This is a genomic window from Ferrimonas sp. SCSIO 43195, assembly GCF_023716685.1.
Taxonomy (GTDB): Bacteria; Pseudomonadota; Gammaproteobacteria; order Enterobacterales; family Shewanellaceae; genus Ferrimonas; species Ferrimonas kyonanensis.
The window spans coordinates 57672-173014 of record NZ_CP072679.1; the positions used below are offsets into that span (position 1 = coordinate 57672).

Here is a 115343-nt window from a genome sequence, read left to right on the forward strand (position 1 = left end):
GTTGCTGTCGCCCTCGTTGTACCCGGCTTTTGGCACCGGACAGGGTCAATCCCAAGTGATCGGCAATCTGTTGCTGACTCAGCCCCTGTAACTCGGCCAGTTGCAGCGGCACCCGGTAGCGCAGGGGCAATTCATCGATGAGCGGCACCAGGCACTGGGCCAGTTCCCGGTGTGCTTGCTCGGCGTCATCGGTCTGGGGAGCCGCCAGATCGTCCGGCAGCTCGTTGTGGCTGCGGTGCTGGCGGTGGTGATCCATGATGGCATTGTGGGCGATGCGGTACAGCCAGCCATTGAGGCTACCGTTGTTGCGAAGCTGGTGCAGGTGGGTGTGGGCCTTGAGGTAGACCTCCTGCAATATGTCATCAATGGCGGCAGGGGTATCAACACGTTTGCCGATGTAGCTTCGCAGTCGGTCTTTGTGGCTTTGCCAGTGATTCAGCATCAAGCGGTTCTCTCGGGTTGTCCGGTGTGTGAATAGATCCTTGACGGGCCGGGGCAGAAAAAGACGCAAAATTTGATGAAACCAGTATAGCGTTGCCCGATGGCGGCGCCAAAAAAGGCGCCCGTAGGCGCCTGTGGCTTCTGCGAAGATCAGCCTTTGATGACGTAATTGCCCTTGAGGGTCAGGGAAACCTGTACCGGCTTGCCAGAGCGGTTTTTCCAGTACCAGCCATGGGAGCCGGTGAACGGGGTCGTCAGCGATCCCTTCATATTGCTGGAGGTGGTAATGGCAAAGCTCTCGAAGTAACCGCTGGTGTCGCCTTCAGGCTCGCCATGAAAATCGAAATACAGTGGCGTGCCGTCGGTGTGCCATTCGTATTCCAGCTGAGCGTATTGGTCCATCAGCAGTTTGTACTCCAGCCCCTTACCGGCGGGAATGGTAATGGTGATCGTATCCTTACGCTGTTGGCGGGTCGGCGGGGCCTGGTCAAGGGGGATCGTGGCCGGGGCTTGGGCGGCTTCGGCCAGCGCCGTCAGCCCTAGAGCCTTGCCGGCACCGGTGGGATCAATGTTGTACTCCGCCGGCAGGATGCAGGTCAGCAGCAGTACGGCCGCCAGCAAAGCCGCGGCGACGCTGGCCTTGAGCAGGGTAGCGGTGGAGTGCACCGGTGGTGTGAATTGGGTCATGTGGAATCCTTATTGTTATTGGTTTTAGTTGCTGAAATAGCCGGTCAGTTGAAAGCCCATCAGCATCAGACCGCCGCTCATCAGCAGGGTGTTGGTGATGGTGGCGAAGTTCAGGTAGCTGGAGTGGCGGCGCCAGGCGCTCATCATGATCAGCACCACCGTCAGGGCCAGGAACTGGCCGATCTCGACGCCGACGTTAAAGGCCAGAATGTTGGCCACCAGGCCGTCGTCCGGCAGGTTGAACTCCTGAATCTTGGTGGCCAGGCCGAAGCCATGGAACAGACCGAAAATCATCACCGCCGCCTTGGTGTTGGGCTGGTAGCCCAGCAGACGTTGAAAGCCGCCAAGGTTGTCGAAACCCTTGTAGACGATGGACAGGGCGATGATGGCATCCACCAGATAGGCGTTAACGTGAATGTCTGCCAACACGCCGTACAGCAGGGTGATGCTGTGTCCCAGAGTGAATAAGCTGACGTACAGCAACACGTCCTTGGCGCGGAACAGAAAGAAAATCACCCCGACCAGAAACAACAGGTGATCGTAGCCGGTCAGCATGTGTTTGGCGCCGATGTACAGGTAGGGGACAATCGAAACCCCTTGATTAACAGTGAGAAACTGGCGGGTGTTGTCGTCGACACCGTGGGCCAGCAGTGAGAATGACGCCAAGGCGCCCAGGGTCAGTACCAGGGCGTTCAGCCATGGAGTTAGCCTCATAAGTGCATTCCTTTTAGAAGCTGTAGATGGTTATCGGTGCGAACCGATACAAAAAAGAGGGATCAGGGCGCTTAGGCGTTGGGAGGCGGAATCGGCGGCGCGTAGCGACGGCTGAGGTAGCTGAGCCGAGTCGCCGTCACGGCATCGGTAGATAGGGCCAGGTTGTGCATGGCCAGGTCAACCGGAGGGTGACAGGGGGTGTGGGAGTGGCTGTCGTGATGATGTTCCGAGGCTTCGGCACCACCGGCAAGCTGAGGCAGGTCGACGTCATCGTGATGGGTGTGGTTGCTGTGGCTGTGATGAACCTGAGCCCCAAGCGGGTGCTGCTCAGCCGGGAATTGCACCGACATCGACCAGCAACTGGCGAACAATTGACACACAAATACCACCAGCATCAGGGCCGGTGTCAACTTCGAGTGCGCCTGGCGCGATGAAGTCGGAGTGGGTATCACTTTGGGAATCCCTTTGCGTTTGGTCATTATTCACACCACAAGTGGCGGCATTAAAGCAGATGCGTGAGTGGGCGTCCAGCCGTGGTTGACTGTAAGTAAGGCGTGTTTATAGTTTTGGGGAACTGGAGTTCAGACAGCGGTGGTGCAACCAGAAGATCGCTTTTTTAGAGACTGGTGCGGTCGAAGTCGTGGTGCATTAGCCGGGAGGCGCCACGCGTAGCAAACAGAAAAAAGGGAGCCGTTGGCTCCCTCGTTGCAAGGCGCTGAAATCAGAACGCGGCGGTGAAGTGAATACCACCCCAGGTGTGGCCGTCGTCGTTACCGACATCCAGTTCCACATCCTTATCGGCTTTCTGGTGTTCAACAACGGCGCTGATGGCCCAGGTGTCGTTCAGCTGGTAAGCCAGGGTGGCGCCAACAGCGGTGTGGTTGGCACCGTCGTGCTCCGGGCTGGCATAGCCATAGTCCAGACCCATAATCACATAAGGGCTAAAGGTCAGGGTTTCGGTAACAGCGAAATCACGCTGAATGCCCACTTCCACGAAGCTGCCTTCGGCCTCGGTGCTGTAGACATAGGTGACAAAGGGTTCAAACCACTCCAGTCCGCCGTAGGCGATGCCGGCGCCCCATTCGTTGTCGCTTTCGTCGTCTTCAAAGAACTCCAGACGGGTGTAGCTGGCGGACAAGCTGAAGTCGCCCAGCTCGAAACCGTACTCGATGCCGACGTTGAGTTCGTCGTAATCGACACTGGAGTCGGCGGCGTAGCCGTATGCCGCAGAGAGGGTGATGCCGTTGTCAAAGGCGGCGGCGCCGTTGGCCCAGTAGATGCCGCCTTTATCCAGGTTGTCACGACCCTCGGAGATGTACTTCGAGTCGTAGCCGAGGTCAACTTCGTACTCTGCGGCCAACACCGATGTGCTCGCCAGCGCTAGCAGAATGCCGGTGGTTAGAATTGATTTCATTGTACTTTGCCTGTTTGTTTGCCTGTAAACTTGTAAGTTGCACTACAAGTGAGAATTAATTGTATTCGTAATAAACCCGAGCATCTGTGAATGAAATCCCGAATTATTTTGAGAATCACTCCAATATCAGGATCAAGGTCACGAACAGCAGTTTTGCCCTGGTTGTATTCCGGGAATTGATCCCCATCTCTTAGGGAGCGCACTACCCTTTGTACAGGGTGATTTTTGACAAGGAGCTTGCATGACCAATCCGCTACTCAACACCGTCGACCTGCCACAATTCTCCGCCATCAAGCCGGAGCACGTTCAGGGTGCGGTGGAACAGGCACTGGCTGCGTGCCGGGATAAAGTTGAACAGGTGGTGGCAGCAGGCGCCCCCTATACCTGGGCCTCGCTGGTTGAGGCACTGGATGAAAGCGACGATCACCTGGGTAAGATCTGGTCTCCGGTGAGCCACATGAACTCGGTGGTTAGCAATGATGAACTGCGGGCGGCCCACGACGCCTGCCTGCCGGCGCTGTCCGAGTACGGCACCTGGGTAGGTCAGCATAAGGGCTTGTATCAGGCCTATAAGTCACTGAAAGCCGGTGATGAGTACGCCACCTTGACGCTGGCGCAGAAGAAGGTGATCGATAATGCCCTGCGTGACTTCGAGCTGTCCGGCATCGGTCTGGATGACGACAAGCAGAAACGCTTCGGTGACATTCGCATGCGCCTGTCCGAACTGTCCAGCCAGTACGCCAACCACGTGCTGGACGCGACCAATGCCTGGTCAAAGCAGGTGGATCAGGTTGAGGCGCTGGCCGGGTTGCCAGACAGTGCCATTGCCGCTGCCCGGCAGACGGCAGAGCAGCGCGGTCAATCCGGGTACCTGCTGACGCTGGAGTACCCCTCTTACCTGGCGGTAATGACCTACGCCGACGATGCTCAGCTGCGCCAGGAGGTGTACACCGCCTTCTGTACCCGGGCATCGGACACCGGCCCCAATGCTGGCGAGTTCGACAACAGTCCGCTGATGGCCGAGATGCTGCAACTGAAGCACGAACTGGCTCAGCTGCTGGGTTTTGACAGTTATGCGGAGATGTCATTGGCCACCAAGATGGCGGAAGCGCCGACTCAGGTGGTGTCTTTCCTCAATGAACTGGCGCTGCGTTCGCGCCCGCAGGCGCAACAAGAGCTGAAGCAGCTGACCGCCTATGCCCGTGAGCATCATGGCGTCGAAGCGCTGAACTCCTGGGATATCGGTTACTTTGCCGAGAAACAGAAGCAGCACCTGTACAGCATCTCCGATGAGCAGCTGCGCCCCTACTTCCCGCAGGATCAAGTGTTGAGTGGCCTGTTTACCACGGTAGAAAAGCTATTTGGCGTTCGGGTTTCTGAGGTCGAGGGGGTCGACAGCTGGCACCCGGACGTGCGCTTCTTCGATATTCACGACGCCCAGGGCGAGTTGCGCGGCAGTTTCTATCTGGATCTGTTTGCCCGCCAGCACAAGCGTGGTGGTGCCTGGATGGACGATTGCCGCGGTCGTCGGCAACTGCCTGGCGGCGGCCTGCAGAGCCCGGTGGCCTACCTGACTTGCAACTTCAATGGCCCGGTGGGCGACAAACCGGCGCTGTTTACTCACGATGAGGTGGTGACCCTGTTCCATGAATTTGGTCATGGCATTCATCATATGCTGACCAAGGTCGATGCCAGCAGCGTCGCCGGCATCAATGGGGTGCCCTGGGATGCGGTGGAGTTGCCGAGCCAGTTCCTGGAAAACTGGTGCTGGCAGGAGCAGGCGCTGGCGTTTATCTCTGGTCATTACCAATCCGGTGAGTCGCTGCCCAAGGCGATGCTGGATAAGATGTTGGCGGCCAAGAACTACCAGAGTGCCATGATGATGGTGCGTCAACTGGAGTTCTCTCTGTTCGATTTCCGTATGCACCTGGAGTACGACCCGCAACAAGGTGAGCGGATTCAGCAAACCCTGGATGAGGTGCGTCAGCAGGTGTCGGTGATCAAGGCGCCGGAGTTTAATCGCTTCCAGCATGGCTTCAGTCACATCTTTGCCGGTGGCTATGCCGCCGGTTACTACAGTTACAAGTGGGCAGAGGTGCTGTCGGCGGATGCTTTTGGTCGTTTCGAGGAGGAGGGCATCTTCAGTGCCGAAGTGGGAGCCGACTTCCTGAACTGCATCCTGGAGCGGGGAGGCAGTGAAGAACCGATGGCGTTGTTTACCCGTTTCCGCGGCCGGGAGCCGCAGATTGATGCGTTGTTACGCCACAGCGGCATCGCCGCCTGATACCAATCGATTCACGCTAAGGGGCCCATTCGGGCCCCTGTTTGTTGGTAGGCTCAAAACAGAAACCGGGTTTCCAGAATCAGGTTGTCGGAGGCATCGGTACGCTCACCGCGCAGATTGAACGCCACCTGAGACACCGGGTAGAACACCATGCCAATGCTGGCGACGTTCCAGCTGTGATCAAACTGGTCGCCCAGTTGATAGCGCAGCTCCAGGTCCAGCCGCTCTGCCAGATTGCCCCGGGCCTGAACGGCAACCACCGGATCGATGGAAAAGGACTCCTGCTCCTGATGGCGCCATTGGGCGATGCTGGTGCCGATGCCCGCCAGAAAATCCCAGTTGTCGGTGTGGTGCAGGCGGTAATCCAGCCGCCCCTGAAATCGATTGATCCTGGCCTCGGTCATTGGCTGGCCTCCCTGCTGCTGCCAGTTCATGTCGGCATTGAGATCCAGCAGCCAGGTTTCGCTGAGTTGGGTCAGTGCGCCGGCGGCCAGTTGCAAGCCGGATTGGTCGGTGGCGTGAATTCTGGCCAGTGAGGCGTGGGCGTAGTTGTAGTTCACCGGGGTCAGGTAGTCGTCAAACCAACCGTCCAGCCACTGGCACAGATCCCCACACACGCTCCAGGCGCTGAAGGAGAGCAGGGACAGGTGCAATAGGGTGATTCGGATCACGCGCAATACTCCAATGAATGTGACCCATTGATTAACCGATATCGGCCGGGGATAACAGAACATTTACATGGCGATTGAAGGATGTTCGATCCTGGTCAAATTTTTACCACCCCGATTCAAGAAAGTCGCTGCCGGCGCCGCTGTAGCCCGGATGGTGCCAATTTGATCACTTGTTTTTCTGAGTCACTGGTGGCAGGGCTGAAGGTGCACCTTGAATGATATTTTGACCTACATCATTTTTCACCGATAAAGTTTCGCAACCCTTTGTTTACTAATGGAATTGCTTCTGTAAGTGTGATCTATAACTCGGAAGGGGTAACTAAATTCTGGTTATATATCCGCATCGTGCCGGGAGAGCGCCGTGCTCTGGCAAACAGGAGTAAAAGGACGATGAGTAAATCTGATTTATACAAGGTTAGGGAAACCCGCATTCTGTTGGCTGCCCTGAACACTGCGAGCAGCAAAGGGGCTCTGGACTTTCGTATGGCCGATGTTGCTCGTGCCGCCGAATGCTCTGTCGGTACCCTCTACGGTCACTTCATCAGCAAAGAAGACATGATGGCGGCCTTGGTGCAGGTAGGTCTGGGTCGTCGCAGCGAGTTTGCCAAGAAGGTGAACGCCATTGAGCTGTCTGGTCTGGAGCGTTTCGTTAGCCTGTTGGTGCTGGAGCAGCAGCGTCTGGCCCATGACGACATCCTGGCTCAGCTGGAGTTGCTGGTGTGCTACAGCGACTTGTGGCGCCGCGCCGCCGATAAGCGTGTGGCCGCACTCAGAGATGCCTCTGAAGAGTTCGATCAGCAACTGGACGCCGCCCTGGTTGAGGCCGATGGCGAAGGCTTCCGGATCAGCGATGAACAGCGTGCCCGCCTGATTGCCCGTGGCCGCGCCGCGGTGCTGGGCGCACAGCTGCAGACTTCCCGCCAGACTCTGGTTCCTTGCGGGGTAATGACCAATGACGGTGAATTCTATAACGTCCTGGCCGACATCGTGCGCTGTGCCAACGGTCCAGCTCTGGAAGGCAGCGAATGGTTGCAGAAGTGTCAGGGTGCGCTTGAGTTGGGTCGCGAACTGATCGAGCAGCCGGTGTTCGGACTCGACGCCGCCTAATACGGTTGTGACCACATAGGGTTGCCGCCTGGGCCCCGGGGAGACGCTCCCCGGGGCCCAATTGTATCACCGCCATTGGCCTTGGCTTCCCCGGCCTTGGTATACTCCGCCCCTAGCTTAGTCGCCGGGTGGCCCATGTTTCCGATTTTCCTTGATTTTGACTCCGCTCCTGATTCCTTGCTGCAGGAGGTGGCAAACCGCTGGCAATTGCAGTCGGATCCTGATTCCCCTTTCTCCCTTGGCTATGAGTCGGGTGCGCTGTGTCTGCGACTGAGGGCGCAGCCCAAGATGGGCGCCATTTGTGTGGATTTGGTACAGGGCGCCAGTGCTCACCGGCGCAAGTTCGGCGGCGGCCGAGGTCAGGCCATTGCCAAGGCCGTGGGTCTGAAAAGTGGCGTGACCCCCGTCGTGGTGGACGGTACCGCTGGCCTGGGGCGGGACAGTTTTGTGCTGGCCAGCCTCGGCTGCCGGGTGATCATGGTCGAACGTCACCCTGTGGTGGCGGCGCTGTTGGAAGATGGCCTGCGCCGGGCTCGGGCCGATGCGGAAATTGGGGTCTGGGTCAGCGAACGCTTGTCTCTGGCTCCGGGCAACAGCATCGACGCCTTGGCGGACATCGAGGAGGATGTGGATGTGGTGTACCTGGACCCGATGTACCCGCACCGGGCCAAGTCAGCGCTGGTGAAAAAGGAGATGCGGGTGTTCCAGCAGTTGGTGGGCAGCGATGAGGATGCCGACGACCTGTTGACGCCGGCGTTGTCGCTGGCCGCAAAGCGGGTGGTGGTCAAGCGGCCGGATTACGCCGAGCCACTGAATGGTGTGGCTGCCACCATGGCCATAGAGACCAAGAAAAACCGCTTCGATGTGTACGTCAAGGCGGCCATGACCCAGGGCTAGCGAGGACTGGTGGGTAGCTTATCGTACTGGCGTCGCCCCAGTGCGCGGCGTCGATCGGTACTGGCGTCCGCATCCCGGGGTTCCGCCCGGCGATCGCCGTTCTGGCGTCGATCCTGCTGGCGCCGCTCCTGCATAGGGGATGACATACTGACCTCCACGGTGAAGCCTGCCTGTCTAGCATTTATAGTCGTTTTTGTGCCTTTGTGAAGTTTGCAGCGGAGATTTACATGTCCTGTCCTGATTTGATTTGCCAACCGCTTGAGGTGGAAGCACTGCCGTTGGCGGATCGGTTTTATCGCAGTCAGGGAGGCAAAGACCGCTGCCGGCGCCATGAGCGAGTGTGGGTGGCCCGTCGGCAGGGGCGGATAGTGGCCGTGGCGCGCCGGGTACCGCTGGAGTCGCACTGGGTGCTGCGGGGCGTGCTGGTGGATGAGGCCGAACGTCGTCAGGGGGTGGCCACCGAACTGCTGCGTCGTCTGCTTATGGAGAGTGAAACGCCGGTGTGGTGCTTCGCCCTGCAGCATCTCAAGTCTTTCTATCTCAATCTGGGTTTTCAATGCCCGGAGACGGCAACAGAACCGATGCCGACGGCCATTGCCGGGGCTCTGGCCGCTTACCGCCGCAGTCAGCCAGGGTTGCTGGGCTTCCTTCGGCCCTGAGCAGCGCTGCGTCGATGGCATAGTGTCTTTGATGCTGTTTTTGTTGGCTTTTTTATTTCTCTTGGGCAGCTTGGTTTTAAAACACCGGAATGAGTCGGTTGTTAGCACGCGAAATATCTAAGAGTTTCTATACTTACCAATAACTTGACCAGGAAGGTCGCTCGCTGACTCAGGGATGATGGATGTTCAACTCGCGCGTATTCCTTTATTTTCCTATGGCCGCCATGATCGCCATGATGTCGGTCGCCCTGCTGATGGTCTCGCTGTTGTATGAGCATCGGTTGCATCGCCATTCCGAAGCGCGCCTGCACCATCTGGCGCAGCTGGGGGTCAGCATGGTTCGGCATCATCAGCAGCGACCGGAAGAGTCGCTGGACGGTTTGCTGGCTCAGGTGATAGACCGCTCCGGCAGCCAAATGCTGGTGCTGGATTCCCAAGGAAACATCCTGGCCGACTCCCAAGGGCAGGCGGAGGACCTCAGTGGCCGTTTCAGCCTTGAAGAGCGTCAACGCCTCGTTCAGGGAGCCGAACTGGAGGGAGGGGGGCGCTATCGGTTTGACCCGCAGCGTCAGCAACGGCTGCATTATGTGACCGCCCGCGTCGACTCCGGAGATTCGGCGGGGTCGGTAGTACTGGTGTCTGAGCCTTCTGCCCGTCTGGATAACCTGGTGCTGATGTTGCGCTTCTGGGTGCTGTTGGTATGGGCCGGCTGCCTGGTGGCCATTGCGCTGACCAGCATCGTCTTTGGTCGCTGGATGCGGCGTCAGACCGCCGCCGAAACCGAGACTCTGGAGGTGACCGTGGTGGCGAGAACCCGGGAACTTACCATGCTGCAGCGCCTGGGGAGCCTGATGTCCGCCTGTACCTCCGTCAGCGGCGCCTGCCATGTGCTGGAGCCCATCGCCAGCCAGTTGTTGCCGGGCACGTCCGGGGCCATCGCCCTGCTGAAGGTGCCCAAAGGCAAACTGGAGCTGGTGGCCAGTTGGGGAGGGCCCTGGGGAGGGCGGGATCGATTCAGTGCCGATGAATGCTGGGCGTTGCTCAAGGGGCACGCCCATCTCAGTCGGGAGGAGGGGCTGGAGATTCACTGTGAACATTACCGTGACGACCGCAGCTGCCAACTGTGCATTCCTTTGTTGGCCCAAGGGGAAGCCCTGGGGGTGTTACAACTGTCGTTTCTGGACGAGGCATTGATGCTGGACAGTCGACCCATGGCCGAGTCGTTGGCGGAGCAGGTGGGATTGGCGCTGGCCAATATCCGTCTGCGAGACAATCTGCGTCAGCAGGCGATTCGGGATCCGCTTACCGGCCTGTTCAATCGTCGCCATATGATCGAGTTTCTGGAAAATCAGTTGGCGTTGAGTGCCCGCCAGCATGCGCCATTGTCGATATTGATGCTGGATATCGATCACTTTAAGCGTTTTAACGATACCTTTGGCCATGATGCCGGCGATTTTGTCATCAAATTGGTGGCAGAAGAGATTGGCAATCAGGTGCGAAAGTCGGATCTGGTGTGCCGCTATGGCGGTGAAGAGTTGGTGGTGATATGCCCGGATACCGAAGTGATGGGGGCCCAGGAGTTGGCGAGGAAGATCATCGCGGCGGTAGCGGCCATGGAGTACAACCACGCCGGCCAGTCGTTGGGGCAGGTTACGCTCTCGGCCGGCGTCAGCTGCACTCAGGGAGCCAAGATGACCATAGAGGCACTGATGAAAGACGCCGACGATGCGCTGTATAAAGCCAAACAGGGCGGTCGCAACCGGGTCGAATTGGCCACGGGGCTCGAGGCATCGCTGCCAGCGGCGGCGCTGAAGCGTGAAACCACTGAACCAGGTTGATATTTGGGTCGTAACCCTCAACAATGAGGGCCAGTAACCTATGACCAACCGGAGTGTGGCTACCATGCTGTCTAGTGCGATGATCGACAAGCTTAATGAGCAGATTAACCTGGAGTTTTTCTCCTCCAACCTGTATCTGCAGATGAGCGCCTGGTGTGAAGACAAGGGATTTGAGGGGGCGGCGGAGTTTATGCGTGCCCATGCCGACGAAGAGATGCAGCACATGCGTCGCCTGTTTACCTACGTCAGCGAGGCGGGTGGCATGCCGATGATCGGCCAGATCGAGGCCCCGGACCATGCGTTTGAGACCCTGAGTCAGCTGTTCGCCAAAACTTACGAGCATGAGCAACTGGTGACGCGCAAGATCAACGAGTTGGCCCACACCGCCTTCAGTAATCAGGACTACTCCACTTTCAACTTCCTGCAGTGGTATGTGGCCGAACAGCATGAAGAGGAGAAGCTGTTCAAGTCGGTTCTGGATAAGCTGCAGCTGGTGGGTGACAGCGGCCAGGGCCTGTATATGGTCGACAAGGAGTTGGCTTTGCTGGCTCAGTCGGAAGGCGACAGCGTCATGACCGCCACTGCCGAAGGCGCCTGATACGCGGCGATCACAGACATTTCTCCCAGACTGTGGTGCAATGGCGGCACTTGCATTTAACGTCGCCGCCTCTATGCCCCAGTCTGTCCCTACTCGGGTGCTGATCCTCTTCGGGTTAGTGAACCTGCCTTTATCGATGATCATGTCGCCGACGGCGGCCATTTTGCCGAATTTCTATATCGAGTTCAGTGCCGTCACCCTGGGTGCCATGGCCACGGTGACCTTGGTGACCCGGTTTTTTGATGGCATCACCGATCCGCTGATTGGCTTGGTGGCGGACCGATTTGGCAGTCGCAAGCCGCTGATGATGGTCGGGGCGCTGGTGTCGGCGTTGGCGGTGTGGCAGCTGTTTACCCCTGCTGCCGACAGTGGCATCGGCTACCTGATGAGCTGGTATCTGTTGCTGGCCCTTGGCTGGACGCTGGTGGAGATCCCCCACAGCGCCATCTCGGCAGAACTCAGCCACGATTATCAACAGCGCAATCGTATCTCGTTGTGGCGCCAAATATTGGGCTTTGCCGGCGGGGTGCTGTTTATGGCTTTCCCGCTGTTGCTGGGACGTGGTCGGAGTTTTGATCCGGAAGTGATGCGGATGCTGGCCGGGTTTGTGGCGGTGTCGCTGCCGCTGCTGGTGTTGCTGATGAACTGGCGACTGACGATACCACCGCAGCCTCATTGCCGCCGCGTCCGGTTGTGGGATCTGCCGGCCATGCTGGTGACCTTGCCTTACCTGAAACACCTGCTGCTGACCCAGATTCTGTTTGGACTGGCTACCGGTGCGGTGTCCGGGCTGTTTGTCCTTTACGCCAGTCAGTATCTGGAATTGGGGGATGCCATTCCCAAAATTGCGTTGCCCATGACTCTGGCCATGGCCCTGAGCATGCCGCTGTGGCTGCTGGTGTTACGTCGAATGGACAAACACAAGCTGTGGGCGGTGTCGGCACTGGGGATGATCGGGGTGCTGTTGCTGATCATTCGCATTGAGCCCGGACCGCAGGCGCTGACGGCCATGATAATGGCCATGACCGCCTTCGGGTCTTTGGTGGGATTGTCGGCGCTGGTGCTGCCGTCGATGCTTGGCGATCTGGTGGACGTGGACATTGTTTATAACGGCAAGGCAAGAGCCGGAATTCTGTTTGCTTTTCAGGCATTAATTCTCAAAATCAACCAAGGCGTCGGTGGTGCCATCGGTATGTTTATTCCCGCCTGGTTTGGTTTTAACGCCGAGCAGGCACTCAGTGCCGAAGCGATTAAAGGGCTAAAGCTGGGATTTGCCGGTTGGCCTTGTCTGTTGTTGTTGCCGATGGTCTTGTTGGCGTGGCGTTATCCCTTGGATCGCCGCGCCCATGCTAAACTGGCTTCCCGAATTGCCGAGGGTGGCATATCGGTGTCTGACGAGCAGAGGTAAGGGTGGCAATAAACGATTTGGAACTGGCAAGGCGGCTGGATGCCGGTTTGGTCGATGATTACCGTCTGGCACGCAGTTACTGCCTGGATGTGCCCACCTTTGCCTTGATCCACTTGCGCAGCGTGGCCCATAAATTGGTCGACTTGCTGGCCGGTGCCGTCGACATCAAGTTTAAAAGTAAAAATCTCTACGATCGCATCGAGGTGTTGAATCGGGCCAAGGCCATCGATGTGCGCCTGGCCCGGCAGATTCACAAGCTGCGCTCTGAGGGTAACAAGGGCGCCCACCCCGAAAAGTACCGCCTGTCTCAGGAGCAGTTGGTGACCCTGGCACAGAAGGCGGTGGAGATCGCCGCCAACCTGATGGACGGCTGCTTTGCCACCATTAAGGGCCAACAGCCGCCGGAGTGGCAGTTTGAAGCGCTGGATCAGGTGGCGGGGCGGGAGCTGTGTTATCGCGCCGTCATGGAGGGGGATCATCAGGCCCAATACCTGGTGGGGATCTCTCTGAAGGCCAAGGGGCTGATGCAGCGGGAGCGGGAGTTGTCCTTTGCCATCGCCAACGACAGTGCCGATATCAATCTGGATGCCTCGGCGTCGCTGCTGAAGCAGGCCAGTTACTGGTTTGCCCAGGCCTGTGATCACCATGATGGCGCTCGGTTTGAACATGGGGTAGCGCTGATCCACGGCCATGGCGATCGTCAGGATCAGGAAGCCGGTGAGGAACTGGTGAAGCAAGCGGCCGATGCCGGTTTGGCACAGGCCCAGGCGTTGCTGGGGTATTTCTATCTCTCCAGTAGCACCGCCTTTGAGCAAAACCTGGTGTTGGCAGAGCGCTACCTGTTGCTGGCGGCGGAGCAGGATCAGGCCGAAGCCATGGCCAACCTTGGGGTGTTGTACCATCAGGGCGTCGACGGTGTGGCCGATACCGAAAAGGCCGAACTCTATACCGCCCAGGCGGCCCGTACCGGCTACCCGGTGGCACAGTATCATCTGGCCTTGATGTTGATGGATAAGGAAGAAGCGGAGACCGAGCAGGCGATGCAGTGGTTGCAGCAAGCCGCCGAGCAGCGCTATCCCGATGCCATGGCCGACCTGGCTCGAGTGCTGTTGGACGGCGACCAGCTGCCTCAGGACCCGGCCCGTGCCAGCCACCTGTACCGTGAGGCGATTCGTTATGCCGGCCTGCCCAGGGCGATGTTTGAGTTGAGTCTGGCCATCTTCGACAACGAGGTGCCCGATGCCGATCTGGTGGAGGGGGCGACCCTGTTACAGGCGGCCTACCATTACGCCGAATCCGGCAGCGATCTGCACCAGGCCATCGAGGCGTTGTCGCCGCAACTGGTGGCCGCCATCGAGGCGGAGTGCCGCCAGGCGACCAGCGAACAAACGCCGTTATTGAGCCTGATTTTGCAGCGTTTTGATCCTCAGAGGCTGCCGAAACCGTTTCGGCGCTGACCTGGATCACCCTCGTCATCGTTGGCCTCGTCGGAACTTGAACGGCGTTTAAGGCTCTACTTCAGCAACCACTCGTCACTCACGACGCATTCTTAAGGGCCGCCGCGGTTGGCGTCGATCCAAGTGACGCTATTGTCGCGGTAGGCTTTGAAACAATTTGATGAGATTGCGAGGCGTTTATTCTTTGCTCTGCCAGCCGGTGGCTGGCATGATGTTTTGTTAATTTTTCAGTAACAAGGAGCGGTCTGGTGAAACAGTTACTCACCCCGGCTTTGGCTCTGACCCTGACCTTGATGCCGGCATTGGCGCAGGCATCGGAACCGTCAGACGTGCAGAGCTTTACCCTGGATAACGGCATGAAGATTCTGGTGTTGGAGGATCACGCCATTCCCAATGCCAACATGTACCTGTTCTGGAAGGTGGGGTCGCGCAACGAAGTGCCCGGCATCACCGGCCTGTCACACTTCTTTGAACACATGATGTTCAACGGCTCCAAAAACTACGGTCCTAAGATGTTCGACCGCACCATGGAGGCCGCCGGGGGCGCCAACAACGCCTACACCACCGAAAACGTCACCGTGTACACCGACTGGTTCCCGGCCGATGCCATCGAGACCATCTTCAAGTTGGAATCGGATCGCATCGCTCATCTGAACATCGATGCCAAGATGGTCGAAAGTGAGCGTAATGTGGTGGCGTCGGAGCGCACCACCGGGCTGGAAAACTCCAATTGGCGTGCACTGCAGGAAGAGGTCAAGGCGACGGCGTTTCGGGCTCACCCTTACAGCTGGAGCGTGATTGGTCATGAGTCCGACATCTACGCCTGGACTCTGGATGACCTGAAGCAGTACCACAAGACTTACTACGCTCCCAACAATGCCGTGGTGGTGATCGCCGGTGCGGTGGAGTTCGAGCAGGTTAAGGCGCTGTCCGAGCACTACTTCGGTACCATTCCTGCCCAGACCCCTCCGGCCAAGGTGCGGACCGTCGAGCCGGAGCAGAAAGGGGAACGACGGGTGTACGTCCGTAAGGAGTCGGTGACCAGCCCCAACCTGATGTTTGCCTATCACGTTCCCGAAACTCAGCACCAGGACAGCTATGCCCTGGACGTGCTGATGTCGCTGCTGATCGACGGCAACAGCGCTCGTCTCAACAAGGCGCTGGTGGATGAACAGCAGTTGGCCCTGGGCATCGACGGTTACGTCCCTGAGAGTTTCGACCCGAACCTGCTGTACCTGTTTGCGGTGGCCAAACCTGGTGTTACCGCGGCCACTCTGGAACAGGCGATGATCACCGAGATCAACAAGGTGGCCGCCGACGGCGTGACTCAGGATGAACTGGATAAGATTAAAAACGCCAAGCTGATGGGATTCTACGACACCCTGGAAACCATCAATGGCCGTGCTAACACCTTGGGCACTTACGAGCTGTTCCAGGGGGACTGGCGCAAGATGTACAGCGCTCCGGAGGCCTACGCCAAGGTCACCCGTGAAGATGTGCAGCGGGTTGCCCGCACCTACCTGAAGAAATCCAATCGCACCGTGGGTGTGCTGGCCGCCGAAGAGGACAACGATCAATGAGAGCCCTGACCCTGTCATTGGCCGCCATGATGCTGGCGGCCTGCAGCCAGACGACCCCGAAAACCGACGTCGTGGCTGCCCCTGAAACTAACGCGCCGGTGTTCAAAGCGGTGGAGACCAAAGCCTTTACCCTGCCGGCGTATGAGACCGTGACCCTGAAGAACGGCCTGACCCTGCAGTTGATGGAGAAGCGCAATGTGCCGCTGATCACCGCCTCGGCCACCGTCCGTGCCGGTGCGGTGAATGACAGCGTGCCTGGCCTGGCCACCATGACCGTGGATGGCTTACTGCTGGGCACCGAACGGCGCAGCAAGCAACAGTTGGAGGCCCTGGTTGACAGCCTGGGGGCCAGCCTGAGCACCGCCGCCGGTAAAGAGGGCAGCAGCGTGTCGATGCGTTTCATGAGCAAAGACGCTGATGTGATGCTGCCGCTGTTGGCGGAGCTGTTGCGCAAGCCCAGTTTCCCCGAAGACGAGGTCGACAAGGCCAAGGTTCGCTACGCGGCGCAGTTGGCGCAGCAAAAGGAGAGCCCTCGCCAGGTGATTGGCTTCTATTTTGATAGCCTGCTGTATGGGGAGCACCCCTACGCCAATGCCACCGTCGGTGAGTCGGATGCGGTGTCTGGCATGGATAACTATGACCTGAAGATCTTCCACGGCAGCTGGTACCAGCCGCAGAACATGGCCATTACCCTGGTGGGGGATTTCGATGCCACTCAGATGAAGCAGCGACTGGAGGGGCTGTTTGATGACTGGCGCGGTGCTAACACGCCGGCCAAGCCACAGCTGGCCAAACAACTGCCGAACCCGAAGGCGGCCTCGGTATTGCTGGTGGATAAGCCGGATGCCATCGAGACCACCTTTATCATTGGTGGCCCGGGCGTCTCCCGCGATGATCCGGACTACGTGGCCCTGCAGGTGCTCAACACCATCCTGGGTGGCCGCTTTACCTCCTGGTTGAATGACGAGTTGCGAGTCAACGCCGGTCTGACCTACGGTGCCCGCTCCCGCTTTAACACCTATTCTGCCGGGGGCAGCTTCCAGATCAGCACCTTTACCGCCACCAAGAACACCCAGGCGGCGGTGGATCTGGCGCTGAAGACCTACGCCCGCCTGTGGCAGCAAGGCGTGGATCAAGCCACCCTGGATTCCGCCAAAGCGTACGTAAAGGGGCAGTTTCCGCCTAAGTACGAGACCTCGTCCCAGCTGGCGGGACTGCTGGGACAGATGTACCTGTATGGCTTCGGTCCGGAGTTCATCAATGAGTTCCAGAATCAGGTCGACAGCCTGACGCTGGAACGCACCCAGGCGTTGATCGCCAGGGCCTTCCCTCACGACAATCTGCAGTTGGTGATGATCGGTAAGGCCGACGACATCCGCTCTGTGGCGGCAGAATACGGGCCGGTGCGTGAAGTGGCCATGGCCGCTGACGGCTTCCGCTTCTAGGCGGTTTCCCTAACACAAAGCGGAGCGTGAGCGCTCCGCTTTTTTTTCGTCTGAACTCGAAGAAAGCCAAGTTCGGTCAAAGTTTCCTTGTTTTATTTTTGTACAATCAAGAAAACTCTAATAAAAGGGAAGCTAATGATGAAAAAGCGGATAGTGGTACTGCTGCCCTTGCTGTTTGGGTGTGGCAGTGACGGTGGGGAGCCGACATTGCCAACGGAACAGCCGGTGTTGCAGGGAGTGTCGATTGGCGTTTCTGATGCGCCGATAGACGACGTTACCGCGGTGGTACTGAAATTTGATCGCATTATTTTGACGCCGACGGGGTCAATGGGCGGTGGCCACCATGGTGAAGGGCCACTGGTGCTGGAATTGGCCAATCATCATGTGGACATGATGCAGTTTCAGGAGGACGCCTCTCACTGGTTGCTGAACGATGAGTTGTTGCCGGTGGGGCGTTATGATGTGCGTATTGAGGTGCAGGCGGGCAGCGGCGATCAGGGGTCGTACGTCGATGATGCCCAAGGGCGCCACCCCCTGCAGATGGTTCAGAACCACATCAACGTCGGTGAAATTGCCATTCAGGAGGGGGGGGAGCACAGCTATACCCTGGAACTGGACCTCAGGCAGAGCCTGCATCACGATCCTGAAACCGGTTACTCTTTACTGCATAACGGAGCGCGTTGGGTCGACAACCGGACCATGGGCCATCTGATAGGCAGCATTGATTCTACCTGGGTTGAGGGCTGTGAGGCTGATAATGCGGCCCTGGCTGATGAGGCAGGGCAATTCAGCCATGTGGCGTATCTGTACCCTGCTGGCACTACCCTGGAGGCGATGGGTGACATGGCTGCGGAGCCGGAAAGTGGCAAAGTGGCGCCAATGGCGACCTCATACGTGCATCAGGCCATTGATGGCAGTTGGCGTTTCGGTATGGGCTTTCTTCCTCAGGGGGAGTATCAGGTAGGCTACAGTTGCCTGGGACACCTGGATCTACCAGACAGCAATGAGAGCGGACCGGCCAGTTTTGCCATATACGGAGACGGTGGCTCTGTGGTCATTGATGCCGGGAGCGGCGGCGGCCATCGCAATGGTCATCATTGTGGTGGTCGGGGGCCCGGCGGAGGTCCTGGTGGACACCGCGGCTGAGACAATACAGAAACGGAGCCCTTGGGCTCCGTTTTTATTTGCTCAGGGAGTCAGGTCGGACGCGGCGGGCAGGCCGCCGGCGGCGGTGGCGGCCTCAACCGCCCGGTGAATCGCTTGCTCCACCACTTCGGCGGCAATGACGCCCACGGCGTTGATGTTGCTGACCTCTATCTCGCCGGTGCCGGCGGCAAACAGGGTGTCACCGTCGTACATGGAGTGGACCGGGCGAATCGCCCGGGCATAGCCGTCGTGGCCCATCTGGGCCAGCTTCAGTGCCTGGGATTTGGTCAGCTTGGCGTTGGTGACAATGGCACCGATGGTGGTGTTGCGGCCGGCGAAGCCTTCGCCGTTGGCACCGGCCAGGATCAGGTCGGTTCCGGACACAAACCGCTGACCGTCTTCGCTGCGGGTGCCGGCGACCACGGTATTGCCGTTGACCACGTCCCCCCAGGCATTTACCGCCACCACTGCGCCGACGACCAGGCCGTTGTCCAGAGTCAGGCTGTAGCTGCCGATGCCGCTTTTGGTGGCCCGGCCCATGCCGGCAATCTTGCCGACGCTGGCGCCGGTGCCAGCGCCGACGTTGCCCTCTTCAAGGCCCTGGCGTTTAGCGCTGGCGGCAGCCCGGTAGCCCATGTCGGCATCCGGGCGTCGCTTAGGATCCCCCAGTGCCAGATCGAACAGCACTGCGCCAGTAACGATAGGAACGTAGGCGACACCGGTATCGAAGCCGATCTTTTGCTCCTCCAGGTAGCGGGCGACGCCGCTCATGCTGTCCAGGCCGAAGGCGCTGCCCCCGGACAGGACAATGGCATGCACTTTATCCACCAGGTTCTCCGGCTTGAGCAGATCGGTTTCCCGAGTGCCCGGGGCGGCCCCGCGCACATCGACCCCGGCGGTGGCGCCGCCATCGAAGCGCAGCACGGTCACGCCGGTGAGCCCCTGTGGGTCTGCGGCCTGGCCGATGGCCAGCCCCTTGATGTTAAACAGTGAGTCGGTGTGGTAGTCGGCCATGGCCGGTCCTCCGAGCAAGGCGCACAGCGCCGCAATGATCCATCGGGACATGCTGGAATCCAAGTGAGAATGATCGGGTGTGCATTGAGCTTATCAGATTCCACCCGGGTTGACCGTGAACCGCCACCAAAACAAAAAAAGGCGCTCAAAGAGCGCCTTAGTTGTTGATTGCCCCTTAGTGCATCAGGGATTCCTGCACATTGGGTGGGGCCACTTCGTAGCGACTGAAGGTCATGGAGTACTGGCCTTCGCCTCCGGTCATCGCCTTGAGCCGGGTGGCGTAGTCGTCCAGTGCCGCCAGCGGCGCTTCGACGTTGATGTCGACGCTGCTGTTGTCCAGCGCCTCGGTGCCACAGACCATGGCTCGATGGGCGCTGAGATCACCGGTGATGTCTCCCATCTTGTCCTGGGGCACCTGAACGTGCATGTCCACCAGAGGTTCGAGGATCACCGGACTGGCCTTGGAGACCGCTTCCAGAAACGCTTTCTTACCGGCGGCCACAAAGGCGATCTCCTTGGAGTCGACCGCATGATGTTTGCCGTCTAGCACCACCACCTTGATGTCCTGCATCGGGAAGCTGGCTAGGAACCCCTGAGCCATGGCCTCCTTGACGCCCTTCTCGATGGCCGGAATGAACTGGCCCGGAATGGCGCCGCCGACCACCTGGCTTTCAAACTGGAAGCCTTCGCCGCGGCCCAGAGGTTCGATGCGCAGGTGCACCTCACCGAACTGGCCAGCGCCGCCGGTCTGCTTCTTGTGCCGGTGCATCGCTTCCGCCGCAGTGGTAATGGTCTCTTTGTAGGCCACCGAAGGTTTGGCGGTTTCCATGTCGACGTTGAACACCTCGTTGGCTTTCTCCAGGGCGATCTGTACGTGCAGGTCGCCTAGGCCCTGGAGTACGGTTTCGTTCTGGTTTTCCTGGTGTTCAATGTGCAGGCTGGGATCTTCCGCCACCAGTTTGTGCAGTACCTCGGCGATTTTTTGTTCATCACCGCGGCGCTTGGGCTTCACCGCCAGGCCGAAGATGGGTTGAGGCAGGTCCAGCTTCGGCAGGTGGTAGTGGTCCTCGTCATGGCTGTCATGAAGAATGGCGTCTACCTCCAGGCCGTCGATCTTGGCCAGGGCGAAGATGTCGCCGGGGATGGCGTGCTTCAACTCCAGTTGCTTACTCCCCTGCAGCTTAAACAGGTGGCTGACCTTGAATGGCTTGCGGCCATCGCCAATCAGCAGGCGCATACCGGTGTTTATGCTGCCCTGATGCAGACGGACGACCCCCATCTTGCCGACGAAGGGGTCTATGCCCACCCGGAATACATGGGCCAGCACATGATCCTCTGGGTTTTGGCTAATGGTGACCGGCTGTTCCTGTTCGCCCCAGCCTTTGAGGAACTGGGGTGGGGTCGCCTCCAATGGGTTGGGCATCACTTCGACCAGGACTTTTAGCAGTGCCGACAGGCCGATGTCTTGCTCGGCACTGGTAAAGCAGATGGGCACCAGGTGGCCCTGGCGCAGGGCGGTTTCCAGCGGGGCGTGCAGTTGCTCCGGACTCAGGGATTCTCCCTGTTCCAGATACAGCTCCATCAGGGCTTCGTCCTCTTCCAGTACGGTATCGATGAGCTCGTCATGGACGCTGGTGACGTCACTGAATAGGGTCTGGGCGCTACTGTCGGGTGCAAAGTAGCAATCGGCGACGGCGCTGCCGTCGGCCAGCGGCAGGTTGACTGGCAGGCAGCCATGGCCAAACCGGGTTTGAATCTGTTCCACCAGGGCTTCCAGCCCGGACAGGTGATCGTCGATGTGGTTGATCACCACCACGATGGCTTTGCCCTGCTCTCGAGCGTGTTCGAAGGCGCGCTGGGTGACGGCTTCGATGCCACGATCTGCATGCACCACCAGCAGCACCGATTCGACCGCCGGCAACGGCAGCAGCGCCCGGCCAAAGAAGTCGGCCAGTCCGGGGGTGTCGATGAGGTTGATGTGGTGATCGTGGTAATCGAAGGAGAGGAATGAGGGTTCCAGGCTGTGGTGATGGGCTTGTTCTTGGGCAGTAAAATCGGCGTGATTGGTGCCCTTGTCGACCCTGCCGCGGTTATTGATGGCATGGGCCCGGTACAACAGGGCTTCGATGAGGGTGGATTTCCCGCTTCCGGTGTGGCCCATCAGGGCCAGGTTCCTTATCTGCGCGGTACGATACTCAGGCATAGTCGCCTCCTTTATCTTTGTTGAATCCGGCAGTCCATTCCGAGTATAGGTAGCAAACTGGAGGTAATTATTGACCAAGGTCACGCTTTTTGCGGTCAAGAATTGTTCGGAATAACCCGCCCTGAAGGCAGCCAAACGAAGGAGGAAACGCTGAATTCATTTTCACACTCAGAGCTTGGTTCTGAGTCGAGCGTTGGAGTCAACGCTCCCAAGGCGGCGGGTTCTGCCCGATAGTCTGTTGTAAAAATTCAATAAATACCCGGGTCTTGGCGGGCTGGCCGTGACGCCCCGGACTCAGGGCGTAGACGTTATGGCGCGGCAGTGGGTGATCGGGCATCAGGGCGACAAGTCGACCGGCCTTGAGCGAGTCGGCGACGATAAAGGTGGGCATCTGGGCGATGCCGACACCGGCCAACAGGGCGTCCAGCAGGGCGTCGGAGCTGTTGGCGCGGAAGTTGCCGCTCGGCTGAACTCGATGGCTGCCCAGTTGCCAGTGGCTGCCGCCGAGGAAGTAGCTGTAGTGCAGGCAGTTGTGGTGTTGGAGCTGGGCGGGATGAGTCGGGATCCCGGCGAGGTCCAGGTAGGCCGGGCTGGCGCACAGCACCGATTGGCAGGGGGCCAGACGCGTCGCGACCTGGGGGGAGTCCGGCAGATGGCCAATGCGAATGGCCACATCGATGCCCTCCTGCACCAGATCGATCATGCGGTCGTCCAGCATCAGGTCGATGCCGACGTCTGGATAGCGCTGAAGGAACTGCGGCAATAATGGGCTGATGTAGCGACGGCCAAACACCATGGGCAGGCTTAGACTCAGGGTGCCCTGTGGGTGGCTGAGGCGCTGTTGCAGCCTGGCCTGGCTATGCTGCATCAGTTGCCAGGCGCGATGGGCGTCCCGGTAATACTCGTCACCGGCTTCGGTGAGGCTGAAGCTGCGAGTGGTGCGTTGCAGCAGTTGCACCCCTAACTGCTGCTCCAGTGCGTTGATGCGTTTACTGACCGCCGACGGTGTCAGGCCCAGGCGGGTGGCCGCGGCCGAAAAGCTGCCGCTTTCCACCACGGCCACCAGCACCGGCAGGCTGGCAAAGGGATCTCGATTTGGCATTTATTCCCTATGGGACATGCAGAATTTCCTAAAGTGTGATTATAACGCCGCGAACGCTTGTGTAGAGTAGGGCCAGCACATTTTAAGGAGCACGATTTTGAACTACGACTGGATTCTGTTTGATGCCGACGACACCCTGTTTCATTTCGATGACTTTGCCGGCCTGCAGTTGCTGTTTGCTCGCCGCGGCTGTGACTTCGACCGGCAGCATTATCTGGAGTATCAGCAGCGCAACCGCCCGTTGTGGGTGGCGTATCAGAATGGCGAGATCGGAGCCCGGGAGTTGCAGCAGAGCCGGTTTGAACCCTGGACCAGCAAGCTGGCCTTGTCGGCGGCGGAGATCAATGCGGCGTTCCTGAAGGCGATGGCCGAGGTGTGTCAGCCGTTGCCCGGGGCTAGAACCTTGCTGACGGCGCTGCACCGTCAGGCACAGTTGGGCATCATCACCAATGGCTTTACCGATCTGCAGCAGGCGCGATTGAAGAATACCGAGCTGGAGGGGCTGTTTTCGCTATTGGTGATCTCGGAGCAGGTGGGGGTGGCCAAACCGGATCCTCGCATCTTCGATCATGCCAAGTCGCTGATGGCAAACCCGGCGGCACAACGGGTGCTGATGGTGGGGGACAACCCTCATTCCGACATTATCGGTGGTCAGCGAGCCGGATTTGATACCTGCTGGCTGAATCAACACGGCCGCCCCTGCCCGGATGGCATTGTGCCGGACTTTCAAGTGCGCAGCCTGCCTGAGCTGCAGGCGCTGTTGCTGGCCTGAGCCTTACACTGCCCCGGCAAACCCTTGCTGGCGCCAGGCTTCATAGCTGACGATGGCGACGGTGTTGGACAGGTTGAGGCTGCGGCTGCTGCCGAGCATGGGGACCCGAATTCGCTGGGATTCGGGAATGGCATCGCGAACCGGTTGAGGCAGGCCACGGGTTTCGGGGCCAAACAGCAGCACGTCGCCGGGTTGGTAGCTTGGCTCGGTGTGAGGGCGGCTGCCCTTGGTGGTTAACGCGAACAGGCGTCGCCCGGCCATGGCCTGCAAAAACGCGTCATAATCGGGGTAGCGGCTCACTCGGGTCAGATCGCCGTAATCCAGCCCGGCTCGACGCAGTTTCTTCTCTTCCAGATTAAATCCCAGTGGCTCAATCAGGTGCAGTCGGCAGCCGTTGTTGGCACACAGGCGGATGATGTTGCCGGTGTTGGGGGCGATTTCGGGTTCGTACAAGGCGATTTCAAACATGGGGTGTGCCGGTTGCGTTAGGAAGGCGGAATGGTGACACAGCCAACCCGGCCGCCGCAAGCGCGGTGGCCGGCTGGTTGTTCAGGCGGCGGGCAGGTTCAGGGTGACCTTCAGTCCTCCCTGTTGGCCCAGAGAGGCGGCCACGCTGCCGTGATGGGCGGTGGCGGCGGCCTGAACGATGGCCAGTCCCAGTCCCCAGCCACCGGATTGACGATCCCGGGCCTCAGAGACGCGATGGAAAGGTTTGAAGATCGCTTCCAGCTGTGCCGGCGGCACGCCGGGCCCATCGTCTTCGACGCTGATCAGCACGCGCTGTTGCCGCTGTTCGGTGGTCAGGGTGATGCGGTGCTCACCGTAGCGGATGGCATTGCGCAGCAGGTTTTCCACTGCTCGGCACAGCAGGGTGTCGTTGCCCACCAGGGTCAAGCCATCGGCCAACTGGGTGTGCACCTGTTTGCCTTGCTGTTCCGCTTCGAAGCGGGCGCCGTCTATCACTGCATCCAGCAGACTGTCCAGGGCAAACCGCTGCCGATGTTCGCTGCCTTGATTGGTCAACCGCGACAGCTGCAGCAGCTCCTGAATCATCATCTCCATCTGGTCCGCCTGCTGGCCCAGACGCATCAGTTCATTGCTGTCTTGGCCTTTCTTGCGGGCCAGGGCCAGGGCCAGCTGGATGCGGGTCAAAGGGGTGCGAAGCTCGTGGGAGATGTCGGAGATCAGCCGCTGCTGCTCTCGCACCTGAGTGCTGAGGGAGCTGGCCATGGCATCGAAGCTCTTGGCCAGTTGGCCGACCTCGTCGCGACGGCCGAGAATGTGGCGATCGACCCGAGCATCGAGATCGCCTTCGGCCAGTTGCTGCGCGGTGCGTTTGAGGGCGTTCAGCGGTTTGCCGAAGTGCCAGGCCACAAAGCCGAAGATGATGCCCGAGGCCAGCGCCATGGCCAGGATCAACACCAACGGGTTGTCCTGCAGATAGAACAGCCAGGAGCGTGGGTGGGATTTGCGCATCTCCACCAACAGCAGGTAGGGCTCGCCTTTGAGGGTCAGGGGCTGAGGGCCAAACACCACCGCACTGCGGGAACGCACCGACAACTGCTGCTGCAGGTTCTCGCTTTCCAGCAGGAATTTTCGGACCGGCTTGGGCAGCCGCTGTTGGTGCCGGCCCAGGACGCCGCCCTGGGGAGTGACGATGTGAAACCGGAACCGATCGTCTTTCAGCGGCCCGTCTCTGAATTCGGGGCGCTGCATCATTCCTGGCGGTGGTCGGCGATCCGGGTGCCGTAACCGGTCAACGAAGCGATCCACGTCCTGAATCGGTAACCGCTCAATGCGCCGGGCGGACTTGGTCAGCATCTCCTGTTGCCAGGTTTGCAGTGGCTGACGGTCGTCCAGTTGCTGGAATTTGGGCAGCAGAATGACGGCGCCGACGATCACCAGAGAGGTGAGCCAGAACGCCAACAGCAGCTTGATGAACAGCCGGTTTGGCAAACCCGCCCCTACTCGAGCCATATGTAGCCTTTGCCGCGGACGGTTTTCACCCGTGGGCGACCGTCGCTACGCTCTGGCAGTTTGCGGCGCAGGTTGGAGAGGTGCATGTCCAGGCTGCGATCAAAAGGCATCAGCTTTTTGTTCAGAACCGTCACACTGAGCTCCTCTTTGGAGACGATCTGCCCGGTCTGGCTAAGCAACGCATGCAGCAGGGAAAATTCGGTGGAGGTCAGGGTTATGGACTCTTGTTGGTGCCATACCTCCTGACGTCCGGGGAACAGGGTCAGATCCCCGGCATTGAGTTGATCGGTCTGAGGGTCGGTTTTGTCGTGGGTGCGGCGCAAAATGGCCTTGATGCGAGCCACCAATTCGCGGTCGTTAAACGGCTTGGGCAGGTAGTCGTCGGCACCGATTTCCAGTCCGACCACTCGGTCGATGTCATCGCCTCGGGCAGTGAGCATTAATACCGGCAGTTGACTGTGCTGACGCAGGGATTTGAGTACCTCGAAGCCATTCATTTCTGGCAGCATGACGTCCAGCAACAGCAGGTCAAACTCCTGTTTCAGAGCCAGCTCCAGCCCTTCGCGGCCATTCTGGCTGCTGGTCAGCTCAAAGCCTTCCATCTGCAGCAATTCTGTCAGTAACTCACACAGATCCAGGTCATCTTCGACCAGCAGAATCTTACCCATTGTTGCCCTCCTATACCTTCTATAGGCTAAGCCTAACTCGTGTCGCGGGGCTTACTTGCCTTACTTTACACAGTTTTACGCAGTGATGCAGTTGCCTAACATTGCAGCGGATATTCTGGATACGTCGATTACATCTACCTCAGTCCAGAAAGGAACCGATTATGAAAACTGCAAAACGCGTTGTCCTCGCCTCCGTTGCCGCCGTTGCTCTGGCTGCTACCGCAGTGGCGGGTGTCGCCGCTCAGGACAAAAACTACGGTGGGGGTTACTACGATGGCCACCACAAACAAGGCAAGCACGACCGCGGCGGTCGTGGCCACGACATTCGCAAGATGCTGCGCTCCCTGGATCTCAGTGACGAGCAGAAACAACAGGTGCGCGACATCATGACTCAGGCTCGTGATAACCGGGTCAAGCCGGACATCGAAGCCGTGAAGCTGCAGATGGAGAAGCGCCAGCAATTGCTGGAGAGCCCGGAGTTTAATTCTGAGCTGGCCAATGAGCTGATTCAGTACCGTCAGACTCGCATGGCCGAGCGTCAGTTGCAGCAGATGCAGACGCATCACAAGATCTATCAGATTCTGACGGCGGAGCAGAAGCAAAAGCTGGCGGATCGCAAGGCACAGAAGATGGAACGGATGTTGGATAAGTTCTGATTTTTGCACTCTCTCTGTATGACGGGGCCCTTGGCCCCGTTTTTTGATCCGCCATGGCGCGGGTAGCTGATACAATTGCGACAGTTTTGAATTCAGCAAGGGCAAAGCAATGCCAACTCCTGTTCGTTCCGAGTATCAGTTCTGGGTGACCTGGGCCAGTCGTGCGTCGGTGGCCACCGCCAGCGTTCTGATCATCGCCAAGTTGGTGGCCTGGTTTTACTCGGGTTCCGCCAGCATGCTGGCTTCGTTGACCGACTCCCTGATGGATGCGGCGGCGTCGCTGATCAACCTGATGGCGCTGCGGCTGGCGATTCAACCGGCGGATGACAATCATCGCTTCGGCCACGGTAAGGCCGAGCCGTTGGCGACGCTGGCCCAGGCTGGCTTTATCCTTGGCTCCAGCTTTCTGCTGGTGTTCCATGGGGTGGACCGCATTCTCAAGCCGGCCGCGCTGTCACATTCCGGTATCGGTATCGGCGTGTCGGTGTTTGCAATCGCGTTGACTCTGGCACTGCTGTATGTGCAGCGCCATGCGGTCAAGGTTACCGGCTCCACCGCCATTGCCGCCGATGCCCTGCACTACCGCTCAGACCTGCTGCTGAACCTGGCGGTGTTGATCGCCCTGGTGCTGGCGTCGAAAGGATTCTGGTGGGCGGACGGGGTGTTCTCGGTGCTGATCGCTCTCTATATCGGCTACGGGGCCATCACTCTGGGGTACGAGGCGGTACAACTGCTGCTGGATCGTGAAGCTGAGCCGGAGGTGCGCCAGCAGGTTGAACGGCTGACACTGGAGGACCCGCGGGTGTTGGGACTGCACGATCTGCGCACCCGCCGCTCTGGCCATGTGCTGTTCGTGCAGCTGCACATCGAACTGGAGAGCGACATCTCATTGCGGGATGCCCACGACATTGCCGACGCGGTGGAGCGGCGCATTCGCACCGCCCTACCGGACAGCGACGTGATCGTGCACCAGGACCCGCAAAGCGTGGTGGTCGCCGAGCCTGGCTAGAGACCCAGCTCTTTGATCTTGCGGGTCAGGGTGTTGCGGCCCCAGCCGAGCAGCTTGGCCGCCTCCTGTTTGTGACCGCGGCTGTGGTGCAGGGCGGTTTCCAGCATGATCTTCTCAAATTGAGGCAGTGCCGTTGCCAGCAGCTCTTGCTGGCCCTGCCTCAGGGCATCCTCAGCCCAGGATGCCAACCCAGATTGCCAGTCTCCTGGCTGACGAGGGGGCTCCTGCCCGCTGCCTGTTTGCAGTTCTGTCGGCAGGTCCGCGGGTAGGATCTCCTGACCCGAAGCCATAACGGTCATCCAGCGACAGCAGTTTTCCAACTGGCGTACATTGCCCGGCCATTCCAGAGTCACCAGTTTCTTCACCGTATCGGGGTGCAGCCGTTTGGCGTCCACGCCCAGCTCCTTGGCGGCGCGGTTGAGGAAGTGGCGGGTCAGAGCCGGAATGTCTTCGCTGCGGTCCTTGAGGGCCGGCAGGTGCACGCGGATGACGTTAAGGCGGTGGAACAGATCCTCACGAAATTCACCGTCGGCGACGCGGCTCTCCAGGTTTTGGTGGGTGGCGGCGATGATGCGCACGTCCACCTTGACCGGCTGATGGCCGCCGACCCGATAGAACTGACCGTCGGCCAGCACCCGCAGCAACCGGGTCTGCACGTCCAATGGCATGTCGCCGATCTCATCCAGAAACAGGGTGCCGCCGTCCGCTTGTTCGAAGCGGCCCTGGCGGACACCGGCGGCGCCGGTAAAGGCGCCTTTTTCATGGCCAAACAGCTCCGATTCAATCAGGTCCTTGGGAATGGCGGCCATGTTGAGGGCGATAAAGGTCTCGCTGGCGCGGGGGCTGTGTTTGTGCAGCGCATGCGCCACCAGCTCTTTACCGGTACCGGACTGGCCGTTGATCAGCACGCTGATGGTGGAGCGGGACAGCCGCCCGATGGCGCGGAACACTTCCTGCATCGCGGGCGCTTCGCCGATGATCTCTGGCACCGGAATGGCCGCTTCACGACGGGGCTTGGTCTGAGTTGCCGACTGCTCCAACGCCCGTTGAACCAAGGCCACGGCCTCGTCGATATCGAACGGCTTCGGCAGGTATTCAAAGGCGCCGGCCTGGTAGGCGCCGACGGCACTGTCCAGATCCGAGTGGGCGGTCATGATGATCACCGGCAGCTGCGGGTAGTGCTGTTGCACCCGCTCCAACAGCGTCAGGCCGTCGGTGCCCGGCATGCGGATGTCGCTGATGATGGCGTCCGGTTGCTGATCCGCCAGTGCCTGCCACAGTGACTCGGCGCTGGCAAAGCTGGCGCTGCTGATCCCTTCGGCCTGCATGGCGCGCTCCAGAACCCATCGAATGGAGCTGTCGTCGTCCAGTATCCATACTCGCTCGTTCATTGGCTCTCCTTAGTGGTCATCAGTGGCAGCATCAGGGTAAAGGCGGTGTGGCCGGGCCAGCTGTCGACATCGATGCGGCCCTGGTGCTGGGCGACGGCGTTCTGGGCGATGGACAGTCCCAACCCGGATCCATCGGCCTTGCCGGTTACCATCGGGTAGAACAGGGTATCTTTGAGCTTGTCGTCGATCCCGGGACCGTTGTCGATGATGCTGACCATGACCGCCATGCGATGGCGCTTTCCGGCAATGGTCACCTGACTGCAGGTGCGGGTCTTGAGGGTGATAGTGCCCCGTCCCTCCATGGCTTGGGCGGCATTGCGGACGATGTTCAGCACCGCCTGCTGCAGCAGATCCCGCTCCATGTCGAAGTCGGGAATCGACGGGTCGTAATCCCGGACAAACACCAGAGTGTCGGGAAACTCCAGGGCACAGAGTTGGCTGACTTGCTCGAGCACCCGGTGAATGTTGGCCACCACCCTGGGGCCGGGTTTCTGCGGCCCCAGCAGTCTGTCCACCAGCATTCTTAAACGATCCGCTTGCTCAATAATGATGCCGGTAAACTCCTTCTGACCCGGTTCGGTCAGTTGTCGCTCCAGCAGTTGGGCCGCACCCCGCAGGCCGCCGAGGGGGTTTTTAATCTCATGGGCCAGTCCCCGCACCAGCAATTGTGCCGCATGGTGCTGGGCGTATTGGTGCAGTTCCTGGCTGATGCGTTGCTGCTGATCGATGACTCTGAGCTCCAGCAATCCCTGGCCGTCCTGCATCGGAGTCAGGAACAGGTCCACCGTGTGGTGTTGGCCGTCGAGGGTGATCAGGCTCATGGCGTAGAAAGCGGACCCCTGATGGCTGGCCAGGCTGTGTTGCAGTTGCGCCGGTTCCAGACCGATGCGTGAGACGCAATCGGTCAGACGGATCTCGGTCAGGCGTCGACGGCTGAGGCCAAACAGTTGCTCGCAGGCCTGATTGGCCAACTGCACCATCAGTTGGTTGTCCACCACCATGACGGCGGCAGTCAGGTGATTTAACAAGCGGGTTTCCTCAATCGGTGCCATTGGGGTGGGTACTCCTGTGGTGACGGCTATCCCTAAGATACCACTGCACCAATTTGGTGCAACACCGGTGTGGTGGTGTGCACTTCATTGGTGATGCGCAACAAAAATGGGCTGTCGTGGCCGAATTCCGACCCGGTGGGGAAACACTGCAAGTTGTTTGCCACAATGCGTGGAGTCAGGTGCCTTTGCGCTGTGACTGCAGCACCGACTGGCGGTGCAGGTGAACGGTAATGGCGTCGCTGCTGCCCAATAACTGCCCCTGGTCGTCGATGGCTTGCAACTGCAGTTGATGGCTGCCGCGATCGACGTTGTCCAGGGTCATCGCCTTGCCGTTCATCGCTTGAGCCTGACCGTCCAACAGCAGCAGCAGGCGATGATTCCGGGCCAGGGCCGGGGTTACGGCGGCTTTGACGGTGATGCGGCCGCGGTTGTCTCGCAAGGTGGCATCTGCCGTCGGGGTCAGCAGGGTTAATTGGTAATGGGGTGCCGTATCCTCGGCCTGAGGATCGGAACCCGCTGGCAAGGTCATGGGGCGAATGCGCACCTGGCTATCGGCTGTCGGTTGCAAGCGGTCGGCTCGGGCTTTGGCTGGGGCCGTGTCGCTGTAATGAACCACGCCGTTGGCGTCCACCCAGCGGTAGACGGTGCCCTGGGCCAAGCCGCTGATCAGCAGCAGTAGTAACAGAATCCGCATCCCTGGGCTCCTGATGGCGTACGTAGTCAGAGTGTAGCAGCCACAAAAAAGCCCACCAGAACGGTGGGCTTAAAATGCTGGTTTGTTTTTATTTTTAGCAGCTGTAGTACATGTCGAACTCAACAGGGTGAGTGGTCATGTTCAGGCGTTCAACCTCAGCACGTTTCAGCTCGATGTAGGAATCGATGTAATCGTCAGAGAACACGCCGCCGGCGGTGAGGAACTCACGATCCGCATCCAGGCAATCCAGGGCTTGTTCAAAGGAGGCAGCAACAGTTGGGATCTCTGCGGCTTCCTCGGCTGGCAGGTCGTACAGGTCTTTGTCCATCGCTTCACCAGGATGGATCTTGTTTTTAATTCCGTCCAGACCGGCCATCAGCATGCTGGCAAAGGCCAGGTACGGGTTGGCGGTTGGATCCGGGAAACGCACTTCGATGCGGCGCGCTTTCGGGCTGGGTACCACCGGAATCCGGATGGAGGCCGAGCGGTTACGGGCGGAGTAGGCCAGCATAACCGGGGCTTCGAAACCGGGAACCAGTCGCTTGTAAGAGTTGGTAGACGCGTTGGCAAAGGCGTTAATGGCACGGGCGTGCTTGATGATACCACCGATGTAGTACAGGGCAGTTTCGGACAGGCCGCCGTACTTATCGCCGGCAAACAGGTTCTCGCCGTTCTTCATCAGCGACTGGTGGCAGTGCATGCCGGAACCGTTGTCGCCGACAACCGGCTTAGGCATGAAGGTTGCGGTCTTGCCGTAGGCGTGGGCCACGTTGTGAACCACGTACTTGTAGATCTGAATTTCATCTGCCTTTTCAACGATGCTGTTGAACAGGGTGGCGATTTCGTTCTGGCCGGCGGTAGCCACTTCGTGGTGGTGTGCTTCGACGGTCAGGCCCATCTCTTCCATCACCAGACACATGGCGGAACGCAGATCCTGCGAGGAATCCACCGGAGCCACTGGGAAGTAGCCACCCTTGACGCCAGGACGGTGGCCCATGTTACCGCCTTCGAAGTGCTTGTCGGAGTTCCAGCTGGCTTCTTCGGCATCGATTTGGTACATGGAACCGGCCATGTCGGTCTTGAATTTGACGTCGTCAAACAGGAAGAACTCCGGCTCTGGACCAAAGAACACTTCGTCGGCAAAGCCGGCGCTGCGCATGTAGCCTTCGGCGCGCTTGGCGATGGAACGCGGGTCGCGGTCGTAGCCCTGCATGGTGGTCGGCTCGATGATGTCGCAACGCAGGTTCAGGGTGGACTCTTCGGTAAATGGGTCGAGTACGGCGGTGGCCGCATCCGGCATCAGCACCATGTCGGACTCGTTGATGCCTTTCCAACCGGCGATGGAGGAGCCGTCGAACATCTTGCCTTCTTCAAAGAAGTCGCCGTCAATCTGGTGGCTGGGCAGGGAGACGTGTTGCTCTTTACCTTTGGTATCGGTGAAGCGCAGGTCGACAAACTTCACATCGTTTTCTTTAATTAGTTCTAATACGTGTTCGACAGACATCCTGTTTACCTCCAAATGGCGTGTACGGCCCTAAATGCTCTGCCACAGCCTATGCTAAAGCTGTGCCAAAGTATTAAGTTATTGATGTGTAGGGTTTTTGGTGAAGGAGTGTAGCGAGCGGGATACCAAATTGCACCATAATGGTGCGTGGGTTGCTTAATTTTGGTGCAATGCACCGAGAGTAACGCAGCGACTTCCATGGCTTCTGCTCGTTGGTGAAAAAAAGCACTATCCTGTTGCTGTCCGAAAGAGTAGAATAGCCGCCCTTTTGATGCAACCATGGAGCCAGGCAGAATCGTGCTGGACAAACTAAGAAATATTGCGATTATCGCGCACGTTGACCACGGCAAGACCACCTTGGTGGACAAACTGCTGCAGCAGTCCGGAACTTTAGAGAGCCGTACTGATTTCGACGAACGCGTGATGGACTCCAACGATCTGGAGAAAGAGCGCGGTATTACCATTCTGGCTAAGAACACTGCCATCAAATGGAACGATTACCGCATCAACATTGTGGACACCCCAGGACACGCCGACTTCGGTGGTGAAGTGGAGCGTGTAATGTCTATGGTCGACAGCGTACTGCTGTTGGTGGACGCCCAAGAGGGTCCGATGCCACAGACCCGCTTCGTAACCCAGAAAGCCTTTGCTCAGGGTTTGAAGCCAATTGTTGTGATTAACAAAATTGACAAGCCGGGTGCTCGTCCTGACTGGGTAATGGACCAGGTATTTGACCTGTTCGACAACCTGGGCGCGACCGATGAGCAACTGGATTTCCAGGTGGTGTACGCCTCTGCACTGAACGGTTGGGCTTCTCACGATGCCGAGACTCAGGGCGAAGACATGACCGCCATCTTCGAGACCATCGTTGACCAGGTGTCGGCCCCTGCCGGCGACCCGGATGGTTCTTTCCAGATGCAGATCTCTCAGCTGGACTACAACTCCTACGTTGGCGTGATCGGCGTTGGCCGAGTGAGCCGCGGTAAAGTGAAGCTGAACCAGCAGGTCACCATTCAGTGCGCCAACGGCAATGTCCGTAATGGAAAAGTGGGCCAGGTACTGGGGTACCTGGGTCTGGAGCGTCACGATGTGGAAGAGGCGCAAGCCGGTGACATCATTGCGGTTTCCGGTCTGGGTGAGCTGAAGATCTCCGACACCATCTGCTGCCCGAACGAAGTGGAAGGCCTGCCGGCGCTGTCTGTGGATGAGCCAACCGTTACCATGACCTTCCAGGTAAACACCTCACCATTCTGTGGTCAGGAAGGTAAGTACGTGACCTCACGGAACATCCTTGAGCGCCTGGAACAGGAACTGGTTCACAACGTGGCCCTGCGTGTTGAGCAGACCGATGATCCGGACAAGTTCCGCGTTTCTGGCCGTGGTGAACTGCACCTGGGTGTTCTGATCGAGAACATGCGTCGTGAAGGCTACGAGATGGCCGTGTCCCGTCCGGAAGTGATTCTGCGTACCGTCGACGGTGTGTTGGAAGAACCCTACGAGACCGTTACCGTTGACGTCGAAGAGGAACACCAGGGCGGTGTGATGGAGAAGCTGGGCGTACGTAAAGCCGAGCTGACCGATATGGCACCGGACGGCAAAGGCCGCATCCGTATGGACTTCATCATGCCATCCCGTGGCCTGATTGGTTTCCAGACCGAGTTCATGACCCTGACCTCGGGTACTGGTCTGATCTATCACACCTTCTTCAAGTACGGCCCTCACAAGGGTGGCGAAATCGGCCAGCGCAACAACGGCGTATTGATCGCCAACGCGACCGGTAAAGCCCTGACCAACGCCCTGTTTAACCTGCAGGAACGTGGCCGCCTGATGATTGGACACGGTGTGGAAGTGTACGAAGGCATGATCATCGGTATTCACAGCCGTGATAACGACCTGACGGTAAACGCCCTGAAAGGCAAGCAGCTGACCAACGTTCGTGCTTCCGGTACTGACGACGCTCAGGTGCTGACTCCGCCAATCGTGATGACCCTGGAGCAGGCGCTGGAATTCATCGACAACGATGAGCTGGTGGAAGTGACTCCTGAGAGCATCCGCATTCGTAAGAAGCTGCTGACCGAATCCGATCGTAAGCGCGCGTCCCGCGAAGCGAAAAAATAAGTCGCCATTGCCGACAAAAAAAGAGCCGCTCTGCGGCTCTTTTTTTTGTCTTCATGCCAAGGGTGGTGGTCGACCCGAAGTGAGTGGCGATGTCAGCGAGGGCGGCCGCCTGGGGCTAATCGGCGACCGGCAGTACCGACAGTTGATCCAGCTTCGGCAGTATCGCCTGTCGAAGCTGTTCTGAGGATTCGCTCTGCCAGTAGCCGCCCAGGTAGCTGAACAGCGGAATCACAGTAACGAAAAACAGCAGGATAAGCAGGATCATCGACGGCTTCAGCGGCCAACGATGCCCTGGCAGAGACAGGGTCAGGGCGTCTTTCTTCGGGCAAGCCTGGGCACAGCGATGGCAGGCGTGGCAATCATCGACGCTGACGGTTTCCAACTGATGTACCGGAATGTTGGAGGGGCAAGCCTGCTGGCACTTGCGGCAGTCCTTGTCGTCACATTCTCGCAGGCACAGGGCCGGGTTGCGGCGAATCTTGAATGGACTCAGCATCGACAACAGCCCCATCAGGGCGCCGTAGGGGCAGAAATAGCGGCAGAAGGCGTTGCGCTTAATGGTGGACAGCGTCAGTACCGCCGCCAGCAGTGCCAGGCCGATCAGAGAGGGATTGGTGAATCGCTGCCACATCGACAGATCCGCCATCAGGTGGCGTTCGCTGTTGAGGTAGTCTTCCAGGCCTGAGGAGGGGATCTCCATCACCAGGCACAGCAGCCAGATCAGCAGGCCGTATTTGGTCATCTTCAGGCTGCTGTCGAGCCAGGAGGGAAGCTGGTGATCTTTCTTCCAGTAGGGGTTGAGGCGTTCATACAGCACCTCGGAAAAGAACCCCACCGAACAGACCCAGCTGCAAAATGCCCGCTTGGTGATCAAGGCGGAGCCCAGCAGCGCCAGAAACAGCACCAGGGCGGCCGGGTGCTGGTGGTCGATGATGCCCTGCTCTATCCAGGCGCGCAGGGAGACCCCGGCGGTGACGGGCAGGTAGACATCCACCACGCTGGGGCGGGTCATCCACAGGCTGCCGGCGTGCATCTGCATGGCGTACAGGGCGTATTGTACCGCCACTATCACCATGGCGATGGCGAAGCCATTTTGGGTTAACTGCCGCAACTGGTCGAAGCGATCCATGGTGCGGGACGGCAGCCGACTGGGCAACAGCCAGCGCCCGGCGGTGACGGTCAGCAGGAAACAGAAGGAGGCCAGTACCAGCAGGATATCGTGGGCCATCAGCAATCCCAGCCCTGCGGTGACCGCAGCACTTATCACCCCGAGGCTACGGCTCAGGGAGACCACAATGCCCAAGGCGACCGTGAAGCCGGTGAGCAAGATTAAGGATTCGAAGATGGACATGGACCAGCCAAACAGTTTCAGATGGTCGCCAGTATCTCAGCCTACGGCCCCCTTGGCAGTGGCAGCGTTGTGGTTTTTAGACCCACTTAACAATTTGGATTGGAAACCAAATCTTTATTGCCCGAGGGTCTTAATAAATTGATCGGATTCGGCAATGGCTTTATTCATCTCGGTTATAAGAGACTGGACTTCGCCCTTGAGATCGCTGAACTCGCTGCCGATGGCGTTGACCGCATTGGCATTGAGGTTGTGCTTCAGGTACAGCTCGTTGTCTTTGAGGCGGGCCAGAACCGGTTCCATTTTCTGCTCGGCGCGGCGCATGCTCTTGAGCATGCTGGCGTATTGCCGTTTGGTGGCCGACAGGCGCTTTTCACTGTCGCGCCGCAGTTTGGCGGACTGGTACTGCTCCAGCTCCTGCTGCCACTCATCAAACATCGCCTCGGCGACGTCATCGATGCTGTCGATGCGGTCACGGACATCGTTGGCGGCCTTTTCCGAGGCCTGATATTCATCGCGGACAGTGTCGTAGACGTCTTCGAGGTCGCCGCCGTCAAAATCCACCAGTGTCTGCAGTTGCTCCAGGGCCGAACTGAACTGTTGCTGTGCCTCCTGTTGGCTCTCCTGGGCCGATTCCACCCGATCGGTAAGAATCTCCCGTTTGTGATAGCCCACTTGTTCGGCGGCGGCGTAGTATGCCGACTGGCAACCGCCGAGCATCAGGGCGGCGATCAGAATCCAATACTTCATAGTGGTCCCTTATCGGTATTTGGCGGCATCAATGATGCACCACAGGTGGAGAATGGCGCCGAGTATGGCCGGCACGATCAGGAAATAGAAAAAGTACCCTGTACTGACAAACACAAAGAACAGCAACGCGGCGAGCACTCGCCCCTGTACCAGCTGTCCCAGTCCGGGAATAAAAAAGCTGCAAATGGCGGCGATGACGTTACCGGCGGACCCCTGTCCGGACATGCGAACCTCCTTGGTTACCCTGCATACACTGAGCTCCGGGACCGAGTTTGCCCGGAAGTTGAGACAGTTATGTTAACACCGACTCGAGGTTCGGCAACACCATGGCGATGGCACTCGACTCAGCCCCGGTGTCGGCTCATCAGGTTGAACAGCGCCCCCAACAGAATCAAGCCACCGCCGACCAGGGTCCACAGCGCCGGAATTTCGGCAAACACCAGCCAGCCAAGCAGGATGGAAAACAGGATCTGTACGTAGGAGTATGCCACGACCTTGTTGGCGGCCTCACCCTTCAACGCCTTGGTCAGCCCGACCTGCCCAACCTGGGTGAACACCCCAACCAGCAGCAGCAATCCCAGGGTCGGCAGGTCCGGAATCACCAGTTGATCCCCCAGTAGCAGCAGCGACACCGGCAGGGCCACCAGTGGGAAGTAGAGGATGATCACCGAGCTGTCCTCTTTGCCGCTGAGTTTTTTTACCAGAATGTAGGCCACGGCGCTGCCGCAGGCGCCAAGCAGGGCGGCAACGACGCTGAACCAAGGCAGGGCCTGATCCGCAGAAGACAGGCCCGGCACCAGCATGGCGCTCAGTCCGCTCAGAGACAGCAGGATGCAGATCAAGGTGAACCGGTGCACCCGTTCGCCCAGAAAGTACCAGGCCAGCATCGCGGTAAAGACCGGATGCAGGTACTGCAGCAGGGTGGCCTCTGCCAGCGGCAGGGTGGTGACCGCGTAATAGACGCACATCAGTGCCAGGGTACCGACCAGACCCCGGGCCAGTAACAGCCCTCGGTGGCGGCCCAGCGGTGCCAATCCCTTGCTGCGAATATCCAGGTAGCTGAGGATCAGTGACACCAAGGCTCGGGCGGCGACAATCTCCAACACCGGAATGTCGCGGGCGCTGGTCAGCTTGACGCAGACGGTCATCAGGGCAAATCCCAGGGCCGACAACAGGGCATAGTAGAGGCTGGGGAGTGGTGGGGTGCGGGTCGGCATGGTGATGTCGAAACTCGGGGGGCTGGCTATCCGTGGCCGCCATAGTGGCGGTCGACCCGGTAGGGAGTCAAGGGCGGGGGGGACAGTAAACCGGGGGCCGGTGGAATCAAATAGGGTAAATTGTTCTTTTCTATGCCATGTTATGATCAGAGTGACGTAAGGTTGCACAGGTTTACTATGAACATCATGACTCGGGCTCGACTGCAGTGGCAACGGTTTCCCTGGCGTCGCATTCCCGCCTATTTTCGATTTTTGCTTCGGCGTAGCGTCGATAACCGCCTGCAGGTGACCTCGGGGTACCTGGCCTACATGACCTTGTTGTCGCTGGTGCCGCTGATGGCGGTGGTGCTGTCGATCTTCTCTGCGTTTCCGGCCTTCAAAGGGGTGAAGCAGCAGGTGGAGCAGTTTGTGTACAGCAACTTCGTGCCCACTGCCGGCGGTGTGGTGCAGCAGTATCTGGCGGAGTTTGTCGACAACGCGTCGCGAATGACCGCCGTGGGGGTGGTGTTCCTGGCGGTGGTGGCGCTGGCGCTGATCTCGGCCATCGATAAGGCCTTGAATCAGATCTGGCGAATTCGGCAGCGCCGGCGCTGGGTGTACTCCTTCTCCATGTACTGGATGATTCTGACCCTGGGCCCTATCCTGATAGGCGCCAGTATCGTCATGACCTCTTACCTGGTGTCATTGAAGCTGTTTTCCGACGTTGGCCTGTCCGGTGTGGTGCCGTTCTTCGTGGCGAAGTTGCCATTTTTGTTGTCGGTGCTGGCGTTTGTGATGATGTATGCACTGGTTCCCAATACCCAGGTCCGGTTTCACCATGCCCTCAGCGGTGCGGTGGTGGCGGCGCTGTTGTTTGAGGCGGGTAAGCGGGGCTTTGCCTGGTACATCACCACCTTTCCGTCTTATGAGGCGATTTATGGGGCGCTGGCCGTGATCCCGATACTCTTTGTCTGGGTGTACCTGTCCTGGATGATCCTTCTGGTGGGGGCGGAAGTGACTGCGTCTCTGCCGGAGTTCTTTGCCGTAACTGAAAAACATAAGGAATTGACATGATGAAACATTGGATGATCGCCGCCGTGCTGGTTGTGATGACCGGCTGTGCCAGTACCGGAAACGACCCGGTGACCGTCGACATGAGCGGCATGACCAACGAACAGGCCACGGACCACCTGATTGAGGCCCTGAAGTCGGAGTCTTACCAGGTGAAGCGCGCCAGTGCCGGTCGGGCACTGGTGGATTACGACGGCAGCCATTTCCTGCTGCAGCCGAAGCTGATTCCCAACGGCTTGGACCGAGTGGTGATCACCAAGTACTACGCCCTGCACCCGGATTTGGCCCAGACCCCGGAGTTACTGCTGATCATCGGCAAGTTGAATCAGCAACTGGACTTTGCCAAGTTTGTGGTGCGCGATGAAGGCAAGGCCATCGAAGTGCGCGGCGCCGCAACCTTTGTGGATAGGATCAGTGTGCTGGAGTTGACTCGCTTCATGGATTGGACCAATCAGGGCCTGGCACTGTTGAAGCAGCAGTTCCCCCAGGCGCAGCCCATGGCCAAAGAGGTTCGGCTCAATACCCTCTGAGCGGCATCGCAAAGGTGCGGGTTCCCGCTTGAGTTGCCACGGTGCTGAGGTCACACTGGGGCGACTTTGAATGAGGGGACACAATGATCGCACTGGTGCAGCGGGTTTCGACCGCAAAAGTGGAAGTGGCAGGCCGAATCACCGGCGAAATTGACCGGGGCCTGCTGGTGTTGTTGGGTGTCGAGCAAGCGGATGACACCGACAAACTGCGAAAGCTGGCGGATAAGGTGATGAAGTACAGAATCTTTTCCGATGACGAGGGCAAGATGAACCTTAACGTCCGCCAGGCCGGCGGCAAATTGCTGGTGGTCAGCCAGTTTACCCTGGCTGCCGACACCGGCCGCGGCCTGCGGCCCAGCTTTTCCCGCGCCGGTAAGCCGGAACAGGCTGAGGCGCAGTACCTTGAATTTGTCGACTATTGCCGCAGCACAGGGATGGCGGTGGAGACCGGTGAGTTTGCCGCCGACATGCAGGTGTCGTTGACCAACGACGGTCCGGTGACCTTCCACCTGCAGGTGTAGTTGCCACAACACCAACAAGCCGCTCAACGGAGCGGCTTTTTTGTGGGCTATTTTGATCCTTTGCGTTTCAGGCTCAGGGTGCGGTCGCCGGATTTACGCGGCTTGGGTTTGTCGACCTTGGGTTTGTTGGGGTTGTCGACAAAGATTTTTCGACCGCTGGGCTTGTCCAGGGCGCCGCGCCCCTCTCCCTGGCCACTCGGCCGACGCGGCGCGCCAGAGCGGGGTTTGATCGGCCTGGCGGGCCGAAAGTCGCCGTCGCGGCTGCCCTTGGGTGGGGTGGTGTTCACGGCGGTTTTGCTGGAGCCCGCCACGGCCTGGTTGATGGCCGCCATCTCGTCGGCACTCAGGTCCCGCCACTGGCCGGGGCGCAGTCCCGACAGGGTCACGTTCATGATGCGGGTACGCTTCAGCTTGGTGACCTTGTAACCCAGATACTCACACATGCGTCGAATTTGACGGTTCAGTCCCTGAGTCAGCACGATCTTAAACACATAGCGGCTGACCATGGTGACCTGACAGGGTTTGGTGACGGTATCGAGAATCGGTACCCCTTTGGACATTCGCTCGATGAAGCGTTCGCTGACCGGTTGATCGACGGTGACCACGTACTCTTTGTCGTGGGCGTTTTCGGCCCGCAGGATCTTGTTGACGATGTCGCCGTCACTGGTGAGAAAAATCAGCCCTTCGGACGGCTTGTCCAGGCGGCCGATGGGGAAGATGCGCCGCTTGTGACCAATGGCATCGATGATGTTGCCGTGCACGTCCCGCTCGGTGGTGCAGGTGATGCCGATGGGCTTGTTGTAGGCGATGTAGATGCGATCGGACTTGTTGCTGGCGCTGGCCTTGATGGGCTTACCGTCCACGGCGACCTGGTCGCCCGGCTGCACCTTGGTGCCAAGTTCCGGGGTGCGACCATTGATGGTGACGCGGTTCTGCTCGATGAGCTTGTCGGCTTCGCGGCGGGAGCAGAAGCCGGATTCGCTGATGAATTTATTCAGGCGTTTTTCGGTAGTCACTGTGGTATCCAACTGGTGGCCGGGTTTTGGCGCGCCACAGTATACCAAATGCAGGCCCGGCTGGGGTCGGTGGCAGAAAAAAGGCGCCCGCCGGACGCCTTAATGCTGGTCGACTCAGTGGTGTGAGCCGCGGGCGATGGCCGCCAACAGGGCTTCGGGATCAAATTTGCACAGGCCTTCGTCGGCGCCACTGTTGTGGGTGTAGCGACGGCATACCTCGCTGTTGAGTGAGGTGTGCAGAATGATGTAGGTCTCTTTGAGGCAGGCTTCGCTGCGAACCGTGGTGGCCAGTTGGTAACCGTCCAGCTCCGGCATCTCGATGTCGGACACCAGAATCTGAATCGGTTCGCCGGCGGCGGCTTGTTCCTGCAGTCGCTCCAGGGCGGCCCGTCCGTTGGGGGCGCTGTGGTAATCGATGCCGTGTTGCTCCAGCACGTTGGCCAGTTGTCGACGGGCAAAGCGGGAGTCGTCGCAGATCAGAATTCGCTGGCCGCGAATCTCCGCCAGGGTGGCGTCGTCGAGGACAAAATCGTCGTTGTCCTGACGGGCATTGAGACCCACGGTTTCGTTGAGGATGCGCTCCAGATCCAGCACCTGCACCAGGTCGTTGTCGCGACGAATGACGCCGGAGCTGTAGCTGGTGTCGCCCAACTTCGTTGGCATAGCGGCAACGTCATCACTGTTGCAGTAGTGAATGGTATCGATGCCGGTCACCAGCAGACCGTACAGGCGTTCCTGCACTTCGCATACCACCACCTGTTTGCAGTCATCGGATGCCATGCCGATGGCGTTGGCCAGATCAATCACCGTCAGAGTGTGGCCCCGCAGTGGCATGGTGCCCACCACCGACGGGTGACTGCCGGGAATCTGGTTGAACTGACGGGTGGTGACGATCTCCCGCACTTTCAGCGTGGTGATGGCGAAAGCCCGACGAGGCCCCAGGGTAAAGACCAGAAACTCTTGACGATTATTTTCTTGTGACATCCCAAATACCAAAGGTGACTGCGGTTGTAATAGTGATAGCGACGGCAGATTAGCGGTGATTAAATCACGGCGGTCAGCCTGGGTTAACCTTGCCTTGGTAGGGCCAGGCTGTCCACTTAATCTGTGCTATTCTCGGCGCTTATTTGCGCTAAAACAGATTACGCAGGTGGCCATGATATTTGTAAAGCCCGATCCAGCACAATTGACGGCGGGATTTGATCTTCGATTTCGGGTACTGCGTCAACCCTGGCAGCAGCCCAGAGGCAGTGAGCAGGATGATCTGGAGGCTCAGGGACTGCACCGGGTCGGGCTGGATGGCGACGGAACCGTGGTGGCCACCGGTCGGGTGCATTCGCTGTCGTGTCGCCGCGGGCAGATTCGCTATATGGCGGTGGCGCCTGACCGTCAGCGGCAGGGCCTGGGCACGCAACTGCTGGCTGCCCTGGAGCTGGCGGCACAACAGGCCGGCCTGGAGGTGGTGGAGCTGCAGGCGAGAGAGTCTCAGCTGGGATTCTATCTGGCCCGGGGGTATCGGGACATCGGTGTCGGTCACACCCTGTTTGGCACCGTGTCGCACCGGCGCATGGCCAAGGTGCTGGACAGTGGCGTTGCCCGTTTGACCCAGGTGTGGCATCAGACCATTCCCCTGGCCGGTTTCATGCAGGTCGAGGGGCTGTCGTTTGACGGCCGCCGTTTCTGCACTCGGGCCAGTTTCGACAGTGGCCGCAATCTGCACGGAACCCTGTTTGCCGGTGCCGGATACAGCCAGGCGGTGCTCACCGGTTGGGGGCGTGTGTGGCTGGAATTGCAACTGTGTGGGCTGGAAGGCGATATCGTGCTGGCCCGGGCGGAAGTCAGTTACAGCAAGCCGGTGGCTGAGACGCCGGTGGCCGAGGTGGAGAGTGAGGCGTTGGATTTAGCCCCCCTGCTCAATGGTCGCAATGCCAAAGTGCCGCTGACCGTGGTGTTGGCCGATGGGCTGAGGTTACAGGCGTTGTTTGCGGTGCTGGCAGAGCGACACTGAGTGGCAAACAAAAAGGCTCCCTCGGGAGCCTTTTCGGTCGGTGAGCCTGTTCAGTCGTTCATGGCGGCGCGGAAACGGCGCAAGGTCGACTTCAACTTGCGGGCATTGTCCGGCCCCATGCGCAGCATCAGCTTCTCGACGTCGGTCAGCGACTCCAGATCGGTGTCTTTAAACTCGTAGTTGACGCTGTGGCTTTCCAGTGGAATGGCGGTGTCCATCTCCGGGGCCGACAGCAGCAGGTCCATGGCGTCATCCAGGCGGTCGCGGAAGCTGTCTTCGTACCCCAGTTCGGCGTAGGCCTGTTCGAACAACGGCTCCATCAGCAGGAAGGTGTCACGCAGGGCTTGCTCATCGAGGCGGTACAGGAAACTGGTGTAGGCGTCGTAACGGTGGTAGCCGTCGGGATCCAGGTACAGCTGACCATTGACGTCCACCGCTTTAAACTCTTCATTCAGGCGTTTAAACGGTCCCTGCTTACGCAGGACATTGCCTTGTGCCAGATTGTCCACCAGGCCAACGAAGCGGCGGATCAGGCTATCAGGCACCAGGAATTGACCTAATTGCATGCCATCGGACAGGCCATTGAGCTGGGCTTTGGCAAAGTCATCGGACTGGGCCAGTGTCGGCAGGGTCACTTTTGGGGCTTCGGGCTCCGGTTGTGGCTCCGGTTCGATCACTTCGGGTTCCGGTTGCGGCTCTGGCTCTGGCTCGATCACCGGTTCGGTGGGCAAGGGCTCGGCAGGCACTTCCACGATGGGCTCGATCACCGGCTCAATGGGGTCGACGGTCGCCACCGGGGCCTCCTTATCGCCGGCGAAGTAGAACCAGGCGCCGATGCTCAGAAGGATAACCAGTACCACCATCACCATGGCAATGGTGCTGGAATTGGAACTGTTGGTGTCGCGTTCATTTGAATTCATGGTGGTCTCTTTGCTCCTGTGCCGACCTACACTCCATTGTGCAAAATTAGCCCTGTCTGTCTAGGCTTGACTGTAAATCTCTCGCCCTTTTAACCACCTATCTATAAGCGGCTGCACATTTTGGGGGTAATTCCGCATCAGATGCAGGGCCAGTCGTTTCACCTGAGGGATCAGTGCTCCGTCCCGAATCAGATCGGCGATTTTCAGATCCGCCAAGCCGGTTTGCTTGGTGCCCAGTACTTCTCCCGGGCCGCGAATTTCCAAATCCCGCTGGGCGATGATAAAGCCATCGTTGCTCTCTCTGAGTACGCCGATGCGGGCCTGGGCGGTTTTTGACAGCGGTGGATGATACAACAGCACACAGTGACTGGCGGTGCAGCCGCGGCCGACCCGGCCCCGCAACTGGTGCAACTGCGCCAGGCCAAGTCGCTCCGGATTTTCGATGATCATCAGGCTGGCGTTGGGCACGTCCACGCCGACTTCGATCACCGTGGTGGCCACCAACAGGTCCAGCTCTCCGGACTTGAATTGATCCATGACCTGTTGTTTTTCAGAGGATTTCATCCGCCCATGTACCAATCCGACCCGCAAATCCGGCAGTTGTTCCCCAAGTTCCTGAGCGGTGTCTTCGGCGGCCTGGCACTGAAGCACTTCGGATTCGTCGATCAGGGTGCAGACCCAATAAGCCTGTCGTCCCTGCTCCTTGCAGGCCTGGCGTACCCGCTCGACCACTTCCGGGCGTCGGCTGTCGCCCACGGCTACCGTGGTGACCGGTGTGCGCCCCGGAGGTAACTCGTCGATCACCGAAGTATCCAGATCGGCGTAGGCGGTCATGGCCAGGGTGCGGGGGATTGGGGTGGCGGTCATGATCAACTGGTGGGGGTAATTGCCGTCTTTGAAGCCTTTTTCTCTCAGCTCCAGCCGTTGATGGACGCCAAAACGGTGTTGCTCGTCGATGATGATCAGCGACAGGTGATCGAAGCGAACCTGGTCCTGAAAGATGGCATGGGTGCCGACGATCATTTTGGCGCTGCCGTCGGCGACTCGGGCCAGGGTCTGCTCCCTGGCTTTGCCTTTCAGTTTTCCTGCCAGCCAGGCGACCGGAAACCCCAGTGGCTCCAGCCAGGCGGCAAAGGCCAGGGCGTGTTGTTCCGCCAGTAATTCCGTGGGGGCCATCAACGCCACTTGTTGTCCCTGGCTCAGCACCGTCAGGGCCGCCAACGCCGCCACCAGGGTTTTGCCGGAGCCGACGTCACCTTGTACCAGCCGCATCATCGGTTGGGTCTGCGCCAGATCGGAACGGATTTCGCCGACCACCCGTTGCTGGGCGCCGGTGGGGGTAAAGGGCAGCTGGTTGAGAAAATCCCGCTCGACGGCGCGGTCCACCTGCTGCGGCAATGCCGTGTGCTGATCGGCACTTTGGCGCAATTGCAGCATCGACAGGTTTTGAGCCAGTAACTCCTCCATCGCCAGGCGTTGCTGAGCCGGGTGCTGGCCTTCGGTGAGCAGGTCGACATTGGCGTCGGCAGGGGGCCGGTGAACGTAATGCAGGGCCTGAGCCATGCTCATCTGTTGGTCGTACAACCCCTCAGGCAGCAGTTCTGGCACCGGATGGCGGCGCAGGTGGTCCACCGCTTGTTCGCACAGTTTGCGCAGGCTGAGCTGTTTCAGCCCTTCGGTGGTGGGGTAGATGGGCGTCAGGCTTTCTTCCAGCAAGGGGGCGCTGTCGTCCTCCAGCAGGCTGTACTCCGGATGGATGATCTCCAGCCCGTGCAGGCCGCGTCTGGCTTCGCCAAAGGCGCGCAGTCGTTTGCCCGGTTGCAGGCTGTTTTTCTGAGCCATGGCGAAGTTAAAGAAGCGCAGGGTCAGGCTGCCACTGGCGTCGAGGATCTTCACCGTCATCATCCGCTTGCGGCCATAGGTGACATTGGCGGACAGAATCTCACCCTCTACGGTGCCGTGGATGCCGGGCATCAGGCTGGCGATGGTCCAGATTCGAGTGCGGTCTTCGTAGCGCAGGGGCAGGTGGAACAGCAGGTCCTGCACCGAGTCGACGCCAATCTTGGCGAGTTTTTCCGCTACTTTGCTGCCGACGCCCTTAAGGGAGGTGACCGGCAGGGCCGCTAGATCCGTCACACCGTTATCCAAAACCACTGTAAATATGATCAGATAATAGCAGCCCTAGGCTGAGGAATCAGCCCCTTAGTGGGGCTGACTGCGGCGCTTAGCTGGCTTTGGCGTTATTGCCGAGCTGGTCTTCCCATACCACGGCGTCATTGCGGATGTTGCCGATCAAGGCGTTGTAGCGCTTTTCCAGTACGTGGCGCTTGATCTTCAGGGTTGGGGTCAGCACGTCATTTTCCACCGTCCACGGTTCCTGCACCACCAGCACTCCGCCCAGGGTGGCGTGGCTTTCCATGGTGGCACTGACGGCCTGTGACGCGGCCTGCAGAGACGCTTGAACCTGTTCTCGCGGCAGCCCGTAGGCGGATTCTGCCAGCTGCACCAGCGCCACCGGATAGGGCTGACCGGAGCCGATGACACAAAGCAGTTCGATGTTGGTGTCCTGGGCCAACTTGCGCTCGATGGGCACCGGTGCCACGAATTTGCCTTTGGCGGTTTTGAAGTTGTCTTTGACCCGGCCGATGATGCTGACGTAGCCGTCGGCGTCAATTTCCGCTTGGTCGCCGGTGCGGAAGAAGCCGTCTTCGGTCATCGATTCGGCGGTGGCCTCCGGCTGTTTGTAGTACTCCCGGAACAGCCCCGGGCTCTTAAACAGCAGCTCGTGGTTGTCGCCGATCTTCAGCTCCACGTCCATACCGGCGGCGCCAACGGTGCCGATTTTATCCTTCCTGAACGGAAAGTTGAGGGTGGCGTAGGCGGCGTTTTCGGTCATGCCCCAGGCTTCGGTAATGTCCATGCCGATGCGGCCGTACCAGTGCAATAACGCCGGCGAGACCGGCGCGGAGCCGCAGCCGAGGATGCGGGCATTGTTGAGGCCCAACTGTTTGCGAATCTTGCGGGCCACGAACGCGCCGATGATAGGGAGGCCGAGCAGGGTATTGAGTTTGTTGTTGCCCACCTTGGCGATGATGTTTTTTTGGAACAGGGTCCACAACCGTGGCACCGACAGGAAGAAGTTCGGATTGGCTACCTGGACATCTTCGACGAAGGTGTCCAGGCTCTCTACGAAGTACACCGTGCCGCCGCCAAAGATGGAGCTGCCGAAGATGTAAGCCCGTTCGGTGATGTGAGCCAGTGGCAGGTAGGAGATGACCCGATCTTTGGGAGTGCCCCCCAGGTGTTCATTGATGCGGCAGGCGGCCCAGCTGAAGGCGCCAAAGGTCATCACGGCACCTTTGGGATTGCCGGTGGAACCGGAGGTGTAGATGATGGTCATCACGTCGTCGGCATCGGGATACTGGGTTTGAATCGGTTCAGCCAACTCCAGCAGTTGCTGCCAGTGGTACTGGGTCTTAATGCCGTCATAGCCCATTCCCAGTCGCAGCGTTTCGCCGCCGATGCCCGGTTCCTGGCTGGGACCGTCATCCAGTTTCCCCACAAATACCGCCTTGGCTTCGGAGTGTTGCAGCACGTAGCGAATGGTGTCGGCATTGGCGGTGGGGTAGATGGGCACACTGATGAAACCGCCGACCATCAGGGCGTAATCGGTAATGAACCATTCAGAACAGTTTTTCGACAAAATGGCAATCTTGTCGCCTTTCTCAAACCCCAGCTTATGCAGGGCGCCGGCCAGGCGATGGGCCATCTGGTGTACCTGACTCCAGCTGATGTCATGCAGTCTGCGTTGCTTGGGCTGGCGAAGGTAGGTTTTGTCGCCCTGAACCCGGGCCCATTGTTCCAACATCTCTACGGGGGTTTTGAACGCCTGTGTCATCTCACTCTCCCTAGGTGATATCGCGTCAACGATCCGTCTGGTTGTAGTTTTTTGATGGCATCAGCGGCAGACGGAGACATCGATTGCCTTGATGCTGTCATTGTCAGTATCGGTTCGATTGTAAAAAGCCGGCATCCTGCCGGGGATCATTTGGAGCTTGGCGGATCAGCGCCTAGCCCCTCGAAAATAGCAGGAAATTGGCGATTGTGTAGCCAAAGCATAGTGTTAAATTGCCATTTAGTGGCTTTGGGCGACGTAATTTGCGCTGTTTCAATGGCGGCGGTTGCGATCAAATGAAGCTGAAGTGGAGCCGAATGGTGAATTGTGTTGTTGCTATCGCCAACGCAGGGAGGTAACGCTGTTTTTTTGCTGACACCGAAAAAATTCCGGCGTTGTGGAGGGGACCGTCCTGGCGCCGGTTATTTTAAAAACACCTTTAATTTTAACTGCATAAGAAAAAACGGCGCGGGGGAATCTACGACGTGATGACGGGGAGCTAGGAGGGGGGGGCAGTGGGGCCGAAGCGGCTCCACTGACCGGCGCGGTATCAATCGTCCAGGTGAGCCCAGGACTCTTTGTTCATCTGCACTTTCTGCCACCAGTCGTCACTGGCATCGATCTGGCCTTCCTCGTCGACCCGAGGGTAGGGCAGGCCTTTCTGGCGGCAGATCTTGGCAAAGATTGGGTGGCCGCCTTCAAACAGCAACCGTTGGCATTCGGCGTCGTCGATGCTGCGCTGTTGGTACATGCCGGCTTGTTGACGCTGTCGTTGGGCCTCGTACAGCATCAGGGCGGTGGCGACGGAAACGTTCAGCGACTGCACCATCCCCACCATGGGAATGATGACGTCCTGATCCGCCAGAGCCAGGGCTTCGGCAGTGATGCCGGTCTTTTCCTGACCCATCAGGATGGCGGTGGGCTTGGTGTAGTCGATGTCGCGGAAATCCACGGCGGTGTCGGACAGGTTGGTGGCGATGATCTGCATGCCTTGCGCCCGCAACTCTTTAATGGCATCGACAATGGTGTCGTGTGACTTCAGATCCACCCATTGCTGACTGCCGGTGGCGGTTCCGCCGGACAGCTTGGTTTTCTGATCCGGCCAGACGGCGTGAACCCGGTGTACCCCGACGGCGTCGGCGGTCCGCACCATGGCGGCCAGGTTGTGCGGCTTGTGGACCTCTTCCATGCAGATGGTCAGGTCTGTCTGGCGGCGGTCCAGCATGGCATTGATGCGGGCGAGACGTTCGGGGCTCATGAAACTTCCTTAAACAATGAATGCGGGGGCGCCAAAAGCGCCCCCGAAGAGTATAGCTGTGGTCGCTGCGGCGGGATTACAGGATCATCACCGCGTCCATCTCAACCAGGCTGCCCTTGGGCAGTTCCTTCACACCGATGGCGGCGCGCGCCGGGTAGGGCTGCTGGATGTATTGACCCATGACTTCGTTGACCTTGGCAAAGTTGGCCAGGTCAACCATAAAAATGTTCAGTTTGGCGATGTGTTGCAGGCTGCCGCCGGCGGCTTCACAGACGGCTTTCAGGTTATCGAACACCTGTACCACCTGGGAATCAAAGTCGTCACCAACCATCTCCATGGTGTTCGGGTCCAGCGGGATCTGGCCGGAGATGTACACGGTGTCGCCGGCTTTAATGGCCTGAGAATAGGTGCCAATGGCGGCCGGTGCGTTTTCGGTGGCGATAACGATCTTATCGGTCATGGGTTCCCCACAAATATTCTTAATTACGATTTCGCGCGACTTTCAGAACCTCGGGCTGCACCCTCAGTTTGCGCATGACGTTCGCTAAATGAACCCGATTCTTGACGGTCAGAGTCAATGCGATGGAGTAGACTCTGCCCTCTTTCTCTTCGGTGTTCAGATTATGAATATTGGCATCACATGCCGCAATAATGGAAGTGAGTTTTGCCAGAATCCCCTGATGATTCACGATTTCCATGCGTAAACCGGTGACAAACTCCTCGCGGCTGTCCTGGTCCCACTCCACATTGAGAAACTTCTCCGACTCCACCTCGCGGGCGCGTCGAATGTTGCGGCAGGTATCGATGTGCACCACCAGTCCCTTGCCGGGGCTGACGTGGGCGACGATGTCGTCACCGGGGATGGGGCGGCAGCATTTGGCAAACGACAGCAGCACCCCTTCGGCACCGCGAATCGGCAGCTTGTCACTGCCGTTGGCTGACTCCAGCTCTCCGCGCAGTTTCTGAGCCACCACCAGGCTCATGGCGTTACCCAGACCAATGTCGGCCAGCAGGGTATCGAAATCGTCGTGACGGTACTCTTCCACGATCTGGTCGATGCGGCTCTGCGGAATCTCGTCCAGGGTCATGTCGCCCAGGGCGTGGTTGAGCAGACGTTTGCCCAGGGCGGTGGCGTCGCGATCCTGCAGGCTCTTGAGCACGTGACGGATCTTGGCTCGGGCCTTGGCGGTGACCACAAAGTTGAGCCAGGCGGCGTTGGGTCGGGCACCGGGGGCGGTGATGATCTCCACCGTTTGACCTGACTTGAGCGGTTGGCTCAGCGGGTAGGCGTGACGGTTGATCTTGGCGCCGACGCAGCCGTTGCCGACGTCGGTGTGAACCGCGTAGGCAAAATCCACCGCGGTGGCGCCCAGGGGCAGTTCCAGAATCTTACCGGTGGGGGTGAACACGTAAATCTCATCCGGGAACAGATCGGTTTTTACGTTTTCAATAAATTCAAAGGAGTTACCGGCACTTTGTTGTAACTCCAGTAGGCTTTGCATCCATTTGCGGGCGCGAACCTGGGCGGTGGTGGCACTGGCTTCGGCGTCGTCTTTGTACAGCCAGTGAGCAGCCACCCCTTTGTCGGCCATCTGGTCCATGTCATCGGTGCGCACCTGAACCTCCACCGGCACCCCGTGGGGCCCATAGAGCGAGGTGTGCAGACTTTGGTAGCCGTTGGCTTTGGGGATGGCGATGTAATCTTTGAAGCGGTCCAGGCGGGGTTTATACAGGGTGTGCATGGCCCCGAGTACCCGGTAACAGGTGTCGATGTTCTTCACCGTTACTCGAAACGCGTAGATGTCCATCACTTCCTGAAACTGCAGCTCTTTGTTCACCATCTTGTTGTAGATGGAGTACAGGTTCTTTTCCCGCCCCTGCACCGTGCCCTCGATCTGCACCTCCTCGAGACGGCCGACAATGGCGTCGCGGATGGAGTTCATGATCGCTTTGCGGTTGCCGCTGGCGGCCTGCATCACCTCTTTGAGGACCCGATGACGCATCGGGTAGAGTGCCTGAAAGCCCAGGTCTTCCAGTTCATTCTTGATGTTGTGGATGCCAAGACGGTTGGCAATGGGGGCGTAGATCTCCAGGGTTTCCCTGGCGATGCGGCGACGTTTGTCCGGGCGCAGCGAGCCCAGGGTGCGCATGTTGTGGGTGCGGTCGGCCAGTTTTATCAGGATCACCCGAATGTCCTGCACCATGGCCAGCACCATCTTGCGGAAGTTTTCCGCCTGCGCTTCTTTCTTGTCGCGGAATTTGAGCTTGTCGAGTTTGGAGACCCCTTCCACCAGTTCGGCGACGGCGGGACCAAACTGCTCCGCCAGATCCTCTTTGGTGATCTCGGTGTCTTCGATGACGTCGTGCATCAGGGCGGCCATCAGCGTCTCGTGATCGAGTCGCATCTCCGCCAGAATGCGGGTAACCGCAATCGGATGAGTAATGTAGGGTTCGCCGCTGGAGCGTGTCTGCCCATCATGGGCATCTCTAGCGGTGATATAAGCGCGAGTGAGATTCTCGACCTGTTCCGGATCCAGATAACTGGACGCCAGTTCCCTCAGGCTTTCAAACAGATACAACGACGACCCCCATTATGGACGTTACAGTGCGCGTCCTTCGGCGATGGCGGCTACCGCTGCCAGTTCTGCCGCTTCCTGTTCGCGCTGAGCTTGCAGCTCCTGCTCGTCCAGTGTTTTCGCATCGATAAGGCCGGACTCGATTTCGCGCAGTGCGATAACCGTAGGCTTATCGTTCTGCTCTTCGACCAGCGGTTCCTTGCCGTTTACAGACAGCTGACGTGCGCGACGAGAGGCCACCAAGATCAGGTCGAAACGGTTGCCAATCTTATCTACGGCGTCTTCAACAGTTACCCGTGCCATGAGAAGGAACTCCTGTGTTTGAGCTTAAAAAAATGACGCAAAAGTGTACATGATGTTGGCTAGTCTGCCAACAGATCATCTAGCATATCATTGTGAGTGATCCTTTGCCCAGCTAGATGTAGCCGGTTGGCCTTCACAATGGTGGAAAATTCGTTCAGGGCGGTATCGAAATCGTTGTTTACGATCAGATAGTCGTATTCATCATAGTGGCTCATCTCATCCACGGCATCGGCCATGCGGCGGGCGATGATGGTCTCACTGTCCTGACCGCGGCTGTTAAGGCGACGCTCCAGCTCCTTGCGGGAAGGCGGCAGGATGAAGATGCCGATGGACTCCGGCATGGCGGCTTTGACCTGGCGGGCACCCTGCCAGTCGATGTCGAGAAACACGTCGATGCCGCGATCCAGGGTTTGCTCAATGGTGATGCGGGAGGTGCCGTAGTAGTTGTCGAACACCTCGGCCCACTCAAAGAAGGCGTTCTGGTCAATCAGGGCTTTGAACTCGTCTTTGCTGACAAAGTGGTAATGCACGCCATTCTCTTCACCTGGGCGCGGCGCTCGGGTGGTGTGGGAGACGGACACCTGCATGTCGGCGGGCTGGTCTTGCAGCAAAGCGCTGATCAGCGATGATTTTCCGGCTCCGCTTGGTGCCGACACAATGAATAAATTGCCACGACGAGTCATGGTAAAGGTCCACCCTATATTCGAGTATCACCTGCCGGGCAGGGCTCGGTTAGGGGCCACACCAGACGGGAGTCTAAAGAAAGCGTAGTGGTGAAGGGGCAAACACGCCCAACCACTGGGATTGAGGCGGCGTAAAGTACCACGAATGGGGGTATAAATCACCCGTGACCGAATACGGCGGCCACATTTCTTCGATGCAGATGCGGTTGCAGGCTTGATAACTCATTGAAGGGGTGGGACTCTTGGGGCCACAAGCCAAGCTGTCCCATGATGGATCATGACGTTAGAACAACAGATTGCGCAAAAACTGATGCTGGACCTGCGCTATTTCGGCGCCACGTCAGCAACCCGTACTCCGATGCGAACCCTGCCGACAGAACTGGCGGCCCTGATTGCCGATACCGGCCTGGGCGGGGTGATTCTGTTTGCAGAGAACCTGCAGGACCCGGAGCAGATCCTGACCCTCACCGACGACCTGCAGCTGGCGGCGGCCGCCTCCAATTCCGGTATACCGCTGCTGATTTCGGTGGATCAGGAGGGGGGCCGGGTGTGCCGGACGCCGCGATCCTTTACCACCGCCTTTGCCGGCAACATGGCGCTGGGCGCCACCGATGAGCGTCATGGCGATGGCTTGACCCTGGCCTGCGCCGCGGCCATGGCGGCGGAGTTGTCGGCGTTGGGCCTCAATGTCAACCACGCCCCCTGTGTCGATGTGAATAACAATCCCGACAATCCGGTGATCAATGTCCGCGCCTTTGGCGACGATCCCGACCTGGTGGCGCGCCTGGGCGAGGCCCAGGTGCTGGGGTTGGAGGAGGCCGGGGTGGTCGCGACCCTGAAGCACTTCCCCGGTCACGGCGACACTTGCGTCGACAGCCACACCGGGCTGCCGCGGGTGGATCATGACCGATCGCGGTTGGACAAGGTGGAGCTCAAGCCCTTTGCCGACATCATCGCCCGGCAGCCACCCGGCATGGTGATGACTGCCCATGTGCAATTCCCGGCACTGGACAGCACCGAACTGGTGGGGCGTGATGGCAAACCGGTACTGGTACCGGCCACCATGTCCAGAGCCATCATTACCGATCTGCTGCGGGGGCAACTGGGTTACCAGGGCGTGGTGATCACCGACGCCATGGACATGGGCGGCATCAGCGACTATTTCGAACCCCTGGAAGCGGTGATTCAGGCATTTGCTGCCGGCGTCGACATCGCATTGATGCCGCTGCGGGTTCGGTGCCCGGAGGATCTTCAGCGTCTGCCGGCACTGATTGCCGGCGTGGCCGCCGCCGTGGCGGATGGCCGCCTGTGCTCCCAGGCCCTGTCGGCCTCGGCTCAGCGGATTCTGGACCTGAAGTGGCGCTTCAAACTGGGTAACCGTCGAGCTTCTCGGGCCCAGCGGTTGCAGTGGGCCGAGTCGGTGCTGGGGTGTGAGCAGCATCGGCTACTGGAGCAGCAATTGGCCCAGGCGTCCATTACTCAGGTGGGCGCGGCCAGTGTCTGTTTGCCGCCAGCCGGATCCTGGCTGTTGTTATTACCGGAACTGGCTCAGGGGCAGGCACTGGCATCGGCGCTTCGACGTTTCGGAGACTCGAGTCTGCAGATTTTGGTGTTGTCGCCGCGTCACCATGAGGACAACGTCATTCGCGCTGCGATGGCCACGTCGGACGTGGTGATCGGCGGCTATGTCTCGCCCCGTCAGAGCGTGGCGGAACTGGGCGGCATGGATGATCTGGCTCGACTGACCGAGCAGCAGTTGATTCGGGCCCACGACCCGCTGCGGTTAAAGGGATTAATGAAAGAGGCCCGGGAAACCGGTAAGTGGGTGGTGCATCTGAGCCTGCGGGCACCCTACGATTGTCGCATTTTTGCCAAAGAGGCCCATTGGATGTTGGCCAGTTACGCCTATCACCTGGATCAGACTTCACCGCCGCACAGTGCCAGTTTCGATGCCCTGGCCAGGGTGTTGCTGGGTCAGGCAACCCCTCAAGGCAGCCTGCCGTTGAAGGAGGTGCTATGACAGTAAGGTATCGGATTGATCGTTTGTTTGACGGCCGGCAGATGCTGGCTGACCGGGTGCTGACCGTTGCCGACGGGCGGGTGGTGGCCGTGGATCAGCAGTGTCAGCATGCCGACCTGCACCTGGCGGGCATCGTTGCGCCAGGGTTGGTGGATCTGCAGGTCAATGGTGGTGGTGGAGTGCTGCTCAATGACTGCCCCGACCCGGCCGCCATGGCGCGTTTGTTTCAGGCTCACGCCGGCCTGGGCACCACCTCGATGCTGCCGACGGTGATCACCGATTCGGTGGCGGTGATGACTGCCGCCGCCGACGCGGTCGCCGAGGCCCGTCGTCACAACCCTCATGGCATCATCGGCATTCACTTCGAAGGCCCGCACATTGCTGCTGCCAAGAAGGGGGCCCATTGCGGTGAGCAGATTCGACCGTTGTCCGAGGCCGAATGGCAGCTGTATCAGCGCGACGATCTTGGGGTCAAGCTGGTGACCCTGGCGCCGGAAACAGTGAGCTGTGCCGAGATTCAGACGCTGACGGCCATGGGCGTCCGGGTGTTTTTGGGGCACTCCAATGCCAGCGCCGATCAGGCGCAGCAAGCCCTGAAAGCCGGGGCCGTTGGCTTTACCCACCTGTTCAACGCCATGTCGGCGTTTGGTTCTCGCGAACCGGGCATGGTCGGGGCGGCGCTGCTCGATGACAGCAGCGTTGCCGGTTTGATCGCCGATGGTCAGCATCTGGACTATCGTTCCGCCCGGGTGGCGCTGCGCTGCAAAGGGGCGGACAACATCGCCCTGGTAACCGATGCCATGCCATTGGTGGGCAGTGACCTGCAGCGGTTTACCCTGGTGGATCGGCAGGTGCATCGACAGGGGGATCGTCTGCTGGCTCACAGCGGTGAGCTGGCGGGATCGTTGCTGGACATGGGCGCGGCGGTACGCAATGCGGTGTTGCACCTGGGCGTCAGCCTGGAGCAGGCACTGCGGATGGCCAGTGCGGTGCCGGCGCGGGTCCTGGGGCTGGAGGCCGTCTATGGTCACCTGCGCCCCGGTGCCGTTGCCAACCTGGTGTGGTTGTCGCCTCAGCTTGACGTTCAGGGCACCTGGGTGGCTGGCCAGAGACAGGACGTTGAGACGTTACCCCAGTAACCACTGGGCGATCAGGGCGGCCATCAGCACCGCACTGACGCCCTGCCAGAACCGCACCGGGTGACGCTTAGCCAGGGGCAGGCTGGGCTCGTTGGCATCGCTTCGCGGGTGGCGCAACCGCTGCTGCAATTCTGATAATGAGCTCAGTCGTCGCTTGGGGTCGGCGGCGGTGACCTGTTGCAACAGTTGGTCCAGCCACAGCGGCTGGTTGGGCTGCCACTGCCTGAGACTGCGGTAGCGCCAATCACTGAAGCGCTTTCGTTGACCCGGACGTTTATTGGCGTACGGCCGTTGCCCGCACAACAATTCGTACAGGATGATCCCCAGAGAGAACAGATCGCTGCGGTTGTCAGCAGGTTGCTCCAGCTGGGTTTCCGGGGCGCTGTAATCCACGGTGCCCACGGCCTGAGACAACTGCTGCCAACCGGGCAATTCCTGCAGGGAGCCGGCGCCAACGCTGCCGAAATCAATCAGCTTGATGTGGCCATCGGCGTCGATCATGATGTTGTCCGGCTTCAGGTCCCGGTGCACCATCTGTTGCCGCTGCAGGGCGCGCAGTCCGGCGACGATCCCGTCCACCACCGGTCGCAACTGTTGAATCTCCGGAGTGGGGTGATCCTGGTGCCATTGCGACAGCGTCTGACCATCGATGTACTCGCAGATCAGGTACAGGAAGCGGCTGTTGTGATTCAGGCGGGTGGTCATGAGGTTGGGGTGGCTCAGGCACTGACCGACCCAGGCTTCACGGGCCAAAGCCGCCAGTTGGCTGTGGTGGTCTTCCAGGTTGGGGGACGGGGCCTTGAGGACCCACAGGCCGCCTTGCTGCCGATCCCGAACCAGGTACAGGTGAGAGCGGGGGCTGGCATGCAGGCAGCGCACTACCTGATAATGATCCAGGCTCTGGCCAGCGGTCAGGACCGGCGGTATGGCCAGATGTTGCCACTGTTGCAGTAACTGCTGTGGCTGATCGCCGGGACACTGCTGCACCTCGATGATCAGGCAACTGATGTTGTCACGACTGCCTTGTTGCTGTGCCAGCCTGACTAATCGTTGAGCGCTGGTCTCGAGATCCTCTTGGCGCGACAATTCGGCCTTTATCTGCTTTGGCCGAAGGTGATCGTGGAAGCCGTCGGAACTGAGCACGAAGCGATCCCCGGCCTGCAGCCGCAGTTCATGGGTATCGACCCGCAAGTGGGGGTCGGCCCCCAGTGCCCGGGTCAGTACCCGGCCATTATTGTGGCTGGCGGTCAGCACCTGCCACTGTCCGTCACGGATCAGCGCCATCTGGCTGTCACCGACCTGGTACAGGTAGCCCTGATTGCCTTTAAGCACCAGGGCGGAAAAGGTGGTCAACCATTGTTGCTGGCCGAGACCGCAATGACACAACCAGTGGTTGAGGGCGGCCAACAGCTTCGAGGCGCGGCGGTGAGTGCTCCAGCTGGCCGGGGTGGCGTAGAAGTCCTGCACAAAATTGGTGACGCTGAGGACCGCGGCCGGACCGCCATGGCTGGCATTGGAGACCCCATCGGCCAAGGCCGCCGCCCAACCGTGATGCTCGGCTTCCCGGGCGCCGGGGCGCGCCAGGGCAAAGGCGTCCTGGTTGCCGGATTTGGCGCCGGCAGCCGAGTGGCCACCGAACGCCAGGGATAACCGGGTCTGACCGGTGACAGGGTTAGCCGACACGGATCAACTCCACGCTGCCGTCTTCACGAATCTCGGTGATCTGACCCCGGGGTTCCTCCATCAGCAGCAGGGCCAGCAAGCCCACCACGGCCGTGGCGGCGATGACCCAGAAAAACGTGGCGTAATCCACCATCGACAGCACGGTCAGGTAGACCACGGCACCGACGTTGCCGTAGGCCCCGGTCATGCCGGCTATCTGGCCGGTGAGGCGGCGTTTGATCAGTGGCACGGCGGCAAATACCGCCCCCTCTCCGGCCTGGACGAAGAAGGAACAGGCCATGGCGGCGACGACGGCCAACAGCAGCGGCCAACTGGCGTCGATCTGGGCCATCAATGCGTACCCCAGGGCCAGACCCGTTGTCAGTATGATCAGGGTCCGCTTGCGGCCAAAGCGGTCGCTGAGCCAGCCGCCGCCGGGGCGGGAGGCCAGGTTCATAAAGGCGTAGGCCGAGGCCAGCATGCCGGCGTACACCATATCCAGCTCAAACACCTCGGCAAAGAACAACGGCAGCATCGAGACGACCGCCAGTTCGGAGCCGAAGGTGGCGAAATAGAGCACGTTCAGTACCGCCACCTGCTTGAATTTGTACCGGTGCTCCGCGGCCACCGGCGCTCGAAAGACTCCCTTATTGACCCGATAGGCCTGCACCACCTCCAGAACAAACAGCAGCCCAAGCGTGCCATACAGGCCGTAAACCAGAGGCTGACTCAGCAGCTTGACCCCGGCAGGGGAGAGCTTCCAGGTTAACAGGGCCAGGGCGGCGTACATCGGCAGCTTCATCAGCAGCAACAGGGCGAAATCACCTTTGCTGGTGACCTCCATGGCGCCGCTCTGTTTGGGTTTGAAGTAGGTTGAGCCCTTGGGAGTATCGTTAACGTTCTGGTACCAGATGACGCTGAACAGCAGGCTGAGGGCACCGGTTACCGCCACGGCGTAGCGCCAGCCGTCGTCACCACCGAACCACAGCGCCAGCAGCGGCAGAGTCATGGCGCCCGCGGCGGAGCCGAAGTTGCCCCAGCCGCCGTAGATCCCTTCGGCAGTGCCCAGCTCATGGGCGGGAAACCACTCGCTGACCATGCGGATGCCCACCACAAACCCGGCGCCGATGAAGCCAAGCAGGAATCGCGACAGGGCGGCGGTAGCAAAGTCGTCGGCAAAGGCGAACATAAAACAGGGCAGGCTGCACAGTGCCAGCAAGGCGGCGTAGGTCAGCCTGGGACCGTAGCGGTCGGTGAGCATGCCAATCACCACCCTGGCCGGAATGGTCAGGGCCACGTTGAGGATCAGCAGGGTCTTCACCTGAGCACCACTGAGGCCGAGGGAGTCGGCGATCACGCCCAGTAGTGGTGCGTGGTTGAACCAGACGAAGAAGGTGATGAAAAAGGCCATCCAGCTGAGGTGGAGGATTTTCATCTTGCCGGTAAACGAAAGCAGCTTAATGCCGTCATGGGTTTGCATGGGTTACTCCTTTAACCAAAATTGGGGCTCAGTGGCGCAGCTGCACCTTGCCGTCCACCGTACGCACCGGATAAGTGGGCACCGATACAGTGTCGTCCTGCAGGCAGCGGCCGCTGCTGAGGCAGTAGTGGTGGCGATATAGGGGGGAGCTGACGGTCAGGGTGCCGTCCACCTCTGCCAGCAGTCCGCGAGACATGACGTTGGCTTTGCCAAGGGGATCGTGGTTGCCGATGGCGTACAGTTCGCCATTGGCCAGGTAGAAGATGGCCACCTGTTTGTTGTCCAGCAGGGCACAGACGCCGCTGTCAGGGCTGAGGTCGTCGAGGGCGCAGATCTCCTGCCAGTGGGATGAAGTACTCATGCCAACTCCTTGATGTCGATGGGGGCGGGACGGATCTGACCGCGCTCTTCGGTAAAGCGCACGCCGTCGTCACCGCGTTTGCTGTTGATGAAATGTTGAAACTGCTTCAGACGTTTGGGGTCATCCAGGGTGGTTTTCCATTCACATTGATAGCGATCCACCAGCGCCTGCATCTGTCGTTCCAGCTCGGCATTGAGTCCCAGGCTGTCGTCGATGACCACCTGTTTGAGGTAGTCGAGACCGCCGTCGAGGCTCTCCAGCCATACCGAGGTGCGCTGCAGGCGTTCGGCGGTGCGAACGTAGAACATCATGATGCGATCGATGTAGGTGATCAGGGTGGCGTCATCGAGATCGGTGGCAAACAGGTCGGCGTGACGGGGGCGCATGCCGCCGTTGCCACCGACATACAGGTTCCAGCCCTTGTCGGTGGCGATGACGCCGTAATCTTTACTCTGGGCTTCGGCGCATTCGCGGGCACAACCGGACACCGCCAGCTTGATTTTGTGGGGGGAGCGGATGCCTCGGTAACGGTGCTCAATGCGGATCGCCATGGCGGTGGAGTCTTGAACGCCGTAGCGACACCAGGTGCTGCCGACACAGGATTTGACCGTCCGCATCGCCTTGCCGTAGGCGTGGCCGGTTTCAAAACCGGCGTCCACCAGCCGGCGCCAGATGGCTGGCAGTTGTTCCATGCGGGCACCGAACAGATCGATGCGTTGACCGCCGGTGATCTTGGTATACAGGCCATACTCTTTGGCCACCTGGCCGAGGACGATCAGCTTGTCGGCGGTGATCTCGCCGCCGGGAACCCGAGGGACCACCGAGTAGGTGCCGTCTTTTTGCATGTTGGCCAGGAAGCGGTCGTTGGTGTCCTGCAGGCCAACATGGGCGTCGTCGAGGATGTAATCGTTCCACAGCGAGGCCAGCATTGAGGCCACTGCCGGTCGGCAGATTTCGCAGCCACGGCCCTGACCACACTGGGTCAACAGGGCGTCAAAGGTTTTGATCTCCCGCACTCGCAGGATGTCGAACAGTTCGGTACGCGAGTAAGGGAAGTGGTCGCACAGGCTATGGTCGACGGTCAGGCCCTGTTGCTCCAGCCGGTTATCCAGCAGTTGCCCCACCAGTTGGCCACAGCCGCCGCAGCCGGTGCCGGCCTTGGTGCAGCTCTTAAGGCTGGCCAGGTCACAGGCGCCGGCATCAATGGCCTCGATGAGGTCGGCCTTACTGACGTCGTGGCAGGAGCAGATCTGGGCCGAGTCCGGCAGGGCATCCACCCCGGACCCGGCCGTGCCGCCCTGCTCCTGCAGCGGCAACAACAGCGATTCAGGAGGCTGCGGCAGTGGCATCTGGTTCAGGCACAGCTGCAGCCAGTTGCCGTAGTCGCTGGCATCCCCCACCAAGACCGCCCCCAGCAGTTTGGTGCCGCTGTCGTCGACGACGATCTTTTTGTACAGGCCGTTGGCGTGGTCGCTGAAACAGTAGCTGAGGGCACCGGGGCTACTGCCGTGGGCGTCGCCGATGCTGGCGACGTCGACGCCCAGCAGCTTCAGCTTGGTGCTCATGTCGGCGCCGCTGAAGGCGGCTTGCTGGCCTTGAATGGTGGCGGCCGCCACCTTGGCCATCTGGTAGCCCGGTGCTACCAGGCCAAAAATGCGTTGCTGCCACAAGGCGCATTCGCCGATGGCGTAGACGTTGGCGTCTGAGGTCTGACACTGGTCGTTGATGACGATGCCGCCGCGGTCGCCGATCTGCAACTGGCCTTGGCGGGCCAGCTGATCCTGAGGCCGAATGCCGGCGGAGAACACCACCATATCGGTATCCAGGCTGCTGCCGTCGGCAAAGCTCAGCCGGTAGCGACAGGGGCCGTCCGGGGTGGCGTCGATGCTTTGGGTGGCTTTGTCGGTGTGTACCGTCAATCCCAGTTGCTCGATCTTTTGTCGCAACAAGGTTCCACCGCCGTCGTCCAGTTGCACCGCCATCAGTCGCGGGGCGAACTCGACCACGTGGGTTTGCAGGCCCAGGGTATTCAGGGCATTGGCGGCTTCCAGTCCGAGCAGGCCGCCGCCGATGACCACGCCGACCCGACTGTCGGAGGCGGAGTGTTGAATCGCCTGCAGATCCTCGATGGTCCGGTAGGGGTGGATGTGCGCTTGGTCCCGCCCCGGAATGGGCGGCACAAAGGGGTAGGAGCCGGTGGCCAGCACCAAGGTATGGTACGCGTATTGCTGACCGTCGCTGCAGGTCAGCGTCTGCTCGGTGGTGTCGATGCTGAGCACTCGGGTCGACAGGTGGCTGATTACCCCTTGCTGCTGGTAGTCCTTTGGGTGGGCCAGGGCCAGGTCATCGGCGTTGCCGCTGTCAAAGTAGCGGGTCAGCTGTACCCGGTCGTAGGCCAGTCGAGGCTCTTCGGCAAACACCAGCAACTCAAAGTCGCTGCAGCCAGCCATCTCTTCGATAAAGCGGTGGCCAACCATTCCGTTGCCGACAACCGCAATTATGGGTTTGGTCATGACTCTCTCCTTAAGCAATCGCTTGTTGGCTTTGAGGGGGCTGCTGCCACCAACTTAGGGAGTCGGCCAGGCGGACTACCTCGCCAACGTAGATCAGGGTGGGGCTGTGCAGGTGGTGGCGCAGTGCGTCAGTGGCCATCTGTTTCAACGAGGTGATGACCACCCGTTGTTCGGGGCGACAGCCGTTTTCCACCAGCGCCACCGGCGTGGCGTCGCTCATGCCATGCAGGCTCAGTTGGTGGCGGATGTGAGGCAGTTGGTTCAGGCCCATGTAGAACACCAGGGTCTGGTTGCCTTTGGCCAGGGCGGCCCAGTCCAGTTGCAGCTGGGTATTGGCCTGGCCGGTGATCAGGGTGCAACTTTGGGACAGACCCCGATGGGTCAGGGGAATGCCGGCGTAGCTGCCACAACCGCTGGCGGCGGTGATGCCGGGGATCACTTCGGCGACAATGCCCGCCTGGTGCAGGGCCAGTAACTCTTCGCTGCCACGACCAAACACAAAAGGGTCACCGCCCTTGAGGCGCACGATCCGATGACCCTGACGGGCCAGTGCCACCATGCGTTGATTCAGCCGTGACTGGGGCAAAGCATGGTTGTGGCGTTTTTTGCCCACGTAGATGGCGCTGGCACTGTCGGGAAAGCGCGCCCGAATGGCCTCGCTGACCAGGTTGTCATACAGGATCACATCGGCGTGCTGAATGCGGTCCATTGCTTTGAGGGTAAGCAACTCCGGATCGCCGGGGCCAGCGCCAATCAGGGAGACCTGATAGGGAACAGAATCGGACGGGGTTCGCATTGTGGCGATCTCCTGCTGAAAAGAAACGGTATTCAGACAGGGGCAAGAGCGGTGCCACAACGTGATAACTTCTGTTTATTGGCGCTTATATTGTTAATAAACAGAAGGTTGAGTTTGGTTTGGTTTTTTTGGGGCTTGTGGGGGGAGCCGCAATTCTCCCTCATAATGCACCGTTATGAGGCAGAGCTGCACTAAAGGTGGGACATTATTCATTTGAAGCGAGTGCTCATTCGGTTCTGGTTGGAATGTTAAAATTTAAACAATTGATTTAATGCAATAAATTATTAATTCGCACCCTTGGCCTCAGTGTTGCAATAGTCAGGCAATCCCATACCGACGCCCACACAGGAGAGCCCGATGACTGAGACCCGAACCACCTGCCCGTACTGCGGCGTTGGCTGCGGCGTGCTAGCCAGCGTCAACGGTGATCAGGTGCAGATCCGTGGTGACCAGTACCACCCGTCCAACCAGGGACTGCTGTGCTCAAAGGGGTTGCGGCTGGCGGATACGCTCGGTGAACGGGGACGACTGCTGTACCCGAGCATCGGCGGCCAGCGTGACAGTTGGTCCCGTACTTTGGCCTATGTGGGGCACAAGTTTCGCCAGGCAGTAGAGCAGCATGGGCCGGATTCGGTGGCGTTCTACCTGTCCGGACAGCTATTGACCGAGGACTATTATGTGGCCAACAAGCTGATGAAGGGGTTCATCGGCAGTGCCAACGTCGACACCAACTCCCGGCTGTGTATGTCGTCGGCGGTGACGGCCCATAAGCGCGGCTTGGGCAGCGACAGTGTACCGGGGTGCTACCAGGATTTTGAGCTGGCGGACCTGGTGGTGCTGGTGGGCTCCAATATGAACTGGTGTCATCCGGTGCTGTTTCAGAGGCTGCAGGCGGCGCGCCGAGCCAGACCCCACATGCGCCTGGTGGTGATTGACCCGAGGCGTACCGCCACCGCAGAAGCCGCCGATCTGCACCTGGCCATTCGTCCCGGCGGCGACTTGGCGCTGTTTCATGGTTTGCTGCGATTCCTGATTGAGCAGGGATTGCAGCGCCCGAATGCCCAGCAACTGCCGGGATGGCGCGATACTCAGGTGTCGTTACAGGCCTATGATCTGGACCGGGTTGCCGGTGAGACCGACCTGGATCGCGATGACATTATCGATTTTTATCAACAGTTCGCCGCTAACCCCCGTGTCGTTACCGGATTTTCCATGGGGATCAATCAATCCGAGCAGGGGGTGGATCAGGGCAATGCCATCCTTAACTGCCACCTGCTGACCGACCGCATCGGTCGTCCCGGTATGGGGCCGTTCTCCCTTACCGGCCAGCCAAACGCCATGGGCGGGCGCGAAGTGGGTGGGTTGGCCAACACCCTGGCGGCCCACCGGGAATTGGACGACGAGGTGGCTCGACAGGCCATCGGTGACATCTGGCGTAGCCCACGGATGGCGTCTCGACCGGGGTTGAAGGCGGTGGAGTTGTTTGAGGCGATGGAGCGGGGCGAGATTAAGGCACTGTGGATTATGGGCACCAATCCGGCGGTCAGTCTGCCGGACAGCGGCCAGGTGGCCAGGGCACTTGAGGCCTGCCCTCTGGTGGTGGTCAGCGACTGCATCGTCGGTACCGATACTCAGCGCCATGCCGATGTGCTGTTGCCGGCCACCGGCTGGGGGGAGAAGGCCGGTACCGTGACCAATTCGGAGCGGCGCCTGTCGAGGCAGCGGGCGTTCATGCCTCCTAGCGGCGAGGCGCGGCCGGACTGGTGGATGCTGTGCCAGGTGGCCAAGGCTATGGGGTTCAATCATGGGTTTAATTTCGCCAATGAAGCGGACATTTTTCGCGAACATGCCAGCTTGTCGGCGATAAACGGGCGACTCGGCGGTGAGTTTGATATTGGGGCTCTGGCGACGCTGACCGACGAGCAATACCAGCAGTTGCCGCCGTTGCAGTGGCCTCAGCCCGCGGGCCAGCCGTTGCGACTGAACGACCAGCGCCTGTTTGCCAGTGAGCCCGAAGGCCCGCCGCGGGGGCAACTGCAGCTGTCGTCGTCAGCCACATCACCGGCAGCCCCGGGCTGGGTGCTCAATAATGGCCGGTACCGGGACCAGTGGCACACCATGACCCGCAGCGGCTTGTCGCCGCAGTTGGGCCGTCATCGCCCCTGGCCCGAGGTGGCTCTGCACCCCGAAGATGCCCGCTTGCTGGGCGTGACCGCCAATGATCTGTTAACCCTGCAGGCCGGGGAAGGCGAGCTGCTGCTGCCGGTGGCGCTGTCGGAACAGCAGCGCCGGGGAGAGTTGTTTGCCCCCATTCACTGGAGTGGCCAATTCAGTGGCCAGGCCACGGTGAATGCGGTGGTGGGGCGGGGGCGGGATCCGCTGTCGGGTCAACCCGGTTTTAAGGGGGCCAGGGTGCAGGCCCGGCCGTGTACCGTCAGGGCGTGGGCACAACTGTGGCTGCCAGAGCCGGTGGCGATGCCGGCTGGAGTGGCGGTGTTTTGGTCCAGCCAGACTCACCCTCAAGGAGGGGGTTATTTGCTGGCCAGTGAGTTGCCTATGTCAGACTGCGTGGAGCGGCTGCAACAATGGCTGGCGACGCTGGGGCATGGGCAGCCCAGCGTTTGCCAGGTGTCGGCCGAAGGCAACAGGCAGTTATTTGTCAAAGGAGGACGATTGTTGGCCGCCATGTTTGTGTCTCCCCTGCGTCGGCATTTACCTGGGGATTCCCTGTTGCAGGCGTTACAATCGCCTGTCACTGCCACACAACAGAGATCCCTATTGATGACCCCGACCACCGAATCGCGCTTGCTGTGTTGCTGCTTGCAACTGACGGAAGCGGACGTTGATGCCGCCATTGCCGAAGGGGCCGACAGTGCCGACAAGGTGGCCGACGCCTGTGGCGCGGGCACCGGTTGTGGCTCCTGCCGCAGCGAAGTGATGGAGCGATGCCGACATGCAAAGCATGAATCAGAGAGTGAGGTTCAAAACGCTTTAGTCGATTAGGGCGATAGTTTCCATTCGCTATACCCTTTTAATCCTCAGGTGTAATCTACACCCATTCGCTGCACAACGCAGCCCAAAAGATTCACTGAGGACACCGATATGACCACCACCAATTTGATTGGACTGAACCGAAATGGCGCCGAGGACCTGGCCGCGCAATTGAATGATCTGTTGGCAAACTATCAGGTGCTGTACATGAATGTACGGGGTTTCCACTGGAACATTAAAGGCGCCGACTTCTTTGAGCTGCACACCAAGTTTGAAGAGATCTACAACGTGCTGCTGGAGAAGGTGGATGAGATTGCCGAGCGGGTATTGACCCTGGGCCAACAGCCATTGCACGCCTTTTCCGATTACCTGCAGCTCAGCCAGATTCAGCAGGCCATTAACATCTCAAGTGGAGCCGAAGGCATCGACTCCCTGCTGGAAGGCTATCAGGTGTTGATTGCCAAACAGCGCCAGATTCTCAATGCCGCCGGTGAGCTGGGTGACGAAGGTACCGCGGCCCTGATGAGCGATTATCTGTCTCAGCAGGAAAAAGAGAGCTGGATGCTGGCGGCCTACCGGGGTCGTGGCGCCTGATTCAACCGACCAAGTTTCATCATCATCCTTGCAAGTAGTAAGCAATACATTTCATCATCATCTCTAGTTTTTGAGGGCCTTTTGGCCCTCTTTTTTTATTGCTTCAGAAACGTGACCAGGGTGCCGAGGACCCCGGCCAGGCTTTCTCCGGCAATGAACCCTGCTGCCATTGCAATCAAATAGTGTTTGCTGAACTTTGGCGCCAACACGGTTATCAGCCCGGCCAGGACGGCGCCGAAAACCAGCATCAAGGTGATACTTGCGGGGATGACAAACCCCATTCCTATGGCGGGGGCGCTGGGCAACCAGCGCTGAATATAAGCCGGAGTGGCAGACGCAATCAGTTCAATCGCGACAGTTAGACCGGCCGCCACCAGGATCGCGGCTAACGTGTGCGCAGGAATGGCGTGTAACCCCGAAGTCAGGGCCTTGGCAATGGCGCTCCAGGCTACGACACCCGGAGCTGGCCATTGCTCAGTCATGAGCTGAGCGGCTGGGTCAGAAATGAGCAGACTGAATATCGCCGCGCTGACCACGCAACCGCTGAAGATGCCGCAGCACTGGGCGAGCGTCTGGTGTCTGGGTTGAGTGCCCAGTATCTGACCGGACTTGAAATCATTGAGTAAATCGGTGGCCTGACCGGCTGCGCCACAGGCCACATTACCGGTCATCAGGTTGGTCGTCAGTTGCCCCGGGCTGATGACGGCGTAGGTCAGTTGAGACAGCTTGCCCAGTGCGCCGACCGGAGGAATGCCCGTTTCACCAACGACCTGGGCGGCAATGATGGCAAATAAGAAGGCCAGTGGTACAGACAGCAATGAAGCGATCAGGCCGATGTCAAACAACTGCATCTGCAGCATGACAATCATCGGGGTCAGCAAGAACAGCAGGCCGTATTCGAATCTGCCCCAATCTGGCTTCAATGAGTGGATCGAACGGCTTCGCAACAGCACCCGTAACAGGGTTATCAGCGAGGCCGCGGTCATCATGGTGACGCCAGGCCACAGCAGCCATTCCAGCAGCGGGCTAAACCATTGTTGGTCGTGGGGGCCGGCGGTTACCCAGTCGAGTTGCAGTAGCGTCGGTGCCAGACCGAGCCAGGCGATCAGGCATCCCAGTAACAGGCTTAACGAGGCCCGTGGCCCAATGAGGGCGCCGATGCCCATGAGCATATAGGACGGCTCCAGGACGAAGCCCAGATTCTTAGCGCTGATTTGAGTGCCCGCGACTGCCCCTTTTCCCGTCAGAGAAAAGCCCAGAGAAAGCTTATAGCCAGCGGGGACAAGCAGGCGGTGGCTAATGGCAACCAGCATGGCAACCAACAACACCTTTAGTCGATATTTAGCTGCGATGGAGCGGGTATGGAGGTTGGTAATGACGGCGGCGGTGGCGGTGCCAGAGGGAAAGCGAAGCCGGCTGTTGCTCAACATTGTCGGGCGCACCGCCGAGGCGACACAGACACCGAGCAGGCTGATGGCGATCATCCAGATCACCATCGGCAGGAACTCAAAGGATTCGCCGGTAAGAATCAGGTATGCCGGAATAGGCGCAACCAGACCCGCGGAGACCGTTCCTCCTGCCGCAGAAGCGGCGGTTTGTTGAAGGTTGCTTTCCCGACAGGCCAGAGAGAGGTTGCTGTGGCGACGATGATGAAACGCCAGAGATCCCAGCAAGGCGGCCAGGATTGACATATTGATGGACCAGCCAACTTTGAGCCCCATGTAGATATTACAGGTGCTGAGCAGACCACCTAGGGCAGTACCGGAGGCGAGTGCTCTTAGAGAAAGTGGTGAACAAGCGTTGTTGAGCTGATTTTTCATGACACCCATCAGCAGCGTCGCATTGAACGCGCTTTAAACAATTGGAGTTTTGTTTGGATTGGAATGAAGCATAACTTAATTCTTGTTGACAGGTGTTGTTCCGGTGCTCAGTTTTTTTAATATGATGATTTAATTATTTTAAATTGAGATGTGACACGGCTATTTGTAAAAGTATTGGCGTTTTTACGGCAAAGATTCTTATAATGCTATACACATGTATTATTTGTCATGGAACATCATGTTGAAATTGGAACGAGAGGCTCAGTTGCTGGAAGTGGCCAGAGAGCTGATTCTGGAGGAGGGGATGGTGTCCTTCAGTTTTGTAGAGATCGCCAAGCGAGCCGGCATCTCCAGGGCAACGCTTTATAAGCATTTTTCCGGCAAGGAGGATGTGTTGGTGGGCTTGTTCATCAAAGATGCCAATAGCACCCGTGACATGATGGTGGATATTCAGAATGATCCGGTACTGAATGACAGAGAGAAGTTGATCACTGCGTTGCTTACGCCGGTTTCGATCGCCATGGGGCAGAGGAACTTGTTGGGCATCACTTTTTTGTCCGCGAATCCAGGCATCTACAGCTATGCCACCGAATCTCGTCGGCAGGATTTGGAGCAGCTGATGGCGTTGCTGCGGCAGGTCAGTATGCAGTTTTGGTTTGCTCCCATCGCATCTGGCACATTAAAAGCGTCGAAAGAGCAGGTCTTGCCGGTAATGGCCTCTGTTTACCCCTATCAAAGAGGGTGTGTGATGATCACTCAGAATGTGATGTCCTTCGATAATCAAATTGGCCGCAGTTTGAAAGAGGTGTTTGATAACCTGGTATCGAGTACCGAGGAGATTGGCTGGATCGAGGAGCATCATGCCGTGTCTTATGAAAAGATCCTGAAATCGGTAGGCAAATATGAGCGAGAGTCGATGATTGCCTGCTAACTCAGTGGCACTTCCGAGTGGTGAGACATCAACATTGATCGCCGATAGTGATGGGCCGGCACGGCATCGATCAGTTTCTGCAACGGGGGGAAGTCCAGGCCCAGAGGGCGGATCAACTGCAGAGCCAAGTCATCGATGAGATCTCTATCGCCCTCGAGTTGATGCAGGTAAGAAGCGATGGACGCCAGGGCATCGGTATCATCAATATCTGACTGACACAGCTCTATGCCCTTGAAGGCGATGCGGTTGCAGACGCTGCTGCGGGAGAGATAACGAAACTGCCGCGCCGAGCAGGGGTGACGATTCAGCAGAGCGTCAATGCGCAGGGACAGTTGAGCAATGCGATGTTGTCGTTGTAAGAAAGTCATATCCATAGCTACAGAAGCCCGGCCGAAGCCGGGCTGATTGGTGTTGAATTAGCGGTTGTCGCCGGTGTATTTATAGAACTCGAGGCCCGCGTCTTCGGTCAGGTTGCACCAACTGGTGGTACCGAAGTACAGCTCGCCATTGATCTTCTCGGCATTGCGAATGCCGTTGTTGCACACGTTACCAAAACCATGTTTATCGACGATGGTGGCAGGACTGTCGGTGTTTTCAAACACCGCCATCCAGCCGCCTCGACCGGCGCGCTCATCATTCTGGTTTTGTTCCTTGACCGCATTGTAGAGGAAGTAAGCGGGGTTGTTTTTGTACAAACGCTCCTCGCCCTGCATGCCGCCGTCTTTTGGAATGGGGTTGAGAATGGCGGCCAGCACCTTGGCTTGCTTGGCGGCGTCTTCGGGGCTCATGTCCGGATCTTTTTCCATCAGCATCTCGATGAGGGCGGCTTCCAGCTCGGCACCAACCATGCCAGACATCTCTGCGGCAATGTCATTGGGGTTCAGCACCAAGTCGCCTAGGGCGACCTTGTTGTGGCTGTCTTCATGCTTCCATCCTTCAAGTGGCTCGAAGATGTCATACAGGCCGGCGGTGGCGTTCCAGGTGCCGACAAACAACTTGTCGTCATGCACCGCCATGGTAAAGGTGTACACCAAGCCTTCGTGACCAAATCCCTCTTTGCCGTAGAGTGGTTTCTGCCCCATCTTGTTGGGCTGCATCTCGAAGTGGTATTCATAATCCTTTTTGCCATCGGCGACGAAGACCCAATCCTTCTCGTTGCCATACAGCAGCTCCACCTTGGCGGCATTGCCGTTGACGATATCGGCGGTCTTAATCCTAAACAGCGACAGGGCGCGCCAGGACTTCATCATGAAATCCTGATGCTTGGCGATGGTCAGATCGTCCTGTTTGGTTGCGCTGTTTTTGATGGCACACAGCGGCCCCTCTTCGATGGGCTGTTGAGTTTCCGGGTCGATGCCGACAACTTTGCAGTGCTCTTTGACCAGGTGATCGTAGGCGCCTGAAGTGCCCTGATGGTAGGAGCCGAAGTACAGGTAGTCACCGTAAAACGCATTTGCTGCGAGTTTAGCGCCATGGGCGGCGGTGGTATCCGGATCATACTGGTCGTAGCTAAAGAAGGACTTAAACTCAACGGGGTGTTCTGCGGTAAAGCCGTTGGCCGGCATCTTGTTGGTGTACAGCATCGATGCCGCTTCCCCTTTGGGGTTGTACCAAGCCGAAGAGGCAAAACGGGTGTCGCCGTCGTTGTCGGTAAAGGGGGCAAAGTCACCGACAACACCAAATTTCAGGAAATCTTCGCCGGAGACAATATCAAAACCGTTGCCCATTGAGCCGCCAGTAAATGGGGCGTCCGGGGTGCCGACCCAGCGCAGCATCTGGTTCTTGGAGATTCCGGCCTGGCCACCGGACTGATCCGGGCCGCCGAACCAATACATTCCCTTGGAGCCATCCGGGTGAGTCACGGTTTCGAAACGGCGGACGGTGTCGTAATGGAATTCGCTGTACCCCAGGTATTCCATGTTGGCTTCATTAAAGGCGAACAGTCGGTTGTATCCGATTTTCGGTGCGGTTCCGTCGTTAATCACCTCGGGATCCGGGGTGGCGACATAGCCCATCATAAAGACGATGCCATCCATGCTGCCGGCGGCGCGGAAGGTAAAGGCGTAACGCGTTTCGTCCGGTACCAGAGTGACTTCACCAGTCTCCGGATCCGTGACCGGATTCATGATGCCGATCTCTTTGCCCCGGAAATTCATCATGTCTTCCCAGTACTGATCGCCGTTTTTGACTGTGTCCGGACCGAGGTGGGTGTTTTTACCCGTCGATGGATTGTAGACAAAGGTTTGAGCATCGGGCATTTGGCCGGTGGGTGCCAGCAACTGGCAGGCCATTCGCTCCGATTCAAAGTTCATCAGCGCCACGGGCATCTTCATCGAGATCATTGGCCAGTAGCAATAGACCGAGGTGGAGGCGCCGTACCAGATCTGGCTGTCGGTGGTGGTGGATCCCAACACGTACTGGTTATTGCGCCAGGGCTCGGCCCCATTGGGAAGCGGCTTGCCGGCACTGTAGCCAGAGTAATCCAGCTCGTTACGGCTGTCATGCAGGCCGAACCAGGCGCCGTCGGCGCTTGATTGCATGCTGCGCTCAAAACTGACCTGCAACGGCTCTGATGGCCCTGGTACTTCAATTTCAACGGTCTCATCGTCTGAGCAACCGGCGAGTGTGCCGATCGATGCCATGACCGCTAACGCCGTGACTAGTCTCTTCATAGTTACCTCTGTATTCCTCATTACTCGGTGTAATGGTGTGGTGTTTATGGGTGTCGTTTCTAAACGGGTATTTGGCTTCATTGTTAAAGCTCGCGAATGTTGATGACCTTGCCGGCGGTTGAGCCCACGGGCTGGTGATTGGGGCTAAGGCGAATCAACAGGTTGGGTTTGGTCTGCGATGGACTTGGCAGCGGCGCACAATGGCTGGCGCCGACCAGGCCGCCATATTTGGCCTGCAGATCTGAGACCCGGCCAAAGTCCAGAGCCCGTTGTGAGCATGCCTGAACGCACAGGGGCGGCAGGTTATAGGCCAGTCGCTCCGCACAGCCATCGCACTTGGTCATCACCTGTTGGCTGACCTCCAGTTGTGGCGCATCGTAGGGGCATGCTTCTGCACAACTGGCGCATCCGATACAGATGTCGCTGTGAATGGCGACCAATCCATCGGTGCGTTTGTGCATCGCCCCGGTGGGGCATGCTTTGGTGCAGGCCGGTTCGTCGCAGTGGTTGCAGCTTACCGATAGGTAATAGGCGAAGGCGGATTGGTGCATGACCCCATCGGCAGATTGGGAAAAGGTGCCTCCGGCGTATTCATAGACGCGGCGAAAGTGACGATCCAAAGAGAGCGAACGTCCGTCTTTGCACGCGATCTGGCAGCCTTTGCAGCCGTTGCAGCGGGAGGCATCGAAGTAAAACGCGTAGTTGGTGTTTTGGTTAAGTTCAGCCATCTGGAAGCCCTTACGCCTTGGAAATATTGACTTTGACCGTGTTCATTGGGTTGCCCTTGGCAAGCGGTGAGCACTGCTGTCGAGTGAGAGTATTGGCGCAGCCGCCAACGTCTTTGCCCGCCACCATCTGGTGCCAGGCCCCCTGGCCGATGGCGACCACCCCCATGGCAATTCTGGGCGTGAGCTTGGCTGTAACCTGTATGGTGCCCCGCCGGCTGCTGACATCGATTCGGTCACCGTCGCGGACACCCTGCTGGCTGGCATCAACCGGGTTGATCCACAGCGCATCCTCATACACTTTTCTCAGTGTCGGGCAGTTATGGAAGGTGGAGTGGGCGCGGCCTTTGGTGTGGTAATTCACCAGCTGCAGCGGGTAGCCGGCATCCGTTTGTTCGAAGCCTTCCCAGGTAGTGAAATACTTGGGTAGCGCGGTGATGCCGCCATCCGGGTAGGAGGGGTCGCGATCCCAGCCGTCTTCAGAAGCGATCCAGGCCAGTTTCGGTGAGTAGGTCTCTACCAGCCCGGAGGGTGTGGAGCAGGCGACCATCCCTTTACGGGGGTTAAACTCCTTTTCCATGCCGATGGTGGGCTCGTCAAAGGCGTGAGTGAATACATAGCCGTGCTGCTCATGATCGGACCAGTGTGGCAGCGTGGGATCGCCCATGGGGCCGTTAATGGCTTCGTCGATGAAGGTTTTGGTCATCGCCTCTTGCGTGCGCCCTTTCGAGGCGAACCCGGATAAGCCAAACTGATCCGCCAGCATGACCATGAATTCAAAGGCTGGCTTACAGTCTCCTTCCGGTTCGATGCTGGGGACGGTATAGACGGTGGCATTGTCGGAGCAGATGAAATCGAATCGCTCTGTCCAGGTGGTGTCGGGGATGATGATGTCGGCCCACTGTGCCGTGGGCGTCATCTGAGTGTCGATAACCACGTGCATATCCAGGCCGGGTTCGGTGGGATCACCGGAGCGACTGGGATCGATGCTGAGGATTCGCTTAACTTCGTTAATGTCACCGTGCTGATTAACGGTGTTGCCGGCGATGGTCATCAGGAATTTGATGTTGGTGCCGTAGGTTTCATCTTTAGAGCGGTCTTTCAGGTCGTAGTCCAGACCTTTGACACCATCACTGCGATAGGTCATCTCATGACCACGCTCCATGGCTTCATAAGTCTTGTAGGTCGGAATGCTGGCTTTTACACCCGCCGGTGGCGCGGTACCACCGATAAAGCCGGGAATGGTCGGATCGGACCAGAAAGCCATGGGGATCATGGCGGCGCCCGGTCCGGCGGCGGCGACCATGGGCAGATCGCCGTTGTTGGTGCCGCGACGACCAATGGCGTTGAGCAGGACCGGCAGGGTGTAGATCTGCCGCATTACCTGTTCGCCGCAGGCGCTGCGTTGAACGCCCTGACCAGAACAGATGAAGGGAGCGTCTGCGGCCAGCAAATCCTCAGCGACGGCTCGAATCCTGTCTGCAGGAATGCCACAGATTGAAGCGGCCCATTCAGGCGTCTTTGCCTGACCGTCATGGGTTCCCATGATGTGATCAAACAGGTTGTCTTCCGGTTGAATGTAGTCTTTGAATTCATAGTTGCCGTCGCCGTCCTTGAGCTGGTCGGCATAGGCTTCCAATGAGGCTTTGGTCAGGCCGAGGATGACGGCGTTGGCCCAGTTTCCGCGAGGATCGGCGAAGTGATTCGCTTGCTCATCATATTGATAAGCAATCAGTATCTCGTGAAATAACGCTTCGATGAAGGCGCCGTCTGTGCCTGGGCGAATGCCCAGCCAGTCATCTTCACGTCCCAGACAACTGTCGGTGTAGCGGGGATCGACGTAAACAAAGCGAGCATCGTTGCGTTCCAGTGTCTGGCTGAAATGATGGCCTTCACCGCCCCCGGTCATAAAGATCTCCAGGGGGTTGTAACCAAAGGAGAGAATGTAGTCGGAGTGCATCATCTCGGTAACGGAGGACGATCCGGTTCCCTGGCCGTAAACCAGGTTCTTAGTGCCATCACCAAAGGTGTAGGGGATGGCCTGCTCCTTCATGCTGGCAGAGTAGTAGCCGTAGGTTTTCTGAAACCCGCCTAGCATGTTCAACAACCGCACATGGGGACCCATAAGGGGGTAGGAAGAGTGGGCCGATCCGGATCCATTGCCCAGCATCAAGGCGCGGTTGCCATACAACTCGATGGTCTGTTGGATGGATTGCGCCACTTCTCTGGCGGCTTGGTCCCAGCTGATCTCTTTGAATTGACCCGAGCCTCTGGGGCCGGTTCGTTTCAGCGGCGTTTTCAGTCGTTGAGGTGAGTACACCAGCTCTTTCAGCATCAGGCCTTTTGCACAGGCCTTATTGTGAATGAAGCCGGTGTTAAAATTGTCGTCGCCCTCGGTATGAGGTTCTACTCGGACAATTTTTCCCTCTTTGGTAATCACCTTCAGTGGGCACCAGGCCCAGCAGTTACCCTGGCACTGGGCCCAGGCGAAGGACTCCCCTGTGGTCGGGTTGGTCAGTGGCGGCTCAACAGGCTGGGCCTCATCGGCCGAATCAGAGCTACAGCCGGTTACGCTGGCAGCTGCGGCCGTTGCTGCACTGACTTTTAAAAAGTCGCGACGTTTCATAGTTGTCCCTTACAGCTTGATGGATAGATACACACCAACTTTGTGGTCGATGTAGTTTTGATTGAGATCTGCCAATGAGTTGATGAAGTCCACTTTCTGATTGGCGAAGTCGGTGTCGTAGTAGCGTTCATAGGTGTAGCTGAGGCGACCGCTGAAGCGTTCGCTGAACCGGTGTTGCAGATAGGTTTCCACCCGATGGGTGTAGTGGTAGTCGTCCTCGGGATCGATTTGTTCGATAAGGGTATCGCTGCCGGAGTAGGCAAAGTGGTAGTCCAAACCGGCGTCAAGTCGTTCGGTCAGTTCCGCCATCTCTAGGCCGAAGCCGGCGTAGCGGTATTCCTGTTCCACCTCGGTATTGTGTTGTTCGGTGCTGTCGACCTGTTGATGGCCGGCGAAGGCGGTCAGGGTCAGTTGCTGTCCCAGCAGGTAGTACCCCTCAAGATTGAGGTGACGTTCCTGGGCGTGTTGCAGGGCGGCGTCATGCTCGTAGTCGTCTTCGGCCCATACCAGGGTCAGGCTGAGTCCAGACACAGTGCCGGCGTATCCCAGTCCGGCTTCTGCCGCTAATCGATCCCGGTTCGCCAGGTAATAGGGGCGGTAGCGGTTGTCGTCAATACGGTATTGAGAACCGCTGCGGTCGCTGTCGCTGAGCTTCAGGTGTCCTTTGAGTTGCTGGTTGTGGTAATCGAGACGACCAAACCACTCGGTCTCTTCGGTCTGTTCACGTTCGGTATGGGTCCGTTGGCGATCGTTTTGTTCCATGCCAGCGCTTAGGGCCAGTTGACTCCAGCGATAGCTGAGTTCGGCGCCGTATCGGGTTTTTTCGGTGTCGATGGGTTGGTTTACCCCGTCAAAGAACGGGTAACTGCCGCTGACGTTGTCTCTCTCCGAATAGCGATAGAAGGCACTCAGTCGCGCCGATCCCAGCCTGGAGGTGAGGCGCAGGTTGTAGTCCAGCGTTTCTACCTCGCCATCGAAGTGGGTGATGGGCACCAGGTTGTTTTCCTGAACGATGGCCTCATCCTGAATCATCTTGCCGCTGGAGGCGCCGACGCTAAGGCGGGTACCCAGAGCGGTTAACCCCGCCTGAATGCTGGCTTGCTGGGCGCGGTTGTCGGCATCGATGCCCGCGTTGTCTTCAAAGCGAGATTCAAAGGCGGAGACGCCCAGGTGCCAGGCATTGCCATTGAGCTGGATGCCGGCATTGATCTTCTGGGTGGTGTGATCGATGCGCTCAAGGTAGTTGCTGGGTACTCCCTCTTTTCGGGAACTGACTCTTTGGCCGTTCTTGTCCTCGCTGTTGCCTTCGACATAGGCGGAGAGCCAATCCGAGCGGTAGCGGATGGCGGCGTCGATGCGATCGCGCTCGGCACCGATGTTGTTGTCGTCCAGACTCCAAAGGTTGCGGTAGTCCAGGGTCAACGCCAGGGCACCCATTTGAGTGGCGGCACTCAGAGCGCCATTGTCGGCGCCGGCCCGGTCGGCAACCACCTGTCCTTGTTGGCCAAGGAGGTGGCCGCTGAGGCCGTATTGGTCATCCAGATGGGTGGATTGCTCGGTCAGCAACGTCAGTGCGTTATCCCCTTGAGGCAGCCGGCATTGGTTGCAGGCATAGTCGCGCTCAATGTGAGACGGGACGGTGAAATCGCCGGCTTGCGCCAACAGTGGCAGCAGCGCTGCAGTCACCATGGTGAGTTGTGTTTTCATGGATGCTCCTATTTCTCGAACAGGTGACCGGATGGGTGATTGGAACCGTGAATTTTCGGGTGGCAGTTCAAACAAGACTGGCCAAGGGTGAAGCCATCTAACTCTTTATGGATGTCGCCGGGATGCCCGGTCTCACTGTGGCAGCGCTGGCATAACTGGGGGGCTCGGCTGTTGAGCAGGTTGTCGTTGACTGAGCCGTGAGGCGCATGGCAACTGGTGCAGTCTTCGGTTACCGGCGCATGTTCCCAAAGGGTGGGGCCGCGTTTTTCGGCATGACATTGGTAGCAGTTGTCGTTGATGGCCAGAGGTTGCTCTTGATGCGGGTTGTGGCAGTCACTGCACGCCAGGGTGTCGAGGTGCGTTGAGCGCTTCAGGCGATCCGCACTCTGCTGACGGTGACATTGCTGACAGTCGGCTGAGCGTCGTTGTGGCTGATGGATGCTGTGACAATCGGTGCAGGCCTGGTTGTGATCCGGTGTGTGTTGTCGGCTGTGGCAGGAGCTGCACACGCTGTTACGGCCGGCGATGGAGATTTCTGCGCTGAAGGTCAGCATGGGTTCGTTGTTTCCCCGGTGTTTGCCTTGAGGTCCGTGACAGGTTTCGCATTGCAGTCCGGTCATTGGCCCTTGATCGAGTGAGCCGTGTTTGGTTTGAAACAGTGCCATTACGGCGGGATCTTTCTTGTGGCAGAGTAAACATGTGTCTGCTCCTTTCTCGGAGTAGTCCGCCTGGCTGTATTTTTCTTGTATCAGTGTCTCAACATCTGAACTGCAAAGCGCTGTGAACGCGGTAACAGATAGTGTTGTGATGAGTATTACTTTCAATGTAGTCATGATTTTCATCGCAATGCTCATGTCGGGAATCGACAGCCTCGGTGAAAGGAGAGGTTTTGATTCCGGTTTGTTTTGGGTGTTGATCGCAATGATATATACAGGTGTCTCGATTGATAGTGATCTTGATCTTATTTTTGTGGGCGCTTGATTTGGTCTTGTGGATTTGAAGGCGAGGGCAAATTTCTAACTCATCTTGCGAGCCGCCTCTTAAATAAGCTTCAGGCTATGATTGTGATCTGAGTTGTGAGTTTGGTGAGGATGTTGGTGGCTTTTTGAGAGTGTTGACAGGTGTCTATTTGTGAGTGTAGATTTGCGTCTGTTTTGGTTTGATGCACAGGAGATAAACGATTGTAAGGGCTACGGCTGCGTTACTCATCATCATCATCATCATGCAGTACTCCTTGAGCATTGCGCCGTGGTCCTGCTTTTTTTGGGCGGGGCTTGAAAGAAGACAGCCCTGAAGGTGGTATCAGGGCTGCGAGGGGAGTCAGTGGTTGGTCAAGCCTGAGCGGCCATCAATCAAAACAGGTCATCAGTTGCTGATACAGGTCAGCCTTGCGGGCGTCGGAAGCAAAACTGGCGTCGATGGCATTGGCGGTCAACTGCATCCATTGCGCCTGGGTCAGGGTCAGAGCATCTTGCACATTCTGGTAATTTTCCAGCATATAGCCACCAAAGTACGCCGGATCGTCGGAATTTAGCGTGACTTTCAAGCCGGCGTCCAACAGCTCCTTCAGGTTGTGATCGGCCATGGTATCGAAGACTCGCAGGCGTACGTTGGAGTTGGGACAGACCGTCAGAGGAATGCGTTTCTCGACCAGATGCTGCATCAGTTTTGGGTCTTCTGTGCAGGCGACGCCGTGGTCGATGCGTTCCACCTGCAGCAAGTTCAAGGCCTGCCAGATGTAATCGGCGGGCCCCTCTTCACCGGCGTGTGCCACCAGTCGATAGCCCTGGGCTCTGGCGGCGGCAAAGGCCCGTTCGAACTTCTGCGGCGGGTGGCCCACTTCAGAGGAATCGAGGCCGATGCCGGTAATTTTGTCCCGAAATGGTTGCGCCTGTTCCAGTGTGTTGAGGGCCGATTCTTCGCTGAGATGGCGCAGGAAACAGAGGATCAACTCGAAGCTGATGCCATACTGTTGTTGTCCCTGGGTAAAGCCGCGATGCAGGCCGTTGATGACGGTTGCAAAGGCAATACCGCGATCGGTGTGGGTCTGCGGGTCGAAAAAGATCTCGACGTGACGCACATTCTGCTGCTGGCAGCGCTTAAGGTAAGCCATGGCCAGATCAAAAAAGTCCTGTTCGGTTTGCAGGACATTGGCACCCTGGTAATAGAGATCCAGGAAGGATTGCAAGTTGCTGAAGTCGTAGGCCTGGCGCAGGGCATCGACAGAATCGTAGGGCAGTTCAATGCCATTACGTTGCGCCAGAGAGAACATCAATTCTGGCTCGAGAGAGCCCTCGATGTGCATATGAAGTTCGATTTTAGGAAGGGATTTCAGAAACTCGGGGGTCAGGGTCATTGGCATAATCTCGTTGTAGTCATTGTTAGGAGGTTATGCCCATCTAGTCTAACTCAATTCCCGTAATCCAGTTAGCGGGGATTGTGACAACCGTTAACTCGGTGGTATCGAACGTCAGGGAGGAATCTATGGGATGGCGAATGATTGTCGCAGCGATGATGTTGACGTCTGCCGCCGCGGGGGCGGCCATCTGCAGCGATGATATGCGGATTCAGATGCACCCGTCGATGGATCAGCGTCAGCAGTCGATGCTTAGGCAGTGGCTGGTCGAAGCCGCCCGGACCGTTTCGGATTACGGCGGTGCAGTACCGGTGCCCTGTGCCAGCATCGAGGTGATGACCGCTAACCGGGGACAGGGACCGGTGCCCTGGGCTCAGGTGATTCGCTCTGGCCAGGAGGGCATTCGGTTTTATGTGAACCTGGACTACTCCGCTGAGGCGTTTCGTCAGGACTGGACTGCGATGCACGAGTTCAGTCATCTGTTGTTGCCCTTTCCCGGTAACGATGCGCCCTGGTTCAGTGAGGGCCTGGCCAGCTATCTGCAGTACCTGCTGCTCGGGCGCGCGGGTATCCTGACTCAGGAGCAGGCGTTGTCGAGCCTGGATGGGGGATTTCGGCGCGGCAGGGCGGCGGCGAGTAAGCACAACAAAAGTTTGCGTAACCTCAGTGGCGCCATGTGGGCCAGTCGCAGCTATCAGCGGGTCTATTGGAGTGGTGCCGCCTATTTTTTTCACATCGATGTGGCACTGCGCCGGTTGCCTGCGCCGTCGTCTCTGCAGCAGGTGGTGGCCGATTTTGTGGCGTGCTGTCGGCACAGTGGTCGCAGCTGGAGTGTGCCGCAACTGATTGACCAGTTTGATCGCCTCAGCGGCACTTCACTGTTCAGTCACCATTATCGTCAGATTATTGATGACAGGGGCTTTCCCGATGTCAGCGATGCCTATGCCTGGTTGGGGATGGTGGCTGATGGCGCGTCGCTGCAGTTGTCACCAGAGCCGGAGTTGCGCCGTCGGCGCACTCAATTGGTGATGGGAGCGCCGGCAGTCAAACCGGGAGCGCGGCCGGCTGTTACCGGCCGCTGGCAGTGATCAGCTAAAAAATGCCACCTGAGTATTCAGGTTTTCTGACAGTCGCTGCAGCTCGGCGGCACTGTCGGCGGTTTGTGCCGAGGTGTCGCGGGTCATGCGGTTCAGATCGCTGACCTGGGTGGCATTGGCGGCGATCTCTTGCGACACCTGGGCTTGCTGCTCGGAGGTTGTCGCCATGCTTTCGGCCATGGATGCGATGGCGGTGATCTGGCTGGTGATGTTTCTCAGCGCACCTCCGGCGGCCTGAGCCTTGTCTTTGACGGTGACGCTGGTGCTCTGGCTGGCGTTCATCAGCGCCACGGCCGAATCGATGCGGCCCTGCAACTGGCTGATGATGGCCACCACCTCCTGCACCGAGTGTTGGGTGCGGTGCGCCAGTTGGCGAACCTCATCGGCCACCACCGCAAAGCCGCGTCCCTGCTCACCGGCCCGAGCGGCTTCAATGGCGGCATTCAGCGCCAGCAGGTTGGTTTGTTCGGCGATGGAATCGATCATATTGGTGACCGACTGAATGTTCTTGCTCTCTTCACTGACCTGATGGATGGCGTCGGTTGAGGCGTTTAACTGCTCCCCCAGATTGCCGATCTCCTGCTCCATCTCCACCACCTGGCGGGCGCCGGATTCGCTGTCGAGGTGGGCGTTACGGACGTTGTTGGCCACCGCTTCCACCTGCTCGGCGACGGCGTTGGCCGATGAGGCCATCTCTTCGATGGCAGTGGCCATCTGATCCACCTGCTGTTGCTGCTGCTCTGATTGGTTGAGGTTGTTGTTGGCGAATCTAGAGACTTCGTCGGCGGCCGCATGGGAGTGGGCACTGGTGACTTTGATGTCGCCCACCAGCTGATTCAATCGCTGCGCCATGGTACGCATATTGTGGGTCAGGTTGGTGATCTCATTACTGGAATCGGCAGGCACTTGAGGGATGTCCAGGCTGACCCGGCCTTGGCCCAGGGCGCTCATGTAACCGTTGGCCCGACTGAGGGGGCGAATGATGCGTTGCAGCGACCAGGTGACGACGGCCACGGTAAACAGGCTGGCCAGGCCGGCGACCAGGACAATCGTGGTCATTAACTGCTGAGATTCCTTGGTTACCTCGTTGATAAAGGTGCCACCGGAGATGACCCAGTTCCAACCGGAGACGGCGGCGAACACCAGGTATTTTTCACCGACGACGCCGTTGAATTCGTGCGGGTAACGCACCACGCCGGCATCGCGCTCAAACAGGTTCTGGAACGGTTTTTCCGGTGTTGCTAACTGGATGATGTTTTTGCTGAGATTGTCTTTAACCGGATGGTGCAGATAGGCCCCGCGATTGTCGGCAGCGTTGTCGAAAATAATGGTGTAGCCACTGTCTCCCCAACTGATGTTGGACAAATTCTCGAACAACGCCTGCGCGGCCTTATCCACCGGCAGTCCGACAAAGGTGGCACCGATTAATTGACCGGCGTCATTCAGCATGGGGGCGTAGTAGGTGAGGTATTGCTTGCCAAACAGGGCCACCTTGGCGTAGTAACTTTGCCGTTGTTTGAGGGCTTGATAGGCTTTACTGCTGCGGGTCAGGGCGGTGCCCACCACCCGCTGATTGTGGTCATTGGTCAGAGAAGTGGATAGGCGGATGAAGTCGCCGTCTTGCATTACAAACACGGTGGCAACGGCGCCGGTATCCTTGGTGAAGCGGTCCACCAGACGGTTGTTGCTAACGCGTTCGCCAAAGGTGGCCAGGTCGCGTACCGCTTTGCCTTTGATCATTACCGGTGTAGTGGCAACAGAGAGGCCATCCAGATATTGGTTCTGAAAGGTACTTTCCAGCACTTTGGCTTCGGTTAAGTAGCCATTAAAACTTTGCTCCAGTGTCGAGCTTAATGCTTTAACCTTGGATTCATGCTCGGTCAGAGTTTTATTGAGAAGCGTTTGATAGCTCTCTTGATATACCAGATATCCAGTGATAGAGAATGACAGAACAATCAATGTGGCGATAATCGAACACAACTGAAAGCTGATGCCTTTATTCTTAAAGTTGACCAAATTAAACATTGAATCACGATTCCAGTTCAAATGAGTTTGGAAATAAATGCCATTTCGGCGACGAATGGTGCGCTCGGGCAATCGCCGCAATCTGTGTCAGAACAGGCGGTTTCGGTGTTGAGCAACCTTCATTAGTGTTGGCAATAACATCAAACAAATCAGTTGTGTGTCAATCTGTAGCTAAATTACAAAGAATGAATTGTGACTGTCAGGTGGATTTGACGAAGAAGTTGGATCTGGATGCAGTTTGGGAAGAAATGGAGAGTGATCAGGGTGGTGATTTTAGTGGTAAATCAGATGGGTGATTAAGGGTTAATAATGAATTTTAAAGTGTTTATTTTATCCGTAAACTTTTAGGTTGATCCAGTCGCTGTTTATATGTTTCAGCTGGCTTTTTGTAAATATATACTTGCAATGACATTGGTGATGGCATGTTTTTTAGATATGGATTTAAGTAAAAGTCACTGTGTTGGCCCCAAGTCCCGGTTTGGGTGAAGGCTTGGGGCCAACTCGCGCCTTCAGTGATTGGTAAAGACACGGAAAGTGAGAAAGCGCACCCTAAGGTGCGCATACCCTCAGAATCGGTAGCCAACAGTAAACATCAGAGTGCTGAGATCCCGATCCTTGATGTTGCCGCTGGTCGCCTCGGTGGCACCGTTGTCGTTATCGTAGGCGTTCACCTGGCCCTTCATGGCGCGGTTCCCACTGTGAATGGTGTAGTGGAGGTTGAAGTTCAACCCATTGTCCAGGTAGTAGCCGACACCGACCATCGGCTTCCACACGTTGCTGCTGCTGGCGCTGAGATCGAAGCCGGCGTTGTGGTAATCCTCGTGGCCGGGGGCGGTCTGCAGGTTGAGGCCGGCGTTGATCTTACGCTTGGACAGCTCGGCACCGGCTTTCAGGGCCAGGTGGCCGCTGCCCACTTGGAACTGGTAACCCAAGTACAGCTGGTGAGCGCGGTACTTGTCCTTGGAGTAGGCGCTGGCCATGATCGGTGTCTCGTCGTTGAGATCCAGCGGGCCGGCGGTGCCGTTGGACTCCTTATCGCCGTTGTAGGCGTAGCCGAAGATGAAGTCCTTGTAGGCACCCTCAAGGCCCAGGGCCACCTGGCTGCCGAACTCCTTGTTGTGCGCCACACCGACCATGGGGTTGAGGGTGAAGTCCCCGGACTGGGCCAGGGCAGGCATGGCGGTGACACAGCTGAGTACGGAAGCGATTACGAATTTTTTCATTACAGTCTCTCTGATTTTCAGTGAATGGGTTCGGCTCAAGGCCGTCGTTGATGTGCCGGGTAGCATCGGTTCTCTCCCCTGGCCTGGGTCAGGCTGCTGGGGGCCGGCTTAACTTACGGGGGCCAATGCGCCAGCGACCTCCTGTCCCCGTTGAGTGGTGCCCATGGTAGGTAGGAGAGAATCACCAGACATCACTAACGGATCTGATGAGCATTGATGGCGACGTACGGTTGCCGCCGCTGCGGTTGCGACGGCTCTGGTCTGGGGGCGGTGCTGCGGTTTGCGGTGGTGGGGCGAGCATCGGAGTGTACTGCCCGGGTGGGGCGAGACTGGGTCGGGAAGCTGGTGGGGCCATCCTTGGCGTCAGAGAGTTCCTTGATACTGGTGGTCAACCGCCGCGGGGCCGCCGTTGACCGCAGATTCACTATGGCAGCTGGAGGATCACCAAGAAATCCTATGACTCCTAGAAATCAAAGATAAATTGGCGTAAAAGCAATAACATCAGACAGAAATAGGGGTTGATGGAGACGATGACGCACACCCTTTCAGCCAATGCCAAATCGGAGTTGGGCAAGTTGTTGGTGGATACGCCGGAGTTGATTGATCTGCTGGCGCTGTTGCCCAAAGAGCAGCTGCAGTCCTACCCGACGCTGCAGAAGGAGCTGATCAGCAAGCACCCCAATGTTCGCCTCTATAAGCGGGCGCTTAAGGAGGGCTACTTTTCCAAGGAGGAGTTTCGGGATCGGGTGTTCGCCCGCCTGGACATGTTTGCCTATGAGCTGGCCACCACCATGAACACCGACTATCTGATGGAGCGGATCAGCCTGCTGGTGGGGGATGAGATCGATCGCATCGACGAGCTGTCGCTGCAGGAGATGGGCACCGATGTTATCCACCGTATTCTGGGCGATCTGTCCCAACAGGTGTTTAAGCACACCGAGCCGAAGGGAGACCACCCCTTCCTGGCGGAGCGCGGCCGCATTGATCACGGTTTCTGGCGGCACGCTGACAGGGCGTTCGATGCCTTTCTGGATGGCTACACCACCCAGGCGGCCCTGGATGCCTGGTGCCAGCTGAACCTGCACACCCGCTGTCCCCAAAGCTTCATCCGCTGGCTGAAGGTACATGGGGATCCCCGCGAGCTGGCAGAGTGGCGGGAGTATGCAAAAGGGTAGGCAATCACAGTGGCCGGGAAGTGAATCTTCGTCGTCGGTGGACGTTCGACCAGGGGGTTACCCATGCCGAGCTTGACGGCCTCCAGTCGGTTGTTCGAGGCCTCCCGAGTCAACACTGAGAGCTGAAGGTTAGCGTGCTCGGTCTCTGTTCCGAGTTGAAAATGAAAAGCCCCGCATTGCGGGGCTTGGCTGATAAGGGGCGTGGCTTATTCGATGTTCTGGATCTGCTCGCGCATCTGCTCAATCAGCACCTTGAGCTCCACGGCGGCGGCGGTGATGTCGGTGCTGATGGACTTGGAGGCCAGGGTGTTGGACTCGCGGTTGAACTCCTGCATCATGAAGTCCAGGCGTCGGCCACAGGCGCCGCCCTTTTTCAGAACCTTGCGGGTTTCGGCCACGTGGGCATCGAGGCGGTCGACCTCTTCGGCGACGTCCATCTTCTGCGCCATCAGGATCATCTCCTGCTCGATGCGAGCCGGATCCAAGTCCTCTTTCACTTCGGCCAGGCGGTCGGTCAATTTCTGACGTTGCCACTCCATGATCTCCGGCATGCGGCTGCGAACGAAGGCCGCCTGCTCGGTGACGCCATCGAGGCGCTCGATGATCATCTGTTCCAGAGCCTGGCCTTCCGAGCCACGGGCTTCTAGGAAGCTGTCGACGGTGGTGTCGAATGCCTTCATCAACTCTTTGCCGATGGCATCCATGTCACGCTCGTTGGCTTCCAGCACGCCGGGCCAGCGCATCAGTTCCACCAGGTTCAACTGGCCGATGCCGGCCATGGTGTGCAGGTGCTGGGCCTTGTCGATCAACTGAGCGGCCAGTTTTTCATTCATCTGGATGCTTTCACCGGCGTTTTCTGCCAGTTCAAAGCGCAGGTTGACTTCGACCTTACCCCGGGCCAGGCGTTTGCGCAGGCGATCACGCAGCATGGGTTCCAGGGAGCGGAATTGCTCGGGCAGGCGCAGGTAGGTTTCCAGGTAGCGCTGGTTTACTGAGCGGATTTCCCAGGAGGCGTTGCCCCAGTCGGCTTTTACTTCACCGCGGGCGTACGCAGTCATGCTGTGGATCATTAGCTGATGGCCTTGTGATGTGGAGGTGCTGCGATTATACCAACCCCGGCAGGCAACGCCAAAAGCCACAGGGGATCTTTACCAACCAGACGAGGTCGTCGTCTCGGTGGCGGGCTCAGATCAACGTCGAGTGTGGTGAAAGGGCCCCTGCTTAATGCGGAAGGGGCCCTCGCGGGCGTGGTGGTTTAGGATTCGCTGGTGAGCGCCGTTTGTTGGTGGCTGAGTCGGCGCTGAGTGGCGTCGGCCAGCGAGACCTTATGCTGTTCCAGCAGCGTCAGTATGGTCAGGTTGAGCACTTCGGCGACCTCCAGGTAGACCGGGAAATCGGTGGTGGTGATGTAGCTGAGAATATTCAATTGCAGCGCCTGAGGGCCAAACTTGTGGAACCGCACCCGCACCGGCGCCTCGTCCACCTTGTCGTGGGCTTGCAGCGCCTCGGTGATGGCATCCATCAGCGGCCGCAGTTGACTGGCCTGAGTGTCGTAACGCAAGTGGATGGTGGGGCTGAAACGAATTTTCTCGCGTTCGGAGAAGTTTTCCAGTTGCAGGTCGACAAAGGTGGCGTTGGAGATGTGAATCACGGTGCGATCCAGGGTGCGGATGCGGGTGTAGCGCAGGCCAATCTCTTCGACCACCCCCATCTGGGAGCCGAAGCGGCAGAAGTTGCCGACCCTCACCGGGGTGGACATGTACAGGGTGATGGCACCGATCAGGTTCTCCACCGACTTCTGCGCCGCCAGGGCCACCGCCAGGCCACCGATGCCGAGGCCGGCGAGGATGGTGGTGGCTTTGAAGCCCAGGTTCTCCAGCCACAACAACAGGCCGGTCAGAATCACCAGGGTTTTGGCCACCGTAAACAGCGGTCGCATCAGCAGCGCGCCCTGATCTTTGCCCTTTTCCTTAAGAACCAGTATCAGGTGTTGTCGGGTCAATTCCAGTCCGGCCACCGCGACCCAGATAAAGGCAATGATCAGCAGAGTCCGGCCTTCGGCAAACGCCTGGGCTTCGATGGAAGGGCGAACCAGAGGGAAGGTCTGGCGAATCACCAGCACCAGCAGTAGCAGCCTCAGCGGGCCGCGGATGAACTTTTGCAGGTGCTGAGTGTGCTCGCCGCGGCGGCCGATGAGGGTGTTGGTCAGCCAAAACAACGGCCAGCTTATTAGGTAGGCGATCAGCAGGAACAGCAGCAGGGCCACCAGTTGCCAGCTTTGCAGACCCATCACCTCGAACACCGGCAGATGCTGGCTTAAAAACTCGCCGATGGGGCCATCGCCATGGATGCGGTACAACTCTGGAATGTAAGACAGGGTCGCGTTGGAGACCTTCCAGATGGATTCGCCGTCACCACGGGGCACCCGTTGCATATAGACACTGACTTGGCGGCGCTTCAGGGGAATTTTGCCCACCAGATCCCGGTAACTGGGCAAGCCGTCTTCTGTCAGACCGTGTTTGCTGTTGCTCATGGATTGCAGGTCGACCCAGAGGGTACGATCCAGCACCACCTTCAGCTGTCGAGCCAGTTCCGCCGAGTCTAATGCGGCCACCGCTGCCGGCAGGTTGCGGGTGTCCAGGTAGTGGCCCGCTTGCTCGAAGTCGCCGTAGCGCATGGCGTGCAGCAACCCTTCCATGGAGGAACGGGGCGAGCCGCGCTCATGTTCGTCGGCCACGGTCGGCGGCGCCGCTGGCGCCGGCTTCGAAGCGGCCTCTTCGGCCGGGGTGTCTTGTTCCATGACGTTTTTCAGCGTGGGGGTGGTTGCCTGGCTCCACAGTGGCAACAGCGCCCACATCAGCAGCAATCCATAGCCGACTCGTTTCATAGTGATGCTTTTTTGATCTGTTGGTGATTCAGTTATAACAGATATTTAGGGGGAAACAACCGGCGTATCAACGGCATGACCTCGGCGCGTGGCACCCGGTCTACGGCCCAGTGTCCGGCCGAGACCAGTGCCTTCCGGCCTCGCTTAACGGGCGCTGGATCGGTATAATGTGACCCCAAATTTTCAAGCCAAGGCTGACTCCATGCGTCCAGATAACCGCGCCCAGAACCAAACTCGTCCCATCACCATTACCCGCAACTACACCCGTTATGCGGAAGGCTCTGTGCTGGTAGAGTTTGGCCATACCAAGGTGCTGTGCAACGCCACCGTCGAAGAGGGCGTGCCCCGCTTCCTTAAGGGTAAGGGCCAGGGCTGGGTGACCGCCGAGTACAGCATGTTGCCACGGGCGACCCACAGCCGCAGTGGCCGGGAAGCGGCCCGGGGCAAACAGGGGGGCCGTACCCTGGAGATTCAGCGCCTGATTGGCCGATCATTGCGAGCGGCCATGGATCTGAAAAAACTGGGTGAGTACACCATTACCATCGATTGTGATGTGATTCAGGCGGATGGCGGCACCCGCACCGCCGCCATTTCCGGTGCCTGCGTGGCCCTGGTGGATGCCCTCAATGGCCTACAGCGTGACAAGAAGCTGACCAAGGACCCGCTCAAGTTCATGATTGCGGCGGTTTCCGTGGGCGTGGTGGATGGCCAGGCGGTGTGTGATTTGGAGTACGTGGAAGACTCCGCCGCCGAGACCGACATGAACGTGGTGATGGCGGAAGATGGTCGCATGATTGAGGTGCAAGGCACCGCCGAGGGGGAACCCTTCAGCCACGAGGAGCTCCTCGAGATGCTGGCGCTGGCCAAGTCGGGGATTGCCGACATCGTCGAAGCCCAGAAGGCGGCGCTCGCCGTCGGTTAATGATTTTTTGAAGCGACCCGGGTGGTCGCTTTTTTGTACCCACAATGAGAATAAAGGTCGGAAAACAGTGAAAGCTTACCAACGAGAATTTATTGAGTTTGCCCTGGAACGTAACGTATTGCGTTTTGGCGAGTTTACCCTGAAGTCTGGCCGTAAGAGCCCCTACTTTTTTAACGCTGGTTTGTTTAATACCGGTCGTGACCTGGCCCGGCTGGGTCGCTTCTACGCGGCGGCGCTGGCGGATTCAGGCATCGATTACGATCTGTTGTTCGGACCGGCGTACAAGGGCATTCCCATCGCCACCACCACGGCGGTGGCGCTGGCGGACCATCATGACATCGATAAGCCGTACTGCTTTAACCGCAAAGAGAAGAAAGATCATGGTGAGGGCGGCAACCTGGTGGGCTCAGAGTTGACCGGCAAGGTGATGCTGGTGGACGACGTGATCACTGCCGGTACCGCCATTCGCGAGTCGATGGAGATCATCAAGGCCCATCAGGCGTCGCTGTCCGGGGTGCTGATTGCGTTGGATCGTCAGGAGAAGGGCAAGGGCGAGTTGTCTGCCATTCAGGAAGTGGAGCGGGATTATGGCTGCAGCATCATCGCCATCGTTACCCTGGGTGACCTGATCACCTACCTGAAGGAGCAGCCTGGCCGCGAAGCCGAACTGGCCCAGGTCAGTGCCTACCGGCAGCAGTACGGCATCTGACGCCTGTTGGTATAACAACCGTTGCAAGGGCACCCCCGGGTGCCCTTTTTTATTGTCCTGTAATCACGAAAAACGGCACCTTTCGGTGCCGTTGTCGATGGTTTTGCCGCCATTCGGCGACATTAGCTTTGCAGCAGCTGTCGCTGGATAAAGGCCCATTGCTCGGAGAACCGCTCGGTGGGCATCAACTTGAATTCGCTGCGCACGTATTGGGCAATGCGGCCTTCGGCGTAGCTCAGCAGCAAGTTGGCCAGCATACCCTCTTCCAGGTAGAAGCCGGAGCTTTCCCGCAGCGCCTTCTCCCGCAAGGCTTGCTTGAGATTGGTCTCAATCTTGGCAAACAGCTGATTGATGCGCTCGCGCAGGCGTTCCTGCTCACCGATCAGGGCATCACCGGTCAGCAGGCGGGTGATGCCGGGGTTGCGCTCGGCAAAGGTCAGCAGCAGCTGCAGAATCAGCTGACAGCGGACCATGGTGTCGGTTTCCTCTTCCATGATCAGGTTGATGCGGGACAGCAACGAGTCTTCGATGAACTCGATCAGGCCTTCAAACATTCGAGCCTTGGAGGGGAAGTGGCGATACAGGGCGGCTTCCGACACCCCCACTTCGGCGGCCAGTTTGGCGATGGTGATGCGCTGGCCCGGTGAGGTTTCCAGCATCCGAGCCAGACACTGGAGTATCTGCTCACGGCGGTTGCTTTTTTGTGTGGTGGTCATGGCCTAGGGTCTTCTGTTACTTGGTACCGGAGTGGCCAAAGCCACCTTCGCCACGCTCACTGGCGTCAAAGGCGTCGACCTGGGTGAACGCCGCCTGCACTACTGGCAGGAACACCAGTTGGGCGACGCGTTCGCCGGGTTCGATCTCCACCGCGGTGTTGCTGCGGTTCCACAGGGAACACATCAGCGGGCCCTGGTAGTCGGAGTCGATCAGTCCCACCAGGTTGCCCAGAACGATGCCTTTCTTATGGCCCATGCCGGAGCGGGGCAAAATGGTGGCGGCCAGACTGGCGTCGCCAATGTGAATGGCGATGCCGGTGGGCACCAGTTGGCTCTGACCCGGTTCCAGCACCAGTGGCTGCTCCAGCATGGCGCGCAGATCCATGCCAGCGGATCCCGGGGTGGCGTATTCCGGCAAAGGCCAGTCGTTACCCAGTCGGGAGTCCAGGATTTTCAATTCGATAGGTGTTTTCATGGGTCGCTCTTATTGATTCAGTTTGTCGGCGATGGTGAGCAGCAACTGCCGGGCCTGGCTGGCCTTATCGCTGTGGCCCAGATCCTGGTGGCCGCCCTGCCAGTACAGGGTGAGGGCGTTGCTGTCGGCGTTGAACCCCTGACCGGGCTTGGAGACGTCGTTGGCGGCGATCATATCCAGTTGCTTGCGGGCCAGTTTATCCAGCGCATAACGTTCCACATCATTGGTTTCGGCGGCAAAGCCGACAGTGAATGGTCGCTTACTGTGGCTGGCTACTGTAGCAAGGATGTCCGGGTTGCGCACCATCTCAATGGTGAGGGTGTCTTTGCTCTTTTTGATTTTGTTGTCGGCGACGCTGACCGGCCGGTAATCGGCCACGGCGGCGCAGCCGATAAAGATGTGCTGTTGATCCACCTCGGCCATGACCGCATCCAGCATCTGCTGTGCCGATTGCACGTCGATGCGGGTCACGCCCGCTGGCGTCGCCAGGGACACCGGGCCACTGACCAGGGTCACGTCGGCACCCAGTTGCCTGGCTTGCTCGGCCAGGGCAAAGCCCATCTTGCCGGAGCTGTGGTTAGACAGGTAACGCACCGGATCCAGAGCCTCACGGGTGGGGCCGGCGGTAAGCAACAGTTTTTTGCCTGCCAGTGGCTTGGGGGCGGCGGCTTCGGTGGCGGCTGCCAATGACAGGGCGGTGATCTCCTCCGGCTCCGGCATTCGCCCGGGTCCCACTTCGCCGCAAGCCTGGTCGCCGCTGGCAGGACCCCACTGAGTGATGCCTCGGGCATTCAGAGTCGCCAGGTTGGCCTGAGTGGCCTGAGCCTGGTACATCACCTGATTCATGGCCGGACAGATGCGAATCGGCGCTTCGGTGGCCAGACAGATGGCGGTAATCAGTTCATCGGCCATGCCGGCTGCCAGCCGGGCCAGGAAGTTGGCGCTGGCGGGGGCGATGATGACCTCATCGGCCCAGCGGGCCAGTTCGATGTGGCCCATGCCCTGTTCGGCCGCCGGGTCGAGCAGATCGTGGGCGACCGCATGACCAGACACCGCCTGCAGCGACATCGGGGTCACAAAGGCTTTGGCGCCGCCACTCAAGACGACACGGACGTCGGCGCCGGTCTCTTTAAGACGGCGAACGATGATTGGGGCCTTGTAGGCGGCGATGCCACCGCTGATTCCCAACACAATATTTCGAGTGATTTTGCTCATGGCCATTGGTCGTTTTTCGATAATGGCGCCTAAGATAACACAGGAAGTGCCGTGGCAATCAATGACCGATGCCACACGGAGCGAGCCGGATCCACAAGGAGGTGCGTCATGGCAATACGGGATTGGCCGAAGACCGAACGACCAAGAGAACGTCTTTTGGCTCAAGGGGTTGGTGTTTTAAGCGACGCCGAGTTACTGGCGATTTTTCTTCGAACCGGCATCGCCGGTTGCAGCGCGGTGGAACTGGCACGGCAACTGCTGACGCACGCGGGCGGGTTGAATCGGTTGTTGGCGATGGATCGCCGCCAGTTTGCCGACATTCGCGGCATGGGGCCGGCAAAATACGCCCAGCTTCAGGCGGCGCTGGAGTTAGGGCGCCGCTGTCTGGGGGAGAAAAGTCAGCAGGCCGATGTCCTCACCAGCCCAGATTCGGCCCAGGAATATTTGCAGGTCAGCCTGGGTCATTTAGGGCATGAGGTGTTCGCCATGCTGTTGCTCGACAGTCAGCATCGAGTAGTCAAGCTAACGGAATTATTTCGTGGTACCATAGACGCCGCTAATGTGTACCCCCGTGAGGTGGTGAAAACGGTTCTGGCTGCCAATGCGGCAGCAGTGATACTCGCTCACAATCACCCCAGTGGCGTCAGTGAGCCCAGCCAAGCGGACCGTGCCATTACTAAACGGATACAGAATGCCTTGGCACTGATCGATGTATCGGTGCTCGATCACTTGGTCATCGGCCATGGCGAATGCTGCTCATTCGCACAAAGAGGATGGCTTTAACATCAGTTTGCTTGATCTTTGCTTCTTTATCTTGTATAAAATGCGCCCTTCGTGTGCCTCGGGCGACGGCCATACGAGGCACAATGATGCTCGAGCAATATTTTGGAGACTGAAATGTCTAAAGTATGTCAAGTTACCGGTAAGCGTCCGGTAACCGGGAACAACGTATCCCACGCAAAAAACCACACTAAGCGTCGTTTTCTGCCAAACCTGCAAACTCACCGTTTTTGGGTTGAAGATGAAAAGCGTTTCGTGAAGCTGCGCGTATCCACCAAAGGTATGCGTATCATTGATAAGAAGGGTATCGAAGTAGTTCTGAAAGAACTGCGTGCCCGCGGTGAGAAGGTTTAAGGAGATAAATCATGGCAGCTAAAGGTGGTCGTGAGAAGATCCGTCTGGTATCCACTGCTGGTACTGGTCACTTCTATACTACAGACAAGAACAAGCGCAACATGCCTGAAAAGTTCGAAATCAAAAAATTCGATCCTAAGGCGCGTAAGCACGTTCTGTACAAAGAAGCCAAAATCAAGTAATTGATCCTGGACTCTTGAAAAACCCGGCTTCGGCCGGGTTTTTTTATGGGCGATAAAAAACTACAATTTCAGAATAACTTAACTGAAGTTGAGCGTGCTTATGGCGAAACGTCGTACCTGGAACAACGTGCTGATTCTGGCGTTGTCCCTGTTTGGCATGCTGATGCTGTATGTCAGCAACCTGATCAGCCCCAACAGCAGCAGTTACCCGCTGTTGCCGGAGGGAGCCGGCATCGAGGCTCTGGTGATGCAGGAGCTGGTGGTGCGCCGCGACGGCGAACACTGGCGTTCGGCGCCGGCGGTGGCCGACGCTCAACTGCAGGCGCTGATGGCCCATTGGCGTGAGGCCAGGTTGCTGCCCATCGCCGAGCCGATTCCGGCGCCGATGCAACCGGTGCAGGTGGACCTGTATCTGGATGACGGCTCGGCGCCGATTACCGTGTTGATCTATCCTCGCTACGGCTACCTGAAGCTGCTGGGGCAGCCGCAGTGGTGGAAGCTGCTGTCGGCCGAAGGCGCTCAACTGTTAAACCGAGAAGGGAAGGATGCCTGAATTACCGGAAGTGGAAGTGACCTGTCAGGGGATCCGTCCCCACTTGCAGGGGCGGTGCGTCACCGAGGTGGTGGTGCGACAGCCGCAACTGCGCTGGCCCATCGAGCCGGAGATTCTGCAGATGCAGGGGCAGGCGATCACTGGGGTGCGGCGACGGGCCAAGTACCTGTTGCTGGAAACCGACATCGGGGTGTTGATTCTGCACCTGGGCATGTCCGGCAGTCTGCGGGTGCTGAAGCCGGCACCGGCGCCGGAAAAACACGACCATCTTGACCTGGTGCTGGACAGTGGAGCGGTGCTGCGGCTTAACGATCCACGACGCTTCGGCGCCGCCATCTGGTGGACGGGGCCCATGCCTGAGCATCCGCTGCTGGCCAAATTGGGCCCTGAGCCCCTCACCAGCGCATTTAATGCCGATTACCTGATGTCGCAGCTTCAAGGCAAGAAGAAGGCCGTTAAACTGGCGCTGATGGACAACCAGGTGGTGGTCGGTGTAGGCAACATCTACGCCAACGAGGCGCTATTCAGCGCCGGCATCGATCCCCGCCGTCCTGCCGGTACCCTGAGTCATGCCCAGGCGTCGCAATTGGTGGATGAGGTGAAAACCGTGTTGGCTCGGGCCATCAAGCAGGGGGGGACCACCCTCAAAGACTTCACCCAGGCCGATGGCAAGCCGGGGTATTTCGCCCAGCAACTGCTGGTGTATGGTCGTGGCGGCGAGGCGTGTCCGTTGTGTCGGCAGACTCTGACCGAGGTGAAACTGGGGCAGCGGGCAACGGTGTTTTGCGACCGCTGCCAGCGCTGAATCGGTTTACCGGTTTTTCAGTTTGGTGGCGACCGCGGCATCCACCAGCGGGTGCAGGAACTCGCTGACATTACCGCCATGAGAGGCCACGTCCTTGACCAGGCTGGAGGAGATGAAGGTGTACTCCTGAGCCGGGGTCAGGAAGATGGTTTCCATCTCCGGGTGCAGGTGACGGTTCATGCCCGCCAGCTGAAATTCGTATTCGAAATCGGCCACCGCCCGTAATCCCCGGACCAGCACATCGGCCTGTTCGGCCTTGGCGAAATCCACCAGCAGCCCTGAAAATCCCTTGATGGTGACGTTGTCGATGTCGTCGGTAATGCGCTGCGCCAATTCCACACGTTCATCCAATGAAAACAAAGGCTTCTTGCTGGCACTGGCGGCGATGCCGACCACCACGTGGTCAAACAACTTGGCGCTGCGCTTAATCAGGTCCAGGTGGCCATTGGTGATGGGGTCGAAGGTTCCCGGGTAGATGGCGATGCGTTTCATGTGGGCCTCTGGTGAATGGGTTAGAATGACTGCGCTCCGGCATGAAATTTTGAGTCAGTCGCCGGCGATGTTGGTGTAGAATAGCAGCTTTGCAAATACTGCTGTAGTTTCAGTATTTCCAGTGTTTTTTATCCTTTGGGTCAACGCAGGCCGAGGGGAAAACCGGTGCTTCCACAGACCGTCTGGCGACGAACGGGGTCGGCAGTGGCAGGATAAGACAGAGTAGAAGGCGAACGATTCTATGAAAAATGTGGTCATCTTTGGTGCGTCCAGCGGCGGTAAGATCGTCGCCGATGCCTTGCTGCGTCAGCCAGAGCGTTATCGACTGAAATACTTCCTGGACAATGACACGTCCCGTTGGGGTCAGCAGTTGCTGGGCATTAGCATCGCCGGTGGCATGGATGAGCTGGCGGTTCTGGCCAAAGCGGAGCTCATCGATAAGGTGATCGTGGCCATCTCCAACATCGGTGAAGATGACCTGGCGGTGATCTCCGAGACCTGTCGTCAATGGGACATTGAGCTCAGAATCATTCCCCAGGCGCTGGACATCGTGTTTGAGGATCCGATTCTCAACCAGATGCGCGAAGTCAGCGTGGCCGATCTGCTCGGGCGCCACGAAGTCAGCCTGGCGGATGATCGGGTGTCAGCAGAGATTCAGGGCCAGACCGTGTTGGTAACCGGTGCGGCCGGCTCCATTGGCAGTGAGGTGGTGCGCCAGGTGGCAAAGTTTGCCCCCGCCCGAATCATCGGTCTGGACGTGAATGAAAATGACCTGTATCTGCTGGAGCTGTTTGTCGGCCGTCATTTCCCGGAGATTGCGTTTTCGTCGGTGATCTGCTCGATTCAGGATCGCACCGAGCTGGTGCGAGAGTTGACGGGACAGGGCATCGATGTGGTGTTCCACTGCGCCGCCCATAAGCATGTGCCGCTGATGGAGCGCTCGCCGGTGCAGGCGGTGAAGAATAACGTTCTCGGGACCCTCAATGTGGCCCAGGTGGCCGATGAGTTGGCCATCGGCCGCTTCGTGCTGATCTCCACCGATAAGGCGGTCAATCCCACCAACGTCATGGGGGCCTCGAAGCGGGTGGCCGAACTGATTGTGCTGGAGATGAATCGTCGCTCCGATACCCGCTTCATGGCGGTTCGCTTTGGCAACGTGCTCGGCTCTGCCGGCAGTGTGATTCCCATTTTCAAGGAGCTGCTGAAAGAGGGGCGGGATCTGACCATCACCGATGAACGCATGACCCGCTACTTCATGACCATTCCCGAGGCGGCCCGGCTGGTGATCGAGTCCGGGGTTCAGGGCCAGGGGGGTGAGTTGTTTGTGCTGGAGATGGGCGAGCCGGTGGAGATTCTGACCCTGGCGCGCAAGATGATCGAGCTGTCACGGGCTCAGTCCGACATCAAGATCATTGGCCTTCGTCCCGGAGAGAAACTGTACGAGGAGCTGTTCTACGACATGGACAGCGTGATCCCCACCGATAATCGCAAGATTCTGCTGTCCACCGCCGAGGCGGATCAGCAGCTGGACCTGACCCAACTGCGGCAGGAGCTTGAGGCGGTCATCGCCGATGCCAGTGGCAGTCGGTCCTTCCTCGGTCGTTACGTGGCCAGCTTTAGTGGAGCACAGGCATGAGGACTCTGGTGGTCACCCACGTCTACCAGCAGGCCAAGCCTTACCTGACCGAACTGTTTGCCTCCATCGCGGCGCAAACCGACCAGAATTTTGATTGTGTGGCGTTCAACTATGGCCTGGACGCACCGCTGACGCAGTTCGGCTTCGTTGGTACGGAAGTGGCCAATGAGCATAATCTGGGCATTCCGGATGCTCGTGACTGGGCCTTGCGCTATGCCCTCGAGCAGGGCTATGAGCTGGCGATTTTCATCGATGCCGATGACGTGATGGCCGCCGACCGGGTGGCTCGCACCAAGGCGGCCTACAGCGACGAATATGGTTTCTACTACACCGGCCTTAATCTGCTGTCGAATCGTCAGCGTGACTTTTTCGAGGGGCAGCAGCCGTCTCAGGTGACATCGGTGGATGCGCTGATGGCGCACAACTTTGTCGGCCTGTCCCATTTCGCCCTCAATGTGAAGGCGGCAGCGGCGGTGATTGAGGCCATGACCTGTCCACTGGACGTCGTTGCCTACGATTGGTTTCTGACCTCGGCGTTGCTGCTTAATGGCCTCAAGGGCAAACGGGTGGACAGCACCACCTACTACCGTATTTATGAACAGAACACCGCCGGCTTTACCAACAGCCTGACCCCGGAGAAGCTGAAACGCACCGTTGAGGTTAAAGCGATCCATTATCGGGTTATGACGGAGTATTGCCGGGCCCATGGCTTCAGTGCCATGCTTACGGCTTACGCCGATCGACGGCACCACTATCAAGGGCTGCTGGCGCAACTTGAGGCGGAAACGCCGGCTCAGATGCGGCAGAGACTCACGACTATTCATCCCACCAATGCCTATTGGTGGAGCGCAATTTAGGAGCTGTAATGAACAGTAAAGTTATCAAGCTGGGCGATCGCGAGATCAGTAACTTTGGTCGCCCCTACGTGATTGCCGAGATCGGCGCTAACCACAATGGGGATATGGAACTGGCGAAATCGATGATCGACTCTGCGGTCGACAACGGTGCCGATGCGGTGAAGTTCCAGTCCTGGAGCAACACTTCGCTGATCGCCAAAGAGGAGTACGATCGCAATCAGAGCTATGACGATTGCAAGAAGAAGCACTTCGGTTCCCTGTTTGAGATGGTGGACAAATACGCCCTGAGCACCGAGGACCATCACGAGCTGAAGCGCTATTGCGATGACAAAGGGGTGGCGTTCTGCTCCACTCCGTTCTCAGAAACCGAAGCGGATTTGCTGGAGTCGTTGGGGGTGCCGTTTTTCAAGATCGCCTCCATGGACATCACCAACCTGCGCCTGCTTAAGCACGTGGCGGCAAAAGGCCTGCCGGTGATCATCTCCACCGGTATGTCTACCATGGCCGAGATCGATAATGCCGTGGCAGCCATCGAGTCCACCGGCAACCGCCAGATCGTGATTCTGCACTGCATCTCCATCTACCCACCGGCGATGGAAGACGTCAACCTGGCCAACATCAGCATGTTGATGCAGGCTTACGACTACCCCATCGGTTTCTCCGACCACTCCATCGGCAGCGCCCTGCCGCTGGCCTCGGTGGCGCTGGGCTCCTGCCTGATTGAGAAGCACTACACCACCGACAAGGATTTGCCGGGCTGGGATCACGCCATCTCCGCCGATCCGGCCGAGCTGAAGGTGATTTGCGACGAGTCCCGCAACATTCAGATCGCCATGGGCTGCAGCAAACGGGTGGTGTCCGAGGCCGAACTGGCCAAGAAAGACAAGTTCCGCCGCAGCGTGGTGCTGACCCGGGATCTGCAGCCAGGTCATGTGCTGCAGGCCAGCGATTTTACCTTCAAGCGCCCGGGAACCGGCATTCCTCCGGAGATGGAGATGCAGGTAATTGGCCGCACCATGAAGGTAGCCAAGGGTGAAGACGAACTGCTCAGCTGGGATGATCTGGGCTAAGTAAACCGACAACAATAGAGGGCGCCGTCGGCGCCCTTTAGGAAACTAACTGCATGAAAACCGTAGCCTGTATTATTGCTCGCACCACATCGACGCGGCTGCCACTGAAAGTGCTGCGCAGCTTCGATTCCGAGCGTCGTGTGTCGATGCTGGACATCATCAGCACCAGTTTGAAAAAGGCCCGCCGGGTCGACGACATTTTTCTGTGCACCTCCAGCGAAAGCTGTGACGACATCATGGAAGACGTGGCCGATAAAAATGGCATCCAGCTCTACCGCGGTGCGGCGACCGCGGTGATCGAGCGGATGCTGGCTGTGGCCGAGCAGACTCAGGCGGACTACGTCATTCGGGTCACCGGTGACAACGTGTTTACCGCCGGTGACATGCTGGATGAGCAGATTGGCCAGTGTTACGAGCAGCAACTGGATTACTGCCGGGTGGTAAACGTACCGCTGGGGATCACCGCCGAGGTGATCAAGGTGACGGCACTGAAGGACATCTACGCCAAGATCGATCCCGAGGTCAGTGAGTATCTGATGCTGTTTGCCTTTGATCCGAGCTGTTATCGCTGCGGTGTGCTCAAGGTGGATAAGGATTACAGTCATTTCAGCCTGACGGTGGATACCCCGGCGGATCTGGCCGTTGGCCGGGCGCTGTTGCGGGAGCTGGGGGATCGGGCCGATGCCGTGTCCCTGGCCGGAGTGCTGCGTATGCTGGATCAGAAACCGGATACCTTCAAGGCCATTCCCATGGATACCAACATCAAGTTGCCCTACGGCAAGAATGTCGACTTTGCCGCCTTCCTGGCGGATCAGCAGCGACGCATTGATGCCTGCCACGTGGTGAAAGAGGTGCAGTTATGATTGTGATTGCCGAGACCGCCTTCAATCATGAAGGGGACTTTGATTATCTGTTGAGGTTGATCGATGCCGCCGCCGACAGCGGTGCCGACATGATCAAGTTTCAGGTGCTGATCAATGCCGATGAGTTTGTCAGCCACGGTGCCAACAGTCACGGGTTGATCACCAGTTGGTGTTTCACCTTAGAGCAGTGGCAGCAGGCGTTGGATCGGGCCGAATCCCGAGGGTTGCGGCTGTTCCTGATGCCGCTGGACACCGCCGCGGTTGCCCTGTGCGAGCGCCCTTCGGTGGAGTTTGTCGAGATCCATTCGGTCAGTTTCAATGACCAGGCATTGATTGACGCGGTACAGGCTCTGCCCAAGACTCTGGCCTTTGGCATTGGTGGTCGTACCCTGGAAGAGGTGGAGTACCTGGTGGCCACCTATGGTGAGGATCGGTTGTTGCTGATGCACGGCTTTCAAGCCTACCCCACCGACATCGAAGACGTCTGCTTTGAGCGCATCAATCATTTGTGCCAGCGCTTTCCCGGAGTGCGCATCGGCTACGCCGATCATTCACCGCCAGACAGCGATGAATCGCTGGAGGCCTGTTTGATGGCTTACGCGCGCGGGCTGCGAATCTTTGAAAAGCACGTCACCCTGGAAGCGGAGCGCACCGATGCCCAGGCTGGATTATTGCCGCAGGCGATGGCCCACTTTGTGGCCAGAATGCGGCGTTTTCATCGCCTCGGCAACCCGGATGCGGCCAGCTGGCAACCGATGACCGACGCCGAACTGGTGTATCGTCAGCGCCAGAAGCAGGTGGTGGCCGCCGAAGCGATTGAAGCCGGTCAGGCCTTTACCCGTAACAACCTGATGTTGTGCATGCACACCAGCGCTGGCAGTCATACCCGCATCAGTGACCTGTTGGGTCAATCGGCCACAAGCAGTTACCGCAGTGGTGAGGTGATCGATGAGCCTGCCGCAGACTGAGTGGTTGCAAGGCCTGAAAGCCGAGGGCCGAGCGGTCTATGCCGTGTTCGGTGCCGGTGGTCATGGCAAGGTGGTGGCGGATGCCATCGAGCAGCAGCACCCCGGTTGTCAGGTGGTGGTATTTGACGATGCCGACGATGCGTCGTCCGCCTGGCCGCTGATGGGCGGTGAGCAGCAACTGCTGGCTTGCCGATCCCACCTGGACGGCGTAGTCGTGGCCATCGGCAGCAATCCGGTGCGCCTGGCGATGCAACGGCGTTTACAGCAGGCCGCAGTGGCGATGTTGACCGTAGTGCACCCTCGTGCTTGCGTCAGCCAGTATGCCAGGCTCGGGGCTGGAACCGTGGTGTTGGCCCACGCCGTCATCAATGCGGATGCCCGGGTTGGTGACGCGGTGATCGTCAATTCTGCCGCCGTGGTTGAGCACGACTGCCGGGTCGCCGATGCGGTACACCTGAGTCCGGGCGCCGTGATGAGCGGTGGCAGTCAAGTGGGCCAGTGCAGCTGGCTGGGAGCGCAATCCTGTTTGCGTCAATTAATTACCGTGGCCGATGGCGTGACCGTCGGTGCGGGCGCGGTGGTGGTGGCCGATGTGGCGGCCAATGACTGCGTGGTGGGCGTCCCCGCTAAACCCCTGAAGTCGGAGTAAGACAACGTGTTGAATACCCCCTTTTCCCCCTGGCCCAGTTACAGCCAGGAGGAGGCCGATAAGGCCGCCGAAGTGATCCTGTCCAACCGGGTGAACTACTGGACCGGCGGCGAGTGCCGCGAGTTTGAGAAAGAGTTTGCCGCCTGGTGCGAGTGCAATTACGCGGTGGCAGTGACCAATGGCACCGTGGCCCTGGATCTGGCCCTGAAGGCGTTGAACATCGGCGCCGGTGACGAGGTGATTACCACCTCGCGGACGTTTCTGGCCTCGGCGTCGTCCATCGTTACTGCGGGGGCATCGCCGGTGTTTGCCGACGTGGATCTGGACACCCAGAATGTCAGTGCCGACACCATCGAGGCGGTGCTGACCGAACGCACCAAGGCGGTGATCGTGGTGCACCTGGCGGGAATGCCGGCGGAGATGGACGCCATCATGGCGTTGGCAGAGCAGCGCGGTTTCTACGTCATCGAAGACTGTGCCCAGGCCCATGGTTGTCGCTACAAAGGCCGCCCGGTGGGCAGCATCGGCCATATCGGTGCCTGGTCGTTCTGCCAGGACAAGATCATGACCACCGCCGGTGAGGGGGGCATGGTGACCACCAACGACAAAGCGTTGTGGGCGGCGATGTGGAGCTACAAGGACCATGGCAAGAGCCATGCGGCGGTGTATGAGAAAGCCCATCCGCCGGGATTCCGTTGGCTGCACGAGAGTTTCGGTACCAACTGGCGCATGACCGAAGTACAGGGGGCCATCGGCCGTATCCAACTGCGGCGGATGGCCGACTGGCAGGCCAGGCGCACCGCCAACGCCGAGCGCTTGCTGAGCACCGCCAGTGAGTTTGCCCTGATTCGGTCGATACCGGTGCCGGACTACGTCACGCACGCCTGGTACAAGTGTTATCTGTTTATAGAACCTTCACAGTTGGCGCCGGGCTGGAGCCGGGACCGCATCGTGGCGGCGATCAACGACGCCGGGGTGCCGTGCATGCAGGGCAGTTGTTCCGAGGTGTACAACGAGAAAGCCTTTGATGGCACCGGTTGGCGTCCGGCTACGCCACTGGCCAATGCGGTGCAGTTGGGGGAGACCAGCCTGATGTTTTTGGTGCACCCGACGCTGACCGAGGCCGAGATGGACACCAGCTGTGAGGTGCTTCAGCGGGTGCTGACTCAGGCTCAGCGCTGAGTGTGTCGGCCAGAAACTAACAAGGGCACCCTAGGGTGCCCTTGTTGCGTGTTATGAGTTGTTCAGTCGTTACTGACGCTGATGAGGGCCTGTTCCAGAGCCTGTTGCCAGCGAGTGGGGTCGCTGCCCCAGCGGCCCAGAGTGTCGGCCAGAGTGGTGTCCGCCAGGGTCAGTCGGTGGCAGTGCTGCTCGAAGCCGGTGCCGGCGGCGGACAGGATCGAGATGGCCGGTATCACCGAAGGCATACCCAGCAAAATCGCCTCCAGCGGCACCTTGGCGTTCAGCACGGTGCAGCGCTGGGCAAACTCCTGGTACTGGTCGGTGTCTTCTGCCGGGTGAATCTTCAGGTACACCTGATAGCCCTGGGCCATCAGGGCGTCGATCAGGGTGCGGTAGATGGTCAGCTTGCCGGCCACCCCGCAGCCAGCGATATTCTCTATGGGCTGGGTACTCAGCACCGCCTCGCGCTGGCCGGTGTGTGCCGGTGGCGTCAGCCGGAACAGCGTCAGCACCATGGCTGATTGTTCCTTGGGATCGAGGAAATCGATCTTAACCGCTTTGTGACTGATGGAGTCGGGGGCCCGCTCCGGCGTAAGCAGGTGCACCTGTTGGCAGCGGGGGCTTTCACCAAACACCTTATAAGACGGCGTACGACCGGTGAGTAGCCGCCCCAGTTGCTTGAAGGTCTTTACCGGCAGTTTGCGGTAGTTGCCTTCGCCGTCTTCGATGATGGAAAACTGGGGCACCACTCGACTGAACAGGCGGGCCATCTTGTTCTTTTCATTGAACAGCACCATTTGCGGCTGTTCGGCCTCCAGCAATGCTCGGGACAGGGCCGGGGACAGGCTGGCTAACTGTTCGCAGAAGTGACGACGGAAGCGAGCCGGCGCCGGCAGATCGCGCATGGCCAGAAAATAGAACAGGGTGCCGGTCAGGGTTTTGCTTTGCAGTTTGCTGGTTGCCCGGCGGCTGAGCAGGTGCACCTGAATGTGATCGGGCAGCACCTCGGTATCCAGCAGGTCGGGGGTAATGCCCTGGTAGTCGGCAAACAGCACCACGTGAGACTGCACCTGAGGACGGGCATTGGCTCGTAACACGGCAAACAGCAGGTGACGCACGGTGGAGCAGACGTAAAATTCCATGGGGATTCCTTTGCCGAGTCCGGTCTACCAGCGCCAGTAGCCCAGGCTCTTTCGTTGCTTGAAGCGGCGGATCAGATTCAGTGGCTTGGCCTTGAGGTGCCCCAGCCCGGATTCGATCAGAGTGTTGACCGCCACCAGGACTCGCTCGGTGGAGCGGCCATCCCGGTAGGGGTGCAGTTGATTGCTGAATGCCTCGATGGCGGCCATCAATTCCGCCGGGCGGCTTTGGGCCAGCTCGAGGGCATCGGCAATCTGCTCAGGCTCGGTGACGTTGAGCAGGTGTGGCTGTGGTGTCTGAGTATTGAAGGTGACCACTGGCTTTTGCTGCAGCAGGAACATCAACAACATCGATGAGGTGTCGCACAGCATCAGATCGGCGGCCTGCAGCAGCGGGATGACGTTGTCGGTTTCGACAAAGGTCAGGTTATCGTTTTGCATCCCCTTATAGGTGTCGATCACCGCCTGTTCCATCTTGGGATGGAACTGCACCAGAATGCGCCACTTGCCCGAGTCTCTCAGCGCTTCAAGCTCGGGTACCAGTTTTTTGGCGCAGCTGTACTTCTGAGAGAAGGTGGAGCAGAACAACAGAGTGGGCCTGGGGTCGCTGGCGTCGAGGTAGGGGTTATCGGCGCAGGGGGTAAACAGCGGGTCCAGGTTGGCCCAGCCGGTTTCCACCACATCGAAGAAACCATGTTGCTTGGCCAATTCCACGAACGGAGCGGTGGTGTTGGGGCCCTGAGTGCAGTAGAGATCGAAGCAACCGCGAATCTCGAAGTGATCTTCGCGGCCCCGGCTGTTGATCTTGCCGGAGTTGAAGCCATGGAACACGCCCACCTTGATGCCGGGAATGAAACTGGGAACCACATTGCCAGGCACCAACACCGCATGGGGCTGCCACGCGCGTACCTCATCGATGCTCATCAACCGGCGTTCGTCCGACGCCAGAAACCCCGGGTCAACCTCATCGGTGGCCAGAAACCAGCACACCTCGCCGCCATGAGCCCGAATGGCCTGTTGCAGCGGCCGTAGCATGGCGTAAGCGTAACTTTGATGGATGAACATCAGATAGCGTTGATTATGACAGCGATGCACGTGGTACCCGTTAATGTCTGTTCGTCGATAAGCCGGTTTTGCGGTTACTTCTTCGGGGGATTGTCGCGGCGGTATTCCAGATACCACAGCCCGGCGTATTTGTTGAATGACGCCTGGGCGAACATTACCGCCATCATCAGGCCGCGACGGCCATCGAGGAAGCCCAGGCGAATGATGTAGATCAGCAAGAAGGTCCACAGGGCTCGCAGTACCGCCACTTCCGGTCCCAGGCTGGGTTTGCCCTGTTCGAAGTATTTCTGTGTGGTTTCCCAGGAGTAGGTGCGGTTTTTCTCCATCAGGTGGTCGAAACCGCGCAGGGAGTTGTGCATCAGGAAGCCGTCCTTAATGGTGGACATCTTGCCTTCGGTGACCACGTGGGCATGGACCACCACCGGGGTGATGTGGGCCCCTTCCCGCTTGAACAACCGCTTGGGTGCCCGAGCGGAGCGGCCGTGCTTCATCAGCTTGTCCATGATGACGTTGCCCCAGGGCAATTTGAAGGCGGTCTCTTCGATGGTGTCCTGGGCCAGGATGTTGCCGATGGTGCGCTTCATGTTGTCGTCGAGCCACTCGTCGGCGTCGATGATCAGCGCCCAGTCACAGCTGGCCTGATCCAGGGCTCGCTGCTTCTGAAAGCCGTCACCCGGCCAGTCTTCGGTGATCCACACCTTGTCGGTGTACTCACGGACAATGTCGATGGTGCTGTCGGTGCTGCCTGAATCGAACACGATGATCTCATCTGCAAATCCTTTGAGTGACTCCAGGCAGGGACGGATCCTGTCCTCTTCATTCATACAAATAATCAGGGCAGATAGGGTGTGCATCGATGTGATCCTTTCAGGGTTAAGAGCGGCCTATAGAATGCCAGTAATGGTGTGCCCTGACCGACTCAGAATCAACGTTTGTGACGGCGGTGGGCAAAGTCGACCAAAGGATATGATTCGGGATGTTAAAAGTCTAGTGACAGAGGGGGATAGAGGCAGAGAACCGATCGATTGTGGATGAAAAAGCGCTGCGGCTGTTGTTGGCGGTGACCGCAGCGCTGGGCCATTCTACAGGCGTCCGGTCAGCTGCTTATACAGCTGCAGGTGCTTATCGATGCCCTGTTGCACATTGAAGATGGCTTCGATGCGCTGGCGGGCATTGGCGCCAAAGGCGTCAGTCTGATCCCGATCCTGCCACAAACGGGTGATCGCTTTGCCCAGGGCCGGGGCGTCGCTGGGATCCACCACGTAGCCGGACTCGCCGTCTTTTACCAGCTCGGCATTGCCGCCGGTACTGGTGACAACCGCGGCCCGGCCGTAGGCCATGCCTTCAAGAATCGCCCGCGACAAGCCTTCCCGTTTGGTGGTCGGTAACACGATGATGTCGCTGGCACCAGAGACCTGAGGGGCGTCGTTGCGATAGCCCAGGGCGATCACCTTGCTGGGGTCTACCGCCTTGGCGGCCATCTCCTTGACCTTGGGATCATCAGGATTGGCGCCCACCAGCAGGGTGTAGATGGGGGCATCTTTGGGAAAGTGATGGGTGGCTTCCATCAGCACGTGCAGGCCCTTGCGGGGCCGAAGGTTGGCCACCAGCGACAGGGTAAAGGCATCGTCGGGCAGGTTCAGCGCCGACAGGTCGGCTTTGGGGGCCTGATACCAATCCAGGGAATGGCCCTTGTAGATGGTGATCAGCTTGTCCTTGTTGCCCCACAGATGCTTGCGCAGATCCAATTCCACCGCCTTGGCTACGCAGACAATCTTGTCGATGCGGGGGTGCAGCATGTTCAGGTAGCTGGAGGGATCGTAGCGTTTAATGCTGCCAGTCTGACCGCGGTAGGCGATCACCTTGACCGGCAGGCCGATGGCGGCGGTAGCGCCGTTACTGATGGCGCGGCTGTTGAACAGGTGCAACAGTTCAAAGCCCTGGTCACGAATCAGTTTGCGGATGAAGCGAATGCTTTTGAGCGATAACTTGCCGTCGATCTTATGGGGAATGACCGTCAGGCCGTTGTCGCGGTAGTAGTCCACCAGAACCGATTCTGGGCTGCAAAGTACGCTGATGTCGGCCTCGCCGGATTGCTGCAGGCCGAACAGTTGAGCGGCTTCGGGACGCACCGGGTTGAGGTTGCTGCGGCCAAGGTAGTCGGCGATGACCAGGACTTTGATTTTCTGTTTTGACATGAAATTGAATCGGTTCTCTGGATGATAGGAGGATGCTAGAGGGTTGCCAGGAGGAACACAAGGGAAGCCGGGGCTTCCCTTGTGGGGCGAGGGCTCTTAGCCATAAAAAGCACGATACCAGTCGGCGAATTTCTGCAGGCCATCGGCCAGGGAGGTATCCGGGCTGAAGCCGACCGCCTGTTGCAGGTTGTCGGTGTCGGCGTAGGTGGTGTAGACGTCACCGGCCTGCATCGGTTTCATGTTGAGCTTGGCGGTGACGCCCAGAGCCTGCTCCAGGGTGCGGATAAAGGTCATCAGCTCCACCGGTTGATGGTTGCCGATGTTGAACAAGCGGTAGGGGGCGCTGGAGCGATCCGGGCTGGCGCAGTCGTTGTTGTCATCCCGCTCCGGTACCTGCTCCATTACCCGTACCACGCCTTCGACGATGTCGTCGATGTAGGTGAAGTCCCGCGACAGCTTGCCGTGGTTGAAGACATCGATGGGCTCGCCAGCCAGCATCTTCTTGGTAAAGCTGAAGTAGGCCATGTCCGGCCGTCCCATGGGGCCGTACACGGTAAAGAACCGCAGACCGGTGGTGGGCAGGTCGTACAGGTGGCTGTAGGTGTGGGCCATCAGCTCGTTAGACTTCTTGGTGGCGGCGTACAGGCTGATGGGGTGATCGACGGCATCGGCTTCACTGAACGGTACTTTCTTGTTCATGCCGTACACCGACGAGGAGGAGGCGTACACCAGGTGTGGCACCTTCTGCTGACGACAGCCTTCGAGGATGGTCAGCATGCCGGCCAGGTTGGAGTCCAGATAAGCCATGGGGTTGTCGATGGAATAACGCACGCCGGCTTGGGCGGCCAGGTGGATCACCCGATCGAATTTGTCGTTGGCAAACAGCCGGGCCATGCCGTCCCGATCCGCCAGGTCCTGTTCGACAAACTGGAACCCCGACTGGGGCAGCAGTTGCTTCAGCCGGGCTTGTTTCAGCTCGACGTCATAGTAATCATTGAGGTTGTCCAGACCAACGATTTGATGGCCTTCGGCCAGCAAACGCTGGCTGACGTAGTAACCGATGAAACCGGCGGCGCCGGTGATCAGAATGCGCATGACGCTGTTCCTATAACTGCTGCCCTGAGTCTGCCCCAAAGCAAAAAATGGAATATTGGCTGGCTTAAGTGTACGCCTCAAGGGCGCCGTTAACCTGTTCAATGACGGTATCGACATCGATGGCGGCCATCAGTTCGGCGCCTTTGGCTCGGGTGCCAAAAGGGATCTGTGCCAATGGCGCCTGCTGCTGTTGCTCCACGTGTTGCTGATAGCAACTGGCCACCCAGTGCCGATACCGGTAGGGGCCGGTGCGAGCCGGATTGGAGTGGGCGTACAGTCCCACCACCGGGGTGCCCTGAGTGACGGCCATGTGGGCCGGACCGGTATCGGGCGCCAGTACCAGCGTGGCCCGTCGCAACAGCGCCAGCAGTTGTTTCAGGTTGGTTTGCCCCACCAGGTTGACCAGTTGGGTATTGGCATGCTGTTGGATGGCGTCGGCCAGGGAAAGTTCCAGAGCCGCCGGACCGCCGCACAGCATCACCGTCATGCCGAGGCTGGCAGCATGGTCTGCCACGGCGGCATAGCGCTCTGGCAGCCAGTTGCGCTCGGCTTTACTGGCGGCGGCGCAAATCACCAGGGTGCGTTGTCCGTCGGGAATCTGCAGGGCGGCAAACTGGTGATCGGCCACGCTGATGGGCATGTTCCAGCTTGGATCGGTGTCGGTTACCCCCAGTTCGCGGGCAAAATTCATAAAACCGTCCAGCACGTGGGGACTGGCCTGGGGGGCGATGCGGTGGTTGGTAAACAGCCACTGCCCCTCTTTGGCCCGGTCTCGATCAAACCCCACCTTTACCTTGGCACGAATGCCCAGGGTGGCCACCGAGGCTCGCAGGGCAACCTGCATGTGCAACAGCACATCGAAATGGCGGCCTTTGAGGGTGCGCCACAGAGCCTTGTACCCCTGCCAGCCCTGGCGTTTGTCGAACACGACCAGCTCGACACCGTCGAGACCGTCCAGCAGGGCGGCTTCGATCTTGCCCACGATCCAGGTGATGGCGGCATCGGGGTGACGCTTTTGCAGCGCCTGCACCATGGCCACGGCATGACAGACATCGCCGATGGCCGACAGGCGCATGATGCAGATGGAGTTAACTTTGCTTGGAATGGGCATAATTGGGCTGGTGGTTGCCGTAAAATCGCAAGTTTAAAGAAATTCTCGGCGCTGACCAAGTGCCGTTTGGGTTTGTCGGTTGCGTTGCCCGGGTTGTGGCTCCACAATGGCGTCACTTTTGTGATTTCTAATGGCGCCACCGAGAGTTGTCATGCAATTGACTGAACACCGAGAGAACACCCTGCTGCTGGCAGACGACAGTCCGGCCAAGGAGTGTTGGTTTGACCGGGAATGGCTTCAGCGCGGTAACCGCATTGATGGTCATTCCGATGCCAGTGGCCGAAACCCGGCGCTGTTTCTGAAGATCGACGGCGGTCATTTTGTGCTGCGTCATTACTACCGGGGCGGGTTACCGGGCAAGCTGATTGAAGATGCTTATTTGTGGCCGGGCCTGAATAAGACCCGGGCCTATCGGGAGCTGAAGTTGCTGGAGCAGATTCAGGCGCTGCAGTTGCCTGCCTGTCGACCGGTTGCCGCTCGCATCGAGCGCCAGGGATTCAGCTACCGTGCCGACCTGATCACCGAGCGACTGATGGGCTGTCAGGACCTGGTGGGGGCGCTGTCTCAGGCGTCGTTGAGCGAGTCGCGCTGGATTCAGCTGGGTCAGGTGCTGGCCCGGTTCCACCAGGCCGGGGTCTACCATGCCGATCTTAATGCCCGCAACATTCTGCTGGATAGCGAACAGTTCTACCTGATCGATTTTGACCGCGGTGAGATGCGCAAACCCGATCGCAAATGGCAGCAGGCCAACCTGGACCGGTTGCAGCGATCACTGCGCAAAGAGGCGCAGCGGGTCTCCGGGCTGAAGTGGCAGGAGAGTGACTGGTCGCTGCTGCTTAAGGGGTACCGGCTGTAATGGCGTCGCGGATCACCTGAAGTTGTCGCTCGGTGGCACCGCGGTTCTGAGACACGAACAGCAGCGCCGCCTCGCCCATGCTCTGCCGCTGACGGCGATCATTGAGCAGGCTGCGCAGGGTCTCGGTCAACTGACCTTGATTCGCCACGGTGAGCAGCGCGCCGTGTTGCTGCAACTGATCGCCGATCTCCTGAAAATTGAAGTAATGCGGTCCCATTAGCACCGGTTTACCAAACGCCGCCGGTTCCAGTGGATTGTGCCCGCCTCGCTCGATCAGGCTGCCGCCCACCAAGGCGATGTCGCAGCCGCCGTACAATCCCATCAACTCTCCCATGGTGTCGCCCACCAGTACCTGGGTGTCGGCAGCCACCTCGGTGGTCTGGCTGCGGCGTTGCAGGGTCAGTCCGGCCTGTAGGCACAGGTCGGCGGCATGATCAAATTGTTCCGGGTGCCGGGGCACCAACACCAGCAGTAACTCAGGGTGGGTGCGCAGCAGTTGCTGATGGCTGGCCACAACCTGCTCGAACTCACCGGGGTGGGTGGACGCGGCAATCCAGCGGGGGCGGGCACCAAACAGTGTTTGCCCCAATTCCGCGGCCTGCTGACGGGCCGGTTTGTCGATGGGGATATCAAATTTCAGGCTGCCGCAATCGATAAGACGGGCGGCGCTGACCCCTAATTTGACCAAGCGGGCGCCGTCGTTGCTGTTCTGGGCGGCCACCGCCGTGAGTCGGTTCAGCATCGGCCCCACCAGCTTGGGAAACCGGCCGTAACCCCGGGCGGAGCGCTCAGACAAGCGGGCGTTCGCCAGGATCACCGGAGTGTGGCGGCAGAAACTGTGGTGGATCAGGTTAGGCCACAGTTCAGTTTCCATAAGAATGATCGCTTTTGGCTTTAATTTGTTCAGGAAACGGCGCATTATCAGCGAATGATCCATGGGCAGGTAGCAGTGAAAGACGCTGTCGCCCAGGTGTTTTTTGACCTGCTGTGATCCCGTCGGAGTGGTGGTGGTCACCAACAACGGGGTGGTCGGATACTGCTGTTGCAGCTTTCTGATCAACGGCAGTGCCGCCAGGGTCTCACCCATGGAGGCGCAGTGGATCATCAGTGGACCGCTGACCCGTGGGAGACCCAGTGCGAACCGTTCCCCTAGCCGGCCTCGGTAGTCCGGACTCTTGAGTGCACGCCAGCCGAAATAGAGCAGCGCCAAAGGGGTAGCAAGAATAAGCAGTAAGCTGTAACTGATTCGGTTCATGGTTGGATAACTATCAGGGAGACGCCCGCATCATAGAGCAGGGCGCATACTGTTTCAAATCTAGCCACGCCAAGGTAAGCTAGCGGGTGACAAAGAGAAGGCGAGCCCATGAAAACTAAAGATAAAATTATTCTAGCCAGTTGTGAGCTGTTTAATCAGCATGGCGAACGGGCGATTACGACCAATCACATTGCGGCCCATCTTGGGATCAGCCCGGGTAATCTGTATTACCACTTCCGCAACAAGGAAGACATCATTCGCAGCATCTACAGCGAATATGAAAGCTACATTCTGGAGGCATTTCGCCCCTACGACGTAGAGAGCGAGAGTGATCTCGGTTTTATGGTTCGTTACCTGGACGGAATGTTCAAGGTGATGTGGCGCTACCGGTTTTTCTACGCCAACCTGGCGGACATTCTCAATCGGGATCAGGAGTTGCGTAAGCGCTACATCGAAGTGCAAAAAAAGATGGACGTGCAGTCCTCCAGTGCATTGCGGATTTTGCGTGACAACGGCACCGTGGTGCTGGCGGACATCTACATTGCCGATCTGGCCCAGACCCTGAAGATGATCATCACCTGCTGGATCGGATTCCAGAGTGCCCAGAAGGTGGATGGCAACCTGTCTAAAGATGAGATCTATCAGGGTGTGCTGCGGGTGTTGACCACCTTCCGTGGCTACATCTCTGAAAAGGCGCGGCCGGAATTTGATCGCATCGAAGCCCAGTACCGGCAGTTGCTGAAGCAGGTGGAAAGCCGCTCCGAAGCGTCTATGGCCGACGAATCGCTGTTGGATACGCTCAAGCCATCGGACCAGTAAATCCCACTTTTGTTGCATTAAAGCGCAATTTGCTGCTGCGTTGATCGCGCTCCCTCGTTAGAATGTCGGCAATAAAAAAAGATGGCCGACGCTCATCAACGACGCCACCTCCTCCGTCCCCAGACCGCCGCGGCACAGAATCCTGTGCCGCCTGACACCGGCGTGACCACGGAGAGGAGCGCTGCGGCGTCGACCATTGGTCCAATAATTCAGGATGCCAACGGGAGGCAGCATGTCATCTTCTGCATTTTACGCTCAGATTCAGCAACAGCTGGAGGGCGTAAAAGCCGATGGGCTTTACAAGCATGAGCGGGTGATCACTTCACCTCAACAAACCGCCATCGAAGTGAGCAGCGGCGAAACGGTCATCAACTTCTGCGCCAACAACTACCTGGGACTGGCCAATCACCCGACCCTGGTGGCGGCGGCGCAGCAAGGGCTCAGTGATCACGGTTTTGGTATGGCCTCGGTGCGGTTTATCTGCGGCACTCAGAACATCCATAAGCAACTGGAAGCCAAGCTGTCCGAGTTCCTGGGAATGGAAGACACCATCCTGTACTCCTCCTGCTTTGACGCCAATGCCGGCCTGTTTGAAACCCTGCTGGGCCCTGAAGACGCCATCATCAGTGATGCCCTCAACCACGCCTCCATCATCGATGGCGTTCGTTTGTGCAAAGCCAAGCGGTTCCGCTATGCCAACAACAACCTGGTCGAATTGGAGCAGTGCCTGCAGCAGGCGGCCGAAGCTGGCTGTCGCCATATGCTGATCGCCACCGACGGCGTGTTTTCCATGGATGGTGTCATCGCCAACCTGGAAGGCATCTGCGATCTGGCGGACAAGTACGGTGCCCTGGTAATGGTGGATGATTCCCATGCGGTCGGCTTTGTTGGTGAAAACGGCCGTGGCACCCACGAGCATTGTCAGGTGATGGAGCGGGTCGATATCATTACCGGCACCCTGGGCAAGGCCCTGGGCGGCGCCTCCGGTGGCTTTACCGCCGCCAAAAAAGAGGTGATCGATTGGTTGCGTCAGCGCAGCCGTCCCTACCTGTTCTCCAACTCCCTGGCCCCGGCCATCGTGTCGGCCTCCATTGAGGTGCTGGACATGATTGCCGACGGGCATGAACTGCGTGCTAAGCTTTGGGACAATGCGGCGCATTTCCGCGCCCGCATGAGCGAAGCCGGTTTTACCCTGGCTGGTGCCGACCATGCCATCATTCCGGTGATGATCGGGGACGCGGCGTTGGCGGCAGAGTTTTCCGACCGACTGTTGGCCGAGGGGATCTACGTCATTGGCTTCTCCTTCCCGGTGGTACCGAAAGGGGCGGCGCGAATCCGTACTCAGATGTCGGCGGCGCACACCCGGGCTCAACTCGACCAAGCCATTGATGCTTTTATCCGCATCGGCAAAGAGCTGGAGATCATTGCATGACCACCATGAAAGCGTTATCGAAGCTTAAGCCGGAGATGGGCATCTGGATGGTGGAGGCGCCCAAGCCCAAGCTGGGTCACAATGATCTGCTGATTAAGATTAAGAAGACCGCCATCTGCGGTACCGACGTGCACATCTACAACTGGGACGAGTGGTCGCAAAAGACCATTCCTGTCCCCATGGTGGTGGGCCACGAGTACGTGGGTGAAGTGGTGGACATGGGCCAGGAGGTGCGCGGGTTTGCCCTCGGCGATCGGGTCTCTGGCGAGGGTCACATCACCTGCGGTCACTGTCGTAACTGCCGAGGCGGCCGCACTCACCTGTGTCGCAATACCATTGGTGTGGGCGTGAACCGCGAGGGGGCATTTGCCGAGTATCTGGTGATTCCGGCCTTCAATGCGTTCAAGATTCCCGACGACATCAGCGACGATCTGGCGTCGATCTTCGACCCCTTCGGCAACGCGGTGCACACCGCCCTGTCGTTCGATCTGGTGGGTGAAGATGTGCTGATCACCGGGGCCGGCCCCATTGGTATCATGGCGGCGGCGGTTGCCAAGCATGTGGGCGCTCGCCACGTGGTGATCACCGACGTCAACGATTACCGGTTGGAGTTAGCCGCCAAGATGGGCGCGACCCGGGCCGTCAACGTCGCCAAAGAGAAGCTGGAAGATGTCATGGCCGAGCTGGGCATGACCGAAGGTTTCGACGTGGGGCTGGAGATGTCCGGTGTGCCCAGTGCCTTTAATTCGATGCTGGAAACCATGAATCACGGTGGCAAGATTGCCATGCTGGGCATTCCTCCCGGCAGCATGGGCATCGATTGGGGCAAGGTGATCTTTAAGGGGCTGGTGATCAAAGGGATCTACGGCCGCGAGATGTTTGAGACCTGGTACAAGATGGCCAGCCTGATTCAGTCTGGGCTGGACATCACTCCGATCATTACCCACCACTACCACATCGATGAGTTCCAACAGGGCTTCGATGTGATGCGCAGTGGTCAGTCGGGCAAGGTGATCCTGAACTGGGACTAACGTCGTTGCCGGCGACGGTGCGTTCACAAGGTCGGCCATGCGCCGGCCTTTTTTATTCGGCGACGTTTTCGTTAAGATGGGGCAACGAGCGGAGCCCGCAGGAGGACAGTGTGGCCAAATACGACAATATCGACCTGACGCAGTTGCAGTCGTTGCAGCAGCAGGGAGAGGTGCAACTGGTGGACATCCGTGACCCGGAGGCGTTTGCCCGTGGCCACATCCCCGGCGCGCTCAGGTTGCATCAGGGCAATCTGGCTCAGTTTATGATGGAAGGGGAATACGACGACCCACTGGTGGTGATCTGTTATCACGGCATCTCCAGCCAGAGCGCGGCCGAGTATCTGGCGGAACAGGGGTTTGAGCAGGTGTTCAGCCTCATCGGCGGCATGGAGGCCTGGTCGAAATCCGGTGCCGAGGTGGAGGCAGGATGATCTCCCTGGGGGTATTGAATCAGCCAAGGGCGGCGCAGGCGTTTGTCGATTACCTGGCCAGTCGCGGCATTCAGGCTCAGCTGCAGCCGCTGGAGCAGGGGGTCGAGATCTGGGTGGCCGATGCCGATCACGACGCCGCCGATCAGGAGCTGCAGCGATTTTTGCAGGATCCGAATCATCGGCGCTATCACGAAGCCAGTTGGCATACTGGCAGTACCAGTAATGGTCTGAACTATGGCAAGCCGCTGTCTCAGTCCCTGGCCGGCATACTGTCACAGGCTGGCCCGTTGACCCTGGTGGTGATGCTGGTGTGCATCGCCATCTACATCCCCTGGTTTCTGGGGTGGCAACGGCCCCTGTTTGATGCACTGCACTTCTTTGGCAGCTGGCAGGCCTTCTCGGTGCAGGAGTTCTGGCGGGTATTTACCCCGACGCTGATCCACTTCGACCCCATGCACATTGTGTTCAATCTGCTGTGGTGGTGGTATCTGGGGGGCAAGCTGGAGCTGCGTCTGGGTAGCGGCAAGCTGATGGTGCTGTTGTTGGTCGGTGGGACGCTGCCGAATCTGGTGCAGTTTGCGCTCAGTGGTCCAAACTTCGGTGGCTTGTCCGGGGTGGTGTACGCCCTTGTCGGTTACAGCTGGATCAGCGGTCGATTACGGCCGCAGGCGGGCATCGGCCTGCCTTCCTCCTACATGGGGTTTCTGGTGATGTGGTTGCTGCTGGGGTTCATGGGGCTGTTTAATATGGCCAACTGGGCCCACCTGGGCGGGCTGTTGGTTGGTCTGGTTCAGGGAGCCTTAGACGCCAGGCGGCGCTACTGATACAGGAATTTGGTGAACAGCAGGTTGACCAGCAGCGGTTCACCCACCTCTTTCTCCAGCATATTGTTGACCGTCTCAAAGCAGAGTCGGCGGATCTGTTCTCGGCCGGTGAGGGATTTAATTCTCTCTTCGGTCTGCTCGCCAAGAATCTCGATGATGGTACTGCGGATCAGTGGTGCATGATGCTCGACAATGGCCACGTTGCTGGCATCTTCCAGCATCAACTCGATGTTGACGCGAATGTAGCCCAGGCGCGAGGATTCGGTAACGTAGTTGGT

General features: G+C 58.8%; 107 protein-coding genes (2 of these 107 cut by a window edge). 46 read left to right on the forward strand and 61 right to left on the reverse strand.

The features are described 5' to 3' along the window. The 5 genes from sigZ to J8Z22_RS00280 form a co-directional block, all read right to left on the reverse strand. Positions 1-442, reverse strand: the 5' portion of a protein-coding gene (sigZ, locus tag J8Z22_RS00260; RefSeq protein WP_252008275.1) for an RNA polymerase sigma factor SigZ. Its footprint begins 95 nt before the window's first position; only the first 442 of its 537 coding nucleotides appear in the window; the start codon lies at positions 440-442; its stop codon lies beyond the left edge, outside the window. 149 nt (positions 443-591) lie between these two features. After that, positions 592-1128 carry a hypothetical protein gene (locus J8Z22_RS00265; RefSeq protein WP_252008277.1) on the reverse strand — a complete coding sequence of 179 codons (537 nt, stop codon included), beginning with the start codon at positions 1126-1128 and terminating at the stop codon, positions 592-594. Between the two features lie 24 nt (positions 1129-1152). Next, complete coding sequence (locus tag J8Z22_RS00270) at positions 1153-1842, reverse strand: HupE/UreJ family protein (protein ID WP_252008279.1); 690 nt, start codon at positions 1840-1842, stop codon at positions 1153-1155. 71 nt (positions 1843-1913) lie between these two features. Then, positions 1914-2321 carry a hypothetical protein gene (locus tag J8Z22_RS00275; protein WP_252008281.1) on the reverse strand — a complete coding sequence of 136 codons (408 nt, stop codon included), beginning with the start codon at positions 2319-2321 and terminating at the stop codon, positions 1914-1916. 242 nt (positions 2322-2563) lie between these two features. Further along, entirely contained in the window at positions 2564-3256 is a 693-nt protein-coding gene (locus J8Z22_RS00280) for a hypothetical protein (protein ID WP_051252583.1), read from the reverse strand. Positions 3257-3497: 241 nt separating this feature from the next. Here J8Z22_RS00280 and prlC point away from each other — a divergent pair, with 241 nt between their 5' ends. After that, on the forward strand, positions 3498-5540 hold the full coding sequence (gene prlC, locus J8Z22_RS00285) for an oligopeptidase A (RefSeq protein ID WP_252008283.1): 2043 nt from the start codon (positions 3498-3500) through the stop codon (positions 5538-5540). A 53-nt stretch (positions 5541-5593) separates the two neighbouring features. Here the strand turns inward: prlC and J8Z22_RS00290 are convergent, their stop codons facing one another. Beyond that, positions 5594-6211, reverse strand: a complete 618-nt coding sequence (locus tag J8Z22_RS00290) for a hypothetical protein (RefSeq protein WP_252008285.1) — start codon at positions 6209-6211, stop codon at positions 5594-5596. Positions 6212-6601: 390 nt separating this feature from the next. On the opposite strand from J8Z22_RS00290, the gene J8Z22_RS00295 reads away from it, so the two are divergent. Both J8Z22_RS00295 and J8Z22_RS00300 read left to right on the forward strand, forming a co-directional pair. Next, positions 6602-7318 (forward strand): TetR/AcrR family transcriptional regulator, encoded by a 717-nt coding sequence (locus tag J8Z22_RS00295; protein ID WP_028112551.1) that lies wholly within the window; start codon positions 6602-6604, stop codon positions 7316-7318. Between the two features lie 135 nt (positions 7319-7453). Then, positions 7454-8215: a class I SAM-dependent methyltransferase gene (locus tag J8Z22_RS00300; RefSeq protein WP_252008287.1), complete on the forward strand. Its 762-nt coding sequence runs from the start codon at positions 7454-7456 to the stop codon at positions 8213-8215. Here J8Z22_RS00300 and J8Z22_RS00305 read toward each other — a convergent pair. After that, entirely contained in the window at positions 8212-8361 is a 150-nt protein-coding gene (locus J8Z22_RS00305) for a hypothetical protein (RefSeq protein WP_156896977.1), read from the reverse strand. The genes J8Z22_RS00300 and J8Z22_RS00305 overlap by 4 nt on opposite strands. A gap of 81 nt (positions 8362-8442) precedes the next feature. On the opposite strand from J8Z22_RS00305, the gene J8Z22_RS00310 reads away from it, so the two are divergent. The 8 genes from J8Z22_RS00310 (at position 8443) to J8Z22_RS00345 (ending at position 18346) form a co-directional block, all read left to right on the forward strand. Further along, on the forward strand, positions 8443-8874 hold the full coding sequence (locus J8Z22_RS00310; protein ID WP_252008289.1) for a GNAT family N-acetyltransferase: 432 nt from the start codon (positions 8443-8445) through the stop codon (positions 8872-8874). A 182-nt stretch (positions 8875-9056) separates the two neighbouring features. Continuing rightward, positions 9057-10712, forward strand: coding sequence for a diguanylate cyclase (locus J8Z22_RS00315; RefSeq protein ID WP_252008290.1), 1656 nt, complete (start codon positions 9057-9059; stop codon positions 10710-10712). 64 nt (positions 10713-10776) lie between these two features. After that, on the forward strand, positions 10777-11310 hold the full coding sequence (gene ftnA, locus J8Z22_RS00320; RefSeq protein WP_028112554.1) for a non-heme ferritin: 534 nt from the start codon (positions 10777-10779) through the stop codon (positions 11308-11310). A 40-nt stretch (positions 11311-11350) separates the two neighbouring features. Beyond that, entirely contained in the window at positions 11351-12718 is a 1368-nt protein-coding gene (locus tag J8Z22_RS00325) for an MFS transporter (RefSeq protein ID WP_252008292.1), read from the forward strand. A 2-nt stretch (positions 12719-12720) separates the two neighbouring features. Then, positions 12721-14175, forward strand: a complete 1455-nt coding sequence (locus tag J8Z22_RS00330; RefSeq protein WP_252008294.1) for a DUF4145 domain-containing protein — start codon at positions 12721-12723, stop codon at positions 14173-14175. Positions 14176-14468: 293 nt separating this feature from the next. Next, a complete protein-coding gene (locus J8Z22_RS00335; protein WP_051252606.1) occupies positions 14469-15755 on the forward strand; it encodes a pitrilysin family protein in 1287 nt (428 codons plus the stop codon). Further along, positions 15752-17200, forward strand: coding sequence for a M16 family metallopeptidase (locus J8Z22_RS00340; protein WP_371878071.1), 1449 nt, complete (start codon positions 15752-15754; stop codon positions 17198-17200). The genes J8Z22_RS00335 and J8Z22_RS00340 overlap by 4 nt, the downstream gene beginning before the upstream one ends. Positions 17201-17338: 138 nt before the next feature. Next, positions 17339-18346 (forward strand): DUF4382 domain-containing protein, encoded by a 1008-nt coding sequence (locus J8Z22_RS00345; RefSeq protein WP_252008299.1) that lies wholly within the window; start codon positions 17339-17341, stop codon positions 18344-18346. A 42-nt stretch (positions 18347-18388) separates the two neighbouring features. On the opposite strand, the gene J8Z22_RS00350 is transcribed toward J8Z22_RS00345, so the two are convergent. From J8Z22_RS00350 to J8Z22_RS00360, 3 genes are all read right to left on the reverse strand, one after another. Beyond that, positions 18389-19411 carry a P1 family peptidase gene (locus tag J8Z22_RS00350; RefSeq protein ID WP_252008300.1) on the reverse strand — a complete coding sequence of 341 codons (1023 nt, stop codon included), beginning with the start codon at positions 19409-19411 and terminating at the stop codon, positions 18389-18391. A 124-nt stretch (positions 19412-19535) separates the two neighbouring features. Further along, positions 19536-21563 carry an elongation factor G gene (gene fusA / locus J8Z22_RS00355; protein ID WP_028112559.1) on the reverse strand — a complete coding sequence of 676 codons (2028 nt, stop codon included), beginning with the start codon at positions 21561-21563 and terminating at the stop codon, positions 19536-19538. Positions 21564-21762: 199 nt separating this feature from the next. Next, on the reverse strand, positions 21763-22665 hold the full coding sequence (locus J8Z22_RS00360) for a LysR family transcriptional regulator (protein ID WP_252008303.1): 903 nt from the start codon (positions 22663-22665) through the stop codon (positions 21763-21765). Positions 22666-22762: 97 nt separating this feature from the next. On the opposite strand from J8Z22_RS00360, the gene yjjG reads away from it, so the two are divergent. Then, positions 22763-23437, forward strand: coding sequence for a pyrimidine 5'-nucleotidase (gene yjjG / locus J8Z22_RS00365; protein ID WP_028112561.1), 675 nt, complete (start codon positions 22763-22765; stop codon positions 23435-23437). A 3-nt stretch (positions 23438-23440) separates the two neighbouring features. On the opposite strand, the gene J8Z22_RS00370 is transcribed toward yjjG, so the two are convergent. From J8Z22_RS00370 to J8Z22_RS00380, 3 genes are all read right to left on the reverse strand, one after another. Then, a complete protein-coding gene (locus J8Z22_RS00370; RefSeq protein WP_252008304.1) occupies positions 23441-23905 on the reverse strand; it encodes a tRNA (cytidine(34)-2'-O)-methyltransferase in 465 nt (154 codons plus the stop codon). A gap of 81 nt (positions 23906-23986) precedes the next feature. Then, a complete protein-coding gene (locus tag J8Z22_RS00375) occupies positions 23987-25414 on the reverse strand; it encodes an ATP-binding protein (RefSeq protein ID WP_252008306.1) in 1428 nt (475 codons plus the stop codon). Beyond that, positions 25402-26082: a response regulator gene (locus tag J8Z22_RS00380; RefSeq protein WP_028112564.1), complete on the reverse strand. Its 681-nt coding sequence runs from the start codon at positions 26080-26082 to the stop codon at positions 25402-25404. Before J8Z22_RS00380 ends, J8Z22_RS00375 begins: the two co-directional genes overlap by 13 nt. Positions 26083-26243: 161 nt before the next feature. On the opposite strand from J8Z22_RS00380, the gene J8Z22_RS00385 reads away from it, so the two are divergent. Together J8Z22_RS00385 and J8Z22_RS00390 are read left to right on the forward strand one after the other, a co-directional pair. Next, positions 26244-26738 carry a Spy/CpxP family protein refolding chaperone gene (locus tag J8Z22_RS00385; RefSeq protein ID WP_028112565.1) on the forward strand — a complete coding sequence of 165 codons (495 nt, stop codon included), beginning with the start codon at positions 26244-26246 and terminating at the stop codon, positions 26736-26738. A gap of 109 nt (positions 26739-26847) precedes the next feature. Next, positions 26848-27747, forward strand: coding sequence for a cation diffusion facilitator family transporter (locus tag J8Z22_RS00390; protein WP_028112566.1), 900 nt, complete (start codon positions 26848-26850; stop codon positions 27745-27747). On the opposite strand, the gene glnG is transcribed toward J8Z22_RS00390, so the two are convergent. The 4 genes from glnG to glnA all read right to left on the reverse strand — a co-directional run bounded on the left by glnG (position 27744) and on the right by glnA (position 32388). Next, positions 27744-29138 carry a nitrogen regulation protein NR(I) gene (gene glnG, locus J8Z22_RS00395; RefSeq protein WP_252008308.1) on the reverse strand — a complete coding sequence of 465 codons (1395 nt, stop codon included), beginning with the start codon at positions 29136-29138 and terminating at the stop codon, positions 27744-27746. The two genes, J8Z22_RS00390 and glnG, sit on opposite strands and share 4 nt — an antisense overlap. Continuing rightward, positions 29135-30181 carry a nitrogen regulation protein NR(II) gene (gene glnL / locus J8Z22_RS00400; protein ID WP_028112568.1) on the reverse strand — a complete coding sequence of 349 codons (1047 nt, stop codon included), beginning with the start codon at positions 30179-30181 and terminating at the stop codon, positions 29135-29137. The genes glnG and glnL overlap by 4 nt, the downstream gene beginning before the upstream one ends. Before the next feature lie 184 nt (positions 30182-30365). Next, the gene (locus tag J8Z22_RS00405; protein ID WP_252008309.1) at positions 30366-30884 is read right to left on the reverse strand and encodes a DUF4124 domain-containing protein; all 519 of its coding nucleotides are present in this window, start codon (positions 30882-30884) and stop codon (positions 30366-30368) included. A 94-nt stretch (positions 30885-30978) separates the two neighbouring features. After that, a complete protein-coding gene (gene glnA, locus J8Z22_RS00410) occupies positions 30979-32388 on the reverse strand; it encodes a glutamate--ammonia ligase (protein WP_028112570.1) in 1410 nt (469 codons plus the stop codon). Positions 32389-32667: 279 nt separating this feature from the next. Between glnA and typA the strand changes: the two genes are divergently transcribed. After that, positions 32668-34506 (forward strand): translational GTPase TypA, encoded by a 1839-nt coding sequence (gene typA / locus J8Z22_RS00415; protein WP_035415692.1) that lies wholly within the window; start codon positions 32668-32670, stop codon positions 34504-34506. Positions 34507-34621: 115 nt separating this feature from the next. Here the strand turns inward: typA and J8Z22_RS00420 are convergent, their stop codons facing one another. From J8Z22_RS00420 to J8Z22_RS00435, 4 genes are all read right to left on the reverse strand, one after another. Beyond that, the gene (locus J8Z22_RS00420) at positions 34622-35857 is read right to left on the reverse strand and encodes a 4Fe-4S binding protein (protein ID WP_252008311.1); all 1236 of its coding nucleotides are present in this window, start codon (positions 35855-35857) and stop codon (positions 34622-34624) included. 114 nt (positions 35858-35971) lie between these two features. After that, a complete protein-coding gene (locus J8Z22_RS00425) occupies positions 35972-36604 on the reverse strand; it encodes a DUF2959 domain-containing protein (RefSeq protein WP_028112572.1) in 633 nt (210 codons plus the stop codon). Positions 36605-36613: 9 nt separating this feature from the next. Continuing rightward, positions 36614-36829, reverse strand: a complete 216-nt coding sequence (locus tag J8Z22_RS00430) for a hypothetical protein (RefSeq protein ID WP_028112573.1) — start codon at positions 36827-36829, stop codon at positions 36614-36616. Between the two features lie 119 nt (positions 36830-36948). Further along, positions 36949-37821 (reverse strand): DMT family transporter, encoded by an 873-nt coding sequence (locus tag J8Z22_RS00435; RefSeq protein WP_252008313.1) that lies wholly within the window; start codon positions 37819-37821, stop codon positions 36949-36951. Between the two features lie 186 nt (positions 37822-38007). On the opposite strand from J8Z22_RS00435, the gene J8Z22_RS00440 reads away from it, so the two are divergent. The 3 genes from J8Z22_RS00440 (at position 38008) to dtd (ending at position 39922) form a co-directional block, all read left to right on the forward strand. Further along, on the forward strand, positions 38008-38874 hold the full coding sequence (locus tag J8Z22_RS00440) for a virulence factor BrkB family protein (RefSeq protein WP_051252607.1): 867 nt from the start codon (positions 38008-38010) through the stop codon (positions 38872-38874). Further along, a complete protein-coding gene (locus tag J8Z22_RS00445) occupies positions 38871-39401 on the forward strand; it encodes a hypothetical protein (protein ID WP_051252586.1) in 531 nt (176 codons plus the stop codon). Before J8Z22_RS00440 ends, J8Z22_RS00445 begins: the two co-directional genes overlap by 4 nt. A gap of 83 nt (positions 39402-39484) precedes the next feature. Next, positions 39485-39922, forward strand: coding sequence for a D-aminoacyl-tRNA deacylase (gene dtd / locus J8Z22_RS00450; protein WP_028112576.1), 438 nt, complete (start codon positions 39485-39487; stop codon positions 39920-39922). A gap of 47 nt (positions 39923-39969) precedes the next feature. Here dtd and rluF read toward each other — a convergent pair whose 3' ends face one another. Then, positions 39970-40938 carry a 23S rRNA pseudouridine(2604) synthase RluF gene (gene rluF / locus J8Z22_RS00455; protein WP_252008315.1) on the reverse strand — a complete coding sequence of 323 codons (969 nt, stop codon included), beginning with the start codon at positions 40936-40938 and terminating at the stop codon, positions 39970-39972. Between the two features lie 114 nt (positions 40939-41052). Continuing rightward, entirely contained in the window at positions 41053-41922 is an 870-nt protein-coding gene (locus J8Z22_RS00460) for a chemotaxis protein (protein ID WP_028112578.1), read from the reverse strand. A 172-nt stretch (positions 41923-42094) separates the two neighbouring features. Between J8Z22_RS00460 and J8Z22_RS00465 the strand changes: the two genes are divergently transcribed. Then, positions 42095-42946, forward strand: coding sequence for a YiiD C-terminal domain-containing protein (locus J8Z22_RS00465; RefSeq protein WP_252008317.1), 852 nt, complete (start codon positions 42095-42097; stop codon positions 42944-42946). A gap of 50 nt (positions 42947-42996) precedes the next feature. Here the strand turns inward: J8Z22_RS00465 and J8Z22_RS00470 are convergent, their stop codons facing one another. The 8 genes from J8Z22_RS00470 to gmk all read right to left on the reverse strand — a co-directional run bounded on the left by J8Z22_RS00470 (position 42997) and on the right by gmk (position 52581). Further along, positions 42997-43866, reverse strand: a complete 870-nt coding sequence (locus J8Z22_RS00470; RefSeq protein WP_028112580.1) for a DUF3014 domain-containing protein — start codon at positions 43864-43866, stop codon at positions 42997-42999. A 60-nt stretch (positions 43867-43926) separates the two neighbouring features. Beyond that, positions 43927-46002 (reverse strand): ATP-dependent DNA helicase RecG, encoded by a 2076-nt coding sequence (gene recG, locus J8Z22_RS00475; protein ID WP_252008319.1) that lies wholly within the window; start codon positions 46000-46002, stop codon positions 43927-43929. A gap of 88 nt (positions 46003-46090) precedes the next feature. Beyond that, on the reverse strand, positions 46091-47764 hold the full coding sequence (locus J8Z22_RS00480; RefSeq protein WP_252008321.1) for an AMP-binding protein: 1674 nt from the start codon (positions 47762-47764) through the stop codon (positions 46091-46093). A 547-nt stretch (positions 47765-48311) separates the two neighbouring features. Next, a complete protein-coding gene (gene trmH / locus J8Z22_RS00485; protein ID WP_028112583.1) occupies positions 48312-49019 on the reverse strand; it encodes a tRNA (guanosine(18)-2'-O)-methyltransferase TrmH in 708 nt (235 codons plus the stop codon). 76 nt (positions 49020-49095) lie between these two features. Beyond that, positions 49096-49479 (reverse strand): RidA family protein, encoded by a 384-nt coding sequence (locus J8Z22_RS00490; RefSeq protein ID WP_028112584.1) that lies wholly within the window; start codon positions 49477-49479, stop codon positions 49096-49098. Between the two features lie 19 nt (positions 49480-49498). After that, positions 49499-51598, reverse strand: coding sequence for a bifunctional GTP diphosphokinase/guanosine-3',5'-bis pyrophosphate 3'-pyrophosphohydrolase (gene spoT, locus J8Z22_RS00495; protein ID WP_028112585.1), 2100 nt, complete (start codon positions 51596-51598; stop codon positions 49499-49501). Between the two features lie 21 nt (positions 51599-51619). Then, complete coding sequence (gene rpoZ, locus J8Z22_RS00500) at positions 51620-51898, reverse strand: DNA-directed RNA polymerase subunit omega (protein WP_028112586.1); 279 nt, start codon at positions 51896-51898, stop codon at positions 51620-51622. Between the two features lie 59 nt (positions 51899-51957). Continuing rightward, entirely contained in the window at positions 51958-52581 is a 624-nt protein-coding gene (gene gmk, locus J8Z22_RS00505) for a guanylate kinase (RefSeq protein WP_028112587.1), read from the reverse strand. Between the two features lie 277 nt (positions 52582-52858). Here gmk and J8Z22_RS00510 point away from each other — a divergent pair, with 277 nt between their 5' ends. After that, positions 52859-54601, forward strand: coding sequence for a glycoside hydrolase family 3 protein (locus tag J8Z22_RS00510; protein ID WP_252008323.1), 1743 nt, complete (start codon positions 52859-52861; stop codon positions 54599-54601). Next, positions 54598-55740, forward strand: a complete 1143-nt coding sequence (nagA, locus tag J8Z22_RS00515; protein WP_252008324.1) for an N-acetylglucosamine-6-phosphate deacetylase — start codon at positions 54598-54600, stop codon at positions 55738-55740. Before J8Z22_RS00510 ends, nagA begins: the two co-directional genes overlap by 4 nt. Here the strand turns inward: nagA and J8Z22_RS00520 are convergent. The 5 genes from J8Z22_RS00520 to cobA are packed head-to-tail and all read right to left on the reverse strand — an operon-like array spanning position 55729 to position 62552. After that, a complete protein-coding gene (locus tag J8Z22_RS00520) occupies positions 55729-57423 on the reverse strand; it encodes a bifunctional protein-serine/threonine kinase/phosphatase (protein WP_252008325.1) in 1695 nt (564 codons plus the stop codon). The two genes, nagA and J8Z22_RS00520, sit on opposite strands and share 12 nt — an antisense overlap. Further along, entirely contained in the window at positions 57413-58882 is a 1470-nt protein-coding gene (locus J8Z22_RS00525; protein ID WP_028112591.1) for a NarK family nitrate/nitrite MFS transporter, read from the reverse strand. The genes J8Z22_RS00520 and J8Z22_RS00525 overlap by 11 nt, the downstream gene beginning before the upstream one ends. A 28-nt stretch (positions 58883-58910) precedes the next feature. Beyond that, positions 58911-59243: a nitrite reductase small subunit NirD gene (gene nirD, locus J8Z22_RS00530; protein ID WP_028112592.1), complete on the reverse strand. Its 333-nt coding sequence runs from the start codon at positions 59241-59243 to the stop codon at positions 58911-58913. Beyond that, entirely contained in the window at positions 59240-61756 is a 2517-nt protein-coding gene (gene nirB / locus J8Z22_RS00535; protein WP_252008326.1) for a nitrite reductase large subunit NirB, read from the reverse strand. Before nirB ends, nirD begins: the two co-directional genes overlap by 4 nt. Before the next feature lie 10 nt (positions 61757-61766). After that, the gene (gene cobA / locus J8Z22_RS00540) at positions 61767-62552 is read right to left on the reverse strand and encodes a uroporphyrinogen-III C-methyltransferase (RefSeq protein ID WP_252008327.1); all 786 of its coding nucleotides are present in this window, start codon (positions 62550-62552) and stop codon (positions 61767-61769) included. A gap of 357 nt (positions 62553-62909) precedes the next feature. Between cobA and J8Z22_RS00545 the strand changes: the two genes are divergently transcribed. Together J8Z22_RS00545 and J8Z22_RS00550 are read left to right on the forward strand one after the other, a co-directional pair. Further along, the gene (locus J8Z22_RS00545) at positions 62910-65555 is read left to right on the forward strand and encodes a nitrate reductase (RefSeq protein WP_252008328.1); all 2646 of its coding nucleotides are present in this window, start codon (positions 62910-62912) and stop codon (positions 65553-65555) included. A 99-nt stretch (positions 65556-65654) separates the two neighbouring features. Further along, the gene (locus J8Z22_RS00550) at positions 65655-66137 is read left to right on the forward strand and encodes a Dps family protein (protein WP_252008329.1); all 483 of its coding nucleotides are present in this window, start codon (positions 65655-65657) and stop codon (positions 66135-66137) included. A 95-nt stretch (positions 66138-66232) separates the two neighbouring features. On the opposite strand, the gene J8Z22_RS00555 is transcribed toward J8Z22_RS00550, so the two are convergent. After that, positions 66233-67966 (reverse strand): OPT family oligopeptide transporter, encoded by a 1734-nt coding sequence (locus J8Z22_RS00555; protein ID WP_371878074.1) that lies wholly within the window; start codon positions 67964-67966, stop codon positions 66233-66235. A gap of 229 nt (positions 67967-68195) precedes the next feature. Here J8Z22_RS00555 and J8Z22_RS00560 point away from each other — a divergent pair, with 229 nt between their 5' ends. Further along, positions 68196-68888 (forward strand): TetR/AcrR family transcriptional regulator, encoded by a 693-nt coding sequence (locus J8Z22_RS00560; RefSeq protein WP_252008331.1) that lies wholly within the window; start codon positions 68196-68198, stop codon positions 68886-68888. On the opposite strand, the gene J8Z22_RS00565 is transcribed toward J8Z22_RS00560, so the two are convergent. The 7 genes from J8Z22_RS00565 to J8Z22_RS00595 all read right to left on the reverse strand — a co-directional run bounded on the left by J8Z22_RS00565 (position 68885) and on the right by J8Z22_RS00595 (position 78974). Next, positions 68885-69256, reverse strand: coding sequence for a hypothetical protein (locus J8Z22_RS00565; RefSeq protein ID WP_252008332.1), 372 nt, complete (start codon positions 69254-69256; stop codon positions 68885-68887). The genes J8Z22_RS00560 and J8Z22_RS00565 overlap by 4 nt on opposite strands. A 48-nt stretch (positions 69257-69304) precedes the next feature. After that, complete coding sequence (locus J8Z22_RS00570) at positions 69305-71560, reverse strand: hypothetical protein (protein ID WP_252008333.1); 2256 nt, start codon at positions 71558-71560, stop codon at positions 69305-69307. Between the two features lie 83 nt (positions 71561-71643). Next, positions 71644-72288, reverse strand: a complete 645-nt coding sequence (locus J8Z22_RS00575; protein WP_252008334.1) for a DMSO/selenate family reductase complex B subunit — start codon at positions 72286-72288, stop codon at positions 71644-71646. Between the two features lie 10 nt (positions 72289-72298). Further along, a complete protein-coding gene (locus tag J8Z22_RS00580) occupies positions 72299-74911 on the reverse strand; it encodes a molybdopterin-dependent oxidoreductase (protein ID WP_252008335.1) in 2613 nt (870 codons plus the stop codon). Between the two features lie 9 nt (positions 74912-74920). Further along, on the reverse strand, positions 74921-76618 hold the full coding sequence (locus tag J8Z22_RS00585) for an MtrB/PioB family outer membrane beta-barrel protein (RefSeq protein ID WP_252008336.1): 1698 nt from the start codon (positions 76616-76618) through the stop codon (positions 74921-74923). Between the two features lie 8 nt (positions 76619-76626). Then, positions 76627-77283 carry a cytochrome c3 family protein gene (locus tag J8Z22_RS00590; protein WP_305881809.1) on the reverse strand — a complete coding sequence of 219 codons (657 nt, stop codon included), beginning with the start codon at positions 77281-77283 and terminating at the stop codon, positions 76627-76629. Positions 77284-77966: 683 nt separating this feature from the next. Further along, positions 77967-78974 (reverse strand): adenosine deaminase, encoded by a 1008-nt coding sequence (locus J8Z22_RS00595; protein ID WP_252008338.1) that lies wholly within the window; start codon positions 78972-78974, stop codon positions 77967-77969. A 128-nt stretch (positions 78975-79102) separates the two neighbouring features. On the opposite strand from J8Z22_RS00595, the gene J8Z22_RS00600 reads away from it, so the two are divergent. Further along, complete coding sequence (locus J8Z22_RS00600) at positions 79103-80062, forward strand: hypothetical protein (protein ID WP_252008339.1); 960 nt, start codon at positions 79103-79105, stop codon at positions 80060-80062. Here the strand turns inward: J8Z22_RS00600 and J8Z22_RS00605 are convergent, their stop codons facing one another. The 3 genes from J8Z22_RS00605 to J8Z22_RS00615 form a co-directional block, all read right to left on the reverse strand. Then, positions 80063-82096, reverse strand: coding sequence for a methyl-accepting chemotaxis protein (locus J8Z22_RS00605; protein WP_252008340.1), 2034 nt, complete (start codon positions 82094-82096; stop codon positions 80063-80065). Between the two features lie 566 nt (positions 82097-82662). Continuing rightward, positions 82663-83319: a hypothetical protein gene (locus J8Z22_RS00610; RefSeq protein ID WP_252008341.1), complete on the reverse strand. Its 657-nt coding sequence runs from the start codon at positions 83317-83319 to the stop codon at positions 82663-82665. Between the two features lie 194 nt (positions 83320-83513). Then, complete coding sequence (locus J8Z22_RS00615) at positions 83514-83711, reverse strand: hypothetical protein (protein ID WP_252008342.1); 198 nt, start codon at positions 83709-83711, stop codon at positions 83514-83516. A 138-nt stretch (positions 83712-83849) separates the two neighbouring features. Between J8Z22_RS00615 and J8Z22_RS00620 the strand changes: the two genes are divergently transcribed. Further along, positions 83850-84494, forward strand: coding sequence for a hypothetical protein (locus tag J8Z22_RS00620; RefSeq protein WP_252008343.1), 645 nt, complete (start codon positions 83850-83852; stop codon positions 84492-84494). A gap of 206 nt (positions 84495-84700) precedes the next feature. Here the strand turns inward: J8Z22_RS00620 and J8Z22_RS00625 are convergent, their stop codons facing one another. After that, positions 84701-85564, reverse strand: coding sequence for a YicC/YloC family endoribonuclease (locus J8Z22_RS00625; protein WP_028112602.1), 864 nt, complete (start codon positions 85562-85564; stop codon positions 84701-84703). Positions 85565-85749: 185 nt separating this feature from the next. Then, on the reverse strand, positions 85750-87381 hold the full coding sequence (locus J8Z22_RS00630) for a mechanosensitive ion channel family protein (protein ID WP_252008344.1): 1632 nt from the start codon (positions 87379-87381) through the stop codon (positions 85750-85752). A gap of 202 nt (positions 87382-87583) precedes the next feature. On the opposite strand from J8Z22_RS00630, the gene rph reads away from it, so the two are divergent. Next, positions 87584-88303, forward strand: a complete 720-nt coding sequence (rph, locus tag J8Z22_RS00635; RefSeq protein WP_028112603.1) for a ribonuclease PH — start codon at positions 87584-87586, stop codon at positions 88301-88303. A gap of 67 nt (positions 88304-88370) precedes the next feature. Next, complete coding sequence (pyrE, locus tag J8Z22_RS00640; protein ID WP_028112604.1) at positions 88371-89012, forward strand: orotate phosphoribosyltransferase; 642 nt, start codon at positions 88371-88373, stop codon at positions 89010-89012. 122 nt (positions 89013-89134) lie between these two features. On the opposite strand, the gene slmA is transcribed toward pyrE, so the two are convergent. Genes slmA through coaBC form a run of 3 tightly spaced genes read right to left on the reverse strand, consistent with a single transcriptional unit; the run spans position 89135 to position 91418 of the window. Further along, positions 89135-89728 (reverse strand): nucleoid occlusion factor SlmA, encoded by a 594-nt coding sequence (gene slmA, locus J8Z22_RS00645; RefSeq protein WP_028112605.1) that lies wholly within the window; start codon positions 89726-89728, stop codon positions 89135-89137. Positions 89729-89744: 16 nt separating this feature from the next. Then, a complete protein-coding gene (dut, locus tag J8Z22_RS00650; RefSeq protein WP_028112606.1) occupies positions 89745-90203 on the reverse strand; it encodes a dUTP diphosphatase in 459 nt (152 codons plus the stop codon). Between the two features lie 9 nt (positions 90204-90212). Continuing rightward, entirely contained in the window at positions 90213-91418 is a 1206-nt protein-coding gene (gene coaBC, locus J8Z22_RS00655) for a bifunctional phosphopantothenoylcysteine decarboxylase/phosphopantothenate--cysteine ligase CoaBC (protein ID WP_028112607.1), read from the reverse strand. 108 nt (positions 91419-91526) lie between these two features. Here coaBC and radC point away from each other — a divergent pair, with 108 nt between their 5' ends. The 5 genes from radC to mutM all read left to right on the forward strand — a co-directional run bounded on the left by radC (position 91527) and on the right by mutM (position 94092). After that, positions 91527-92201 carry a DNA repair protein RadC gene (radC, locus tag J8Z22_RS00660; protein ID WP_252008345.1) on the forward strand — a complete coding sequence of 225 codons (675 nt, stop codon included), beginning with the start codon at positions 91527-91529 and terminating at the stop codon, positions 92199-92201. 114 nt (positions 92202-92315) lie between these two features. Next, the gene (rpmB, locus tag J8Z22_RS00665; protein ID WP_028112609.1) at positions 92316-92552 is read left to right on the forward strand and encodes a 50S ribosomal protein L28; all 237 of its coding nucleotides are present in this window, start codon (positions 92316-92318) and stop codon (positions 92550-92552) included. An 11-nt stretch (positions 92553-92563) separates the two neighbouring features. Further along, positions 92564-92734: a 50S ribosomal protein L33 gene (gene rpmG / locus J8Z22_RS00670; RefSeq protein WP_028112610.1), complete on the forward strand. Its 171-nt coding sequence runs from the start codon at positions 92564-92566 to the stop codon at positions 92732-92734. A gap of 100 nt (positions 92735-92834) precedes the next feature. Continuing rightward, a complete protein-coding gene (locus J8Z22_RS00675; protein WP_028112611.1) occupies positions 92835-93287 on the forward strand; it encodes a hypothetical protein in 453 nt (150 codons plus the stop codon). Next, positions 93280-94092 carry a bifunctional DNA-formamidopyrimidine glycosylase/DNA-(apurinic or apyrimidinic site) lyase gene (mutM, locus tag J8Z22_RS00680; RefSeq protein ID WP_252008346.1) on the forward strand — a complete coding sequence of 271 codons (813 nt, stop codon included), beginning with the start codon at positions 93280-93282 and terminating at the stop codon, positions 94090-94092. Before J8Z22_RS00675 ends, mutM begins: the two co-directional genes overlap by 8 nt. Before the next feature lie 6 nt (positions 94093-94098). Here mutM and coaD read toward each other — a convergent pair whose 3' ends face one another. Continuing rightward, positions 94099-94584 (reverse strand): pantetheine-phosphate adenylyltransferase, encoded by a 486-nt coding sequence (coaD, locus tag J8Z22_RS00685; RefSeq protein ID WP_028112613.1) that lies wholly within the window; start codon positions 94582-94584, stop codon positions 94099-94101. Between the two features lie 241 nt (positions 94585-94825). On the opposite strand from coaD, the gene J8Z22_RS00690 reads away from it, so the two are divergent. From J8Z22_RS00690 to J8Z22_RS00720, 7 genes are read left to right on the forward strand one after another with little or no spacing between them, the layout of a single operon-like run. Further along, the gene (locus tag J8Z22_RS00690) at positions 94826-96220 is read left to right on the forward strand and encodes a nucleoside-diphosphate sugar epimerase/dehydratase (RefSeq protein ID WP_252008347.1); all 1395 of its coding nucleotides are present in this window, start codon (positions 94826-94828) and stop codon (positions 96218-96220) included. Next, a complete protein-coding gene (locus J8Z22_RS00695) occupies positions 96217-97077 on the forward strand; it encodes a glycosyltransferase family A protein (RefSeq protein WP_252008348.1) in 861 nt (286 codons plus the stop codon). The genes J8Z22_RS00690 and J8Z22_RS00695 overlap by 4 nt, the downstream gene beginning before the upstream one ends. Before the next feature lie 8 nt (positions 97078-97085). Beyond that, positions 97086-98147 (forward strand): N-acetylneuraminate synthase family protein, encoded by a 1062-nt coding sequence (locus tag J8Z22_RS00700; RefSeq protein ID WP_028112615.1) that lies wholly within the window; start codon positions 97086-97088, stop codon positions 98145-98147. Positions 98148-98200: 53 nt separating this feature from the next. Then, entirely contained in the window at positions 98201-99010 is an 810-nt protein-coding gene (locus J8Z22_RS00705) for a cytidylyltransferase domain-containing protein (protein ID WP_028112616.1), read from the forward strand. Next, complete coding sequence (locus J8Z22_RS00710; RefSeq protein WP_252008349.1) at positions 99007-99978, forward strand: N-acetylneuraminate synthase family protein; 972 nt, start codon at positions 99007-99009, stop codon at positions 99976-99978. The genes J8Z22_RS00705 and J8Z22_RS00710 overlap by 4 nt, the downstream gene beginning before the upstream one ends. Beyond that, positions 99959-100627 carry an acetyltransferase gene (locus J8Z22_RS00715; protein ID WP_252008351.1) on the forward strand — a complete coding sequence of 223 codons (669 nt, stop codon included), beginning with the start codon at positions 99959-99961 and terminating at the stop codon, positions 100625-100627. The genes J8Z22_RS00710 and J8Z22_RS00715 overlap by 20 nt, the downstream gene beginning before the upstream one ends. A gap of 6 nt (positions 100628-100633) precedes the next feature. Further along, entirely contained in the window at positions 100634-101809 is a 1176-nt protein-coding gene (locus J8Z22_RS00720; RefSeq protein ID WP_252008353.1) for a DegT/DnrJ/EryC1/StrS aminotransferase family protein, read from the forward strand. 62 nt (positions 101810-101871) lie between these two features. Here the strand turns inward: J8Z22_RS00720 and J8Z22_RS00725 are convergent, their stop codons facing one another. The 6 genes from J8Z22_RS00725 to J8Z22_RS00750 form a co-directional block, all read right to left on the reverse strand. Then, positions 101872-102951: a glycosyltransferase family 52 gene (locus tag J8Z22_RS00725; protein ID WP_252008355.1), complete on the reverse strand. Its 1080-nt coding sequence runs from the start codon at positions 102949-102951 to the stop codon at positions 101872-101874. A gap of 24 nt (positions 102952-102975) precedes the next feature. Continuing rightward, complete coding sequence (locus tag J8Z22_RS00730; protein ID WP_252010432.1) at positions 102976-104013, reverse strand: CDP-glycerol glycerophosphotransferase family protein; 1038 nt, start codon at positions 104011-104013, stop codon at positions 102976-102978. A gap of 74 nt (positions 104014-104087) precedes the next feature. Then, on the reverse strand, positions 104088-104867 hold the full coding sequence (locus J8Z22_RS00735) for a glycosyltransferase family 2 protein (RefSeq protein WP_028112622.1): 780 nt from the start codon (positions 104865-104867) through the stop codon (positions 104088-104090). Positions 104868-105095: 228 nt separating this feature from the next. Next, positions 105096-106211, reverse strand: a complete 1116-nt coding sequence (locus J8Z22_RS00740; protein ID WP_252008357.1) for a glycosyltransferase family 4 protein — start codon at positions 106209-106211, stop codon at positions 105096-105098. A 96-nt stretch (positions 106212-106307) separates the two neighbouring features. Further along, positions 106308-107306: an NAD-dependent epimerase gene (locus J8Z22_RS00745; RefSeq protein WP_252008359.1), complete on the reverse strand. Its 999-nt coding sequence runs from the start codon at positions 107304-107306 to the stop codon at positions 106308-106310. Positions 107307-107370: 64 nt separating this feature from the next. Further along, positions 107371-108417, reverse strand: coding sequence for a glycosyltransferase family 9 protein (locus J8Z22_RS00750; RefSeq protein WP_252008361.1), 1047 nt, complete (start codon positions 108415-108417; stop codon positions 107371-107373). A 151-nt stretch (positions 108418-108568) separates the two neighbouring features. Here J8Z22_RS00750 and J8Z22_RS00755 point away from each other — a divergent pair, with 151 nt between their 5' ends. Further along, positions 108569-109273: a 3-deoxy-D-manno-octulosonic acid kinase gene (locus J8Z22_RS00755; RefSeq protein WP_028112626.1), complete on the forward strand. Its 705-nt coding sequence runs from the start codon at positions 108569-108571 to the stop codon at positions 109271-109273. Here J8Z22_RS00755 and waaA read toward each other — a convergent pair. Beyond that, positions 109254-110528: a lipid IV(A) 3-deoxy-D-manno-octulosonic acid transferase gene (gene waaA, locus J8Z22_RS00760; protein WP_252008363.1), complete on the reverse strand. Its 1275-nt coding sequence runs from the start codon at positions 110526-110528 to the stop codon at positions 109254-109256. The two genes, J8Z22_RS00755 and waaA, sit on opposite strands and share 20 nt — an antisense overlap. 108 nt (positions 110529-110636) lie before the next feature. On the opposite strand from waaA, the gene J8Z22_RS00765 reads away from it, so the two are divergent. The 5 genes from J8Z22_RS00765 (at position 110637) to glpG (ending at position 115065) form a co-directional block, all read left to right on the forward strand. Continuing rightward, positions 110637-111347 (forward strand): TetR/AcrR family transcriptional regulator, encoded by a 711-nt coding sequence (locus J8Z22_RS00765; protein ID WP_084144389.1) that lies wholly within the window; start codon positions 110637-110639, stop codon positions 111345-111347. A 232-nt stretch (positions 111348-111579) separates the two neighbouring features. Further along, a complete protein-coding gene (locus J8Z22_RS00770; RefSeq protein WP_252008365.1) occupies positions 111580-112779 on the forward strand; it encodes a glycine C-acetyltransferase in 1200 nt (399 codons plus the stop codon). A 5-nt stretch (positions 112780-112784) separates the two neighbouring features. Beyond that, the gene (gene tdh, locus J8Z22_RS00775) at positions 112785-113810 is read left to right on the forward strand and encodes an L-threonine 3-dehydrogenase (protein WP_252010433.1); all 1026 of its coding nucleotides are present in this window, start codon (positions 112785-112787) and stop codon (positions 113808-113810) included. A gap of 110 nt (positions 113811-113920) precedes the next feature. Beyond that, positions 113921-114241 (forward strand): thiosulfate sulfurtransferase GlpE, encoded by a 321-nt coding sequence (glpE, locus tag J8Z22_RS00780; RefSeq protein WP_028112630.1) that lies wholly within the window; start codon positions 113921-113923, stop codon positions 114239-114241. Further along, on the forward strand, positions 114238-115065 hold the full coding sequence (gene glpG / locus J8Z22_RS00785; protein WP_028112631.1) for a rhomboid family intramembrane serine protease GlpG: 828 nt from the start codon (positions 114238-114240) through the stop codon (positions 115063-115065). The genes glpE and glpG overlap by 4 nt, the downstream gene beginning before the upstream one ends. On the opposite strand, the gene J8Z22_RS00790 is transcribed toward glpG, so the two are convergent. Further along, positions 115059-115343 carry the 3' portion of a flagellar basal body-associated protein FliL gene (locus tag J8Z22_RS00790; protein ID WP_028112632.1) on the reverse strand. 132 nt of this gene lie beyond the right edge of the window, so the window shows 285 of its 417 coding nt (coding positions 133-417); its start codon lies beyond the right edge, outside the window — the gene reads right to left on this strand; the stop codon is at positions 115059-115061. The genes glpG and J8Z22_RS00790 overlap by 7 nt on opposite strands.

Coding starts and splice junctions, on each gene's coding strand:
- J8Z22_RS00265 (WP_252008277.1), bottom strand. CDS start 1,128: ATGACCCAATTCACACCACCGGTGCACTCCACCGCTACCCTGCTCAAG.
- J8Z22_RS00270 (WP_252008279.1), bottom strand. CDS start 1,842: ATGAGGCTAACTCCATGGCTGAACGCCCTGGTACTGACCCTGGGCGCC.
- J8Z22_RS00275 (WP_252008281.1), bottom strand. CDS start 2,321: ATGACCAAACGCAAAGGGATTCCCAAAGTGATACCCACTCCGACTTCA.
- J8Z22_RS00280 (WP_051252583.1), bottom strand. CDS start 3,256: ATGAAATCAATTCTAACCACCGGCATTCTGCTAGCGCTGGCGAGCACA.
- prlC (WP_252008283.1), top strand. CDS start 3,498: ATGACCAATCCGCTACTCAACACCGTCGACCTGCCACAATTCTCCGCC.
- J8Z22_RS00295 (WP_028112551.1), top strand. CDS start 6,602: ATGAGTAAATCTGATTTATACAAGGTTAGGGAAACCCGCATTCTGTTG.
- J8Z22_RS00300 (WP_252008287.1), top strand. CDS start 7,454: ATGTTTCCGATTTTCCTTGATTTTGACTCCGCTCCTGATTCCTTGCTG.
- J8Z22_RS00305 (WP_156896977.1), bottom strand. CDS start 8,361: ATGTCATCCCCTATGCAGGAGCGGCGCCAGCAGGATCGACGCCAGAAC.
- J8Z22_RS00310 (WP_252008289.1), top strand. CDS start 8,443: ATGTCCTGTCCTGATTTGATTTGCCAACCGCTTGAGGTGGAAGCACTG.
- J8Z22_RS00315 (WP_252008290.1), top strand. CDS start 9,057: ATGTTCAACTCGCGCGTATTCCTTTATTTTCCTATGGCCGCCATGATC.
- ftnA (WP_028112554.1), top strand. CDS start 10,777: ATGCTGTCTAGTGCGATGATCGACAAGCTTAATGAGCAGATTAACCTG.
- J8Z22_RS00325 (WP_252008292.1), top strand. CDS start 11,351: ATGGCGGCACTTGCATTTAACGTCGCCGCCTCTATGCCCCAGTCTGTC.
- J8Z22_RS00335 (WP_051252606.1), top strand. CDS start 14,469: ATGCCGGCATTGGCGCAGGCATCGGAACCGTCAGACGTGCAGAGCTTT.
- J8Z22_RS00340 (WP_371878071.1), top strand. CDS start 15,752: ATGAGAGCCCTGACCCTGTCATTGGCCGCCATGATGCTGGCGGCCTGC.
- J8Z22_RS00345 (WP_252008299.1), top strand. CDS start 17,339: ATGAAAAAGCGGATAGTGGTACTGCTGCCCTTGCTGTTTGGGTGTGGC.
- J8Z22_RS00350 (WP_252008300.1), bottom strand. CDS start 19,411: ATGTCCCGATGGATCATTGCGGCGCTGTGCGCCTTGCTCGGAGGACCG.
- fusA (WP_028112559.1), bottom strand. CDS start 21,563: ATGCCTGAGTATCGTACCGCGCAGATAAGGAACCTGGCCCTGATGGGC.
- J8Z22_RS00360 (WP_252008303.1), bottom strand. CDS start 22,665: ATGCCAAATCGAGATCCCTTTGCCAGCCTGCCGGTGCTGGTGGCCGTG.
- J8Z22_RS00370 (WP_252008304.1), bottom strand. CDS start 23,905: ATGTTTGAAATCGCCTTGTACGAACCCGAAATCGCCCCCAACACCGGC.
- J8Z22_RS00375 (WP_252008306.1), bottom strand. CDS start 25,414: ATGGCTCGAGTAGGGGCGGGTTTGCCAAACCGGCTGTTCATCAAGCTG.
- J8Z22_RS00380 (WP_028112564.1), bottom strand. CDS start 26,082: ATGGGTAAGATTCTGCTGGTCGAAGATGACCTGGATCTGTGTGAGTTA.
- J8Z22_RS00385 (WP_028112565.1), top strand. CDS start 26,244: ATGAAAACTGCAAAACGCGTTGTCCTCGCCTCCGTTGCCGCCGTTGCT.
- J8Z22_RS00390 (WP_028112566.1), top strand. CDS start 26,848: ATGCCAACTCCTGTTCGTTCCGAGTATCAGTTCTGGGTGACCTGGGCC.
- glnG (WP_252008308.1), bottom strand. CDS start 29,138: ATGAACGAGCGAGTATGGATACTGGACGACGACAGCTCCATTCGATGG.
- J8Z22_RS00405 (WP_252008309.1), bottom strand. CDS start 30,884: ATGCGGATTCTGTTACTACTGCTGCTGATCAGCGGCTTGGCCCAGGGC.
- glnA (WP_028112570.1), bottom strand. CDS start 32,388: ATGTCTGTCGAACACGTATTAGAACTAATTAAAGAAAACGATGTGAAG.
- typA (WP_035415692.1), top strand. CDS start 32,668: ATGGAGCCAGGCAGAATCGTGCTGGACAAACTAAGAAATATTGCGATT.
- J8Z22_RS00420 (WP_252008311.1), bottom strand. CDS start 35,857: ATGTCCATCTTCGAATCCTTAATCTTGCTCACCGGCTTCACGGTCGCC.
- J8Z22_RS00425 (WP_028112572.1), bottom strand. CDS start 36,604: ATGAAGTATTGGATTCTGATCGCCGCCCTGATGCTCGGCGGTTGCCAG.
- J8Z22_RS00430 (WP_028112573.1), bottom strand. CDS start 36,829: ATGTCCGGACAGGGGTCCGCCGGTAACGTCATCGCCGCCATTTGCAGC.
- J8Z22_RS00435 (WP_252008313.1), bottom strand. CDS start 37,821: ATGCCGACCCGCACCCCACCACTCCCCAGCCTCTACTATGCCCTGTTG.
- J8Z22_RS00440 (WP_051252607.1), top strand. CDS start 38,008: ATGACTCGGGCTCGACTGCAGTGGCAACGGTTTCCCTGGCGTCGCATT.
- J8Z22_RS00445 (WP_051252586.1), top strand. CDS start 38,871: ATGATGAAACATTGGATGATCGCCGCCGTGCTGGTTGTGATGACCGGC.
- dtd (WP_028112576.1), top strand. CDS start 39,485: ATGATCGCACTGGTGCAGCGGGTTTCGACCGCAAAAGTGGAAGTGGCA.
- J8Z22_RS00460 (WP_028112578.1), bottom strand. CDS start 41,922: ATGTCACAAGAAAATAATCGTCAAGAGTTTCTGGTCTTTACCCTGGGG.
- J8Z22_RS00465 (WP_252008317.1), top strand. CDS start 42,095: ATGATATTTGTAAAGCCCGATCCAGCACAATTGACGGCGGGATTTGAT.
- J8Z22_RS00470 (WP_028112580.1), bottom strand. CDS start 43,866: ATGAATTCAAATGAACGCGACACCAACAGTTCCAATTCCAGCACCATT.
- J8Z22_RS00480 (WP_252008321.1), bottom strand. CDS start 47,764: ATGACACAGGCGTTCAAAACCCCCGTAGAGATGTTGGAACAATGGGCC.
- trmH (WP_028112583.1), bottom strand. CDS start 49,019: ATGAGCCCCGAACGTCTCGCCCGCATCAATGCCATGCTGGACCGCCGC.
- J8Z22_RS00490 (WP_028112584.1), bottom strand. CDS start 49,479: ATGACCGATAAGATCGTTATCGCCACCGAAAACGCACCGGCCGCCATT.
- rpoZ (WP_028112586.1), bottom strand. CDS start 51,898: ATGGCACGGGTAACTGTTGAAGACGCCGTAGATAAGATTGGCAACCGT.
- gmk (WP_028112587.1), bottom strand. CDS start 52,581: ATGACTCGTCGTGGCAATTTATTCATTGTGTCGGCACCAAGCGGAGCC.
- J8Z22_RS00510 (WP_252008323.1), top strand. CDS start 52,859: ATGACGTTAGAACAACAGATTGCGCAAAAACTGATGCTGGACCTGCGC.
- nagA (WP_252008324.1), top strand. CDS start 54,598: ATGACAGTAAGGTATCGGATTGATCGTTTGTTTGACGGCCGGCAGATG.
- J8Z22_RS00525 (WP_028112591.1), bottom strand. CDS start 58,882: ATGCAAACCCATGACGGCATTAAGCTGCTTTCGTTTACCGGCAAGATG.
- nirD (WP_028112592.1), bottom strand. CDS start 59,243: ATGAGTACTTCATCCCACTGGCAGGAGATCTGCGCCCTCGACGACCTC.
- nirB (WP_252008326.1), bottom strand. CDS start 61,756: ATGACCAAACCCATAATTGCGGTTGTCGGCAACGGAATGGTTGGCCAC.
- cobA (WP_252008327.1), bottom strand. CDS start 62,552: ATGCGAACCCCGTCCGATTCTGTTCCCTATCAGGTCTCCCTGATTGGC.
- J8Z22_RS00545 (WP_252008328.1), top strand. CDS start 62,910: ATGACTGAGACCCGAACCACCTGCCCGTACTGCGGCGTTGGCTGCGGC.
- J8Z22_RS00550 (WP_252008329.1), top strand. CDS start 65,655: ATGACCACCACCAATTTGATTGGACTGAACCGAAATGGCGCCGAGGAC.
- J8Z22_RS00555 (WP_371878074.1), bottom strand. CDS start 67,966: ATGGGTGTCATGAAAAATCAGCTCAACAACGCTTGTTCACCACTTTCT.
- J8Z22_RS00560 (WP_252008331.1), top strand. CDS start 68,196: ATGTTGAAATTGGAACGAGAGGCTCAGTTGCTGGAAGTGGCCAGAGAG.
- J8Z22_RS00565 (WP_252008332.1), bottom strand. CDS start 69,256: ATGACTTTCTTACAACGACAACATCGCATTGCTCAACTGTCCCTGCGC.
- J8Z22_RS00570 (WP_252008333.1), bottom strand. CDS start 71,560: ATGAAGAGACTAGTCACGGCGTTAGCGGTCATGGCATCGATCGGCACA.
- J8Z22_RS00575 (WP_252008334.1), bottom strand. CDS start 72,288: ATGGCTGAACTTAACCAAAACACCAACTACGCGTTTTACTTCGATGCC.
- J8Z22_RS00580 (WP_252008335.1), bottom strand. CDS start 74,911: ATGAAACGTCGCGACTTTTTAAAAGTCAGTGCAGCAACGGCCGCAGCT.
- J8Z22_RS00585 (WP_252008336.1), bottom strand. CDS start 76,618: ATGAAAACACAACTCACCATGGTGACTGCAGCGCTGCTGCCACTGTTG.
- J8Z22_RS00590 (WP_305881809.1), bottom strand. CDS start 77,283: ATGGCACTGTTTCAAACCAAACACGGCTCACTCGATCAAGGGCCAATG.
- J8Z22_RS00595 (WP_252008338.1), bottom strand. CDS start 78,974: ATGACCCTGACCCCCGAGTTTCTGAAATCCCTTCCTAAAATCGAACTT.
- J8Z22_RS00600 (WP_252008339.1), top strand. CDS start 79,103: ATGGGATGGCGAATGATTGTCGCAGCGATGATGTTGACGTCTGCCGCC.
- J8Z22_RS00605 (WP_252008340.1), bottom strand. CDS start 82,096: ATGTTTAATTTGGTCAACTTTAAGAATAAAGGCATCAGCTTTCAGTTG.
- J8Z22_RS00610 (WP_252008341.1), bottom strand. CDS start 83,319: ATGAAAAAATTCGTAATCGCTTCCGTACTCAGCTGTGTCACCGCCATG.
- J8Z22_RS00620 (WP_252008343.1), top strand. CDS start 83,850: ATGACGCACACCCTTTCAGCCAATGCCAAATCGGAGTTGGGCAAGTTG.
- J8Z22_RS00625 (WP_028112602.1), bottom strand. CDS start 85,564: ATGATCCACAGCATGACTGCGTACGCCCGCGGTGAAGTAAAAGCCGAC.
- J8Z22_RS00630 (WP_252008344.1), bottom strand. CDS start 87,381: ATGAAACGAGTCGGCTATGGATTGCTGCTGATGTGGGCGCTGTTGCCA.
- rph (WP_028112603.1), top strand. CDS start 87,584: ATGCGTCCAGATAACCGCGCCCAGAACCAAACTCGTCCCATCACCATT.
- slmA (WP_028112605.1), bottom strand. CDS start 89,728: ATGACCACCACACAAAAAAGCAACCGCCGTGAGCAGATACTCCAGTGT.
- dut (WP_028112606.1), bottom strand. CDS start 90,203: ATGAAAACACCTATCGAATTGAAAATCCTGGACTCCCGACTGGGTAAC.
- coaBC (WP_028112607.1), bottom strand. CDS start 91,418: ATGAGCAAAATCACTCGAAATATTGTGTTGGGAATCAGCGGTGGCATC.
- radC (WP_252008345.1), top strand. CDS start 91,527: ATGGCAATACGGGATTGGCCGAAGACCGAACGACCAAGAGAACGTCTT.
- rpmB (WP_028112609.1), top strand. CDS start 92,316: ATGTCTAAAGTATGTCAAGTTACCGGTAAGCGTCCGGTAACCGGGAAC.
- rpmG (WP_028112610.1), top strand. CDS start 92,564: ATGGCAGCTAAAGGTGGTCGTGAGAAGATCCGTCTGGTATCCACTGCT.
- J8Z22_RS00675 (WP_028112611.1), top strand. CDS start 92,835: ATGGCGAAACGTCGTACCTGGAACAACGTGCTGATTCTGGCGTTGTCC.
- mutM (WP_252008346.1), top strand. CDS start 93,280: ATGCCTGAATTACCGGAAGTGGAAGTGACCTGTCAGGGGATCCGTCCC.
- coaD (WP_028112613.1), bottom strand. CDS start 94,584: ATGAAACGCATCGCCATCTACCCGGGAACCTTCGACCCCATCACCAAT.
- J8Z22_RS00690 (WP_252008347.1), top strand. CDS start 94,826: ATGAAAAATGTGGTCATCTTTGGTGCGTCCAGCGGCGGTAAGATCGTC.
- J8Z22_RS00695 (WP_252008348.1), top strand. CDS start 96,217: ATGAGGACTCTGGTGGTCACCCACGTCTACCAGCAGGCCAAGCCTTAC.
- J8Z22_RS00700 (WP_028112615.1), top strand. CDS start 97,086: ATGAACAGTAAAGTTATCAAGCTGGGCGATCGCGAGATCAGTAACTTT.
- J8Z22_RS00705 (WP_028112616.1), top strand. CDS start 98,201: ATGAAAACCGTAGCCTGTATTATTGCTCGCACCACATCGACGCGGCTG.
- J8Z22_RS00710 (WP_252008349.1), top strand. CDS start 99,007: ATGATTGTGATTGCCGAGACCGCCTTCAATCATGAAGGGGACTTTGAT.
- J8Z22_RS00715 (WP_252008351.1), top strand. CDS start 99,959: ATGAGCCTGCCGCAGACTGAGTGGTTGCAAGGCCTGAAAGCCGAGGGC.
- J8Z22_RS00725 (WP_252008355.1), bottom strand. CDS start 102,951: ATGGAATTTTACGTCTGCTCCACCGTGCGTCACCTGCTGTTTGCCGTG.
- J8Z22_RS00730 (WP_252010432.1), bottom strand. CDS start 104,013: ATGTTCATCCATCAAAGTTACGCTTACGCCATGCTACGGCCGCTGCAA.
- J8Z22_RS00735 (WP_028112622.1), bottom strand. CDS start 104,867: ATGCACACCCTATCTGCCCTGATTATTTGTATGAATGAAGAGGACAGG.
- J8Z22_RS00740 (WP_252008357.1), bottom strand. CDS start 106,211: ATGTCAAAACAGAAAATCAAAGTCCTGGTCATCGCCGACTACCTTGGC.
- J8Z22_RS00745 (WP_252008359.1), bottom strand. CDS start 107,306: ATGCGCATTCTGATCACCGGCGCCGCCGGTTTCATCGGTTACTACGTC.
- J8Z22_RS00750 (WP_252008361.1), bottom strand. CDS start 108,417: ATGCCCATTCCAAGCAAAGTTAACTCCATCTGCATCATGCGCCTGTCG.
- J8Z22_RS00755 (WP_028112626.1), top strand. CDS start 108,569: ATGCAATTGACTGAACACCGAGAGAACACCCTGCTGCTGGCAGACGAC.
- waaA (WP_252008363.1), bottom strand. CDS start 110,528: ATGAACCGAATCAGTTACAGCTTACTGCTTATTCTTGCTACCCCTTTG.
- J8Z22_RS00765 (WP_084144389.1), top strand. CDS start 110,637: ATGAAAACTAAAGATAAAATTATTCTAGCCAGTTGTGAGCTGTTTAAT.
- J8Z22_RS00770 (WP_252008365.1), top strand. CDS start 111,580: ATGTCATCTTCTGCATTTTACGCTCAGATTCAGCAACAGCTGGAGGGC.
- tdh (WP_252010433.1), top strand. CDS start 112,785: ATGAAAGCGTTATCGAAGCTTAAGCCGGAGATGGGCATCTGGATGGTG.
- glpG (WP_028112631.1), top strand. CDS start 114,238: ATGATCTCCCTGGGGGTATTGAATCAGCCAAGGGCGGCGCAGGCGTTT.